Here is a 114,039-nt window from a genome sequence, read left to right on the forward strand (position 1 = left end):
CACGACCATGGCGGCGATGGCAACCACGGCGGTCATCACGACCATGGCGGCGATGGCAACCACGGTGGTGACCACGACCATGGCGAGAATGCCAACCACGGTGGTGACCACGACCATGGCGAGAATGGCAACCACGGCGGCGAGGGTGACGACTCAGGCGGGCACGGTCAGCATCACGGTCAGGACGATGGAGACCGCGGCCAGAACGACAATCATCAAGGCAGCGAAGGCAGCAATACGCACGACAACGGCCAGCAACGCGGCGGTGATGGCGGGCACGACTGACCGCTACCCCTTCGGCAGATCGCCCATCGTTGACGCGCCCGAACCCGGCCTCCATATGTGAAACAAGAAGCACTTCCGGAGGCTGGGCGGCCACCCCGCGTCATCGGGGCGGCAGGGCTTTTGGTGTATGCTGGGCCGATGTTTAACGACGCGCGACCGCGCCATGAATGATCCGTATCCCAGTCCGAAGCCAGCCGACAAACCCCGTACGCTGCTGGAACGCCTGACCGACCTCATCTCGCCCGAGCCCGAATCGCGGGCCGAGCTGCTCGAAATCCTCCAAGACGCCCATGCGCGCAACCTGATCGACGCCGACTCCTTGTCGATGATCGAAGGCGTCTTCCAGGTCTCAGACCTGTGCGCGCGCGACATCATGATCCCGCGCGCGCAGATGGATGCGCTCAACATCGCCGACGCGCCGTCAGAATTCATCCCGTTCGTGCAGGAAGCCGCGCATTCGCGCTTCCCCGTCTACGAGGGCAGCCGCGACAACATCATCGGCATCCTGCTCGCCAAGGACCTGCTGCGCTTCTACACCGACGAAGGCTTCGATGTGCGCGACATGCTGCGCCCGGCCGTGTTCATCCCCGAATCCAAGCGACTGAACGTGCTGCTGCGCGACTTCCGCGTCAATCGCAACCACATCGCCATCGTCGTTGACGAATATGGCGGCGTGGCCGGCCTCATCACCATCGAAGATGTGCTCGAGCAGATCGTCGGCGACATCGAGGACGAATACGACTTCGACCAGGAAGAAGACAACATCCTGCCGACCGCCGATGGCCACATGCGCGTGCGCGGACTGACCGAAATCAGCCAGTTCAACGAAGCCTTCGGCACACATTTCTCCGACGAAGACGTCGATACCGTGGGCGGACTGCTGTCCAACCACCTGGGCCGCGTGCCACACCGGGGCGAGAAGATCGTCATGGGCACGCTGCAGTTCGACGTGCTGCGCGCCGATGCGCGCCAGGTGCAGGTGCTGCTCGTGCGCCGCCTCACCACGCCAGCCGGCGGCAATGCCACGGCCGACACCTCTGGTTCTCACCCCGCCTGATCCTTCCGTGCCCGCTCAGTTCTCTTCCCCTGCCGCACCGTCCCGTCGGCAGGACGCCCAAGCTGTGCCGCTCGCGCGGCTGCGTTTTGCGATGCCGCTGGCAGCGCTGCTTGGCGTCATGCATACGCTGTCGTTCGCGCCGAACCACTGGTGGTGGCTGCAGATCCTCTCGCTGACGGGGCTGGCCGCGCTCGTGCAGCGCGCCCCGCGTTTGCGTGATGCAGCATGGGTTGGCTATGCGTTCGGGCTCGGCTGGTTCCTGTCGGGCGTCTGGTGGCTCTATATCAGCATGCACGTCTACGGCGACATGCCGGCATGGATGGCCGCGCTGGCCGTGCTGCTGTTCGCTGGCTATCTGGCGCTGCATCCGGCGCTGGCGGTGTGGGCATGGCAGTGGCTAACACGACGCGGACGGTGGTCCGGCACCGCATCCGCGCTGGTATTTGGCGCGGCATGGGCCGTCACGGAGTGGCTGCGCGGCACGGTCTGGACAGGCTTTCCCTGGATCAACGGCGGCTACGCGCACACCGATGGCCCACTGGCCGGTTATGCACCGCTGGTGGGCGTCTACGGCATCGTGCTGATCGCCGCAGTGCTGGCGGGTCTGCTGTGTGTCGCGGCCGAGCGCCGCCTGCACTGGCTGGCAGGCATCGCGGGTGCGCTTGTGCTGGTAGCGGGCTTGCCGCTGCACGGCATTGCGTGGACAGAACCCGTGGGCAAACCCATTTCCGTACGCCTCTTGCAGGGCAATGTGCCGCAGGACGTGAAGTTCCAGCAGACCGGCATCGAGCGCTCGCTGGAGCTGTACACCAAGATGGTCACCGCGAAGCCCGCGCAACTCGTGGTCACGCCCGAGACGGCCTTCCCGATCATGATTCAGGAGATGCCGCAGGAGATCGCGCTGGCCATCCGTACCTACGTCGATACCACCGGCTCCAGCGTGCTCTTTGGAGCCGCCAGCGAGGACTCGCGTGTCGACTACACCAACAGCGTGTTCGGCGTCGGCCCGCAATTCCAAGGCGTCTACCGCTACAACAAGCACCACCTCGTGCCCTTCGGCGAGTTCATCCCCTTCGGTTTCCACTGGTTCGTCAACATGATGAACATGCCGCTGGGCGACTTCCGGCGCGGCCTGCCCGTGCAGCCGCCCATGGCGGTGGCCGACCAGCGTGTCGCGCCCAACATCTGCTACGAGGATTTGTTTGGCGAGGAAATTGCCGCCTCGCTGCGGCATGCGGATCAGCCCGCCACGATGCTCGCGAACGTGACGAATCTTGCGTGGTTTGGCGACACGATCGCGTTGGACCAGCACCTGCAGATCTCGCGCATGCGCGCACTGGAAACGGGCCGTCCGATGCTGCGCGCCACCAACACGGGGGCGACCGCCGTGGTGCGGCCCGACGGCAGCGTACAGGCCCGTCTGCCCGTCTTCACGCTTGGCACATTGCAGACCGACGTGCAAGGCACGCAAGGCCTGACGCCATTCGTGCGGACCGGCAACGCGCCCGCGCTGGGCCTGGGCGCGCTGGTTCTGCTGGTGGCATTCGTGCGCCGCCGCCGGGCTTCGGCAGATTGATCGTTCAGCGTCCGGAGGGCTTTCGAGCCACTTTCCGGAGTCGCTGACAAAAAACGCTAAAATTCAACGTTTTACGGCGGGCACGGAGCCAGGCGCTTCTCGTGCCCGCCGCTGCATTCCACCGTCGCGCGGCGCAACGCACGTTCCGTGCCGCCGCGGACCAACGGGTACCACCATGCTTACCTTCCAGCAACTCATTCTCAAGCTGCAGTCGTACTGGGACGCCCAGGGCTGCGCCCTGCTGCAACCGATCGACCTCGAAGTCGGCGCCGGCACGTCGCACGTGCACACCTTCCTGCGCGCGATCGGCCCGGAGCCGTGGCGTGCCGCCTACGTACAACCGTCGCGCCGCCCCAAGGACGGCCGCTACGGCGAGAACCCAAACCGCCTGCAGCATTACTACCAGTACCAAGTGGTGCTCAAGCCGGCGCCGGAAAACATCCTCGATCTGTACCTCGGTTCGCTGGAAGCGCTGGGCCTGGACCTGAAGCAGAACGACGTCCGCTTTGTGGAAGACGACTGGGAGAACCCCACGCTCGGCGCCTGGGGCCTGGGCTGGGAGGTGTGGCTCAACGGCATGGAAGTCACGCAATTCACGTACTTCCAGCAAGTCGGCGGCCTCGACTGCAAGCCTGTGACCGGTGAGATCACCTACGGCATCGAACGTCTGGCGATGTACCTGCAGCAGGTCGAGAACATCTACGACCTGGTCTGGACGGAGTGGGAAGAGCCGGGCCCGAATGGTCCCGTGAAGCGCCGCCTGACCTACGGCGACGTCTATCACCAGAACGAAGTCGAGCAATCGACGTACAACTTCGAGCAGGCCGACACGACCGTGCTGTTCCGCCGCTTTGCCGAGCACGAAGCCGAAGCCAAGCGCCTGATGGGCGTGCGCGCAGAAGGTGATGCCGCTGCCGAGGGCGACGCACCTGTCGTGCAACTGGCCCTGCCCGCCTACGAGCAAGTGCTCAAGGCCGGCCACACCTTCAACCTGCTGGACGCGCGCGGCGCCATTTCAGTAACGGAGCGCGCCGCCTACATCGGCCGCATCCGCAACCTGTCGCGTCTGGTCGCGCAGGCTTACTACGACTCGCGCGAGCGCCTCGGCTTCCCGATGTGCGGCACGGCCGCTGCCGCCGCCAAGACCACGGAGGCCGCATGACGGCCAACCGAGCACGGCGTGGCCTGGCGCTGCTGACGGCAGCGTCCATCGCCGCGCTGGCGCTACCGGCGAGCGTCGCGCAAGCGGCGCGGCATCGCACGTCCAAGGCGGCATCGACGGAGAAGGTTTTTGTCGTGCCCAGCACCCTGACGCAGCTTTGCGTGGCCGATTCCAAGCCGCTTCAGCAAGCGCTGAGCACAGCGTGGACGCCACCGCCGCCGTCGATCGATCAATGGACGAGCCTGGTGCGCACGATGGCCTGCGACCTGTCGGGCGCGCGTGACCTCGGCTGGCATCGCGTGCCGTTGCGCACGTATGCGACGGCCCTGCGCTTCCCACTCACGTGGGTGGAGTGGCAAGGCACCGGCGCAAAGGCACAGCGCCGTGCGCGGGTGTTCCGCTCGGCGGGGCAACTGCCGAGCCGTCTGGAATTCAACGTATCCGGCACGCTGCAAGAGGTGCGTTACGACGCGCGCCGCGGCTTGCTGTCGGCCCGCTTCCTGCGCCGCGATGCGGCTGCGCCCGGCACCACCCCTGCGCCGATTGCACCGCCTCCGCCGCCGGGCCAGTGCGCCGGCACGCAATTGCAGTTCCAGCAGCAGAACGGCGTGTGGCTGCTGTCGGGTGTGGAGCCCGTGCCCGGCTCGCCCTGCTGATCACTGAACCGAACAACACAACGTACCGCCGCAACTGATCTGAACACCAAGCGGCGCAGAACAACGACGTCACCGATTCAAACGCTATGTCCACCCTCCTGATCGAACTGCTGACCGAAGAACTGCCGCCCAAGGCACTGGCCCGCCTGGGCGAGGCGTTTGCGCGCGGCCTGTTTGACGGTCTGTCGGCACAAGGCCTGCTCGAAGAGGGCGCCGCCGTGGAAGGTTTTGCCACGCCGCGCCGCCTGGCCGCATCGATCACCGGCGTGCGCCGCACCGCGCCCGATCGCGAACTGCGCGAGAAGGTGCTGCCCGTGACCATCGCCTTCGATGCCGAGGGCAAACCCGCCGCGCCGCTCGTCAAGAAGCTGGCCGCGCTGGCCAAGACCGTGGGCGTGGACGCCATCGCCCCTGAATCGCTCGAACGCGCGCCTGACGGCAAGACCGAAGCGCTGTTCTATCGCTATACCGCGCGCGGCGCCGTGCTGGCCGACGGCCTGCAGACGGCACTGTCGCAGACCATCGCCAACCTTCCGATCCCGAAGGTGATGACGTATCAGCGCCCGAACGGCGAGAACGTTCAGTTCGTGCGCCCGGCGCACAAGCTGATCGCCCTGCTCGACAGCGAAGTCATCCCTGTCAGCGCATTTGGCCTGCAATCGGGCAACGTGACACTGGGCCACCGTTTCCTGTCGGCCGGCGAAATCGTCATCCAAAATGCCACGTCGTATGCGAGCACGCTGGAGTCGCAGGGCAAAGTCATCGCCAGCTATGGCAAGCGCAAGGAAGCCATCCGCGCCGAGCTGCTCAAGACCGCCGGCGCCGATACGGTGGTCATGCCCGAAGCGCTGCTCGACGAGGTGAACGCGCTGGTCGAATGGCCCGTGGTCTACCCCTGCCATTTCGAGGAAGCGTTCCTCGCCGTGCCGCAGGAGTGCCTGATCCTGACCATGCAGACCAACCAGAAGTACTTTGCGCTGACCGATGCACAAGGCCACCTGCGCAACCGCTTCCTGATCGTCTCGAACATCGCCACGGGCACGCCCGAGGCCATCATTCAAGGCAACGAACGCGTGGTCCGCCCGCGCCTGGCCGACGCGCGCTTCTTCTTCGAGCAGGACAAGAAGAAGCCGCTGGCCGATCGCGTGCCGCTGCTCGCGCGCGTGGTCTATCACAACAAGATCGGCACGCAGCTTGAGCGCGTGTCGCGCCTGCAAGCCATCGCGGGCCAACTCGCGGAGAAGCTCGGTGCGGATGTAACACACGCCTCGCGCGGCGCGTTGCTGGCCAAGGCCGATCTGCTGACCGACATGGTGGGCGAGTTCCCCGAGCTGCAGGGCACGATGGGCACCTACTACGCCCGCCACGACGGCGAACCCGACGACGTGGCGCTGGCCTGCTCCGAACACTACCAACCGCGCTTTGCCGGCGACGCGCTGCCCAGCACCGCCACCGGTACGGCGGTGGCATTGGCCGACAAGCTGGAAACGCTGGTTGGTATCTGGGGCATCGGCCTGCAACCCACGGGGGAGAAAGACCCGTTCGCGCTGCGCCGCCACGCCCTGGGCATCCTGCGCATGCTGATCGAGAAGCCGCTCGCGCTCACGATCGACGATGCCCTGCAGATTGCCGCTGCCAGCTTCGACGGCATCGCCGCTGTCAAACCGGACCTGGCCGCCATCTCCGACTTCCTGTACGACCGCCTGCGCGGCTACCTGAAGGACAAGGGCTACAGCACCAACGAGGTGGAAGCCGTGGTGAGCCAGCGGCCGCAGCGCCTGGACGACATCGTTGCGCGCCTCGAAGCCGTGCGCGCCTTTGCTGCCCTGCCGCAGGCAGAAGCGCTGGCCGCCGCCAACAAGCGCATCACCAACATCCTGAAGAAAACCGACGTGGCCATTGGTGCCGTGCAGCCGCAACTGCTCAAGGAAGACGCCGAGCGTGCCCTGCACCAGGCCGTGGCCTTGTCGGAGCCGCAGGTGCACGATGCCTTCGCACGCGGCGATTTCACCACCGCGCTCAAGACGTTGGCCGGCCTGCGCGAAGCGGTCGACACGTTCTTCGACGGCGTGATGGTGATGGCCGACGACACCGCGCTGCGCGACAACCGCCTCGCGCTGCTGGCTGAACTGCACGGACTGATGAACCGCGTGGCGGACATCTCCAAGCTGGCCGCCTGATCGGCACCCCAAGCACCGTTCGGAGCCCACCATGCCCCACGTTCCCAAACTGGTGATTCTCGACCGCGATGGCGTCATCAACCACGACAGCGACCAGTTCATCAAGTCGCCTGACGAGTGGATCGCCCTCGACGGCAGCCTGGAAGCCATTGCCGAGCTGAATCAGGCCGGCTACCAGGTGGTGGTGGCAACTAACCAGTCGGGCATCGGACGCGGCCTGTTCGAGGCCGCCGCGCTCAACGCCATGCACGAGAAGATGTACAAGGCGCTGGCCACCTATGGTGGGCGCATCGACGCCGTCTTCTTCTGCCCGCACACCGCCGCCGATGCGTGCGAGTGCCGCAAGCCCAAGTCCGGCATGCTCCGCGAGATAGCACGCCGCTTCGACATGGACCTGACGGGCGTGCCGGTCGTGGGTGACTCACTGCGTGACCTGCAAGCCGGTGTCGAAGTTGGTGCCGTACCTCACCTCGTACTGACCGGCAAGGGCGCCAAGACCCGCGATGCCGGTGACCTGCCCCCAGGCACCCAGATTCATCAGGACTTGCGTGCGTTTGCGCGTGCGCTGCTATCCCCTGCGCCCCAGGGCACGCCCACGCGCGCCCCTTGAATTCGCCCCCAATGACTTTTATCCGTTCGCTGCTGTACCTGGTTTTCCTGATCGTATGGACACCGATTTACGCGGTGGCCTGCTTCATCGTCTTTCCGTTCATGAACCCGCACCGCCGTTTCTGGATGGTGTCCGGCTGGACGAAGTCTGCAATCTGGATGGCGCGCTGGCTGCTCGGCATCCGCTGGCAATACCAGGGCTGGGAGCACATCGAGGAAGCCGTCGCCACCAACAAGCAGGTGGTACTGCTTTCCAAGCATCAGTCAGCGTGGGAAACCATGGCCTTTGTCGCGACCATGCCGCGCCCGCTGTGCTACGTCTTCAAGCGCGAACTGCTGTATGTGCCGTTCTTTGGATGGGCGCTCGGCATGCTCAAAATGGTGCACATCAACCGCAAGGACGGCGCCAATGCGTTCACCTCGGTCGCGCGCCAGGGCAAAGAGCGCCTTGCAGACGGCGCATGGGTGATCATGTTTCCGGAGGGCACGCGCACGCGCTCGGGCGACCCCAAACCGCGCTACAAGAGCGGCGGCGCGCGCTTTGCCGTGGATACCGGCGCATGGGTCATCCCCATCGCACACAACTCCGGCCGCGTGTGGCCGCGCAATTCGTTCCTGAAGCATCCGGGCTTGATCACCCTGTCGGTCGGGCCGGCCATTCCGAGCGCTGGCAAGACCAGCGACGAGCTCAACCGCGAAGTCGAAGCGTGGATCGAAACAGAAATGCGTAGAATCGACGCCGATAGCTACCGCGAGCACGCATGAAACTGCTGCGCCCACCGACTTCGCCCACCCCCGCCGACAGCGTCCAACTCGAGCTGCCGCTGCTCGCGCCCGAAGCCCCGTCGCCATCGCAGCCGTCTGACGCGTCCCTCCTCGCCCCGCCCGCACTCGATTTTTCCACCGCACCGCTCGGCCCCAACCAGCGCCGGCTGACGCTGGGCGAGCGCGCGCTCATATATAACCTCAAGCGTTCGTCGCGGCGCACCATCGGCTTTGTCATCGATGACCGCGGCTTGTCGATCACGGCTCCGCGCTGGGTGACGCTCGCCGAGATCGAACACGCCATCGCCGAAAAGCAGAAGTGGATCTTCGCCAAGCTGGCCGAATGGCGCACGAGTGCCGCACGCCGCATGCTGCCGCCCATGGAGTGGCAGGACGGCGCCGCGCTGCCCTTCCTCGGCAAGACGATCACGCTCAAGCTGGAATCGCCCATCGGCGCATTGATGTTTGATGCCGACACCAGCGTGCTGCACCTGGGCCTGCCGCCCACCACCACGGAGCAGCAGATCAAGGACCGCGTGCAAGGCTGGCTGCAGACGCAGGCTCGACGCCTTTTCGGCGAGCGCCTTGAGGTGTATGCCGAGCGCCTGGGCGTGCGGCATAGCGCGTATGCGCTGTCCTCCGCCGCCACGCGCTGGGGAAGCTGCACCGCTGACGGCAAGATCCGCCTGAACTGGCGCCTCGTGCATTTCCCGCTGAGCTTGATCGACTACGTGGTTGCGCACGAGCTGGCGCATCTCAAGGAGATGAACCACAGCCCGCGCTTCTGGGACACCGTGGAGTCGATCTTTCCTGAGTTTCGCGAGGCGCGGGAGCAGCTGCGCTCGCATCCGCCGGAATACTTGCCGGCGTTCTGACTCGCCCGCCGACGCCGCTGCCACGGATGCGTCGGCAGCAAAACATGCTTGCCCTGCAGGCTCCGCCACACCCCCCTACAATATTGCCTTCCCGCAGTTCTCCAGGAAGGAAACCCCCATGCGAATGCTCCACACCATGCTGCGCGTCGGCGACTTGCAGCGCTCGATCGACTTCTACACCAACGTGCTCGGCATGCAGCTGCTGCGCACCAGCGACAACCCTGAATACAAGTACTCGCTGGCGTTCGTCGGTTACGGCCCGGAAGCCGGCAACACGGTCATCGAACTGACCTACAACTACGGCGTGAGCGAGTACGAACTCGGCACGGCATTTGGGCACCTGGCCATCGAGGTCGACAATGCCGCGCAGGCCTGCGACCAGATCCGCAACGCAGGCGGCAAGGTCACGCGTGAGGCGGGCCCGGTCAAGGGCGGCAGCACCATCATCGCGTTTGTGGAAGATCCGGACGGCTACAAGATCGAGCTGATTCAGGCGCGCTCGATGCCCGATGGCAACCGCCACTGACGCGATCCGCCGGCCGCTGGACGGCACCGCCATCGGCCTGATGGTGGTGCTGTGCATGTGCTGGGGCTTTCAGCAGGTCGCCATCAAGGTGGCCGCGCACGACGTGGGCCCCGTCATGCAGGCCGGTGTGCGCTCGGCCATCGCGTCGGTCCTGGTGTTCGCGTTTGCGCTCTGGCGCGGCACGTGCCTGTCGTTGCGCGACGGCACGCTGGCCGGCGGCCTGATGGCCGGCGTGCTGTTCGGCGTCGAGTTCCTGTGCATCTTCATCGGGCTGGGCTACACGACCGCCTCACGCATGGCGGTGTTCCTCTACACCGCGCCCATCTTCACCGCGCTCGGCCTGCATTTCTTTGTGCCGGGCGAGCACCTGCGCCCGCGGCAGTGGACGGGCATCGGCATTGCATTTGCGGGGATCGTGCTGGCGTTTGCCGATGGTGTCCTGCACCCGGCGGCCGGGCCGTCGACCTCGTTGGGTGACGCGCTGGGCGTGGTGGCGGGCGCGCTGTGGGGCGCGACGACCATCGTCGTGCGGGCAAGCAAGCTTTCCGAAGCACCGGCGGCGAAGACGCTGCTGTATCAGCTGGCCGTCTCGGCCGTGCTACTGCTGTTGATGGCCGCGGGCACTGGCCAGGCCTTTACCGCGAACCTCACACCAACCGCGCTGGCCAGCCTCGCCTACCAGTCCGTGCTGATTGCGTTCGCCAGTTACCTGACATGGTTCTGGCTGCTGCGCCGTTACCTGGCGTCGCGGTTGTCCGTGTTCTCGTTCCTGACGCCGCTGTTTGGCGTGGCGTTTGGCGTGCTGCTGTTGCACGAGCCGGTGGGCCTGCGGTTTGCGCTGGCGGCAACGCTCGTGCTGTCGGGCATCCTGCTCGTCAATCTTCGCTAAGGGCGGAAACGCTGCCGGCGATGCGGTTGGCCGGCAGCGCATTCGCCACCGCCACGAAATCTTCTACCGGCACTTCTTCTGCGCGGCGGCCCAGATCAAAGCCAAGCGCTTCGAAATCGATCACGTCGCGCAGCGCCCCCAGCGTGTTGCGCAGCACCTTGCGCCGCTGCGAAAACGCCATCGTCACCACCGTGCCGAGCGCGCGCATGTCGACCGGCGCATACGGCGACTTGTCGGCCGGCCAAGGAATCATCCGCACCACCGCCGAATCCACCTTGGGCGGCGGGTTGAACGAGCCCGGCGGCACATCCAGCACCAGCTCCATGTAGTACCGCACCTGCAGCATCACCGACAGCCGGCTGAACGCCTTGCTGCCCGGCGCGGCCACCATGCGGTCGACCACCTCTTTCTGCAGCATGAAGTGCTGATCGCGCACGCGGTCGGCGAACGTGGCGAGGTGAAACAGCAGCGGGCTGGAGATGTTGTACGGCAGGTTGCCAACAATGCGCAGCGGCCGCCCAACCTCCACCAGCGAACCGAAATCGAACGCCAGCGCATCGCCTGCATGCACGATCAGCCGATCGCCGAAACGCTTCTGCAAGCGCGCGACGAGGTCACGATCCAACTCGACCACCTGCAGCGTGCGCACGCGCTCCATGAGCGGCACGGTGAGCGCGCCGAGACCTGGGCCAATTTCGACGAGCACGTCGTCGGGCTTTGGATCAATGGCGGCAACGATGGCGTGGATCACGCCGTCATCGACCAGAAAGTTCTGGCCGAAGCGCTTGCGGGCTTGGTGCCCCTGGTGAACGCCGGTCGTGGATCGTGCCATTGCGAACTCGAAATCGAAAAGGTGAAGAAACTCAGGAACGTGCCGTGTGCCGCGCCATGGCGATGGCGGTATCGATCGCCTCGATCATGCTGCCGAACTCGGCGCGACCCGTGCCCGCCAAGTCCAGCGCCGTACCGTGGTCCACCGACGTGCGCACGAACGGCAGGCCCAGCGTGATGTTCACGCCATGCCCGAAGGTGCCGTACTTGAGCGGCGCCAGACCTTGGTCGTGGTACATCGCCAGCACGCAATCGGCCTCGGCAAGAAGCCGCGGCTGGAACAGCGTGTCGGCCGGATACGGACCGCGCGCATCGATTCCGCGCGCACGCGCACGCGCGATGGCCGGCTCGATCACCTCGATCTCTTCGCGGCCGAGATGACCTGATTCACCCGCATGTGGATTCAGCCCCGTCACGAGAATGCGCGGTGCGGTCAAGCCGAAGCGCGTGCGCAAATCACGTTGCACGATGTCGAGCGTTTCGTCGAGCACTGCGGGTGTGATAGCGTCCGGCACCTCGCGCAACGGCAAATGCGTCGTGGCCAACGCCACGCGCAGCATGGTGTTGTCGTGTGCCGGCTGCGAGCCAGCGAGCATCATCACCACGCGCGGCGTGCGGCTGCGCTCTGCCAAGTATTCGGTATGGCCGGTAAACGGCACGCCTGCGTCGTTAATCGTGCTCTTCTGCACCGGCGCTGTGACCATCGCGTCGTAACGGACGCCGTCCGCCGTGCCAATCTGGCAGCCATCGATGGCTGCGTCGAGCAGGCCAAGCACATAGCGGCCGTTGGCGGCATCGAGCACGCCAGCGCGCACCGGCGTACCCAGGGGGCGCTCCACAATAGTCAGCGCCGTGGAGGCAACACGCCAGAAATCGCCCTGCCCGATCGCGTCAGCGCGCGCCTGCAGCAATGCCGTATCGCCAATCACGTGCCACTGCACATCGGCGTAATGCGGCGACGCCTGACGCGCCAGGTGCAGCAACGCAGCCACGGTGATATCGGGGCCGATACCGGCAGGTTCTCCAGTGGTGATGGCAATGTTCAGCATGCAGCGCTTTCCTGCGATGGTTTCCCGTTGGTCTAGAAACGCCACGGCCGCCCGCAGGCGGCCGTGAGCGATGCGGATGTCCGTAGCTTACTGCTGACGGTTCACCCGGTATTCCACGTGGGCCGAGTCGCGCAGCTCACGCAGCCAATCTTCATAGGCGGCCTGCACCTTCTGCTCGCGGATCACCGAACGTGCGTAGTCGCGCTGGCGGTCTCCCGACACCTCTGCCTCACGACGACCTTCCACCTGGATCAGATGCACGCCGAACTGGCTCTGCACCGGCTGCGACACATCACCGGGCTTGAGCTGGTTCATCGCCTGCTCGAATTCCGGCACCAACTGGCCCGGCGACACCCAGCCCAGCTCGCCGCCCGCACCGGCCGAACCGTCCTGTGAATACCGGCGAGCCGCGTCGCCAAAGTCATAGCCGTGCACGATCCGATCGCGCAGGCCCGCCAACTGGCGGCGCGCGTCTTCTGCCGACATCGTCGGACCGGTCTTGATCAGAATGTGGCGCACTTGCGTCTGCTGCACCTTGGCGGCAATCGCCGTACTCGGCGCGCGCTTCTCCAACAGCTTGATCACGTGATAACCAGCCGGGCTTTCGACCACTTGGCTCGCCACCTGGCCGGCCTTCATGTCGACCACGGCGTTGGCAAACACAGCCGGCAAGCGACCGATCGGACGCAGCCCAAGTTCGCCGCCTTGCGAGGCATCCTGGGCGCCCGAATTGTCACGCGCCAGCTTGGCGAAATCCGCACCGCCCTGTGCTTGTTTGAGCAGGGCTTCGGCCTTGCTGCGTGCTGCGGCCTTCTCGGCATCCGTGGCGCTTTCGGCGACCGGCACGAGAATCTGCGCGACGTTGTATTGCTGCTCGCCAGCCGGAGCCGTGCCGCCACCCTGCTGCGCCAGATAGTTATCGATCTCGCCGTCGTAGACCTGCACCTTGGAGTCGACCTCGCGCTCGCGCAGGCGCGCCAGCAGGATTTCCTGACGCAGGTCGTCGCGGTACTTGTCGTACGTCATGCCGGCGTCCTTCAGCTTGCTCTTGAGCTGCGGGACGGACAGGTTGTTGCGCTGGGCCACGCTTTCCACCGCACGATCCACATCGGCGTCGGACACGCGGATGCCGCTTTCCTTGGCGGTCTGCGCCTGCACGCGCTCCAGGATCAGCTGCTCAAGCACTTCACCGAGCAAATCCGCACGCGGTGGCAGCGGACGGTTCTGCGCACGGAACGTGCGTTCGACCAAGTCGGCGCGGTTGAGCAGTTCGCGGCGTGTGATGACGTCGGTGTTGACCACGGCCACCACCTCGTCGACGAGCTGGCTACGCGGTGCGCCCGGTGCCGTCGGCTCCGGCAACGTGCCTTGCAGCAACGGCTGGCTCGGCGACGAACCCGGGTTGGCGAAGATGCCACGCACAGGAGCGCTCTTTTTTGCCGATTGCGCCTGCTGCGCGTGGACGGCTGGTGCCAGCGTGGTCCCCGCCATCAGCGCGACCAGCACGCTGGTGGCGACACGCAGGCGGCCCAGAGGAGCCACACGCGTGGCGAAAGCGGTCGATTGGAAAGCCATGATGTCGTTATTCATATTGATCCAGCACGGACGGCGTGATCGGCTGCGCGGTCACCGGCTGGTAGCCGGGCACGTTCAGACGAATCACGTCGATCGGATTGTTCCCCACCTTCGACAAACCCTTGAACTCGATCTGGGCAAAGATATGCGTCGTATAGCCCGAAACCGCATTGCTGTAGCGCTGTACCGCCAGTCGGCCGACCCAGCAGTCCGCCACATATTCCAGGCCAAGCAGCATATCCGACGGCTTACGCGCATCCAGGTCATAACCGATGCGGCCCAGGCCGTACAGGCGCCGTGTGATCGGCCACTGCGTTGAGATATCGGCCTGTTCCAGCGGAAGCTGACCGGTATTCGCGTCTTGCCGGTAATAGCGGTAGCCGAGGTTGATCACCTTGTTGGCTTCCGGCTTCCAGCTGAATGCGACGGTCGAGCGCATGATGCGATCGATGTCCTGATTGTACTGAAGGTTCGTATCGAAAAAGATGCCGCGGAACATCTGGATCGTGGTCGCGCCCAGAAGGTCGGAATAGCGGCGCACCGACGTCGGTGCCGCACCCGCCAGCGTCACGCGCTGGCCTTCGAAATCGATACGCTGGGCGATCGTGGCACGCAGGCGTTCAATGCCCGATTCCGCTTCAATAAAGCGCGTGGTCACGCCCGCCGTCAGTTTGTTGTTGTCGGCAATGCGGTCATAACCCGTGTACGGATTTTCGGTAAAGATCTGGCCGAGGTTGTAGTCCGACTGACCGGTATCGAACAACGGAATTTGCGACTGATCACGATACGGCGTGTAGACGTAGAACACGCGCGGCTCCAGCGTCTGGATGTAACTCACGCCAAACAGTTTGGTGACCAGTGGCGCATCGCGCTCAAAGGTCATGCCCGAATCGAGCGAGAACGTGGGCAGCGTGCGATTGATCTGCGTATCCTGCGTATCACCCGCCGGGCGGTCCAGGCGATATGCGGTGGTATTCAGGATGAACTTCGGCGTGACGTACCAGCCGGGGCGGATGATCGGGTAGCTGATCGTCGGCTGCATGAACAAACGCTCGCCCTGGACGGTGTTGGCCGTGGGGATCGAGAACCGCGTGTAGTCGGTCAGGAAATTGATGTCAAAGCCACCAACGTCGTACCGGTTATACGTCAGGCTCAACTGCGGCAAACGCTCGTAGGGCGCTGCCAGGGGCGTAGTGGCGGTCGACAGCGTCTGGAACTTCTGCACACGCGCCAGCGCAACCCAATCGCCGATCGAGTACGTGACGCCACCTTCCTGCACATACTGGCGCTGCGTCGCCGTGACAATGCTGCGGCCAAGGTCATCCGGATAGGTGTTATCCGAAACTTTGTTGTAGTTGATGTAGCCGGTCAGGCCAGGCGCCAAGCGCTGCGTGTGCACTGCCGAAATCGACCAGCGGTTGCGGCCCGCCTCACGATCATCCGGCAGGAATTCGCCACGCAGGACGCCGCTGTACGACGTATCGAGATAGCGGTATTCGGCGCCGAGCTGCAGGCCGCGCTGACTCAGCAGACGCGGATACAACGTCAGATCGCGATTCGGCGCGATGTTGAAGTAGTACGGCAGTGTGACGTCGGCCCCGCTGCGGCTGTTGTAGCCGAAGACCGGTGCCAGGAAACCGCTGCGGCGATCGTCATTGAGCGGGAAGTCCATGATCGGCGCGGCAAACACCGGCACGCCGAAGAAGTGCAGTACGCCGTTGCGGCCAGTGCCGACTTGGCGATCGCTGTCGATGTCGATGCGGCTCGCGCTGAAGTACCAGTCGACGTTGTCGGGCGAGCACGTGGTGTACGTACCGCGCGTGATGCGGCTGTTGTCCTTGTCGATAAAGTCGATGCGGTCTGCGGTGCCGCGGCCACCGGTCGAGTGGAACTCGTAGGTCGGCGTGCTGATGGTGCCTTCGTTGGCGGTGACTTTGAGCTTGGCATCCGGGCCGGTGACGAGCGTGCCGCCCTTGAACAAGCGCACGTTGCCGGTGGCCGTGGCCACGTCGGTGTCCTGGTTGTAGTCGAGGGTGTCGCCCTTGAGCACCGAACCGTTGCGGCGCAATTCGCCATTGCCGCGCAGGTGGATGTCTTCGTTGGTGCGGCCGTCCATCTTGTCGGCCGCGGTAAACGTGGGGACAGTGTTGTCCGGTCGCTGGACGGGCTCGGCCATCTTGGGCACCAGCGGACTGCCGCCAGGCGTGGTCGGGCCGGACGTGGCCAGCGCTGTCACCGACGAGGCCGGGGTAACGGCAGGCGCCGTCGCCTGCGTGGTGTCCGCGCTCTGCGCCGCGGACGTCGCCGTCCAGACACCGGCCACCGCGAACACCAGCGGGCGCAATGCCAGCGTGCCACGCCTGATGGTGGCCAAGTCGGCGGGCCGCTGATCGGGCGCGGCAACAGCAGCGCGCTGCCGGTTTTTCCTGGCTCGGTTCGGTTCGGTCATGCAGATCGGGAACAGGGCCGCACGCGCAACGGCACGCACAGGCACAAAATCAGTCAGTACTGCGGTCAATCCCGCCGCCGGACGCGGCCTGGACAGGGCCGGCGCTCGCTCGCAGCGAAACTCGGTCGGGTATTATACGGGGCTTCCTTCCAGCCTCATTCCAGCATTCTCTCAGCATGGCTTCGACCCCTGGCGCCGCAGCAGGCGCAACCGACGCACGTCTCAGTCAACTGCGCGACTGGCTCGGCACATTGCCCGCCGCCCGCGGCCTGCGCATCGACACGCTGCAGCCCGCTTCGGCCGATGCCAGCTTCCGCCGTTATTTCCGCCTGGACAGCGCCCACGGCACGCTGGTCGTCATGGACGCCCCGCCGCCGCAGGAAGACTGCCGCCCGTTCGTCCATGTGGCGGGCCTGCTGAATGGCGCCGGCGTGCATGCACCTCAGGTGCTGGAGCAGGATCTCGCGCAGGGCTTCCTCCTGCTGACCGATCTGGGCCCGCAAACGTATCTGCAATCGCTGCGCGAACGCGATTTCGACCTCGCCTACGCCAACACGCTGTTCCGCCCGGCCATCCATACCCTGGTGCGCTGGCAGTTGGCCTCACGTGAAGGAGAGCTGCCGCCGTACGACGAAGCGCTGCTGCGCCGCGAGCTGTCGCTGTTTCCCGACTGGTATGTCGATCGCCACCTGCAACGGCCCTTGGACGCCACGCAGCGCGAATCGCTCGACAAGGTCTTCAAGCTGCTGGTCGACAGCGCCCTGGCCCAGCCGCGCGTGTACGTCCATCGTGACTACATGCCGCGCAACCTGATGATCAACGCGGCCGACCCGTCGCAGCCGGGCGTGCTGGATTTCCAGGACGCCGTCTACGGCCCGATCACCTACGACGCCGCCTCGCTGCTGCGCGACGCCTTCCTGTCGTGGGATGAAGAGCAGGAGCTGGATTGGGCCGTGCGCTATTGGGAAACGGCCCGCGCCGCCAAGCTGCCCGTGGATGACGACTTCGGCGAGTTCTACCGCGCCCTCGAATGGATGGGCGCGCAACGCCATCTGAAAGTGGCCGGCATCTTCGCGCGCCTGTGCTACCGAGACGGCAAGACCGGCTACGTGGAAGACACCCCGCGCTTCATCGCCTACCTGCGCCGCGTGTGCAGCCGCTACAACGCGCTGGCACCGCTGGCCCGCCTGCTCGATCAACTCGAAGATCGCGCGCAGCAGATCGGCTACACGTTCTGATGGTCTCTCCCCGCGCCGTTGAGTTTCGCGCCGGCATGCTGGCGCTCGCGCCCATGCTGCTGGGCGTGGTGCCGTTCGGCATGATCTACGGCGTGCTGGCCACGTCCGCCGGCATGCCCGCGTGGCTTGCCGTGGCGATGAGCGCTATCGTTTTCGGTGGCGCCTCGCAGATGATCCTCGTGCAGTTGTGGGCCGGTGGCGCGCCCGCGCTCGTGATTGCGGCGACAGTCTCGATGGTGAATCTGCGGCACGCGCTCTACTCAGCCAGCATTGCACCGACGCTGGCGCACCTGCCGCGTCGCTGGAAATGGCTGATCGCCTATCTGCTGACCGACGAAGCGTTCGCCGCCATGAACCGCCGCGTTGTCACAGCACAGCCCGGCAGCGAGGAAACAGCCTACCGCCATTGGTATTTCCTTGGCGCTGGCGTGGCCCTGTGGTCGAGCTGGCAGGCGTCGACGATCGTTGGCGTGGTGCTGGGGGCCCAAGTGCCGACCTCGTGGCCGCTCGATTTCTTCCTGCCGCTCACGTTCATCGCCATCGTGGTGCCGGCGCTGCGCACGCGCGCACAACTGGCTGCAGCATTGGCCGGCGCCGCGCTGGCCGTGGCGTGGACAGGCTGGCCGCACAAGCTGGGGCTGATGAGCGCGGCGTGTGTCGGCATTGCCGTCGGCGCGCTGATTGAGCGCTTGCTGGCTCGGCCGTCCAACAAGGGGGCTGCTGCATGAAAGCCCTGATCCTCTTCGGCGTGCTGCTGATTGCCGGCGCGGCGACCTACCTGATCCGTCTATCGTTCATCGCGCTGGAAGGGCGCATGAACCTGCCGATGTGGTTCCGCAACGCCCTGCCCTACGTGCCGGCCGCGATGCTGACCGCGCTGATCGCGCCCGACCTGCTGATGCGCGACGGCGCGCTCGCGGTGTCGGTCGACAACCCGCGCCTGCTTGCGGGCATCGTCGCCATCGTCATCGCACGGGTGACGAAGAGTGCGATGTGGACCATCGTCGGTGGCATGGCTGTGCTGTTGATTCTCATGAAGGTAATGACTTGAATTCCACGACGCGTGCCATGATTTTTGCGGCGGGCCGCGGCGACCGCATGCGCCCGCTGACCGACCACACGCCCAAGCCCCTGCTCAACGTGGGCGGTAAACCGCTGATCGTCTGGCAGATCGAGCGCCTGGCTGCGGCAGGCGTGCTCGACATTGTCATCAACCACGCGTGGCTCGGCGCGCAGATCGAAGCCACGCTCGGGGATGGCAGCACGTGGGGCGTGCGCCTCGCGTATTCACCGGAAGGGCAAGCGTTGGAAACGGCAGGCGGTGTCGCCCAGGCCATGCCGCTGCTGCATGCCGGCGATGGGCACAGCGTATTCATTGCCGTCAGCGGCGACGTGTTCTGCGATTACGATTACGCCGCACTGCGCGACCGAGCGCCCGCAATGGCTGCGCAGGCCGCGCCCAGCATGCACCTGGTGATGGTGCCGAACCCGCCCTACCACCTTCGCGGCGATTTCGCCCTGGATAACGAAGGCGTGCTCCACGCGGACGGCCCCGAGCACCTCACGTTCGGCAACATCGGCTTGTACGACACGCGCCTATTTGCCGGCATCACGCCCGGCACGCGACTGGCGATGACGCCGCTCTACCACCAAGCCATCGCCGAAGGTCGCGCCACCGGTGAACGCTTCGACGGCCGCTGGGAAAACGTCGGCACGGCCGCCCAGCTGGCCGCACTCGACGCAGAACTCGCGGCGCGCTAAGCGCTTACGCCATCGCCGCGCTCAATGATTCCGCCGTCATCGGGCGGCCAAGCAGGTAACCCTGCAGCGAGTGACAACCGAGCCGCGTCAGGAACGCCTGCTGCTCGGCCGTCTCCACACCTTCTGCGACGATGCGCAGGTTCAGCGTCTGGCCCAGCGCCACGATGGCCGAGACGATGGCTGCGTCTTCCGTGTCGTGCGCCAGGTCGCGCACGAAACCGCGGTCGATCTTCAGCTCGCTGGCAGGCAGACGCTTGAGATACAGCAGGCTGGAATAGCCGGTGCCAAAATCGTCGATCGAAATCCGCACGCCCATCGCGTCGAGCTGCTGCAGGATCTGCAGGCTCGCATCGACATCGCGCATGGCGGTCGACTCCGTAATCTCCAGCGTCAGACTGCGCGGGTCCAGCGCATGGCGCGCGAGCGTGTCGCGCACGGTGTCGATGAGTGCGGCATGACCAAACTGCAGCGCGGAGAGATTCACGGCGACGGTCCAGCCAGTGCGCCCCTCGCGGTGCCATTGCGCCATCTGGCGACAGGCTTCGTCCAGCACCCACGCGCCCAGCGGCACGATCAGACCCGTCTTTTCGGCCAGCGGGATGAACTCGTCGGCGGGCACCAAACCGCGCTGGGGATGCTGCCAGCGCACCAGCGCCTCCACGCCCATGATCGGCCCATTGGGCGCGTTGAACTTGGGCTGGTAGTGCAGCACGAGTTCGTTGCGCTCGACCGCGCGGCGCAAGTCCTGCGCGAGCTGCAACTGGTGATGCACGTCGGCGTTCATCGAGGGTTCGAAGAAACTGTAGGCGTTCCGGCCCAAACCCTTCGCGTGATACATCGCTGCATCGGCATTGGTGAGCAGATCGTGTTGGTTGTCGCCGTTGCCGGGGTAGATCGCGATGCCGATGCTGGTAGAAACACGCAACTCGTGACCGCCAGCCATGAAGGGCTCGCGCACCACTTCCAGCAGCGCGTCGGCCAGGGTGCCGGCGTCTTCCGGATCGTCCACGTAGGCGAGCACAACAAATTCATCGCCGCCGACACGCGCCACGGTGTCCTGCTGGCGCACCCGTGCACCGATGCGCTGTGCGACGTCGATCAGCAGCAGATCGCCCACATGGTGGCCATAGACATCGTTGACGGCCTTGAAGCCATCCAGGTCCATGAACATGAGAGCGAAGCGGCGCTTCTCGCGTTCAGCCGTGCGGATCGCCTGGGTCAGGCGGTCTTCCAGCAGCACGCGGTTGGAAAGCTTGGTCAGGTTGTCGTGCAGCGCAAGGTAGGCCAGCTCCTTGTTGGCCGCGGCCAGTGAGTTCGCCAGTAAGGCGGTGCGCGCTTCCATGCGCAAGTCCAGCACCGAGATGATCAGCGCGATGGCCAGCACCGCCAGCGTCACGATGATGATGACCAGCGCCAGCCATTCGGCACTCGCACCGGTATGCGCAGCCCCGCACACACTGCCGAATGGAAACGATGCCGCCGACATGCCCATGTAATGCATGCCAACGATGGCCACGCCCATCACCACCGCCGAACCGGCACGCAGTGCACGAACGCGTCGCGACTGCCGCCTCAGGCGAAAGGCGATCCACAGCGCCACGCCAGAGGCCAGCACCGCAATCACGATCGACAGCGCAAACCTCGCGGGGTCATATTGGATGCCGGGGTTCATGCGCAGCGCGGCCATGCCGGTGTAGTGCATGCCCGCGACGCCCGCGCCCATGAGCAGCGCGCCGCCCGCCAGACGCGGCCACGGCAATTCACGCCGGCTGACCAGCCACAACGCAAACATCGACGCCCCAATACCGATGGCGAGCGAGGTGAGCGTGATTCCGACGTCATATCCAACCGGAATCGGCAGGTTCAGCGCCAGCATGCCGACAAAGTGCATCGACCAGATGCCCAGCCCCATGGCCGAGGCGCCGCCGATGAGCCACGACAACGCCGCGCGGCCGTGTGCGGTGACGACACGTCCCGCCATATCCAGCGCCGTATACGACGCCAGGATGGCCACGAAGAGGGAAAGCAGGACGAGAAGAGGGTTGTAACTGCTGGCGAGCATCGGTTCTCCTGGGCAGGCCGATCCAATGCGGCCAATCCACTGCAGGCGGAGGTCGCAACCGGGATACAAAACAGGTCAGTATTAACGGCGGCCGCCGCCCGAGACTTTAGGAGAGGCCGTCCGCACCGCACAAGTCTCCTTTTGGGTGTGGCCATGCCCCTCCCCGAATGCCCACCAAGCGCGGCGTTACAATCCACGCATCCTTTCTGCCGCTGGAAAACACGCCATGTCCGCCACCGAACTCGCTTTCCTCCAGACCTATCGCCAGCGCCGCGAGCGCGTCGTGCAGTGGCTGCGCGCGGCGGGGGGCGGGGTCGCCATCGTGCCGACCGCGCCCGAAGCGATGCGCAACCGCGACAGCGACTATCCCTACCGGCACGACAGTTACTTCTATTACCTGACCGGCTTTACCGAGCCCGAAGCGGTGCTCGCCATCGTGGTCCCCGCAGCCAGCGCGCCCGCGCGCAGCGTGCTGTTCTGTCGCCCGAAGCATGAAGAGCGCGAAATCTGGGACGGCTTCCGCTTCGGCCCCGAAGCCGCGAAGGAAGCTTTCGGCCTGGATGAGGCGCATTCGGTGGAAGAAATCGACGCGACGCTGCCCAAGCTGCTCGCCAACGCTGCCGCCGTGGCATATCCGCTGGCTGAAAGCGGCACGTTCGACCGCCGCATGCGCCGCTGGCTCGACGCGGTGCGCATGCAGGGCCGCGCGGGGGTGTCGTCGCCGCACCAGGCGCTGGACGTGCGCGCCATCCTCGACGAGCTGCGCTTGTTCAAAGACCCGAACGAGCTCGACATCATGCGCCGCGCCGGACGCATCTCCGCAGGAGCCCACGTGCGCGCCATGCAAACCTCGCGTGCCGGGCTGCGTGAATACCATCTCGAAGCCGAGCTGCTGTACGAATTCCGCCGCCACGGTGCGCAAAGCGTCGCCTACAACTCCATCGTGGCGACGGGCCCCAACGCGTGCGTGCTGCACTACCGCGCGGGCAACGCCGAACTGCGCGACGGCGATCTCTGCCTGATCGATGCCGGCTGCGAGCTGGACGGCTACGCGTCGGACATCACCCGCACGTTTCCCGTCAATGGCCGCTTTACCGGCCCGCAACGCGAGCTGTATGAGCTTGTGGTTGCGGCGCAGGAAGCCGCCCTTGCCGAAACACGCCCGGGCGTGCCGTACAACGTGCCGCACGATGCTGCCACGCGCGTGCTGGCGCAAGGCATGCTCGACACCGGCCTGCTCGACGCCAACGAGGTCGGCACGCTCGACGACGTGATCGCCGGCGGCCAATACCGTCAGTTCTACATGCACCGCACAGGCCACTGGCTCGGCATGGACGTGCACGACGTGGGCGAATACCGTACGCCCGGCACCGCCGCACCGGCCGAAGGCGAACGCCCGTGGCGCCCGCTGGAAGCCGGCATGGTGCTGACCGTCGAACCCGGCATCTACGTGCGCCCCGCGCCCGGCGTGCCGGAAAAATATTGGCACATCGGTATCCGCATTGAAGACGACGCCATCGTCACGCCCGAAGGCTGCGAAATCATCACGCGCGACGTGCCCGTGGCCCCGGACGAAATCGAACTGGTGATGCGGAGCCAGGCATGACCGACAGCATCACAGCGAACAGCGCGGCGCCGGACTGCGACGTCGCCATCGTCGGCGCGGGGCCTGTCGGGCTGGCGCTGGCGAACTGGCTGCTGCGCGACACCGACTGGCGCATCGCCCTGTTCGATGCGCGCGATGCTGAAGCCGCCGCGCGAGACCCGCGCTCGCTGGCGCTCTCGCATGGCTCGCGCGTGCTGCTGCAGGAGATTGGCGGCTGGCCCACGCGCGCCACGCCGATCACGCACATCCATGTCTCGCAGCGCGGTCACTTCGGGCAGGCGCATATCTGCCGTGAAGACTACGATGTCCCCGCGCTCGGCCACGTCGTGCAATACGGCGACCTGAGCGCCGCGCTCAACGCCGCACTTGCCACGCAGATGGCGCGCTACCCGAATCGCCTCACCCGCTACGACCACACGCCCGTGGAGCGCGTCGAGCAACTGCCACGTGCTGACGGCACCGTCGCGCCCGCCCGCGTGCGCGCGCTACGCGAAGGGCGTCATCCGCTGGCCATCGAAACGGAAGTCGTCATCCAGGCCGAAGGCGGCTTGTTCGACAACGCACGCAAGCAGCAAGGCGGTATCGGCCACGCGCGGCGCCGCGATTACGGCCAGACCGCCATCGTCGCGCACGTGCGCTGCAGCGCGCCGCTGGAAGGCTGGGCGTGGGAGCGCTTCACACCCCAAGGCCCACTCGCATTGCTGCCGCAGGATGACGCGCAAGGTCCCGGCTATGCGCTCGTCTGGTGCTGCGCGCCCGACGAAGCACGCCGACGCGCAACGTTGCCTGACGACGCCTTCCTCGCTGAACTGGGCGCTGCCTTTGGCGAGCGCATGGGCCGCTTCACGCACGCCAGCCCGCGCCATACGTTCGCGCTCGGGCTGCACGCACAGCGCATTCCGGTCGACCGCCGCGTCGCCGCCATCGGCAATGCCGCGCAGACGATCCACCCCGTGGCGGGCCAGGGCTTCAACCTCGGCCTGCGCGATGCGTTCGAAATGGCACGTGCGCTTCGGGATGGGGCAACGGCAGCCGCCCTCGCCCGTTTCGCCCGCGAACGCGCGTTTGACCGCGCCGTCACCATCGGCCTGACCGATTTGCTGCCGCGCGCGTTTGCCGTGCCGGGCCGGCCCTTTGGCCACCTGCGCGGCGCGGCGCTGACGCTGCTGGAATGTCTGCCGCCGCTCAAGCACGGACTGGCCCGGCAGATGATGTTCGGGCAGCGGGGCTAACGCGTGGCAACTCCCGAGGTCAGCGCTGCTGGCGATCGCCAGCAGATCACGGTGGTAGGCGCTGGCATTGTCGGCACGGCGTGCGCGCTACAACTGCAACGGGAAGGCCATCAGGTCACGCTGCTCGATCAGACCGGCATTGGCGAAGGCTGCTCATTCGGCAACGCCGGCTGCCTGAGCGTGGCATCGGTCGTGCCGATGGCGCTGCCCGGCATGCTCAAGCAGGTGCCCAAATGGCTGGCCGATCCGATGGGTCCGCTGACGGTGCGTTGGCCCTATCTGCCGCGCGCGCTGCCGTGGCTGCTGCAATGGGTGCTTGCGGGCAACGAGGCGCAGGCCCGTGCAACGGCGCAGCCGCTGGCGAGTCTTTTCAGCGCGACCTTCCCCGGTTATCGCGACCTGCTCGACGCCGCGCAATACGACGGCCTGATCCGTCAGAGCGGCCATCTGTATGTGTGGCGCACACTGGCGCGCTCGTCGGGCGATGTGCTGGCGCAAGCCATTCGCGATGCCACCGGCGTACGCTCGCAAGCCCTGAGCGCCGGTGAAACACGCGAACTGGAACCGGTGCTGGCCGCCGACATCCAATCCGGTCTGCTGCTGCCCGACAACGGCTTCACGGTGAACCCGGAACGGCTGGTCAAGACGCTGGCAGCCAACTTCATGGCGGCGGGCGGCACCTTCCTGCGCCGCAAGGTGCTGGACGTGGAGTTCGGCCGAAGCGACTACGGCGGCCCAACGAGACTGCACACCGATTGCGGCACGCTGCCCGTGTCGAAACTGGTGCTGTGCGCGGGCGCGTGGTCGATGCGGCTGGGCGCGAAGCTCACCAGCATCCGCATTCCGCTCGACACCGAACGCGGCTATCACGCCACGCTGCGCGCGCCCAGCGTGCAGCCCTCGCGGCCGATCATGGATTGCGAGCGCAAGTTCATCGCCACACCCATGGAAGGCGGCTTGCGCATTGCCGGCACCGTGGAAATCGGCGGACTGGACGCGTCGCCCGATTACCGCCGCGCGCGCATCCTCATGCAGCAGGGCCAGCAGCTCTTTCCGGACCTCAGATTCTCGGATGACAGCCAGTGGATGGGCCATCGGCCCTCTCTACCCGACAGCCTGCCCGTGATCGACCGCTCGGAGCGCCACCGCAACGTGTTTTTCGCGTTCGGGCACGGCCATTTGGGCATGACGGGCGCGCCGGGCACCGCCCGACTCATCGCCGATCTGGTCAGCGAGCGCCGGCCCTTCATCGACGCACGCGCCTACGGGCTGCAACGGTTCCGCTAGCGCCAGCCACGGCAAGAACCCGGCCGCCGACCGCACTGCCGCATAGTTTGTGCACAACATTTAGGCAATCCGGCGGTTTGGCGGTAAAATCTCGTCCTCGCATTTTTCACTCCCGTCGCTCCGCCCGATCGTCATCCGACGCTGGGCGGAAGGGGTGATTTTTCGTTTCTTTCAGCCGCTTCTCCTCGCCAGCCTTGCAGATCGGACCGCATATCCTCCGCAACAACCTGTTCGTCGCCCCCATGGCGGGCGTGACGGACCGCCCGTTCCGTCAGCTGTGCAAACGGCTGGGCGCGGGCTATGCGGTGTCGGAAATGGTCGCGTCCAACGCGCAGCTGTGGAAAAGCGAGAAGACGATGCGGCGCGCCAACCACACGGGCGAGGTCGAGCCGATCGCCGTGCAGATTGCCGGCGCCGAGCCGATGATGATGGCCGAAGCCGCGCGCTACAACGTCGATCGCGGCGCGCAGATCATCGATATCAACATGGGCTGCCCGGCCAAGAAGGTGTGCAACGTGGCCGCCGGTTCTGCCCTGCTGCAGAACGAGCCGCTGGTCCAGCGCATTGTCGAGGCCGTGGTCGGCGCAGTCGGCGATCGCGTGCCTGTGACGCTGAAGATCCGCACCGGGTGGGACCGCGAACACCGCAACGCATTGAGCGTGGCGCGCATTGCGGAGGATGCCGGTATCAGCATGCTGACCGTGCACGGCCGCACGCGCGCCGATCTGTATCACGGTGATGCTGAATACGACACCATCGCCGCGGTCAAGGCATCGGTGCGCATTCCGGTGGTCGCCAACGGCGATATCACCACGCCGGCCAAGGCCAAGCACGTGCTGGCCGTGACCGGAGCGGACGCCATCATGATCGGCCGCGCGGCGCAGGGGCGCCCGTGGCTGTTCCGCGAGATCGAGCATTTCCTGCACACCGGCACGCTGCTGCCGGCGCCGGAAGTGGAAGAGATTCGCGGCATCATGAATGCGCATCTGGAAGAGCACTACGCGTTCTATGGCGAATACACCGGCGTGCGCACCGCACGCAAGCACATCGCCTGGTACACGCGCGGGTTGGCGGGGGCCAACCTGTTCCGCCACCGCATGAACACCATCGAGGACACCGCGGCCCAGTTAGCCGCCGTCAACGCGTTCTTCGACGAGCAGCGTGCGCTGTCCGACCGTCTGGTCTACGAAGACCAAGCCAGCGGTGGCGACCACCCCACGACGGGCAACAACGACAATAACAAGGAACTGCTTGCCGCATGAGCCGCAATCCGATCGAACGTTGCATCCGCGACAGCCTGGATGCGTATTACCGTGACCTGGACGGCGAGAACCCGTCCAATGTCTACGACATGGTGCTGCAGGCCATTGAACGGCCGCTCCTGGAAACCGTGATGGGATGGGCTTCCAACAACCAGTCGCAGGCGGCCGACTACCTCGGCATCAACCGAAACACGCTGCGCAAGAAGTTGCAGCAGCACGGCCTCATCTGAGGTCGCAGGCCGGCCTTTGAACCGATTTCCTTTCTGACGGCGCCTCCTGCCAACTCGGCAAACCCAGCGCCACACCCGCCCACCGGCGTTTCCACCATGATCCAGCAAGCCCTGCTTTCCGTTTCCGACAAGACCGGCATCGTCGACTTTGCCCGTGCCCTGCACGAGCGCGGCGTCAAGCTCCTCTCCACCGGCGGCACCGCCAAGCTGCTCGCCGAGTCCGGCCTGCCCGTGACGGAAGTGGCGGACTACACCGGCTTTCCGGAAATGCTCGACGGCCGCGTCAAGACGCTGCACCCGAAGGTGCACGGCGGCATCCTGGCCCGCCGCGACCTGCCCGAGCACATGGCCGCGCTGTCCGAACACAGCATCCCAACCATCGACCTGCTGGTGGTGAACCTGTACCCGTTCCAGCAGACGGTCGCCAAGGACGAATGCACTCTGGCCGACGCCATCGAGAACATCGACATCGGCGGCCCGACCATGCTGCGCTCGGCGGCCAAGAACCATCGCGACGTGACGGTCATCGTTGACCCGGCCGACTACGCCACCGTGCTGGCCGAAATGCAGGCCAACAACAACACGGTCGGCTACGAAACCAACTTCATGCTGGCGAAGAAGGTGTTCGCGCACACCGCGCAGTACGACGGCGCCATCACGAACTACCTGACGAGCCTCGGCGCCGACAAGTCGCACAGCACGCGCAGCGTCTATCCGCAAACGCTGAACCTGGCCTTCGAGAAGGTGCAGGAAATGCGCTACGGCGAGAACCCGCACCAATCCGCAGCTTTCTACCGCGACCTCAAGGCCACGGACGGCGCGCTGGCAGCCTACAAGCAGCTGCAGGGCAAGGAGCTGTCGTACAACAACATCGCCGACGCCGACGCCGCGTGGGAATGCGTGAAGTCGTTCGACCCGGCCAAGGGCGCGGCATGCGTGATCATCAAGCACGCCAACCCGTGCGGCGTGGCCATCGGCGGCACCGCGCAAGAGGCGTATGAGAAGGCCTTCAAGACCGACTCGACCTCGGCCTTCGGCGGCATCATCGCCTTCAACGTGCCGCTGGATGAAGCCGCGGCGCACATCGTCGCCAAGCAGTTCGTCGAAGTGCTGATCGCCCCGGGCTTCTCGGAAGGCGCACGTGCCGTGTTCGCAGGCAAGCAGAACGTGCGTGTGCTGGAGATTCCGCTGGGAAAGGGCGTGAACGCGTACGACTTCAAGCGCGTTGGCGGCGGCCTTCTGGTGCAGAGCCCGGATGCCAAGAACGTGCAGCCGAGCGAGCTGCGCGTTGTCACCAAGCGCCACCCGACGCCGAAGGAAATGGACGACCTGATGTTTGCCTGGCGCGTGGCCAAGTTCGTCAAGTCGAACGCCATCGTGTTCTGCGGCGGCGGCATGACGCTGGGCGTGGGCGCCGGCCAGATGAGTCGTGTGGACTCCGCACGCATCGCCAGCATCAAGGCGCAGAACGCGGGCCTGACGCTGGCCGGTTCGGCCGTGGCGTCCGATGCGTTCTTCCCGTTCCGCGACGGTCTGGATGTGGTGGTCGATGCGGGCGCCTCGTGCGTGATCCAGCCGGGCGGCTCGGTGCGCGACGATGAAGTGATCGCCGCTGCGGACGAGCGCAACGTGGCGATGATCTTCACTGGCACTCGCCACTTCCGCCACTAAACGGCACGGTCGATCGACCGATCAGCGGGGCAAGGCGTAGACTGGCGCCTGCCCCGTTTTTCTTTTCTGCTCAGCTCCATTTCATGCGCATCCTCGGCATCGACCCCGGCCTTCGCACCACGGGTTTCGGCGTGCTCGAACGGCACGGCCACAAGCTCGTCTACGTGGCCTCGGGCACGATCAAGAGCAACGGCAATGCCGACCTGCCCAGTCGCCTGAAGACGCTGTACGACGGCGTCTCTGAACTGGTGAGCACATACCGGCCGGACTGCGCTTCCATCGAAAAGGTGTTCGTCAACGTCAACCCTCAATCGACCCTGCTGCTGGGCCAGGCCCGCGGCGCGGTGATCTGCGGCCTGATGAGCGGCGACCTGCCCGTATTCGAATACACGGCGCTGCAATTGAAGCAGGCCGTGGTTGGCTACGGCCGCGCCAACAAGGATCAGGTGCAGGAAATGGTCGTGCGCTTGCTCAACCTCGAGGGCAAACCCGGGGCGGATGCATCTGACGCGCTGGGCGTGGCGATCTGCCATGCGCACGGCGGCGAGACGCTGGCTGCCATGGCCGGGCTGGCGCCGCAGCTTGCGCAAAAGGGCTTGCGCGTGCGGCGCGGGCGCCTCGTCGGCTGACAGGATTCTTAAAGACGGCGGGTAGCTGCACCCACACGCGGCGACTACCATGCGGGGTACCCGTCTTCAGGATTCAGGAGCCCCCCGATGCTGTGCCGTCTCATCCTGCTGAGCCCGTTCGTCTTGAGTGCATCGCTGGTGTTGTCCGCCTGCCGGCTGGAATACAACCACGGTGGCGGCAACGGCGGTGGCAACACCACACCCATCGCCACCGTCCAGGTGATCGGCCACCGCGGTGCGCCTGCGTTGCGGCCTGAGCACACGCTGGCCTCGTACCAGAAGGCCATCGACGACGGCGCGGACATCATCGAGCCGGATCTCGTCTCCACCAAAGACGGCGTGCTGGTTGCGCGCCACGAGAACGAAATCTCTGGCACGACCAATGTGGCCGACGTCGCCACGTTTGCCGGCCGCAAGACCACCAAGACGATCGATGGCCAGAGCGTCACGGGCTGGTTTACCGAAGACTTCACGCTGGGTGAATTGAAAACGCTGCGCGCACGCGAACGCATCCCGAACATCCGCCCCGACAACGTCGCTTACAACGATCAGTTCGACATCCCCACACTCGACGAGATCATCGCGCTGGCGCGTGACCAATCCGCCAGGCTCGGCCGCAACATCGGCATCTATCCGGAGACGAAACACCCGACGTACTTCCAGTCGATCGGTCTGCCGCTCGAAGACAGGCTGATCGACGGCCTGCGCCGCGACGCCTTCACGGCCAGCCGCACGACGGTCTACATCCAGTCGTTCGAAGTCGCCAACCTCAAGGCCATCCGCAACAAGATCGGCAGCAGCCAGCCAAACTGGAAGCTCGTGCAGCTGATGGGCACATCCGGACGACAGCCCTACGACTTTGTGGTCGCCAAAGACAGCCGCACCTTCGGCGACATGATGACGAGCCAGGGCATGCGCGACATTGCCGCATACGCCAATGGCGTCGGCCCGGACAAGGGCAGCATCATGGGCCTCGACGCGAACGGCAAGCTGCCCGACCCGACGGACCTGATCCGCAACGCGCACAACGCCGGGCTGCTCGTCCATCCGTACACGTTCCGACCAGAGAACACCTTTTTGCCGCCGTCGCTGCGCAGCGGTGCGGACAACACACGCAACGTCAACGGCTCGATTACGGAGATTCAGGCATTCTTGCGCGCGGGCGTTGACGGCTTCTTCACCGACGATCCTGCCGTCGGGCGGCAAGCCGTGTCGACCTTCAAACGCTAGTCTTCGCGCATCGAAACCGTAGCGAGCGGCTGAACCCGGATCGGCCGCGCGGTAGGTTTGGGCTACACTGCGTCCCGTTTTGGAGGAGGAACCCCACCCATGATCGGACGCATCGCCGGGACGCTGATCGAAAAGAACCCGCCGCACCTGCTGGTCGATTGCCACGGCGTCGGCTATGAGATCGACGTGCCGATGAGCACGTTCTATAACCTGCCCGCCACCGGCGAAAAGGTCGTCCTGCTCACGCAGCAGATCGTGCGTGAGGACGCCCACCTGCTCTACGGTTTCGGCACCGCGGCCGAGCGTGAAACCTTCCGTCAGCTCATCAAGATTTCGGGCATCGGCGCCCGCATCGCGCTGGCGGTGTTGTCGGGCATGTCGGTGGCCGAACTCGCGCAAGCCGTGACGCTGCAGGAAGCCGGGCGGCTGACGCGCATTCCGGGCATTGGCAAGAAGACGGCCGAGCGGCTGCTGCTTGAACTCAAGGGCAAACTTGGCGCCGACCTGGGCGCAGTGCCGGGCGGCCCAGCTGTGTCGGACGACGCGGTCGACGTGCTCAATGCCCTGCTCGCGCTGGGCTATTCCGACAAGGAAGCGGCGCTGGCCATCAAGCAAGTGCCGGCCGGCACAGGTGTCTCCGAAGGCATCAAGCTGGCGCTCAAGGCGCTGTCCAAAGGCTGACGCTCCGGGCGCGGCGAGACGGTAGAATGGCCTGCTCGCGCCGTCCCGGCGCCGTCTGCCCGTCATGATCGAAACCGACAAGCTCGCCGCCAAGGCTGTCTCTGCTGAGCGCATCATCTCAGCCTCCCCCGCCTCCCCCAACGAGGAGGCGTTCGAGCGCGCACTGCGCCCCAAGCTGCTCGACGAATACGTCGGCCAGGAAAAGGTGCGCGGCCAGCTCGACATTTTCATGACCGCGGCCAAGAACCGCAGCGAAGCGCTGGACCACGTGCTGCTGTTCGGCCCGCCGGGTCTCGGCAAGACGACGCTGGCGCACATCATCGCGCGCGAGATGGGCGTCAACCTGCGCCAGACCTCGGGCCCCGTCCTGGAGCGCCCGGGCGACCTGGCCGCGCTGCTCACAAACCTCGAAGCCAACGACGTCCTCTTCATCGACGAGATTCACCGGCTCTCGCCCGTGGTGGAAGAAATCCTGTACCCGGCGCTGGAGGACTACCAGATCGACATCATGATCGGCGAGGGCCCGGCGGCGCGCTCGGTCAAGCTCGATCTGCAGCCGTTCACGCTGGTGGGCGCCACCACCCGCGCCGGCATGCTGACCAATCCGCTGCGCGACCGTTTCGGTATCGTTGCCCGGCTGGAGTTTTATACGCCCGCCGAGCTGGCGAAGATCGTCATGCGCTCGTCGGGCCTGCTAAACGCCCACATCGTCGACGAGGGCGCGCTGGAAATCGCCAAACGCTCACGCGGCACCCCGCGTATCGCCAACCGCCTGCTGCGCCGCGTGCGCGATTATGCCGAGGTCAAGGCCGACGGCATCATCACACGAGAAGTCGCCGATGCCGCGCTGGCGATGCTCGATGTGGATGCAGTCGGCTTCGACCTGATGGATCGCAAGCTGCTCGAAGCGATCCTGCACAAGTTCAACGGCGGCCCGGTCGGTATCGACAACCTGGCGGCCGCCATCGGCGAGGAGCGCGACACGATTGAAGACGTGCTCGAGCCCTATCTGATCCAGCAAGGCTACCTGCAGCGCACGCCACGCGGACGCGTGGCAACAGCCTCGGCATACCAGCACTTCGGGCTGGGTGCCCCCAAGAGCGGGCCGGTGCGAGAGCTCTGGGACGACAATCAATAAGCTTCCACCAGCGCCGCCCGCCCCGACATGTCCGCCGCCCCGCACCACCCGAACCGCACGTTCCGCTACTACGACTTCGTCATGGCAGCCTTTGTCACGGTGCTGCTGTGCTCGAACCTGATCGGCGCGGCCAAGGCGGCGCAGGTCACACTGCCGATCATCGGGCCGGTCACGTTTGGCGCTGGTGTGCTGTTCTTCCCGATCTCGTACATCTTTGGCGACATCCTTACCGAGGTGTACGGCTACGGGCGCGACCGGCGCGTGGTGTGGGCGGGCTTTGCCGCACTGATCTTCGCGTCGTTCATGTCGCTGGTCGTGCTGGCGCTACCGGTAGCGCCATTCATGGCGGACTACCAGAAGAGCCTGAACGACGTGTTCGGCAACACACCCCGCATCGTCGCCGGGTCGCTGATTGCGTTCTGGTGTGGCAGCTTTGCCAACAGCTACACGTTGGCGAAGATGAAGATCGCTACGGAAGGAAAATGGCTGTGGACGCGCATTGTCGGGTCCACGGTGGTGGGCGAGGCGGTCGACTCTTCGCTGTTCTACGTGATCGCCTTCTACGGCATCTGGCCGCACGAACAGGTGCTGCGCGTGGCCATCGCGCAATACATCCTCAAGACCGGCTGGGAGATTGTCGCAACGCCGCTCACCTACCGCGTCGTCGCCTTCCTCAAGCGCACTGAAAATGAGGATTACTACGACCGCGATACGAACTTCACGCCGTTCCGGCTGAAGGTTTAAGGGACGCGGCGGTCCACCTCGTCGAGCACCAGCAAATCCAGGTGCGCGACATCCCCCCATTGCAGTACGGTCAGTTGATGGCCGTCGGATGAGAGCCGGTTGATGCTCGCGTTGCGCAGCTCATGCTGGCGCGGCTCGGTGAGCGTCATGGCGTTGGCCTGGCGATACAGGCAATCGAGTACGCCGCCATGGCTGACCAGCGCGATGCGCTCGCCGGGGTGGCGACGGATCAGGCGAAGCGCAGTCTCGACCGCACGTTCGTGGAATTCAGTGAGGGTCTCGCCGCCGGGCGGGGCAAATTCGGGCACACGATTTTGCCAGGCATCAAAGTCTGCTGGATGCTGTGCGGCGACTTCAGCGTAGGTCAGGCCTTCAAACTCGCCGTAGCAGCGCTCGCGCAAACCGGCGTCGTCGCGCACGGTCACACCCACTTCATCTGCCAGGGCCTGCGCCGTCTGCTTAGCCCGCGACAGATCGCTCGCATAGACCGCATCGAACTGCTCGCGCGCGAGTGCCTTGCCCAACTGCGCCGCTTGCTCGAGCCCTTGCATGTTCAGCGGTACGTCGAGCTGGCCTTGCAGGCGGCGTTCACGGTTCCAGTCGGTCTCGCCGTGGCGGATCAGCACGATGTGCGTGATCTGCGGCATCGGCAGGGGGATGGCGGCGGCGCGTGGCATCACAGGGTTCCCGATCGAATCAGACAGATTTGGCCGCTTCCGGCGTGGCAGTCTTGGCAACAGACGCAGCGGCTTGCGGCGCCACCTGAAGCCAGAATGTGACCGGGCCATCGTTGACTAGCGACACCTTCATGTCGGCGCCAAACTCGCCGGTCGCCACGATGGGGTGCTGTGCACGGGCGCGCGCCACGAAGTGTTCGTACAGGCGGCGGCCATCTTCCGGCGCAGCAGCGGGCGTGAAGCTCGGCCGCGTGCCAGACTTGGTGTCAGCCGCCAGCGTGAACTGCGATACCACCAGCAAGCCACCTGCCTGCCCGTTGCCGTCGATGTTGCGCACGGGCAGGTTCATCTTGCCCTGCGCGTCGGAGAACACGCGGTAGTTGAGCAGCTTCTCCAGCAGACGATCGGCCTCGGCGGCGGTGTCACCGCGTTCGGCACAGACAAGCGCCAGCAGCCCGGGGCCAATCTCGCCGACGACGCGGCCGTCCACACGGACAGCCGCTTCAGACACACGCTGGATCAGTCCAATCACTTCAACACCACGCGCGCAAAGCGACGCTTGCCGACCTGCATCACGAAGGTGCCGGCTTCCACCTTCAGGCCCTTGTCGCTGACGACGGTGCCGTCGATCTTCACACCGCCCTGCTCGATATTGCGGTTGGCATCTGAGGTGGACGGGCAAAGGCCAGCCTGCTTGAGCAGCTGCGCAATGCCCAGCGGCGCGCCTGCCAGCTCGATCTGCGGAATATCGTCCGGCACACCACCGCGCGCGCGGTGGTTGAAATCTTCGAGCGCGCGTTCGGCATCGGCCTGACTGTGGAAGCGGGCAACGATCTCCTGCGCCAGCAGCACCTTGCAATCGCGCGGGTTGCGGCCCAGCGCAATCTCTTGCTTCATCAAATCGATCTCGGCCAGCGGGCGGAACGACAGCAGCGTGTAGTACGTCCACATCAGGTCGTCGGAAATGCTCATCAGCTTGCCGAACATCTCGTTCGGCGCCTCGCTGATACCAACGTAGTTGCCCTTGGACTTGGACATCTTCTCCACGCCGTCCAGGCCAACCAGCAACGGCATCGTCAAAATGCACTGCGGCTCCTGGCCGTATTCCTTCTGCAATTCGCGGCCGACCAGCAGGTTGAATTTCTGATCGGTGCCGCCCAGCTCCAGGTCGGATTTGAGCGCGACCGAGTCGTAGCCCTGCATCAGCGGGTAGAGGAATTCGTGCACCGAAATCGGCACGCCGGCCTTGTAGCGCTTGGTGAAATCGTCGCGTTCCATCATGCGGGCGACGGTGTACTTGGCGGCAAGCTGGATGATGCCGCGCGCGCCCAGCGGGTCGCACCATTCGCTGTTGTAGCGAATTTCAGTCTTGCTCGGATCCAGCACCATGCTGGCCTGACGGTAATAAGTCTGCGCGTTGGTCTCGATCTGCTCGCGCGTGAGCGGCGGGCGCGTGGCATTGCGGCCGGACGGGTCACCGATCGTCGAGGTGAAATCGCCGATCAGGAAGATCACTTGGTGCCCCAGGTCCTGCAACTGACGCATCTTATTGAGCACCACGGTGTGGCCGATGTGGATATCAGGCGCCGTCGGATCCAGGCCCAGCTTGATGCGCAGCGGCACGCCGGTCGCAGCGCTCTTGGCCAGCTTCTGCTCCCACTCGGCAGCAATCAACAGTTCGTCGCAGCCGCGCAGCGACACTTCCATCGCGTGCGCCACCTCCGGGGTCACCGGGTACTTGGGTTTGGCCGGCGTGGCGTTATCGGAAGCGGCGGAAGTGTCAGGTGCAGTCATGGCAAAAAGAAAGGTCACCGCGCCGCACATTGGAAAACGGCGCGAACGGATCAACAATCAGGGAAACGGTGCGTGCGCGATGACCGACATCGATTGAACCGTGCCGGCCGCGCAATCCGGGGATTTTACCGTGATGTGTCCATTTGGCCCGCCATTGCGCTGGTAAGCTGTCGCGCATGAGCTATCCCAACCACACCGCACTCCCCAGCGACCGCTACATCGGCTTGATGTCGGGCACCAGCCTGGACGGCGTCGATGGCGTGCTGGCGGACTTTTCCGGCGAACACCCGGCCGTCCTCGCCGACGCCTACATGCCCTTCTCGCCCGAACTGCGCCAGCGCTTTCTAGACCTGCAACACGCCGGCCACGACGAGATCCATCGCGAGGCGCTGGCCGCCAATGCCCTGGCCATGGCCTACGCCGACTGCGTTGCCCAGCTGCTTGCTGCCGCCGGTCTGGCAGCGCGCGACGTGCAGGCCATCGGCGCCCATGGGCAGACGATTCGCCATCAGCCCGGCACGCACGATGGCATCGGTTACACGCGCCAAACCCAGCACCCGGCGGTGTTGGCTGAACGCACTGGCATCGACGTCATTGCCGATTTCCGCAGCCGCGACATCGCCGCCGGAGGCCAAGGGGCGCCGCTCGTCCCGGCGCTGCATCGCGCGCTGTTCGGCCTGCCTGATGCATGGCGTGTGGTCTGCAACATCGGGGGCATCGCCAACCTCACCGTCTTGCCGCCGCAGGCCTCCGACGCGCGCGACGCTGTACTCGGCTTCGACTGTGGCCCCGGCAACGCGTTGATGGACTACTGGGTCCACACGCACCGCGATACCCGCTACGACGCCGACGGCGCCTGGGCTCGCACTGGACGCGTCGACGAAGCCCGACTCGCTCGTTTGAAGGCCGAGCCGTTCTTTGCCACGCCGCCGCCCAAGAGCACCGGCCGCGACCTGTTCAACCCTGCGTGGCTGCAACAAACCCTCGGCGATGCGCTGAACACGGCTCGCCCCGAAGATGTTCAAGCCACGCTGCTCGCCCTCACCGCTGACACCATCACTGATGCCGTACGTGCCCATGCGCCGCAGGCCGCGTCAGTGCTGGTCTGCGGCGGCGGTGCCCGCAATGGCGCACTCATGGCACGTATCGCGCAGCAATTGCCGGCCGTGCGAGTCGCCCCGACAGATGACTTCGGCGTGCCCGCGCATCAGGTGGAGGCCCTCGCTTTCGCATGGCTCGCGCGCCAGTGCGTGCTCCGTGCCCACGGCAATCTGCACACCGCGACCGGCGCATCGGGCGGTCGCATCCTCGGCGCGATCTACCCCGCTTGAGCGCACAATTTGCAGGCAACAAAAAAGCGCACCGAAGTGCGCTTTTTCTTTGACATCGATGCGGCGTCAGACCGAGAACGACGAGCCGCAACCACACGTGGTCGAAGCATTCGGGTTCTTGATGACGAACTGCGCGCCGTTGATGTCCTCCTTATAGTCGATCTCGGCGCCCACCAGGTATTGGTAGCTCATCGAGTCGATCAAGAGCGACACGCCATTCTTGGTCATGGTCGTATCGTCTTCGTTGGTCTCTTCGTCAAAGGTGAAGCCGTACTGGAAGCCCGAGCACCCGCCGCCTTGCACGAACACGCGCAGCTTCAACTCCGGGTTGCCTTCTTCTTCAATCAGTTGCTTGACCTTGTCCGCAGCGCTGTCGGTAAAGACCAGCGGAGCCGGAACCTCGTTCACATCGGGCGTGGCTGCCTGCGCGACTGCGTTCATGAAAATCTCCTGTGGGAACGTCTGAAACTTGCTTGTATTTTAAGCGCAAGCTGCAAATCGTGCCGAAGCCTTGCGTTTCAAGTGGGCATTGTGCGGTGCGGCAGCAACGGCCAGCGCGCGATGTGATCAATCCTGATTGGACGCCAGCTTCAGATTGGGCAGCAACTTCACATCGCCAGGTGCCGCGTGCGTCAGCATGCCCATGACGACCGCGCCCTGGTGCATTTCCAACGCCGCATATTGCACATTGCCCTCAATGCGTGCCTTCGGCTGCAACTCCAGCAGCTCCGCCACATGCACCGGGCCAACCACGGTGCCGTTCAGGATCAGATGCCCGACATGCACCTCGCCCTCGACGCGTGCGCTATCGGTAATCACCAGCATGCTGGGCTTGTCGGGATCGCCGTAAATGTTGCCCTTAATCTCGCCGTCGATCCGCAGACCGCCTGAGAAGCGCAGATCCCCCTCCAGCTTGGTGCGGGCGCCCAGTAGCGTTTCGATCGCCAGCCCTTTCTTCTTGCCAAACAGCATCGTCGACTCCTCTGTGTACGGATCCTCGACAGGACAACGCCCGTCAGATGGAAAAACTCTGGCTCGCTTTGATCTTGCCGTTCTGCATCACTTTCACCATCACCGATTGCACCGTGGTGCCGGGGGGCACGTCCACCCAGCCCTCGAGGCGCTGGTAGTGCGTGAGCTTGACGCGGGCGCTGGTAACGGGTGATCCGCTGGCCGCCGTGCCCGGGAAATCGATCGTAGCAGCTTTGCCACCCTGCACCACGTTCAGCGTGAGCGCCAGTTGCCCCTCGAATTCGGAGACCGGTGCAAAGGCTTTGCCGCCGCCTTGCATCAGCAGAACACGGAACCGCATGCGTGTCGGCTGTGCCTCGTCCGGTGCGATGCGGAAGCTGCGCACGTAGATACCGGCGGAATTGGTAGGTGCGGGCAACAAACTGTCAAAGAAGGCCAAGTCCTCTTTCAGCTGTGCGTTCTCGGTTTCCAGCGCCTTGAGTTGCTCGGCCATCTGCGCCTGTGCACCTTCGGCAATCCCGAGACGGGCATCCACCGTGCCGGCCGATGCGGAAAGCTTGTCTCGCTCGGCCTGTACGGCGGCCAACTTGGCAGTCAACTCACGATTCATAGCACGCAAATCGGAGTCGTGCGGGCCCGTCAGACGGCGCCCTTCTTCAAACGCCCACAGCGCGGCAGCTGCCGCAAGCCCAAATACCACCGCAATCAACAACACCGTGACCGGCCAAGGCAGGCGCGAACGTACGGTGACGTTCGGGGCAAGCAGGGAAGCACGACGCAACAAGCGACGCGCCTTCATGCGCCCGCCTCCTGATCCGCGTGGCGAATCAGAATCGGATTAGGAGAAACAGTGGATTGCATCATACGGACCGAACGCTAACGAAATGTGAATTGTAGTCTCGCAGACATGTCGGAGCTGTTGCAAAGGGTAAGCGAGGCGCTGAAGACATCACACCGTTTGGTTCGAACCCTCAAAACAAAAAACCACACCCAAGGGTGTGGCTTTTTGCTGAAGCAGCAGGAAACGAATTAACGCTTCGAGAACTGCTTGGCGCGGCGGGCCTTGCGCAGACCAACCTTCTTACGCTCGACTTCACGTGCATCGCGCGTCACCAGACCGGCCTTCGACAGGGCGGGCTTGAGCGTTGCATCGTAATCGATCAGGGCACGGGTGATGCCGTGACGCACCGCACCGGCTTGGCCGGTTTCACCGCCGCCGACCACGTTCACCTTGATGTCGAACGTAGCTGCGTGGTTGGTCAGTTCCAGCGGCTGACGCACGATCATCAGCGAGGTTTCACGAGCAAAGTACTCGTTGATGGCCTTGCCGTTGACGATGATGTCGCCCTTGCCGGACTTGATGAAGACACGTGCCACAGCGCTCTTGCGGCGGCCGGTGCCATAGTTCCAGTTTCCGATCATGGATTAGGCCCCTTAGATTTCCAGCGCTTTCGGCTGCTGAGCTTCGTGCGGATGCGAGCCTTCGGCGTAAACCTTCAGCTTCTTGATCATCGCGTAGCCCAGCGGACCCTTCGGCAGCATGCCCTTCACAGCCTTCTCCAGGGCGCGGCCCGGGAAACGCTGCTGCATCTTGCCAAACGTCGTTTCGTAGATACCGCCCGGGTAACCCGAGTGGCGATAGTACTTCTTGTCGGTCGTCTTGGCGCCCGTCACACGCAGCTTGGCTGCGTTGATAACGATGATGAAATCGCCGGTATCGACGTGCGGAGTGAATTCGGGCTTGTGCTTGCCGCGCAGTCGGTGTGCCACTTCGCTGGCGACACGCCCGAGGACCTTGTCCGTCGCGTCAATCACGTACCAATCGCGCTTCACCTCATGGGGCTTTGCGGAAAAGGTCTTCATGATTTTTCCAAATATTGAGTCAGTGCCCGAGTGGACCCGTATCGCGCTGAGAACTTGCGTTCAAACTGATCACGAACGGATCGTCTTGCGGACGCCTGCGCAACCCCATGCGAGGTCATCGCCGGCCCGCCTTCCCGCTTGTTGGTGCGGGCTCTCTGGATTTCTTTTCCGCGGGCAATCCGGAAAAGATTTCGATTGTACCCCGCACAGACTCCTTGACACAAGGAAAAAGGCGCGAGCGGGCTTTACAAGCGAAAAAAAACCCAAGCCATCAAGCTTGGGTTTGAATCCACCAAAGGAGGAGGGTGGAGGAGACACCTGCTGATCGTTGACTTGGTGGGTTGCACCGCATCAGCCGATCCAATGGTGCAAATTATACCCATTTCTGGGGCACACGCAAGGAAATTTGCACTACGAAATCTCATTTCGTAATACGGAAAGAAAGTCAAGGACCGAAAAATCACGATATCCATTTTCAAATCAATTACTTACGCATCTCCTGTACTCAACCGCTTGCTTTCCGCTAGAGATATTCCTCGAATTTCCGCGCGATTTCGGTGCAAGAAAGTCGGGTTGCACCTTTTCGGGCGGGTGTCACTGTCAAGCCGCGTTGACCCTAAGGTGTCAACGCGCGCGAGGACCGATGACTACAATGTGGCTTTTCGTCGGCGATCGTCGACCCTCTGCACAAGGATTGGACATGGATTGCACAGTGAGCTGGACTGGCCCGGATGGGATGGCCTTTTTGGCGGAAACCGGCAGCGGCCATCTCGTCACGATGGATGGCGCACCCGACGGCGGCGGCCGCAACCTTGCACCGCGCCCGATGGAAATGGTCTTGCTAGGCACCGGTGGCTGCACCGCCTATGACGTGGTGCTGATTCTCAAGCGAGGCCGCCAGGACGTGCAAGGTTGCAGCGTCAAGCTGCATGCCGACCGCGCCGAGACCGATCCGAAGGTCTTCACGCGCATCCACTTCACCTTCACGGTGACGGGGCGCAAGCTGAAGCGGGAAACGGTCGAACGCGCCGTGCAGCTTTCGCACGAGAAGTACTGCTCAGCGTCGATCATGCTGGCCAAGACGGCCGAGATCACGCACTCGTTGGAACTGGTGGACTTGGCCACGCAGCCGACGGCATCGGAATAAGAAGCGAAGCAGACCGATAAGCCGGATTCTGTGCGCCGCGTGGCCGAAACCAGCGGCGTGACAACCATTCCTCTAGACCGGCTGTTGCCAGCCGGCTCAAGCTCCCTACCCGCAGGCTCAGCGAGCCGCTTCATCGCCTGCTTACTTGGGATTGCTCCGGGTGGAGGTTACCGCGTTTCACCCTTCGCCCTGACCGAAGCCGGGGCGAAGACTCGTCTCTGTGGCCCTATTCCGCACGTCACCGTGGATGGTCGTTAGCCATCACCCTGCTCTATGGAGTCCGGACTTTCCTCCCCTTCCACTCGCACGAGGCGGCGGAAGCAGCGGTTGTCTGGTCCGCTTCGCGAGGCGCGAGTCTAGCACTGTTCCGGCAAAAATCGCCGCCGGCCCGGGCGAAAGACGGTCGTATCCAGATAGAAGCCGGCGTCCTCATTGGCATCGCACCACCCCGGAATGCCCATGACAGGCAACGGACGGAAGCTGCTGGGTGCCAGATCGATGTGCAAGAGCATCTCTGCCAGCGCACCATCGAGCGAAGTACGATCCGCTGGTAACGCAGCCACGTGCAGCGGCCACGCATGTGCAGTGATCGCCTTGTACGGCGCAACCAACTTTTCCAGCAGCGCATGGCCGAACGGCAGAACGGCGCAGGTTGTGCCCCACGCTGCCCTGCCCTCGACGAACAAGCCACGCCAATCGAACCCGGACAGGCTTCGCTCGGGTGCGTCTTTGGTGTGCAGGAAGATGAGGGCGTTCTCGTCGAACAGCGTGGCGGCATCGCGAACGGTGCCGCGTGCCGCGCCAATTCCGTCCCGCGTAATCGCCCGCGCCTGGCGCGCATTGAGCGCTGCCTTGGCAAGCGGCCAATGCAGCCAGATCAGTGCGTTGAAGAAATCGTGGAGATTGTCCCGCGTCGGCACCCGGCCGGTGGCGGCGACGTGTGCTTCATAGGCCGTGCCGGCCGGTAGCGCATCTTGCGGGATGAAGCGCAGCGTATGGCCGCCGGAGGTGCGAATTGCCTGCGCAGCCGGATGCGCGTTCAGGGCGTCTCGAAGATCGGCGCCGCCCTCAATCGCGCGTGCAATTGGGGCGCCGACCGCTGCCAGCGGTGCGAACGCTGGATGGCTCCAGTCGACCGCACCCAAACATTCCACCGCCAAATCAGACGGACTTCCAGCGCAGCATCTCGCCGCCGCGCAACGGCACCAGCGTCTGCTCGCCGAACGGGACTTCGGCGGGAAGCTGCCATTGCGAGCGCGTGAGCGTGAGCGTGCCGGCGTTGCGCGGCAGGCCGTAGAAATCCGGCCCGTGCAGGCTCGCAAAGCCTTCGAGCTTGTCGAGCGCGTTGGCGTCTTCAAAGGCCTCGGCGTACAGCTCCATGGCGTGCAGCGCGGTGTAGCAGCCGGCGCAACCGCAGGCGTGTTCCTTCACACCCTTGGCATGCGGCGCGCTGTCGGTACCGAGGAAGAAGCGAGGGTGGCCCGAGGTAGCCGCGGCCACCAGCGCCAGGCGGTGCGTTTCGCGCTTGAGCACCGGCAGGCAGTAGTAATGCGGGCGGATGCCGCCGACAAACAGCGCATTGCGGTTGTACAACAGATGATGCGCGGTGATGGTCGCGCCGACCGGGCCTTCCGCATCGCGCACGTATTCGGCCGCGTGTTTGGTGGTGATGTGCTCGAACACGACCTTCAGCGCGGGGAAGTCGCGGCGCAGCGGCAGCATCACCGTGTCGATGAAGACGGCCTCGCGGTCGAAGATGTCGACGGTCGGGTCGGTCACTTCGCCGTGCACGAGCAGCGGCATACCGACTTCCTGCATGGCTTCCAGCGTCTTGGCGCAGCGGCGCAGGTCGGTGACGCCGGCATCGCTGTTGGTGGTGGCGCCGGCGGGGTACAGCTTGACACCGTGCACGAAGCCGCTGGCTTTGGCCTCGCGAATGACGTCGGGCGAGGTGTTATCAGTCAGGTACAGCGTCATCAGCGGCTCGAACTGCGTGCCGGCTGGCAACGCGGCGAGAATACGCTCGCGGTAGGCGCGCGCCTGTGCAGTGGTGGTCACCGGCGGCTTGAGGTTGGGCATGATGATCGCCCGGCCGAACTGGCGCGCGGTGTCGCACACCACATCGGCGAGAGCATCGCCGTCGCGCAGGTGCAGGTGCCAGTCATCGGGGCGGACGATCGTAAGAGTGTCAGTCATGGTGCGTGCGGAAGCGGTCAGCAAAAACGTGAATCAGAGAATGAGGATGACGCGGTAGTCGTTGACGTTGGTGCGCGTCGGGCCGGTGACGATCAGGTCATCGGCAGCGGCAAAGCAACCGTAGGCGTCGTGGGCGTCGAGCGCGGCGCGGGCGGCGATGCCCTTAGCGGCGGCGCGGGCGATGGAGTCGGGGTCAAGCAGCGCACCCGCATTGTCCTCCGATCCGTCGATGCCGTCTGTATCGGCAGCGAGCGCATACACATCGCCCATGTCTTCGAGCGAGATGCCGAGCGAGAGCAGGAACTCCGCGCAGCGTCCGCCGCGGCCGCCGGCCAGGCTCGGCGGAATCGTCACAGTGCATTCGCCGCCGGAGATGAGTGCTACCGGCGCCACAAACGGGGCGCCATGCTGGCGAACCTGCCGCGCCAGCGCACCGTATACCTGGGCGACTTCGCGCGCCTCGCCAGTCACCGTGTCGCCAAGGATGGCCGTGTGGATACCGCGCGCCGCAAATACCCGCGCACCGGCCTGGAGGCTCTGTTGCGCAGTGGCGATGACGTGATTGGTCACGCGTGCAAAGCAGGCGTCGCCCGGCTTGGGCGTTTCGGCAATCTCGCCGCGCACGCCACGTTCGAGGTGTGCGCGCACGGTGTCCGGCATGTGAGCGCCCCAGCGTTTGAGGATGGCGAGCGCATCGGCGTAGGTGCTCGCATCCGGCACGGTCGGGCCGCTGGCAATGGCGCTCGGATCGTCGCCAGCCACGTCCGAAACGATCAGCGTCGTGACCGACGCCCGTGATGCAGCAGCGAGCCGCCCGCCTTGAATACGCGACAGGTGCTTGCGCACGATGTTCATGTCGGTGATGGGCGCGCCGCAGCGCAGCAGCTCGCGCGTCACGGCTTTCAGGTCGACCATCGGGATGCCCTCGGCGGGCAGGGACAGCAGACTGGAGCCGCCGCCCGAGACCAGCACGATGAGGCGGTCGTTTTCAGTAAGCGCGCAAACGCGATCCAGGATTTCCCGCGCGGCTTGTTCGCCCGCCTCGTCCGGCACCGGGTGCCCAGCCTCGATGACGCGGATATGCTCGGTCGGCAGCCCATGCGCATAGCGCGTGACGACCACGCCCTCGATCTGTGCGCGGCCAGCATAGGCCTGCTCGACAGCCAGCGCCATCGACGCGGCCGCCTTTCCGGCGCCAACCACCAGGGTTTTGCCGCCGGCATGCGGCGGCGGGAGGAAGTTTGCGACGATTTTTAGCGGATCGGCCGCGCCCACGGCGGCGGCATAGCTCTCCAGCAGGAGGGCGCGGGCGGCGGTGCGGTCAAGCTTCATGGGAATGGCTTCCGGTTAAGGCAGTCTGAAGACGGTTGCGTGCAGCATGTGCGCAACGCCCGCCCCCAGGCGCGGCGCGGTGAAGACGAAGGCGCTTGGCACCCCCGGCGGCCGGCAGGATAATGATTATTTTATTGCATCCGACTTTTTCCCCACCATGTGCCAGCTGCTGGGCATGAACTGCGCTGAACCGACCGATGTGACGTTCTCGTTCACGGGGTTCGCCGCGCGCGGTGGCGTGACCGACCACCATGCCGACGGCTTCGGCGTCGCCTTCTTCGAAGACAAGGCATGCCGCCTGTTCATCGACAACCAGTCTGCCGGTACCTCGCCGGTAGCGGAACTGGTCAAGCGCTACCCGATCAAGTCCAAGAACGTCATCTCGCACATTCGCAAGGCGACGCAGGGCACGGTGCGGCTGGAAAACTGCCACCCCTTTATGCGCGAGCTGTGGGGCAGGCACTGGATCTTTGCCCACAACGGCGACCTGAAGAACTTCTCGCCGTTCCTCTCCGGCGTCTACCAGCCCGTGGGCGATACCGACAGCGAACTCGCCTTCTGTTTCATCATGCAGGCGCTGCGCAAGCGCTTTCCGGGTTCGCAGCCGCCGCTCAACGAGCTGTTCTACGCGCTGTCTGACATCACCAAGGAAATTACCCGCTACGGCGTGTTCAATTTCCTGCTGTGTAACGGGCAGGCGCAGTTCGCGCATTGCTCGACGCGGCTGTATTACATCGTGCGGCAGTGGCCGTTCTCGACGGCGCATTTGATCGATGCCGACATGACGATCGACTTCGCCAAATACACGACGCCAGCCGACCGCGTGGCTGTCATTGCCACCGCGCCGCTCACCGACAACGAAGTCTGGACGCAGTTCGTGCCGGGCGAGCTGCTGATGTTCGAATCGGGTCAGGCCACGATGGCAACCAAGGTGCCGATTCCGGAAGCCGTGCAAATCGCCAACGCTGCCAACACCGCCTGCACCTGACGCCGCGTCGCCCACAAAAAAAAAGCCGCTCTCGAAAGAGCGGCTTTTGTTGCCGGGAACCGTCGATCAATGCGACAGGATCTTCGACAGGAACTGCTTGGCGCGGTCGGAACGAGCATCGATGTTGCCGAAAAACTCTTCCTTCTCGCAGTCTTCAACGATGCGGCCTTGGTCCATGAAGATCACGCGGTTGGCAACCTTCCGCGCGAAGCCCATTTCGTGGGTCACGCACATCATCGTCATGCCTTCCTTGGCCAGTTCCACCATCACGTCGAGCACTTCGTTGACCATTTCCGGGTCCAGCGCGGAGGTCGGCTCGTCGAACAGCATGCAGATCGGGTCCATCGACAGCGCGCGTGCGATTGCCACGCGCTGCTGCTGACCGCCCGACAGTTGGCCCGGGTACTTGGCCGCGTGCGCCTTCAGGCCCACGCGGTCCAGATACTTCAGGCCCTTGGCCATGGCTTCTTCTTTCGAGCGGCCCAGCACCTTTTGCTGTGCGATCGTCAGGTTTTCGGTAATCGACAGGTGCGGGAACAACTCGAAGTTCTGGAACACCATGCCCACGCGCGAACGCAGCTTCGGCAGGTTAGTGCTCTTGGCGCCCACCGAGGTGCCGTCGACGAGGATGTCGCCCTTCTGGAACGGCTCCAGCGCATTGACAGTCTTGATGAGCGTGGACTTGCCCGAACCCGACGGGCCGCACACCACCACCACCTCGCTCTTCTTCACGCTGGTGGTGCAGTCGGTCAGCACCTGGAACTGGCCGTACCACTTGGAAACGTTCTTGATCTCGATCATTGGGTCACCTTCTTCTGAAGTCGCTTCACCAGCACGGAGGCGCCGAAGCAGATCACGAAATAGCACAAGCCGGCAAACAGCAGCAGCTCGACGATACGGCCGTCGCGCTCACCGATGTTGTATGCCTGGGTAAAGAAGTCCGACAGCGCGCTCACATACACCAGCGACGTATCCTGGAACAGGACGATGGCCTGGGTGAGCAGCAGCGGAATCATGTTGCGGAATGCCTGCGGCAGGATCACCAGACGCATGGCCTGGCCATACGTCATGCCCATCGCGTAGGCCGCGAACATCTGTCCGCGCGACACGCTCTGGATACCGGCGCGGATGATTTCCGAGTAATACGCCGCTTCAAACAGCGCGAAAGCGACCAGCGCAGACGTCATGCGCATGTCGGTTGCCGGCGACAGATCGAAGATCCGCTGCAGCACCTGCGGCACGATCAGGAAGAACCACAGCAGCACCATCACCAGCGGGATGGACCGGAAGAGGTTCACGTACGCCTGCCCGAACCACTGCAGCGGCTTGATGCCAGAGAGGCGCATCATCGCGAGCAGCGTGCCCCAGACGATGCCGACCAGGATGGCCGTACCCGTGATCTCGAGCGAGAGAACCATCCCCTCGCCGAGCACGCGCATGTTGTCGACATTGATGGACGAGAAATCGAATTGATAAGCCATGAAGAGTCCTCGTCCGATTACTTGCCACCGATGAAGCCAGGCAACCGGGAACGTGCTTCCACCCAGCGCATCAAGCCCATTACGGTCAGGTTGATCAGCATGTACATCAGCGTCACGGCGATGAACGATTCGTACGGCTGCGCGGTGTAGTCAACCAGCTGGCGGCCCTGTGCGGCAAGCTCCAGCAAACCGATGGTCGATGCCACGGCCGAGTTCTTGAAGATGTTCAGGAACTCCGACGTGAGCGGCGGCACGATGATGCGGAACGACATCGGCAGCATCACGTAGCGGTACGTCTGCGCCAGCGTGAAGCCCATGGCCAGTCCGGCGTTGCGCTGCCCGCGCGGCAGCGAATTGATACCCGAGCGCACCTGCTCGCAGACACGCGCCGCGGTAAAGGTACCGAGACACAGCATCGCGCACAGGAACATCGCCGTATTGGGGTTCATCTGCTTGATGTAGTCGCCGCCCGGCACGAGCTCGGGCATGACGAAGTACCAGATGAAGAGCTGCACGATCAGCGGAATGTTGCGGAACAGCTCCACGTACGCTGCGGCAAGGCCCGACAGCCACTTGTTCGGCACCGTACGGAGCACGCCCAGCACGGAGCCGATGACGAGCGCGATGATCCAGGAAGACAGGCCGAGCACGACGGTGGTCTTCAACCCCGCCAGCAGCCAGTCCAGATAGGTCTGATTCTGGGCGGCTTCCGAAAAGAAGACGCCCCAGTTCCAGTGGTAATTCATGATGGTTCCCTCAAAAAGAAACGGAAGGGAGAAGACCTGTTAACCGGCCTTTGCCTTCCGTTTCGTGACGCTTGTATCAGGCCCGTTGAGGGAGCCGATCAGTCAAGAGCCTTGTCGTTCGGGTTCTTGATCAGCGCCTTCATGTCGTCCGACAGCGGGAACTCCATGTTCACGCCCTTGGGCGGAACCGGCTGCTCGAACCACTTCTTGTACTCGGCTGCGATCGAGCCATCCTTCATCATGCCGGCGATGGTCTTGTCGGCCAGGGTCTTGAACGGCTTGTCGTCCTTGCGAACCATACAGCCGTAGGCTTCGCGCGATTGCGGCTTGGCCACGACCACCCAGTCAGCCGGGTTCTTGGCCTTGGCGCGCTCGCCGTACAGCAGGGCGTCGTCCATCATGAACGCAACAGCGCGGCCCGATTCCAGCGTCAGGAACGACTGGCCGTGGTCCTTCGTGCTGATGATGTTCATGCCCATCTGCTTGTCATCATTCATCTTGCGCAGCAGGCGTTCCGACGTCGTGCCAGCGGTGGTCACAACGTTCTTGCCTTTGAGCTGTGCCCAATCGCTGATGCCCGAATCCTTCTTCACCATGATGCGCGTGCCGATGATGAAGATGGTGTTCGTGAACGATGCTTGCTTCTGGCGCTCGAGGTTGTTCGTGGTCGAACCGCACTCCAGATCGATGGTGCCGTTCTGCAGCAGCGTGATGCGGTTTTGCGAAGTGACCGGAATCTCGTTGATCTTCAGATCCTTCAGGCCGAGCTGCTTCTTCACGTCCTCAGCAATCTTGGTGGCGACGTCGTACGAATAGCCGATCGTGCGGACACCGCCGACGTTGTAGCTGAACGGAATCGACGAATCGCGCACGCCCAGCGTGATGGTGCCGGTGTCTTTGATCTTCTTGAGCGTACCAGTCAGCTCTTCTGCGTGGGCAACGCTGCCGAAGGCACCAACGGCGACACCAACGGCTGCAACCACGGTTGCCAGCTTGGCGAGGTTCATGAAAGTCTCCTTTTGACCATGAAAGAGAAAGACGGGACTGTACCAAAAAACGTTTGGCGACAGTATTGGTGTTGCCACTAAATCGTTGAATCCAACGGAGTTTTTCCTCTGGCGCGGACCCTGCCGCAACCGCGCTTTCCAAGCAACCGGATACCTTACGTTGTGCTTTTCCGAAAATCCGGAAAAGACACGCAGCACCAGACACGGCAACGCTTTGCAACATCGGCACGCATGCCAGATTGCTTGAGCGGACGACCGCCAATTGCTAAGGAAAACAAGGGGAAATAAAGCCCGCCCGATGTGCGCTCTCTGTCGCTTAACGAACCCGACTTGAGGATGGGAAGGACGACGATGATGCTATCGCCCTTCTCATGGTGCGGCGCTGCGGAACGTTATGGTTCGTCCCATGAGCACCGGCTTTCTTCAACCGTCGCGCATGGCCGCCTGATCGGCAGCAACGCGATAGACCAGAGCGGCGCCCTGTTGGAGCACCGCGCCGGTATTGACCAGCGCGTTGCCGATCAGGGGTACAGACCGCGCTCTTGGCGGGCCTGCAGAATCCGCGTACAGGCGATGATGAACGCCGCCGTACGCAGAGTAACCTTGTTGTCCTGCGCCACTTGCCAGACGCCACGGAAGGCGTCTTGCATGATCCGTACCAGGCGCTGATTGATCTCGTCTTCGGTCCAGAAGAAGCTCGAGAAATCCTGCACCCATTCGAAATAGCTGACCGTCACGCCGCCGGCGTTGGCAATCACGTCCGGGCAGACCAGGATGCCGCGGTCGCGCAGGATGTCGTCCGCCTCAGGCGTCGTGGGGCCATTTGCACCTTCCACGACAATCTTTGCCTTGATATGGGGCGCGTTCTTCGCAGTGATCTGGCCTTCCAGTGCAGCCGGAATCAGGAATTCGCAGTCCAGAGCCCAGAAATCGTCTTGCGAGACGGTCTCTGCAGCAAAGCCGGCCACGCTGCCATTGTGGTCAACGTGCTTGATGAGCGCGTCGACGTCCAGGCCGTTGCCATTGAACACGATGCCCTTGTGGTCTTGCACGGCAATGACCTTGGCGCCGGCGTCGTGGAACAGCTTGGCGGCCACGCTGCCCACATTGCCGAAGCCCTGCACCACCACGCGCGCGCCCTTGACGTCGATACCGAGGTTGCGCGCGGCTTCGCTGCCGACCACGAACACGCCGCGGCCAGTGGCTTCGCGACGGCCCAGGCTGCCGCCCAGGGCGATCGGCTTGCCGGTCACCACGCCGGTGGCCGTGGAGCCTTCATTCATGGAGTACGTGTCCATCATCCACGCCATGATCTGCGCGTTGGTGTTCACGTCCGGGGCCGGAATGTCCTTGTTCGGGCCGATGATGATGCCGATCTCGCTGGTGTAGCGGCGGGTCAGGCGTTCGAGTTCACCGGAAGACAGCTTGCGTGGGTCGACGCGGATACCGCCCTTGGCACCGCCGTACGGCACGTTCACGGCCGCGTTCTTCACCGACATCCATGCAGACAGCGCCATCACTTCCGACAGCGTCACGTCCTGGTGGAAGCGCACGCCGCCCTTGCCCGGGCCGCGCGACGTGTTGTGCTGCACGCGGTAGCCCTCGAAGTGGGCGATGCGGCCGTCGTCCATCTGGATCGGCACATCGACGATCAGCGCGCGCTTGGGGCGCTTGAGCGTTTCAACCCAACGTGCGAGCGAGCCGAGATAGGGGGTGACCCGATCGACCTGCTGCAGATAGATGCCCCACGGGCCGAGATTGTCGGCCGGCAGATAGGACGGGATGGCGTGCTGGAGTGTCGACGGAGATGCGACATTGGACATGGCTGTCTTCCTTTTTTGGGCCTTGGTAAGGCCCTTCAAGTCCCACAAAATGCCCGCCAGCTTAGGGACCGCCCAGAACGAAATCCAATGCCGTTTTTACATCGGGTTATGCATTGAACGCATAACCCCCTACCAGAATCCGAGGCGCCGTTCAGCCGGCCAACGCGCTCCATAACGTGTCGATCAGCTCGCGTTTCCGCTTGGACTGGGGGTGCCGGCGGTCGTGTGCGCCGCTTTGTGGGTGCTCACGATAGAGCCGGATTTCCATCTCGATCGACAACGTACCGCCGCCCTTGCCTTCCGCGCGCACGAGGCGTCCGGCGGCCACGTCCTCCCGCACCGCGCTCTCCGGCAGAAAGGCCACGCCATGGCCAGCCAGCGCCATCACCTTGAGCGCCTCGGCCATGTCGGTTTCGTAGCACTTGTCGAGCAACGGTGCCACGGGCGAGTTTTCCAGCAGCACATCCACCATGCGGCCCAGAAAGGCATTGGGCGTGTAGCTAAGGTAGGCGATCGGCTTGCGCGCCGTGGGAACGAGCCGATAAATCGGCCGCCCGCTTGCATCAGGCTTGGAAAACGGCGAAAGCCGCTCGGTGCCCAGCACCAGCATGTCGTAGCGCGTGGGGTCAAGCTGGATCATCTGCCGCGCGTGGTGATAAACCATCACGAGATCGCAGCCGCCCTCCACCAGCGTCATCACCGCATCGTGCACGTTGAGCGCGCGCAGCCGACATTGCAGCTTGCCGATCTTCTCTTCCACCTGCGCGAGCCAGCCAGGGAAGAACGTCAGCGAGAGCGTATGCGGCACAGCAAAGTCGATCGTCGACGCGCTGGCCGGGCGCTGGCCGCGCATCAGCGCGCGCGTCTCACTCACTTGGGCGAGCATCGCCAACGCCTGTTCGTAGAACACTTCGCCGGCGGGCGTGAGGCGTGTGGGGTAGCTTGATCGGTCGATCAGCTCGTTGCCGAGCCACGCCTCAAGCGATTGAATGCGTCGCGAAAACGCCGGCTGCGTCACGTGCCTTAATTCGGCCGAGCGCGAAAAGCTGCGCGTCTCGGCCAGGCTGATGAAGTCTTCCAGCCATTTGAGTTCCATCGCGTTGTCTCTCCCTCAACCTGCTCGGGTGTCTTCTGTTTCTTCGGCGACGCGTTCGGGCTCGCGTGCCTGCATGCGCCACATCTGCGCGTAACGGCCTTCCGCACGCAACAACGATTCATGCGTGCCGCGCTCGATGATGCGGCCGTGTTCCATCACCAGAATCTGGTGCGCACGCACGATGGTCGACAACCGATGTGCAACAACCAGCGTGGTGTGGTTCTGCGCAAGCCGCATCAGCTCTTCTTGGATGGCGTGCTCGGTGCGCGAGTCGAGTGCCGACGTCGCTTCATCAAACACAAGGATTGGCGGGCGCTTGAGCAAGGTACGTGCGATCGCCACACGCTGCTTCTCGCCGCCGGAGAGCTTCAGGCCGCGCTCGCCGACTTGCGTCTCGTAGCCATCAGGCAGCGATTCGACAAAGTGGTGGATTTGCGCCGCGCGGGCGGCTTCGATCACCTCTTCGCGGCTCGCATCGGGGCGGCCGTAGGCGATGTTGTAATAGATGCTGTCGTTGAAGAGCACCGTGTCTTGCGGAACGATGCCGATGGCGGAGCGCACGCTGGATTGCGTGACATCGCGCAGGTCCTGACCGTCGATCTGGATGGCGCCGGACTTCACGTCATAGAAGCGGAACAGCAGGCGCGCCAGCGTCGACTTGCCCGAGCCGCTCTGCCCAACGACGGCGGTGGTTGTGCCGGCCGGAATCGTGAAATCCACGTCGAACAGAATCTGGCGATTGGCCTCGTAGCTGAAGTCGACATGCGCGAAGCGCACTTCGCCCGCGTGCACCGCCAACGGTTTGGCGTCGGGCTTGTCGGCCACTTCGCGGTTGGTCTGCAGCAGGTTGAACATGCGGTCCATGTCGGTTACCGCCTGCTTCAGCTCACGGTAGATCACGCCCAGGAAGTTGAGCGGAATGTAGATCTGCAGCATCAGCGTGTTGACGAGTACAAGATCGCCCAGCGTCATGTGCCCCGCCGCCACACCCTGCGTGGCGCGATACAGAATCAGGATGAGCGCCGTGGCGACGATGAACTGTTGGCCGAAGTTCAGCACCGACAACGAGTTCTGTGAGCGGATGGCCGCGGCGCGGTAGTGCTTCAGGTTCTCGTCGTAGCGACGTGCTTCGTAGTCTTCGTTGCCAAAGTACTTGACCGTCTCGAAGTTGAGCAGCGAATCGATTGCCTTCTGGTTGGCGCGCGAATCCAGCTCGTTCATCTTGCGGCGGAAGTGCGTGCGCCAGTTCGTCACCGTCACCGTAAAGACGATGTAGCTGACCAGCGCGCAGAACGTGATGAGCGCGAACCACACGTCGTACTTCACGAAGAAATACGTGATGACAAGGCCGACTTCCACCAGCGTCGGCAGGATGCTGTACAGCGAATACGAAATGAGCGACTGGATGCCGCGCGTGCCGCGCTCGATGTCGCGGCTCATGCCACCGGTCTGGCGCTCCAAATGGAAGCGCAGCGACAGCGCATGCAGATGGCGGAACACCTGCAGTGCGAGCGTGCGCACCGAACTCTCTGTGACCTTCGCAAACAGGATTTCGCGCAGCTCCGAGAACAGCGACGTCGACAGCCGCAGCAGCCCGTAGCCGAGGATGATGCCCACCGGCACCACCAGCAGAGCGCGTGGATCGGACGGCGACACGTTCATCGAATCGATCAGCCGTTTCATGACCATCGGCACACCAAGGTTTGCCACCTTGGCCGCGATCAGGAACGACAGCGCCAGTGCCACACGCCACCTGTAGGCCATCAGATACGGCAGCAGGCTCTTGATGGTGCGCCAGTCGCCGCGGGCAGCCCCCGGCGGAGGCGGTTCGGAAGAGGCGGGAAAGCGGCGCATGTGCGGTGCAATAAAATGGCGGATTGTGTATTCTCCCACCGATCACCTGCGCGCGCCCTGGGCTCGCTGGTGGGCCCTCCCTCCGCTTCAATGCTGCCCTGCATCATCATGTCCGATACCCAAGCCACCACTGAAACCGTCACGCTGCCCGCCGACAAGCAGCCCGCCGTGCGCGTGATGCCCATGCCCTCCGACGCTAACGTCCACGGCGATGTGTTTGGCGGCTGGATCATGTCGCAGGTGGACATCGCCGGGTCGATTCCCGCCGTGGTGCGCGCCAACGGCCGCGTGGCCACAATCGCGGTCAACTCCTTCGTCTTCAAGCAGCCCGTGTACGTGGGCGATCTGGTGAGCTTCTACGCCAACGTGGTCAAGACGGGGCGCACGTCGATTACCGTGGACGTGGAGGTCTACGCGCAGCGCATGCACGCCAATGGCAGCCACGCCACCGTCAAGGTGACGGAAGCCACCCTCACCTACGTGGCCACCGACGAGACGCGCAAGCCGCGCGTGCTGCCGCCGCTCTGAACCGGCAACGCTCAACAAAAAACCCGGCCTCGCGCCGGGTTTTCTTTTGCGTATGAACGCCTCGCTCAGTTGAACTTGGAAAAGTCTGGGCGGCGCTTTTCGAAGAACGCCGTGAACGCCTCGCGCGCTTCCGGTGCGCGCAGCATCTCGCCGAACTGGTTGCCTTCGATCGACATGCGCTCCGCGATCTGCGACGTGGCACCTTCCTTCATCAAGCGCTTGGTGGCGCGCAGCGATGCGGGCGGCAACAACGTCAGCTTGCGCGCCTGCGTACGCACGAAGGCATCCAGCTCCCCGGCCGGCAGCACGCGGTTAACCAGGCCCAGTTCGCGCGCTTCGTGCGCGTCAAATGGCTCACCGAAGAGCAGCTTGTCCGCCGCGCGGTGATAGCCGGCCAGTTGCGGCAACAGCAAGCTTGATGCGGCTTCCGGGCAAAGGCCCAGCTGCGCGAATGGCATCGACAACTTGGCCGTCTCGGATGCATAGACCAAGTCGCAGTGCAGCAGCATCGTTGTGCCCACGCCGACAGCCGCGCCGCTCACCGAGGCAATCAGCGGCTTGGTCGCTGTGCTGATTGCCTTCAGGAACTGGTGCACGGGGGCGCTCTCGTCCTTTGGCGGATTCTTCATGAAGTCTTCGAGATCGTTGCCCGCCGTGAATACGCTCTCGTGGCCGGCCAGCACAATCACGCGGACGGTGTGATCAGTCTCGGCGGCCACCAGGGCATCGGCCAACGTTTGATACATCGCGGCCGTGATGGCGTTCTTGCGGTCCAGACGATCAAAGGTCAGCGTCAGGACGCCGTCTGCGGTCTCGGTACGAATCGACATGAAAACTCCAGGTAAAACCTGCGCCGCTAGATGGGCACAGGAGAGTCAGATAGATAACCGACGGAAAACGCGTTGGCCCCCACGTTCAACGCCACGGTCAGGCTCATCGGCGCGAGCAGCACTTCCACGCCGTGATCCTGTGCGGTTCGCATCAACGCTTGTACCGGCTCCATGCGGCGCACGGTGTCGAGCGAACCGGAATACGTGATCGCCACCACGGGCGTGGCCAGACGCTCCTCGGCGATCATGGTTTCGGTATGCGCAAGCAGGCGGCGAATCCCCTCGTCGGAACCGCGCACCTTGGCAATGGCTTCTGTCTCGCCTCGGTGCATATGGATGAGCGGACGCACGTTGAACGCCGTGCCCATCATGTAGCGGCTCCAGGTGATGCTCTTCTCGCCTTTCTGCTTGGCGCGCGTGTACATGTACAGCAACTCGTCGGGGACGAGGTAGACGTGCGAAGCGTCGCGCAGGCGGCTCTCGATCACATGCACGACGTCACGCACCTCCGCGCCTTCACGCAGCATGCGCGCGGCTTCGTGCACCATCAGCGCCTGGCCGGGGCCAATGGCGCCGGTGTCCACCACCGTCAACTCGAACAGGCCGGAGCGGCCGGCATCCTTGCGTGGCTTGAAACTCTTGGCGGTGGTGCCCACCACCGCGCCGGTTGCGTGGCTGTAGAAATGGCTGCGCGAACTGGCAATCGTCAGCAGCAAGGCGCGGTCGTGCTGCGTGACCACGTGCTTGAGCAGGTAGTCTTCGATCTCGCGTTCAAGCAGCGGAATCGATTCGGCATAGTGATCCTGTTTGTCGACGAGGTACTTGCGATAGAGCTGCGGCAGGGCCGCCTCATCGCGGCGGTCTTCCACAAACAATTCGCCCGCACGAATGCGGAACGGCACCACGCCCAACCCCAGCTGATCGATCATCGAGCGTGGCATGTCGCATGCCGCGTCGGTCAATACGATTGTGTCGCCGATAGCGTTGCCCATCGCGCGCCCTCCTCTTGGTGCACCGCCGGTGGCCCGGTGGTGTGTCTCCTCTGTTGCGGAATCGTGGCTCCGCTTCTATTGCGATACCGGCTTGGTGCCGGCCGCATTCTTCGGCGCGTTTGTCTGGAACGACTGCGCGCCTGCGCAACTATGCGTGGTGAGACGGGCGATTAGCAAGCAGGGGAAGGCCCTAAAAAGCTACCTGAGCCTTCCCCCTTGCGTGGGGTCACATGCGTTCGAAAATGCCTGCAGCACCCATGCCGGTGCCGACGCACATCGTCACCATGCCGTACTTCTGGTTGCGACGGCGCAGGCCGTGCACCACCGTGGCCGCACGAATGGCGCCGGTCGCACCAAGCGGGTGGCCCAGCGCAATCGCGCCGCCAAGGGGGTTGATTTTGCTGGTGTCCAGGCCCAGGTCCTGGATCACGGCCAGCGACTGCGCAGCAAACGCTTCGTTCAGTTCGATCCAGTCGATCTGATCTTGCGTCAGGCCGCCAGCCTTCAGCGCGGCAGGAATCGCTTCCTTCGGGCCGATACCCATGATTTCCGGCGGGACGCCGCGCACTGCAAACGATACGAAGCGCGCCAGCGGCACCAGGTTGAACTGCTTCAGGATCTTTTCCGACACGAGGATCAGCGCGCCCGACCCGTCCGAGGTCTGCGAGCTGTTGCCGGCGGTCACGCTGCCCTTGTTGGCGAACACGGCGCGCAGCTTGCCCAGGCCTTCAACCGACGTATCGGCACGCGGGCCTTCATCCAGCGACATCGTGCGCGTCTTGATGTCGATCGCGCCCGTGCCCAGGTTCGGGAACTTCTCGATGATCTCGATCGGGGTGATCTCGTCCTTGAACTCGCCGGCTTGCTGTGCGGCCAGTGCCTTCTGGTGCGAAGCCAGTGAGAAGGCATCCTGCGCCTCGCGCGAAATCTTCCACTGCTGGGCGACCTTCTCGGCCGTCAAGCCCATGCCATAGGCGATGCCGACGTTCTCGTCACGCGTGAAGATCTCGGGCGACATCGACGGCGAGTTGCCCATCATCGGCACCATGCTCATCGATTCCACACCGGCGGCGATCATCACGTCGGATTCGCCCACGCGGATGCGGTCGGCAGCCATCGCCACGGCGGTCAGTCCCGAGGCGCAGAAACGGTTGACGGTCACGCCGCCCACGGTGTTGGGCAGGCCGGCCAGCAGCGCGCCGATACGCGCCACGTTCAGGCCCTGCTGCGCTTCGGGGATCGCGCAGCCGACGATGGCGTCTTCGATCAGCGCCGGGTCCAGGTTCGGCACCTGGGCGACGGCGCTCTTGAGGATGGTCGCCAGCAGGTCGTCCGGGCGCAGGTTCTTGAGCGTGCCCTTGGGTGCCTTGCCGATCGGGGAACGCGTCGCGGCGACGATGTAGGCGTCTTGCAGTTGCTTGGTCATGATGAAACTCCTGTTTCTCTGTCGTCGCGGCAATTAGTTACGCACCGGCTTGCCGGTCTGCAGCATGCCCATGATGCGTTCCTGGGTCTTGGAGCTGCCCAGCAGATCCACGAAGGCCTTGCGCTCCAGCGCCAGCAGCCATTCTTCGTCCACCAGCGCGCCGGCTTCGACATCACCGCCGCACACGGCTTCAGCGATGCGCGAGGCGATCGTGAAGTCGTGCTGCGAGATAAAGCCGCCATCACGCATGTTCACCAGCGAAGCCTTGATCGTGGCGATGCCCGAACGGCCCGCCACCGGAATGCCCACCGGACGCAGCGGTGCGCGGTAGCCAGAATCGGACAGCGCACGCACTTCGTTGCGTGCAACGTGCAGCAATTCATGCACATTGAAGACGATGGTGTCGGTCGGCTGCAGGTAGCCGATCTTCTGCGCGTCCAGCGCAGACGACGACACCTTGGCCATGGCCGCCGCCTGGAAGCGGTTGGTCAGGAACTGCAGGATGTTGGTGCTGCCTGCTGCCTGTGCAGCCTTGGCTGCCGCCAGAGCCGCCTCCTTCAGGCCACCACCTGCCGGCACGAGGCCCACGCCCACTTCCACCAGACCGATGTACGTTTCCAGCGCAGCCACACGCTTGGCCGAGTGCAGCAGCAGCTCGCAGCCGCCACCCAGTGCGATGCCCGACGCAGCGGACACAACCGGCACGCCGGCGTACTTCACGCGCATCATGCCGTCCTGGAACTTCTTGACGAACGGCTCGATGCCCTTGGCGCCGCCCATCATGAAAGCCGGCATGGCTTCTTCCAGGTTTGCACCGGCCGAGAACGGACCACCCGGTGCGCCCAGCTTGAGCGATGTAGGCTGCCACACCACCAGACCCTTGTAGCCAGCTTCCGCCAGATCAACCGCGCGCGTCAGACCGTCGATGACGCTCGGTCCGATCGTGTTCATCTTGCTCTTGAACGAGACGATCAGCACGTCGTCCTGGCCGGCCGCGTCGTCCACCCAGATGCGCACGGCATCGGTCTCTTCGATCGTCTTGCCATATGTGAGCGGGTTCACCGCGGTCGCACCCTTGATCGGTGCACGGAACACCTGGCGGCCGTACACCGGCAGCGTGCTGCGTTGCAGGAACGTGCCCTGCTTGGCCGACCACGAACCCTGTGCTGAATGCACACCGCCGTTGTCCGCGACCGGACCGGAGAACACCCACTGCGGCAGCACCGCGTTCGACAACGCCTTGCCGGCTTCGATATCTTCCTTCACCCACTCGGCGACTTGCTTCCAGCCGGCCTCTTGCCAGTCTTCAAACGGGCCGCTGTTCCAGCCGAAGCCCCAGCGGATCGCCAGATCAACTTCCGCAGCGGAATCCGCAATCTGCTCCAGATACACAGCGATGTAATGGAACACGTCGCGGAAGACGGCCCACAGAAATTGCGCCTGCGGGTTGGTCGATTCGCGCAGCAGCTTCAGGCGCTCGGCGGGCTCCTTCTTCAGGATGCGCACGACGATGTCATCCGCCTTCTTGCCACTCGGGCCGTACTGGCCGCTTTGCGGGTCCAGCACCTTGATTTCCTTGCCTTCTTTCTTGTAGAAACCGGCGCCTGCCTTCTGGCCCAGGGCACCCGCTTCCACCAGCTTGGCCAGCACGGGCGGCGTGGCGTAGACCGGGGCGAACGGATCGTCCTTCAGGTTGTCCTGCATCGTCTTGATGACGTGCGCCATGGTGTCCAGACCCACCACGTCGGCCGTGCGGAACGTCGCCGACTTGGCGCGGCCCAGCTTCGAGCCCGTCAGGTCGTCCACCACGTCAAACGGAATGCCGTACTTGGCCGATTCCGCAAACACGGCCAGGATCGAGAAGATGCCGACGCGGTTGGCGATGAAGTTGGGCGTGTCCTTCGCGCGCACCACGCCTTTGCCGAGCGCGGAGGTCAGGAACGTTTCCAGCTTGTCGAGGATGTCGCCGCGCGTGTGCGCGGTCGGGATCAGCTCGACCAGATGCATGTACCGCGGCGGGTTGAAGAAGTGCACGCCGCAGAAGCGCGACTTCAGCTCGGCATCAAAGCCGTCTGACAGTTCGGTAATCGACAGGCCCGAGGTGTTCGATGCGAAGATCGCGTGCGGAGCAATGTGCGGCGCGACCTTCTTGTACAGGTCATGCTTCCAGTCCATGCGTTCGGCAATGGCCTCGATGACGAGGTCGCAGTCGCGCAGGCGCTCGATGTCGTCTTCGTAGTTGGCAGCCTGGATCAGGTTCGCGTCGTCCTTGATGCCCAGCGGCGCCGGCGACAGCTTCTTCAGGTTTTCAATGGCCTTGAGCACGATGCCGTTCTTCGGGCCTTCCTTGGCCGGAAGATCGAACAGCGTGACGGGAACCTTGGCGTTGACCAAGTGCGCGGCGATCTGCGCGCCCATCACGCCGGCGCCCAGCACAGCAACACGCCGGACGAGGAAGTTGGAGCGCTGGCCGGCCTGCGGCTGCGCGCTGGTGGAGAGTTCAGTGCGGGTCATGGTGTCCTCGCGGGGAGAGAGGAAGAGACGAGGGGGCGACGCTTGCACACGTCGCCCCAAGAGAATGCGGCTGTTTAGAACAGATCCGCTTCGAGTGCCATCAGCGTCGCGCCGCCGGCACGTGCCATGCGGATCTGCGAAGCCGTTTCGGGCAGCAGCTTGGCGAAGTAGAAGCGCGCCGTTGCCAGCTTGACCTTGTAGAAGGTGTCGCCGCTGTCTTGCTTTTCCAGAGCGATCTTGGCCATGCGGGCCCAGAAGTACGAGAACACCAGGTGACCGACCACGCGCAGGTACGGCACAGCGGCGGCGCCCACTTCGTCCGGGTTGGCCATGGCCTTCATGCCGATTTCCATGGTCAGCTTCTGAACCTTGTCACCAATGTCGGCCAGCGGATTGATGAACTCCTGCATGGCTTCGTTGGTGCCTTCGGCTTCCACAAAGTCCTGGACCAGCTTGCCGAACTTCTTCATCTTGGCGCCCATGTCGCCGAGGATCTTGCGGCCCAGCAGGTCCAGCGACTGCACGGTGTTCGTGCCTTCGTAGATCATGTTGATGCGGGCATCGCGCACGTACTGCTCCATGCCCCACTCGGCGATGTAGCCATGGCCACCGAACACCTGCATGCCTTCGTTGGTGGAGATGAATGCGTTGTCGCTCAGGAAGGCCTTGGCGATCGGCGTCAGCAGCGCGACCAGATCAGCCGCGTCCTTGCGCACGGACTCGTCTTCGTGCGACAGCTCGCGGTCGATCTGCAGGGCGATCCAGTAGCTGAATGCGCGGCCGCCTTCGGCAAAGGCACGCTGCGTCAGCAACATGCGGCGCACATCCGGGTGCACGATGATCGGATCAGCCGGCTTGTCCGGCGCCTTCGGGCCCGACAGACTGCGCATCTGCAGGCGTTCCTTGGCGTAGGCCGCCGAGTTCTGGTAAGCGACTTCGGTCAGGCCCAGGCTCTGCATGCCGACACCCAGGCGGGCGGCGTTCATCATCACGAACATGGCGTTCAGGCCCTTGTTCGGCTCGCCGACCATCCAACCGCGTGCGCCGTCCAGATTGATCACACAGGTGGCGTTGCCGTGGATGCCCATCTTGTGTTCGATGGAGCCGCACTTCACGCCGTTGCGCTCGCCCGGGTTGCCGTTGGCATCGGGAATGAACTTCGGCACCACGAACAGCGAGATGCCCTTCGTGCCGCCCGGCGCGTCCGGCAGGCGTGCCAGCACAAGGTGGATGATGTTTTCGGCCAAGTCGTGCTCGCCCGCCGAGATGAAAATCTTCGTGCCGGTGATGGCGTACGAGCCATCGGCCAGCGGCTCAGCCTTGGTGCGCAGGATGCCGAGGTCGGTGCCGCAATGTGGCTCGGTCAGGCACATCGTGCCGGTCCACACGCCCGACACCAGCTTGGGCAGATAGCGCTGCTTGAGTTCGTCCGTGCCGTGTGCGTGCAGGGCTTCGTACGCGCCGTGCGACAGCCCCGGATACATCGTCCACGCCTGGTTGGCCGAGTTCAGCATCTCGTACAGCGCGTTGTTGATCAGGATGGGCAGACCCTGGCCACCGTACTCGGGATCGCAGCCGAGTGAGGGCCAGCCAGCCTCGACGTACTGCTGATACGCTTCCTTGAAACCCTTGGGAGCCGTCACCACGCCGTCGCCGTGGTAGGTGCAGCCTTCGCGATCGCCGGACTGATTAAGCGGGAAGATGACTTCGGAGCAGAACTTGCCGGCTTCCTCGATCACCTGATTGATGGTGTCTGCATCGATCTCCGCGTGCTGCGGCATTTGCTTCAGGTGGTCCTCCACGCCGAGAAGCTCGTGGAGAACAAACTGCATGTCACGCAGCGGTGCGGTGTATTGACCCATCTTGCAACTCCTTGGTGTGTACTGCGCGACCGCTAGGTGTGCGATGCCGCGTCAGGTTCGGTAAGACTGAATGAGTTTGTTAAGCGCCACCATGGCCAGTTCGGCACTGTTCGGCAACCGCAGGAAACGCGCATCGTGATGCAGACCCAGCTCCAGGCTGTACATCTCGAAGAGCATCAATTGCGGGTCCGCTTCTGCACGCAGGTGGCCTTCTTCCTTTGCCTGTGCGATCGCGCGAGCCAAGGCTGCACGCCAGATCGTCACGCTCTTGACGAGTTCGTCGCGCACCGGGCTTTCGGCACGATCGTCGTACTCCACCGCGCCGCTGATGTAGATGCAGCCCGTGGTCACTTCCTGAATGCGACGCTCCATCCAGCGTCGCACCATGCTCCACAGGCGCGGCAGACCGCGCGGTTCCGTCAAGCTCGGGTAGAAGACTTCCTGCTCGAACCGTTTGTGATACTCGCGAACCACTTCCACCTGCAGATCCTCACGCGAGCCGAAGTGTGCGAACACCCCGCTCTTGCTCATCTGCATGCGCTCCGCGAGCACACCGATCGTCAATCCTTCCAGTCCGTCGCGCGAAGCCAATTCCAGCGCGGCATCGAGAATCGCTGCACGCGTCAGTTCGCCCTTGCGCATCGGCGTGGCTGCTGCGTGATTTGATTCGAGACGAGCGGTCGGGTGACGCATGATGATTTCTCTCCGTTCTTTTCTGGGGCGTGACACGCGAGAAAATTGGCTTCTTGCAGGGCGCCTTTCGCGTGCCGGGCAGGACTGTAAACCAGCCTGCGCGAACACTCTAGCCCAAAATCGAACGGTCGTTCAATTATTTACAGGGGCACTTGGAGCGGCAAGTGTTTTATTAGAAAGCGGCGTCTAAATGGCGGCCCCGATTTGCAACCTTCCGCGGTGCAGCGCGAATCCCACAAACCCTTTATATGAAAGGCTTTTCAGGGTGTGCGCCGCACCTATAAAACGGGTGCGCCACAGCATAGCGGATGGATTTTCTAGTGCTACCCATCAGTAAATAAACAGCCCGTAAATCAGACCGGCGTGATGCCTGAGCACATGGCACCACGGCGGAAGATGCGGGCGTCCATTTCACGCAGGTCGGCTGCCACGGCAACCTCTGCGGCACACTGGTCCAGTACATCGCGCTGCAGGTCGATACCAGGAGCGATTTCAGTCAGCGTGAGGCGCCGTGCGCCGTGGCCATCGTCACGCATTTCGAAGACAGCGCGCTCGGTCACGTAGCGCACGGGAATGCCCGATTGCGCCGCATACTCACCGTTGAAGGTCAGATGGGACACGGCCGGCACGATCTTCTTGAGCCGCCCTTCGCGCACGATGCGCAGCTTGCCGTCTTCGGCTTCGACCTGCAGGCCGCCAGCGGTGAGCGTGCCCATGAACACGACCGAGCGTGCGCTCTGCGTGATGTTGATGAAGCCGCCGACGCCCGCGACGACGGTGTCGCCACCCTCGCCAAACAGGCTGACGTTGACGTTGCCGGCGCCGTCCAGTTCTGCCAGGCCGAGGATGGCGAGATCGATGCCGCCACCTTCGTAGAAGTCGAACTGCGCTGGCTGGTCCACCACGGTTTCAGGATAGGCCGAGGCGCCGAAGCTGAGGCCATCTGCCGGCGTGCCGCCAATCGGGCCTGCCTCCACGGTAAGAGTGAAGCCGCGCGCGCCTTCTTGCTCAGCCAGGGCGCCGACGGCCGCGGGCATGCCCACGCCGAGGTTCACGACCCGCGGCTGCTGCGCGATCAGTTCCAGCACGGCGCGGCGCTGCACCAGCGTGCGGGCGTCGAGCGCTCCGTGCTGATTCGCCTCCAGCGCCTCGCTCGATTCGATGACGTCTTGCTTGAGCTGGATCGCCTCGCCTTGCCAGGGGCGAATGTAGGTCGGGTTGAACGCCTCGCCGAAGGTCATCTGGTGTTCGGCTTCATCGTCGGCAACGACCACGTAATCGACGAGGATGCCCGGCACGTGGATCGCCTGCAGGTTGTCGTGCCGATCGACGAGCCGACGCACTTGCGCGATGACGATGCCACCCGAGTTGCGTGCGGCCTGCGCCATGGCCAGCAGTTCGTGATGAAAGGCTTCTTCGTGCGTGCTGATATTGCCGCGCGGGTCGGCGGACGTGCCGCGCAGGAAGACGCAGTGCAGCGGAAAACTGGGGTAGAAGAGATAGTCTTCGCCGCGAAAGCGTTCGTACTCGACCCACGAGGCCGTGCCTGCAGCGCGCGCCGCCTTGGCGCGGGCATTGATGGCGCCACCGTGGTAACGCGCGTCAAGCTCCGTGCGCGGGTCGACGAACGTGTGCAGCCCCATCTTGGTCAGCACGCCCGGCTTGCCACCCGCGATAGCGCGGTACAGATGCGTGAGCACGCCTTGGGGCAGGTTGAACGCATCGCATTGCTCGGCAAGCGCCAGGTCCGCCAGCCGCGTGGCGGAGCGCCAATGCCCGCCGACCACACAGCGCGTCATCCCGGGATTGCCGAAGTGGTTGACGCCGCGCGTGGCGCGATCGCCCTGGCCGGCGGAATAGACCAGCGTGAGATCGCGCGGCTCGCCGGTGGCCAGAAAGCGGCGCTCCAGCGCATGCGTGACGGCCTCTGCATGGCCCGCGCCGACAAACCCCGCGCATGCGACCGTCCACTCCGGCTGTACCAACCGGGCGGCCTCATCGGCTGTGATGACTTGCATGCCTCCTCCCTCTTGTTATGTTTTTGCAGATGTCTTGTACCGCTAATACTGTGCTGCGCGCCCGCTGATGACGACGCCAAGGCGCACCAGCCGGTAGGCGCACCAATCTGCCAGGCGCCACCACCAGCGGCGCGCGGCGTGCGCATCGGCCAGAACGCGACGTGCGTGATGGGCGATGGCGTCTTCGAGGGCCGCGCGCAGTTCGTTGGCTACGGTCGCATCCCATGCGACGACGTTGGCTTCGCGAGCCAGCAGCAGGCTGAATGGGTCGATATTGCTGGAGCCGACCGTGGCCCATCGGTCGTCCACCACAGCCACCTTGGCGTGCAGGAAGCTGGCCGTGTATTCGTTGATCTCGACGTTGTCGCGCAGCAGCATGTGGTACAGCGAGCGCGTCGCGTAGTGCTGCAGCCGGTATTCGACCTGCCCCTGCAACAACAGGCGAACGCGCACACCGCGCCGTCGGCATGCTGCCAGGGCCCGCATGAAACGCACGCCCGGCAGGAAGTACGCATTGGCGATGATCACCTCGTGCCGCGCCGCGCCCAGCGCGCGCAGATATTCTCGTTCGATCGCACGCCGGTTGCGGACGTTGTCACGCAGCACCAACGAAGCCAACACGGTGCCCGGTGCGCGCTCACTTTCTCGTCCGGACGCGCCGCGATGCCGTGGTCGCGGCGTATCGGTCATCACCGGAAACTCGGCGGCGACGCCCGTGACGCCCACCTCCCGCATGCCGGCGCGCACGCCCATCTGCCACCAGAGCCGGTCGACGGTCAGCGCAATCTGCGCGACCAGCGGCCCGCGTACTCGCACGGCAAAGTCGTAACGCGGTCCCAGCGCAACATCGTGAAATGGCGCGTGGTTCAGGTCATCAATGATGTTGATGCCGCCCACGAACGCGACGTCGTCATCGATGACAACGATCTTCCGATGCAGCCGTCGCAGGTAGCGGCGTTGCAGACGAAAACCGCGCACCGGACGATAGATGCGCAAGATCACGCCCGCCGTCTCGAGCATCGCGGCGATGTTGGCAGGCAGCAGGCCGGTGCCGAAGCCGTCGATGGTCAGGTGGACATCCACACCGCGGCGGGCCGCGCGGGCGAGCGCCTCGGTCACGCTGCGGGCGGCAGCGTCGTCGGTGTAGATGTAGGTTTCGAGCGCGACGCGGCGTTGCGCGGCATCGATGGCCTCGATCAAGGCTGGGAAGAACTCAGCACCGCCGCACAGCAGGTCGACGTCGTTGCCCGGCAGGGGCTTACCCCGCCGCCACTCGGAGCGCAGCGGACCTGCATCGCGCGCGACCCTCATGGATGCGCCAGTTCCGCCAGGAGGGGCACGTGATCGGAGCGCTGCGCCCATTCGCGGCCAGTCAGCGCGTGCGCACGTTCGATGTCGAAACCGCGCACGTAGATGCGGTCTAGTCGCAACCAAGGCATATGGCTCGGGAAGGTGCGCACCGGGCGTGCATCCGCAGCCTTGTCAGCCACTTCGGTCGCACCGAGCGCCTGACAGATCATGCGGTCAAGCCGGTTGTTCCAATCGTTGAAATCCCCTGCCACCACGAGCGGCGCATCCGGTGGCACGACCGAACGCACGCGGTCAACGAGCGCCTCCGCCTGCCGTTGCCGGCTGCGTGCAAACAGGCCGAAGTGCGCGCACAGCAGATGCACCTCGCCGAAGCCGAGATCCGTCACGGCGTGCAGCAGGCCGCGCTGCTCGAAACGGTGATCAGAGATATCGAGGTTTTCCGACAGCAGGATCGGATACCGCGACAGAATGGCGTTACCGTGGTGCCCGTGCTCGTAAACAGCATTGCGGCCATAAACCGTGTGCGGATAGACGTCGGTCGCGAGGTAGCGCAGCTGCGTGTAGTTCGGGTCGAACAGCTCGGCGGCGACGAGGTGATCGTTGCGGTCCTGCACTTCCTGCAGGAAGACGATGTCGGCGTCCATGGTGTGCAGGCCCTGCCGCACGTCATGCACGCGCACGCGCCGCGCAATGCCCGTCACGCCCTTGTGGATGTTGTAGGTGGCAACGCGCAAACGCAGCATGTCAGGCTTGGTCCTTTGTCAGTGCCGCGTGACGCGCATGATAGGCAGCGAGGCGTTCGGGCAGCTGCAGGATGGCCTCGGCATTGCTGCGCGAGAAGCACCGCGCGGCGGCCTCTCGGTAAGGCAACCACTCGGCCTGCACATGCTCGCGCGGGGACATCCGCACCGGTACCTTGCCGCTCACCAGCAGGCCGAACCAATGCTCGGTGTTGCGCGTGATGCCCGGCGCGTAGCGGTGCCGCCAGTGTGGGTAGATTTCGTATTCGATGTGGTGGCCCCACTCGATCAGATGATGTTGGGCCGCGTCGATGCCGGTTTCTTCCAGCACCTCCCGGGCGGCCGTATCGACCAAGGGTTCGTCGAGCGCATCGCAACTGCCGGTCACGGATTGCCAAAAACCCGGATGGTCTGCCCGCTCCATCACCAACACGTGCAAATCAGGCGTGTGAATGACGACGAGGACGGAGACGGGAATCTTGTGCGACATGGGTGCGGTTGCTGCGTGCTTCGATGGGCGGCGCGATCGCGCTGCAAGGCAATAGCTTACCGCAGCCAGAAGCGTGCCACCGCGACGCTCAGCGTGCTGCCATGCCGTGGCAGCGATCAGGCAGCGCGCAATGGCCCTTGGCCTGTGCGCGTGCGGGCAAGCCACAGCGCCGTCTCATCCGTCGCCGTTTCGTGACCAAACTCGCGGCGGGCGACGGCCAGGAGCGGATCGAGCATCGCAGCATAGTCATCGGCCGCGCGCTGTGATTGCGCCCACAACGCCTCTGTACGCTCGCCGAGCTGTTGGCGCAGCGCAGCGAGCTGTGCGGTCAACTCGCGTTCGCGGTTGCCCAGCGTGTTGAATTTCTGAATGAGGAAGCGCTGCACATCGGTCTGTTCGGATTGCGCGTTGGCCTGGTCGAAGCGTTCAACGATGGCCGAGGTCTCACGCTCGATGCGATGCAGTTCGCTGGTGCCTTCGCGCTCAGCGGTCTCCAACGCTTGCAGGGCGCGGCGTTCGGCCTGCAAGACACGCGCATGATCGGCAAAGCGGAGTTCTGCCGCCAAATGCGCTTCGGCCAACGGGCGCGGAGTGTCATATACGAGCGGATGCACGGGCATGCCTGGTGCGGCTGGCGGCAACGCCGTTTCGGGCAGACGCAGGTTGGCGACCGCGTGCAGCCAATGCATCCGTTCCGCCGCAAGGTGACCCAACGCGCACATCCCCTCGGCCAAACCCGGAGGCGACGCCGAGGCGGGCCCCGGTGGATGTGCGCCCTGCGCCGCAGCTGCAATTTCGGGCACGCAAGCCGCAACCGTGGTGGCTACGGCCTCGGTCATGGCCATGGCGGCACGCCGCGTGGCGTGGCGGATTTCGATCCAGGCCAGCAGCATCACCACTAGCGCGGCCATCAGCCAAGTCAACAGGAACTCGGCATGTGCGGCGATCCATGTGCGCGCAAAGTCGACGTAGTCCATCTAAACACTCCTCCTTCGTTGTCACCCAACGTGACAGAAACGAAAGATTCGGTTTAGCACCCAATGTTCCCGATTGCTGCGAGTTGCCCCAGCAGGCGCAAAAAAAACCGCGCCGCCCTTATCAGGCGGCGCGGTCTCTTGTGGAACGTCAGCGCGGGCGCTTAGGCAGTCGTTGCAGCCGTCGGTGCGGCCACTTTGGCCTCGGCAGCGCGCAAGCGGATATGCAGCTCGCGCAATTGCTTCTCGTCGACAGGGCTCGGTGCCTGCGTCAGCAGATCCTGCGCACGCTGCGTCTTCGGGAAGGCGATCACGTCGCGAATCGAATCCGCACCGGCCATCATCGTGACGACGCGGTCCAGACCGAACGCGATGCCGCCGTGCGGAGGCGCACCGTACTGCAGTGCGTCGAGCAGGAAGCCGAACTTGGCACGCGCTTCTTCATCGTTGATCTTCAGCGCGCGGAACACCTTGCTCTGCACTTCTTCGCGGTAAATCCGTACCGAGCCGCCGCCGATTTCCCAGCCGTTGAGCACCATGTCGTAAGCCTTGGCGATGCACTTGCCCGGATCGGTTTCCAGGTATTCCAGGTGCTCGTCTTTCGGGCTCGTGAACGGATGGTGCATGGCCACCCAGCGTGCGTCTTCCTCGTCGTACTCGAACATCGGGAAGTCGATCACCCACAGCGGCTTCCAGGCGTCTTCGAACAGCCCGTTGCTCTTCGCAAAGTCCGAATGGCCCACCTTCAGGCGCAGTGCACCCATCGCGTCGTTGACCACCTTGGCGCGGTCGGCGCCGAAGAACAGGATGTCGCCATCTTGTGCGCCGCTGCGCTTGAGGATCTCGGCGATGGCCGCATCGTGCAGGTTCTTCACGATCGGCGATTGCAGGCCGTCGCGGCCCTTGGCCACTTCGTTGACCTTGATCCAGGCCAGGCCCTTAGCACCGTAGATTTCGACGAACTTGGTGTAGGCGTCGATATCGCCACGCGACAGGGAAGCACCACCCGGCACGCGCAGTGCCACGACGCGACCGCCTTCAGCGTTGGCCGGGCTCGAGAACACCTTGAAGTCAACGTCCTTCATGGCGTCGGTCAGCTCGGTGAATTCCAGCTTGACGCGCAGGTCGGGCTTGTCCGAACCGAAGCGGGCCATCGCCTCACGGAATTCCATCACCGGGAACTTGGCATCCAGCTCGACCGACATGGTGTTCTTGAACACCGTGCGGATCATCTCTTCAAACAGGTCTCGGATTTCCTGCTCGCTCAGGAACGACGTTTCGCAGTCGATCTGGGTGAATTCGGGCTGGCGGTCAGCACGCAGGTCTTCGTCGCGGAAGCATTTGGTGATCTGGTAGTAGCGGTCGAAGCCCGACACCATCAGCATCTGCTTGAAGAGCTGCGGCGATTGCGGCAGCGCGAAGAACTGGCCAGCGTTCACGCGCGACGGCACGAGGTAATCGCGCGCGCCTTCCGGCGTGCTCTTGGTCAGCATCGGCGTTTCGATGTCGATGAAGCCCTTGTCGTCCAGATACTTGCGCACTTCCATCGCGACCTTGTAGCGCAGGCGCAGGTTGTACTGCATCTGCGGGCGACGCAGGTCCAGCACGCGATGCGTCAGGCGCGTGGTTTCCGACAGGTTGTCGTCATCCAGCTGGAACGGAGGCGTGACGGAGGCGTTGAGCACCGTCAGCTCGTGGCACAGCACTTCGACCTTGCCGCTGGTCAGGTTGGCGTTAGTGGTGCCTTCCGGGCGGGCACGCACGACGCCCTTTACCTGCAGGCAGAACTCGTTGCGCACACCTTCGGCCACCTTGAACATCTCTGGGCGGTCCGGGTCGCACACGACCTGCACCAGGCCTTCACGGTCGCGCAAATCGATGAAGATCACGCCACCGTGGTCACGACGACGATGGGCCCAGCCCGACAGCGTGACGCTCTGGCCGAGCAGTTGTTCGGTGACCTGACCGCAGTATTGAGTACGCATTTGCATGTTGTGGTTTTCCGCGAAGCGCGCCGCCAAGAAAACGTCGCGCATGAAAGTTGATTGGGGGGCCGGGGTCGATTCGACTTCGTTCGTATCGCCGGCTCAGGGTGCCGCGATGGCGCCGCCCTCTGCAGGCAGCGCGGTCGGATTCGAAGGGTCGCGCGGCCCTTGAGCCGGCGACCGGTCCTCCGTCTGTGGCGAGGCGTCGGGCGGGTCCATGCGGCGCGGCAGCGCTTCAGGCGCCACCACACCCATCGACACGATGTACTTGAGCGCCGCGTCCACCGTCATGTCCAGCTCGATGGTGTCAGCCTTGGGCATCATCAGGAAGAAGCCCGACGTCGGATTGGGCGTGGTCGGCACGTACACGCTGACGTACTCGCCCTGCAGGTGGTTCTCGACATCACCGCCGGGGCGGCCGGTCAGGAAGGCGATCGTCCACGAGCCTTCGCGCGGGTATTGCACCAGCAACGCCTTGCGGAATGCATTGCCGTTGGACGACAGCAGTGTGTCCGACACCTGCTTCACGCTCGAATAGATCGGGCCGACCACAGGAATGCGGCCCACGAGCGCCTCCCACCACAGCACCAGCTTCTGGCCGATGAAGTTGTGCGCCAGCACGCCCACAATGAGGATGAACGCCAGCGTGAGAATCGCGCCCACGCCAGGAATGCGCCGGCCAAATAGCTGATCCGGCTGCCATGCCGACGGCAGCAGCGCCAGGCTCTGGTCCATCGTGCCGATGATGAGCGACAGCACCCACAGCGTGATCGCAAGCGGGACAAGCACCAGAAGACCGGTCAGGAACCATGTCTTGAGTGCGCTGGTTTTCTGTTTCATGGGGCGATGGGCCGAAAGGTAAGCGATGCGATCAGTGGCAAGCGCACGACGTGCCGCAGCCACCGGACGCCGCCGGCGTGCTGGCGCTGGACGACGACGCGGCGGGCGCGGCAGCAGCGGCTGGTGCTGCGGCATCTACCTTGGCCGCCGTACCGGTTCCGGCTGCTGCAGCCGATGCGCCGCCCGAGCCGCCGCGGAAATCCGTCACATACCAGCCCGAACCCTTGAGCTGGAAGCCGGCAGCGGTGAGCTGCTTCTTGAACGCCGGCGCGCCGCATGCGGGGCAATCCGTCAGCGGGGCGTCGCTCATCTTCTGCAGCACATCTTTGGCGTGGCCGCAGGCGTCGCATCGATAAGCATAGATCGGCATGGTGTCCTCACCCTGAAACAAACAAATGACAAGAAAGCGATTGGATTGCCCGCGCATCCCGAGAGCGCGGTGCGGGAAATACGCACATGGGCTCACGCAAGATTGGGGCAGCCGCGCGCCATACAAGTGCTGGCGCGCAAAGCCTTGAATTATAAACCCTTTTAGGGGAATTCCCGACCGCAGATTCGGGGCGGGCGATGGCGATGCGCGACAAAGTGGCACACCGCGCACGCCTGCAGCGAGACGCTCAAGCTTGCGTGGCCGCCTTGGTGGTCGGCGCGCGGTTCGCGATCCACTGCGGTCCGAGCGAGCCCAGGACCATCGCACCGAAGCTTGCCAAGAGGCCAACCAATTGTGGCGGAAGCATCGCACCGGGCAGGAACACTTCGCACCAGATCCATGCCGCGAGGCCCAGGATGATGGCCAGCAGACCACCCTGCTTCGTCGCGCGCTTCCAGAACAGACCGAAGGCCAGCGGCACGAACGCGGCCACCAACGTGACCTTGTAAGCACTTTCGACCATATGGAAGATCGACAGGTGCGAGTTCAGCGCAAACAGCGTCACCAGCACTGTGAATGTCAGCACCACTGCCTGCATGACGCGCAGGAAACGCTTGTCGTCCATGTTCGGCAACAGCGGGCGCAGCACGTTTTCGGCAAACGTCACGGACGGCGCCAGCAGCGTCGCGCTCGCGCAGCTCTTGATGGCCGAGAGCAGCGCGCCGAAGAACATCACCTGCGCGAAGATCGGCGCATGCTGGAGCACCAGGTTCGGCAAGATCATCTGCGAATCGGTATCGATGTACTTTGCGACCATCTCCGGGTCAATGAGCGTGGCGGAATACGCCAGGAACATCGGCACGAACGCAAACATGAAATACAGCACGCCGCCCAGCACCGATGCCGTACCGGCGATGCGCTCGGTGCGCGATGAGGTCACCCGCTGGAACACGTCCTGTTGCGGGATCGAGCCGAGCATCATGGTGATCCACGCCGTCACAAAGCCGATGACCTCGATCGGGTTGAACGCCGGCCAAAACGAGAACTTGCCCGAAGCTGCCGCGTGCGCCACCACCGTGCCCACGCCACCGGCCTGACCCGACACCTCCCAGCCGATGTACAGCATGCCGATCACGATGATGATCATCTGGATGAAGTCCGTCACCGCCACCGACCACATGCCGCCGAACAGCGTGTAGACGAGCACGCTGCCCGCGCCGATCATCATCCCGAGGTCTTGCGAAACCGCGCCGTCAGATACGGTGTAGAACACCAAGCCCAGCGCCTTGATCTGCGCCGCCACCCAGCCCAGGTACGACACGACGATGCACAGGGTCGTCAGCGTTTCGGCAGCGCGGCCAAAGCGGTTGCGATAGAAGTCACCAATGGTGAGCAGATTCATCCGGTACAGCGGCTTGGCGAAGAACAGACCCACCAGGATCAGGCACAGCGACGAACCGAACGGATCGGCCACCACACCGTGCAGGCCGTCCTTGAGAAATTCTGCGGGAATCCCGAGCACCGCCTCGGAACCGAACCAGGTCGCGAACACCGTTGCCGTCACGACGTAGAACGGCAGGCTGCGGCCAGCCACGGCGAAATCGGCGGTACTGCGCACCCGCAGTGCAGCCCACAGGCCGATCCCGACCGAAATCACCCAGTAAACAATGACAAACCAGATCAGCATGGCAGCGCGGAAAGAAGCTGGAAAACCCCATGGCGGCCCGGTTTTGGGCCCCGGGGCGCCGGGCAAAGTGGCCGGATTATAGCGATGGGACCGCGCGCCGGGGCATCGGTACGACCACGAATGCCGCCCCGTTTGCCAGATTTCTGGGCGACGGCCCACAACGGGCGCCGGCAGGCTTTTCGTTGACCACGGCCCATGTTGCTTCGCACCAACACTGGCCGGGAAAACGGATCAATCGGCGCGGCGGCGCCAGACTTGCCAACGCTCGCGCCCGGCGAACACCGGAATCGAATCGGCTTCGGCGATGGGCATATCGCTGATGCGCTCAAACGCGGGCGACAGCAGCCCATCCAGCTCGGTTTGCGTGGTCTCGAACGGCGGCCCTTTGGGGACCGCCTCCCTGCCTTCCACCACGGCAAAGAAGCCAGCCAGCAACCCGCCTGGCGAAAGCAGTTTCGCCACCTGCACGGCGTAGTCGGGCCACAGACGACGCGGCATCGCACACAGAAATGCGCGTTCGTAGATCCATTGCACCGGATGCGGCGGCGAAAAACGAAAGAAATCCGCCAACTGCACCACATCGGCATGCGGGCCCAGCAGGGTCTTGGCCGACGCCACGGCACTGGGCGCGAAGTCGATGGCCGTGACCGGCCAACCGCGGTCCGCCAGCCAGCCGGCTTCGTAGGCGTTGCCGCAACCGGGAATCAGCGTGGGAAGCGGCGCAGGCTGCGCTTCGCAGAATTGCCGGAACGCCGCGGGCACACCGGCGGCATCCCAGGGCGTGTGCTCGCGGCTAAAGCGCTCGTCCCAAAAGGCGGGATCGGCGGCGTCACGGGATTGGAAGACGGGCGGTTGGGCCATGACAGTCGGAGGGTGAAAACGGATCAGTAGTGGGCCATCCAGGCCAGAACATGCGTCGCGACGATGCCGACCGCGAAACCACCGACGAACAACAGCGCGGCAGACAACAGCCGGTTCGTGCGCTTTTGCTCGGCAAGCAGCGCAGTGAGCGCCGCGGTCTGCGCGTTGCCGTCCTCGCGGGAGCGGCGATCCAGAATCTGGTACACCAGGCGCGGGAAGTCCGGCAGCTTGTTGGCCCATTGCGGTGCCTCGACCTTCAGGCGTTCGATAAAGCCGCGCCAGCCGATCTGCTCGTGCATCCAGCGTTCGAGGAATGGCTTGGCCGTCTTCCACAGGTCCAGATCCGGATCGAGCTGGCGGCCAAGGCCTTCCACGTTCAACAGGGTCTTCTGCAGCAGGACGAGCTGCGGCTGCACTTCCACGTTGAAGCGGCGCGAGGTCTGGAACAGCCGCATCAGCACCAGACCCAGCGAAATTTCACCCAGTGGCCGATCGAAATACGGCTCGCAGCACGCACGGATGGCGCCTTCCAGCTCTTCCACGCGCGTCTCTTCCGGCGCCCAGCCAGACTCGATGTGAAGCACCGCCACGCGGTGGTAGTCGCGCTGGAAAAATGCCAGGAAGTTCTGCGCCAGGTAGTTCTTATCGAACTCCGACAGCGCCCCGACAATGCCGAAATCCAGCGCGATGTAGCGGCCCAGCGTCTCGGGCGCCACACTCACGAGAATGTTACCGGGGTGCATGTCGGCATGGAAAAAGCCGTCGCGGAAGACCTGTGTGAAGAAAATCTCCACGCCGTCGCGCGCGAGCTTGTGCATGTCGACGCCGGCGGCGCGCAGTTCTTCGGTGTGCGAGATCCGCATGCCGTGCATGCGCTCCATCACGAACACCTCAGACGTGCACCAATCCCAGAAAACCTCGGGCACCAGCAGCAGGTCGGACTTGGCGAAATTGCGGCGCAACTGGCTGGCGTTGGCCGCCTCGCGCATCAGGTCAAGCTCGTCGTGCAGGTACTTGTCGAACTCGGCGACCACCTCGCGCGGCTTCAGGCGCTTGGCGTCGGCCCACAGTTTTTCCATCCAGGTAGCGAGGTCCCGCATGAGCGCGAGGTCGCTGTCGATCACGGGCAGCATGCCCGGGCGCAGAACCTTGACTGCCACCTCGCGGCCGTCGTCCGGGCCGCCGCGCAGCGTGGCGAAATGCACCTGAGCAATCGACGCACTCGCCACAGGATGATGGTCAAAACGATGGAACAGCGCCGACAGCGGCTTGCCGAGCGATTTCTCCACGATGGCTGCCGCCACCTTCGGGTCGAACGGCGGCACGCGATCCTGCAGCTTGGCCAGTTCGTCAGCCACATCGGGCGGCAGCAGATCGCGCCGCGTCGACAGCACCTGCCCGAACTTCACGAAGATGGGCCCAAGCTGCTCCAGCGCCAAGCGCAGGCGCTCGCCGCGGGGCAGCTTCGGCTTGCGACCCAACGTCAGCAGCCAGACCAGCGCGCGAATGCGGCGGCTCTTGAAGCCCGACAACACGAGCTGATCCAGCCCGTAATAGAGGATGACGAAAACGATCTTGCCCAGCCGGAATAAGCGCGTCATGCCGAGTCACCCTGACGGACGGTCCGGACGGCCGGTCGTTGGGATTTTTCGAGCCGCTCCAGCCGCTTGGTCAGACGCGCTTCGGCATCACGCAGTGCCGCCACATCGGCGGCGAACTGCGCGAGACGCGCATGGCGTACGAGCGTCGGTTGCTCATCGGTCAGATACGACGCCACAGATTCCGCCAGCGAACGGCTGACGCGCGTGGCCTCTGTGCGGGCGGCCTGCGCGCCGCTCACCATACGCTGCGCGATGACGTCGCCAAACACGCGCGAGAGGTCTTCCGCCGCATCCCAGCGCAGATTGCGCAGCAGCGTGGACAGCACGTTGGCGAACTCTGCCTCGCCCTCGATACGCACGTGCTTGAGCACGGCGGCCTGTCCGCCCGTTGCGTAATCGCTGGCAGCGGCCGCCAGCGGCACGACAACAGTCACGGCCGGTTCAACACCAGGGTCGGGAGCGGTCACCAAGCCGGTGGCATCCACCTGCAACGTCATCGACATGGGCGCCAAGTTAAAGCGTGCGACGCGACCCGCGAACGGCCGCAGTGTCTCCTGCGCCCAGGGCTCCTGGCGCAGCAGATGGTTGAGTGCGAGCAGCAGCGGCTGCATCAGCACAAGCGGAAACGGAGACGAAGAGGCTGTCGAAGACATGCGGTGATGGTGCGCAAAAACAGCAAGGAAGCAGCAAGAAGCGGGCTGGCGGCGGGCAGCAAAAAGGGCCCGAACCAGACGGTCGGGCCCTATTTTACGGGGAATGCTGAAACGGCCGTTTTGCGGCGCTTCAAGTTGTTACAGCATCACTGCAACTGCTGGATACCCGCCAGCACCCAACCACCCGCACCCTGCGTCGGCTTGGTCAGGTTCCACACCTCGGCAAACGGCTGTGCGGGCGCATTGGCTTCTTCGCGGATCATGCCGGAGAAGCGCACGCTCGCCAAGTACTCGGCGGCCTGCGTTTCGATGCCCAGCATTTCGGCTTCGACCGAGACCACGTCGGTCTTGTTGGGCGACGTGCCGCGATCAGCCAGGTCCATCTTGATCTCGGCAAACATCTCCGGCGTGGTGAACTCGCGAATGTCGTTGAGATTGCCGGCATCCCAGGCTGCCTGCAGGCGAATGAAGTAGACCTTCGCGTTGCGCAGGAAAGCTTGCGTATCAAAATCTGCCGGCACGCCCCACGGCTGCTGCGGTGCGGCCGCGGCAGGTTGAGCGTTGACGGCCTGCGCGCCAGAAGCGGCCGGACCACCCAGGTTCCATGACTGCGCAGCGGTTGCCGCGCCAGCGCCCAGGCCGGACGTGTTGCCGGTATTGACCGATGCGGCTGCCGGTGCGGAAGCCTGCGGGGCCGGTGCGGCAGGTTGCGGCACGTACGGCTCACGGTCGCCGCCCAGCGACGGGCCACCCGTGGCGTAGGCAGGACCCTGCGGACGGCTGCCGCGCACCTTGCGGATGATCCACATCACCACGAAAGCGACGAGCGCGATCAGGATCAGGTTCGACAGCAGCGAGGCAAGGCCCGCGCCCAGACCGAACTTCGACAGCAGATAACCGATACCCAGACCGGCAGCCAGGCCACCAAGCATGCCGCCCCAGTTACGTCCAGGCTTTGCCGCCGGCGCGGCCGGAGCCGGTGCGGCCGGCGAAGGTTGCGCAGCCGGTGCGGCCTGCTGTGTCGGCGACGGCGTTGTGGCCGGCGGCGTCTGTTGGCGTTGCGTCACGGTGGACGACTGTTTGCCGACGCTGCGACTGCCGCCTATGCGTTTGGCGTTGGCGTCAATCGCCGTGCCCAGTGCGAGCGTCGCGACCAGCGCGCCCGCCATCAATTTTCCACCCCAATGCAAACTCATCGCTGTCTTCTCTCCAATGGCAGTGACGCCATTAGATGAAGACGTCAATGCGGAAATTCAATGTGAAGGATCGTGGCATATCGCCGCAGCGCACTACATCGCCCATCTGGTGGAATGACCGAAACACTTAGAGGCGACGGCCAACGTGCAGCGCCACGACACCCGCTGTCAGATTGAAGTATTCGACCGAGTCCAATCCGGCCTGTTCCATCATCTGCTTGAGCGTTTCCTGATCCGGGTGCATGCGGATGGACTCGGCCAGGTAGCGGTAGCTCTCGGGGTCGCCCGCCACTTTGCTTCCCAGCCACGGCAGCACCTTGAATGAGTACACATCGTAGGCCTTCTCCAGCGGCTGCCACACCTTGGAGAACTCCAGCACCATGACCTTGCCGCCTGGCTTCACTACGCGACGCATTTCTGCGAGCGCGCGATCCTTGTGCGTCATGTTGCGCAAGCCGAATGCCACTGTCACCACATCGAAGTAAGCATTCGGAAAGGGAATGTGCTCGGCGTCGCACAGCGCGGTGGGGGTGAGCACCCCGGCATCGAGCAGGCGGTCACGGCCGACGCGCAGCATCGACTCGTTGATGTCGGTCAGCCACACCTCGCCGGTGGGGCCGGCCTGGCGCGCAAAGGCCTTGGCCAGATCACCTGTGCCGCCGGCAATGTCGAGGACTTTGTAGCCGGGGCGCACCGCTGCCTGGGCGATGGTGAACATTTTCCACACGCGGTGCAGGCCGCCGGACATCAGGTCGTTCATCACGTCGTACTTGCTGGCGACGGAATGGAACACACCGGCGACCTTGCCGGCCTTCTCCTGCTCATCGACCTGCTGGAATCCGAAGTGGGTTTGGCTCATGACAGAAAGGGATACGGATGCAGCGCACAGGCGCCGCAAAGTGAATCGGGAATCAGTGGCTGTGGCCGCAGGCGTGGCCGGCATTCTCTGCCATCGGGGCGTCACGGTCGACGCCGGCTGCGGCCAGACGATCGAGATACGCCTGCCAGAGCGTGGCTTGCTCAACGCCGAGGCGGTACAGGTAGGCCCAATCGAAGATGCCGGAATCGTGGCCGTCGGAGAACAGCGGCCGGATCGCGTAGTTTCCCACCGGCTCGACGCCGACGATGCCCACCTCGCGCTTGCCGGTCTGCAGAACCTCCTGACCAGGCCCATGCCCCTGCACTTCGGCCGACGGCGACAGCACGCGCAAGTATTCGAACGGCAGGCTGAACTGCTTGCCATCGGCAAAGGCGATCTCCAGCACACGCGATTGCGTGTGCACGGTGATGCCGGTCGGGTGCGGGGTGTCGGCGGAAAGTCCGGCCATGGAAAACGTCTCGTCGAGTCAAAAAACTGCGTTTCAGGAAGCCGCCAGCGCCATATGCGCAGGCTCTTCCACCACCCGATAGCTTACCGCAGTCAACGGATCGCCCTCGGGGATGTAGCGCAGGCGGCGATGGTGGAATCGTGCCACGGTGCTGCGGTGTGCCACGCTGACGATGGTCACATCAGGCATCGATTCGAGCATCAGGCTGTACATGAACGCCTCGGTATCTTCGTCGAGTGCGCTGGTAGCCTCGTCGAGGAAGAGGTAGTCGGGGCGCTGCAGCAAAGCCCGCGCAAAAGCCAGGCGCTGCTGCTCGCCGGGGGACAGGCGCAGGCTCCAGTTGCTCACCTCGTCCAAGAGGCCGGCGAGCGCCGGCAAGCGACAGGCGGTCAGGACCTGGGTCAGACGCTCTGCGGTGTATTGAGTGGCCAAATCCGGATACGACAGCGCATCGGCCAGCGTGCCGGAGGGGAGATAGCTGCGCTGCGGCAAGAACAGCACGCGGGCATCGTCGGGGACCTCGATGCGGCCGCTGCCATAGGGCCAGATACCGGCCACGGCGCGCACCAGCGTGCTTTTGCCGCAACCGGACGGACCGCTGACGAGCACACGCTCACCGCGTGCGAGCGTCATGTCGAAGGGCTCGACCAGCAAATCTTCGGGCTTGCGGTTTGGGAGGTTCAGCGCAAGGGCGCGGGCTTCAATAGCGGGTACGGCTGCAATCTCGACCTCGACATCGCGCACGCCGGCGCGGTGCTCTTCTTCACGCTCGGCGGCGCGGATGGCGCGCTGGAATTCGATCAACCGATTGGTGGAAGCTTTCCAGGTGACCAGCGTGCGGTAGTTCGTGACAAACCACGACATCGCGTCCTGCACCTGTCCGAAGGCCGTGGCGACCTGCATCATCCCGCCCAGCGTGAGCGTGCCGCCAAAGTAGCGCGGCGCCGACACCAGAAACGGGAAGATGATGGCGAACTGCGCGTAGCCGGAACTGGCGAAGGTCAGGCGCCGCGTGTAATCCATCAACTGATTCCAGTTGGTGCGAATGCGTTCGAAACGGCCCCGCAGGATGGCTTTCTCGGTGGGCTCGCCGCGGTACAGGGCGATGCTCTCGCTGTTCTCGCGCACGCGCACGAGCAGGAAACGGAAGTACGCCTCGTAACGCTCCTGCTGGAACGACAGCCCGATCAGCGGCCGCCCCACGAAGTGGATGATGACCGAGCCCACGATCGAGTACAGCAGCGCAAACCACACCATGTAGCCAGGAATCACAAAGTCGTGCCCGCCCAGGCTGAACGCCAGGGGCCCCGACACCGCCCACAGGATGCCGAAGAACGACACCAGCGTAACGGCCGAATTCAGGAAGCCCAGCGCCAAGGTGAGCGTCGCATCGGTGAAGGTACGCAGGTCGTCGGCAATCCGCTGGTCGGGGTTGTCAGCGCTGTGCGTCTGTTCCAGGCGGTAGAACGCCTGCTTGCCAAGCCAGTCGTCGAGAAAGCTGCCGGTAATCCACGTCCGCCAGCGCATCTGCAACATCATCGAGTAGTACAGCCGCATGATCGAACCAATGATCAGCAGCGCGGCAATCCATGAGAAACGCAGCAACTGCGCCCAAAACTCGGCGTAGTTTTTCTGCTCGAGCGCGTTGTAGAAAAGCCGGTTCCAATCGGTGAACAACACGTTCATGAACACCAGGAACAGGTTCAGGCCAATCACCAGCGCCAGCAACCCCCAGGCCTTGTGGCGATCTTCCGAAAACCAGTACGGGCGAATCAGTTGCCAAGTCTCCGAGAGATTCAACCGCCCATGGTGGACGGTCAGTTCGGAGATGGAATCCTTGTGAGAATCGGGCGTGGCGGCGGTGCGCGGTGTCGTCATGGCGAGGGCGTTGGCGCAACAGAAAGAGAATCAGACGTCGTGCGCGCCACAGGGGTTCCGCGCACGACGTGGCGATGCGTTACCGAGCGCTACCCGGAGCGACGGCCGATGGGCTCAAGCGTCAGCCAGCGCCGCCTGCAGCGCGTACGACAGTGCCGGCAACTTGGCCGTGATCTCGGCCATGCGCGCGGTATCGGGCGAGCGCTGCTCGGGGCCCCACACGGCTTCTGGAAAATGCGTATCCCACCGATAGCGCGGGATGACGTGCCAATGCAGATGCGGCACGAAATTGCCGAAGCTGGCGAGGTTGATCTTGTCCGGCGCCAGTTCGGCGCGCAGCACGCGCTCGACCTTGGTGACGAGGTCCATCAGCCAGTACCGATCGGCATCGGACAAATCGGTCTGCTCGGCCACGTGGTCATTCCAGATAACGCGGCAGAAGCCCGGAAAGCGCGCGTGCTCGACCAGCACCACGCGCGCCTTGGCATTACGCCAGACGGGCTCACCGCCGTCCGCCTCGCACAGCGCGCAGCCGGGCGTCCGCTCGCTCATCGTCAAACCAGCACTCGTTCGATGCCGCCGGCGTTGGCCTGGGCAACGTAGTCCTGCAACCATGTTTCGCCGAGCACGTGACGCGCCATCTCGACCACGATGTAGTCGGCCTGCACCGAGACATCCTCGGTGTAGCGCGACAGGCCCTGCAGACATGCCGGGCAGCTCGTGAGGATCTTTACGTCGCCGTTGAATGCCTCGCCGCTCTGGCCGCTGGTCTGGCCGAGACTGCGCAGCTTGTCCGCGCCCTTCTGCATCTCCTCTTCCTTGCGGAAGCGGACCTGCGTGGAAATGTCGGGGCGCGAAATCGCCAGCGTGCCCGACTCGCCGCAGCAGCGATCGTTCTTCTCGATCGCGCGGGTCTGGCCATCGGCACCGATGTTGCCGCCCATCAGCTGGTTGACCAGCTTGGTGGGGTCCATGGTCTTGATCGGGGTGTGGCAGGGGTCGTGGTACATGTACCGCGTGCCCTGCACACCGTCGATCTTCACGCCCTTCTCCAACAGGTATTCGTGAATGTCGATGATCCGGCAGCCCGGGAAGATCTTGTCGAATTCATACCCGGCCAGCTGGTCGTAGCAAGTGCCGCAGCTCACCACCACCGTCTTGATGTCGAGGTAATTGAGCGTGTTGGCCACGCGATGGAACAGCACGCGGTTGTCGGTGACGATCTTCTCGGCCTTGTCGAACTGACCGGTGCCGCGCTGCGGATAACCGCAGCACAGGTAGCCCGGCGGCAGCACCGTTTGCACGCCGGCGTGCCACAGCATTGCCTGCGTGGCCAAGCCCACCTGCGAGAACAAGCGCTCCGAGCCGCAGCCCGGGAAGTAGAAGACCGCCTCGCTATCCGGCGTGGTCGCCTTGGGGTTGCGGATGATCGGGACGATCTCGTTGTCCTCGATATCCAGCAACGCGCGCGCGGTCTTCTTGGGCAGGTTGCCCGGCATCTTCTTGTTGATGAAGTGAATCACCTGCTCGCGCACCGGCGGCTTGCCCACCGTGGCGGGCGGACGAGCGGTCTGCTTCTTGGCGAACTTCTTCAGGATGTCGTTGCCCAGACGCTGCGCCTTGTAGCCCCAGTCAAACATCACCTTGCGCGTGAAGTTGATCGTCTCGGGGTTGGTCGCGTTCAAATAGAACATCGCTGCTGCGGTGCCGGGATTGAACTTCTTCTGCCCCATCTTGCGCAGCAGGTTACGCATGTTCATCGACACATCGCCGAAGTCGATCTTGACCGGGCACGGCGTCACGCACTTGTGGCACACCGTGCAGTGGTCGCCCACGTCGGCAAACTCTTCCCAGTGCTTGACCGACACGCCGCGGCGCGTCTGTTCTTCGTACAGGAAGGCCTCGATTAGCAGCGATGTGGCGAGGATCTTGTTGCGCGGGCTGTACAGCAGGTTGGCGCGCGGCACGTGCGTGGCGCACACCGGCTTGCACTTGCCGCAGCGCAGGCAGTCCTTGATCGACTCCGAGATGGCGCCGATGTCGCTCTGCTGCATGATGATCGACTCGTGCCCCATTAGGCCGAACGACGGCGTATAGGCGTTGCGCAGATCAGCAGCCAGACCTTGCGGGTCGTTGATGTCGCGCAGCAGCTTGCCCTTGTTGAAGCGCCCATTCGGGTCGACACGGCGCTTGTAGGCAGCAAAGTCGGCGATTTCTTCGTCGGTCAGGAATTCCAGCTTGGTAATGCCGATCCCGTGCTCGCCGGAGATCACGCCGTCCAGCGAACGCGCCAGCGTCATGATGCGGGCCACCGCCTTGTGGGCGTCCTGCAGCATGTCGTAGTCATCCGAGTTGACGGGGATGTTGGTGTGCACGTTGCCGTCACCGGCGTGCATGTGCAGCGCCACGAACACGCGGCCGCGCAGCACTTTCTTGTGGATCGCCTGGGCCTCGTCAAGGATCGGCTTGAACTCGCCGCCGTTGAATATCTTGCGCAGCTCGGCGCGAATCTCCGCTTTCCACGACACGCGGATCGTACGATCCTGCAGCAGGTGGAACAGGTTCGCCTCGGGCTGATTCACCAGACGGTCATCGATGGTCTGCGCGAGGTAACCCAGGCCGAGGCCAATGAGGCTGGCGCGCGCCGTGGTGACCGGCGTGTCGAGATGGTCCAGCAGATATTGCCAACGCGCACGCGTGGCACGCAGCAGTTGCTGCGCCTGTTGCACGCGGTCTTCCAGCAGTTCTGCGCTGGGGATCTCGTTGGCGTCGTCGGTGCGGCCTAGCGGCAGGTTGCTGCCAGCAAAGAAATCGAGCAGCGCGTCGGTCAGCTTGAGCTTGTTCTTGATCGACAGCTCGATGTTGATGCGCTCGATTCCGTCGGTGTACTCGCCCATGCGATTGAGCGGAATCACCACGTCTTCGTTGATCTTGAAGGCGTTGGTGTGCTTCGCAATCGCCGCCGTACGCGAGCGGTCCAGCCAGAATTTCTTGCGTGCCTCGGGGCTCACGGCCACGAAACCTTCGCCGCTCTTGCCGTTGGCCAGGCGGATCACCTCCGACGTGGCGCGCGCCACGGCATCATCGTCGTCGCCGACGATGTCACCGATCAGCACCATCTTCGGAAACGCGTTGCGCTTGCTCTTGGTGGCGTAGCCGACCGCGCGCAGATAGCGCTCGTCCAGGTGCTCCAGACCCGCGAGGATCGCGCCGCCGGGCTTCTTGGTCTCGGCGTCGAGGTAATCCTTGATCTCGACGATGCTCGGGATCGCGTCACGCGCCTGGCCGAAGAACTCCAGGCACACCGTGCGAATCGACTTGGGCATGCGGTGCAGAATCCAGCGCGCGCTCGTGATGATGCCGTCGCAGCCTTCCTTCTGCACGCCGGGCAGGCCGGCGAGGAACTTGTCGGTGACGTCCTTGCCGAGCCCTTCCTTGCGGAACTTGCGGCCTTCGATGGTCAGCGTCTCGGTGCGCAGCAGCTTGGCACCGACCGGCGCGTTGCCGTCGAACCACTTCAGCTCGAAGGTGACGACCGGCGCATCGTGGATCTTGCCGAGGTTGTGATTGAGGCGCTGGACTTCCAGCCAGTTGCCGTCCGGGTCAACCATGCGCCACCAGGCGAGGTTGTCCAGCGCGGTGCCCCACAGCACAGCCTTCTTGCCGCCCGCGTTCATGGCAACGTTGCCGCCAATGCACGACGCGTCGATCGAAGTCGGATCCACGGCGAAAACGAGGCCGGCCTTCTCCGCCGCATCCGCCACGCGGCGCGTCACCACGCCGGCGCCCGAATAGATGGTCGCCACGGGATGGTCAACGCCAGGGAGGTCGGTCATCTCGACCGCATCCAGACGCTCCAGCTTTTCCGTATTGATGACGGCCGAGAACGGCGTGAGCGGCACGGCGCCGCCGGTGTAGCCGGTGCCGCCTCCGCGCGGGATGATGGTCAGACCCAGCTCGAAGCAGCCCTTGACGATGCCGGCAATCTCTTCTTCCGTATCGGGCGTGAGCACGACGAACGGATATTCGACCCGCCAGTCGGTGGCGTCGGTCACGTGCGACACGCGCGACAGGCCGTCGAACTTGATGTTGTCCTTGGCGGTGACGCGGCCGAGCACTTTCTGGGCGCGGCGGCGCAGGTCATACACCTGGGCGAATTCTTCCTGGAACGCCTTGACGGCGCGGCGGGCGTGCACAACCAGTTGCTCGACCTTGCTGGCGCGCTCGTCGCCCACCGGGTCGTGGTGCGAATCGTGATCGGCCACGCGGCGCTTCTCGATCTCCGCCAAGCGGTGATTGAGTGCGTCGATCAGCATCTGCCGGCGCTTCGGGTTGTCGAGCAGGTCGTCCTGCAGATACGGGTTGCGGCGCACCACCCAGACGTCGCCCAGCACTTCGTACAGCATGCGTGCCGATCGGCCGGTGCGACGCTCGGCGCGCAGTTCGTCCAGGATCTGCCACGCAGACTCGCCCAGCAAACGGATGACGATTTCCCGATCCGAGAACGAGGTGTAGTTGTAGGGAATCTCGCGCAGCCGGGGCGCAGCGTCCTGCGCCGTGAGTTTGGCGTCGATCAGAAGTGGGGCATTCATGGCGTGCCGCTGGGGAGGGAGGGCGCGGCAAAGAGGACCCAAGCCGCGCGGTCTTTAAAGGGCGATTGTACTGCAACGCGCGTCGTTGATGCGTCGCAGCAACGGTATCCCTGCCAGTGATATGGGCGGCAAAACCGTCGCGTTTTCAATAGCTTGCGAAAAGCACAAGACGGCCCAAGTGACGCAAGAACCACGCAAACGTCACATCATCACGCTCTTGATCCAGCCCAGGATGCCGTGCCAGAAGCCGTCGGGCAGCGTCATCAGGGCCGCAGTCATGGCCAGATAGCGTAGGAATTTGCCGATCGCCATGTACATGACGCTGGGCCAGAACTTCAGGCGCAGCCAGCCGGCCAGCGTGCAGAGCGGGTCGCCGATGCCTGGCAGCCACGACACCAGCAGCGACATCGGCCCGATGCGGCGCATCCAGCGGAAGTATTTTTTGTCGAGCGGGGGCTCACGGTGGCGCTTGGGATGCGGCACGTGCTGGGCGTGCTCGGCGTTGTGCTCACGGCGGCGGCGCGCAAGGTGGTAGCGCACCAGCGCCAGCTTGGCCGCGTAGCCCATCCACCAGTCGACCACGCCGCCCAGCGTGTTGCCGAGCGTGGCCACTACGATGGCCGGCCAGAACATGTCCGGATTGAGCTTGATGTACGCAAAAACCGCCGGTTCGGAGCCCAGCGGCAAGAGGGTCGCCGAGACGAAACTGACGACGAAGATGGCAGGTAGCCCGACCTTTGGCAGGGCGAGCGTGGCAAAAAGCGTGTCAATCCACTGTTCCATGCAATCGATTGTAGAGGGCGAGCGGCCGCGGCGTCGCTTGGAGGCCGCCCTAGCCGCTCAGGCGAAGAACAGATAGGCGACAAGCACGGCGCCGATCAGACCGACCAAGTCGGCCCACAGCCCGCAGACCAGTGCGTAACGGGTGTCCTTGATGCCGACGCTGCCGAAGTACACGGCCAGCACGTAGAACGTGGTCTCGGTCGAGCCCTGGATGATGGCGGCCAGCTTGCCCTGGAATGAATCGACGCCGTAAGTGGTCATCACGTCAACCATCAGGCCGCGCGCACCGGCACCGGACAGCGTCTTCATCAGCCCCACGGGCAGCGCGGGCACAAACCGCGTGTCGATGCCCAGGTGCGCGAACAGCGCAGAAAGCCCTTGCATCAGAAAATCCATGCAACCCGCCGCACGAAACACGGCGATGCCCACCAGCACCGCCACCAGATACGGGACGATGCCGATCGCCACCTGGAAGCCGTCCTTGGCGCCATCGACAAAGGTTTCGTAAACGTTGATGCGACGAATTGCCCCGCATACCAGGAACGCCACCACGATGGTGAGGATGGCGCCCGCGCCGATCAGGCCGATCCAGGCCGCCATCTGCTGCGGCGGAAACTGGCGCAGCCAGGCAAACAGCAGCCCCATTAGCGCGACGAAGCCCCCGAAATACGCCAGCAGGGCTGGTTTGAACAGGTTGATGCGCTGATACCACGCCACCGCCGCAATGCCCGCGCAGAAGCCGATGAACGTGGACAGCAAGGTCGGCAGAAAGATGTCTGCCGCGTTGAAACCGACCAGGCCCTGCTTGACTGCCATGGCCTGCCGGATGGCGATGACGGACGTCGGCACCAGCGTCACCCCCGCCGTGTTGAGCACCACGAACATCAACTGCGCATCGCTGGCGCGCTGCGGCTGGGGGTTGATCTGCTGCAACTCGCGCATGGCCTGCAGGCCGAGCGGCGTGGCGGCGTTGTCCAGGCCGAGCACGTTGGCCGACACGTTCATCATCATCGCGCCGTTGGCGGGGTGGCCGGCCGGCACGGAAGGAAACAGGTGCCGCATCAGCGGGTTCACGAGCCGCGCGAACAGATCGACCACGCCAGCGCGCTCGCCCACGCGCATGATGCCCAGCCACAACGCCATCATGCCGGTCAGGCCGATCGCAATTTCGAAGCCGGTGCGCGCGGCATCGAACATGCCGGTCAGCATGCGGGAGAAAACCTCCATGTCGCCCTGCACGACCTGCACGCATGCGGTAACGAAGGCAACGAGGAAGAAGGCGAGCCAGACGAGGTTCAGGGCCACGGAGGTTGCGCGTTGGAATCGGACAAGCCGGTCATTGTGCCTGCGGCGGCGTCTCGATCGGATGGATCAGGTGGAAGTTGTCGTAGTCGACTGACGTGACGCCGCCCTCGTCGCGGATCAGGTCGGCATAGCGATAGTTCCAGCGGATCTCGTCATGCCGCCAGGAATAGCGCGCCTGCACGGTTTGCGCGGCGGTTTCGTCGGCGCCCTCGATGGTGAGCAGAAGCAAGGCATCACCCGCCGCGAGCGATTCTGCTGTGGCGCCATGCAGCGGGCTGGCTTCGTCGATCACGTGCATCATCACCCAGCCCAGCAGGAAGATCGGATGCTCGCTGCGCTCAAGCTTCAGGTCGTGAATCTTGTAGATCGAGTAGCCCTCGGGCGAAACCTCGTCCTGCATCAGGCGCAGCCGGGCGGTGGCCTCTGCGATGACATTCTGGCGCGCATTGGCCGCCCGCAGCATCAGCGTGGATCTGCCGTTGAGCGGCCGCACGACAACATTGCGCGCAAACATGATCTTGGCGCGCGGGCGCGAGAAGCGCGCAAATACCAGCCCCGTCGCCATGGCAATGCCCGACATGCCGATGAAGATCTCCAGTGTGGCGATGACGTGGGCGTAGAGCGTTTGCGGGTGCATGTCGCCGTAACCGACCGTGGCCAGGGTCTCGACGCTGAAGAAGAATGCCCCCACGAAGCCGGGCGGCGACTGGTTCGCAATCGCGCCGTCACCCAACGAATACAACCCCGCGAATACCGCATTGAGCGCCAGGAACAGCGTGGCCAGCAGCGCGAAGAAGGTCGGCCAGTTGACTTCAAGCGCGTGGTGATAGAGGTCACGCCAGCCTAGCGGCGGCATGCCGTAGGCAATGACGTGCTGGGTGCCGGACCAGACTTTTCGGCCCCGACGCGCGCGTCCGGCACGCTCGGAGGAAGACGACGGGGTGTTCATGGTGGCCTCTCGCCCGAGTGTGCTTTTAGCTGCGTCCGCTATCGACGTCGTCGGCGCCGCTGACAGTGCCGGGCAAGTGTACAGATCACCCCAGGTCTCGATCAAGAATCGCCTGGCCTTGGCCGAGGCGACCGGTATGACGTGCGCCTGCGCGATGGCCGATGGCTTGACTGGGGCTTACACCACCTGGACAACGCTGCGCAGTCCCGCGATGACCTGCACGGCGCCGAACCCCGCGATGGCGAGCGCGGACAGCCGCGTGATGCCGGGGATGAATGACGCTGGCATCCTCACGCGCAGCGCCGCGGTCGCGCCACTCAGGCAAAGCCACCATGCAGCCGAGCCGGCGAAGACGCCGACGACCATCTGCGCAACGGTGAGCCATCCCGCACCTTCGGCCGACGCATGTGCCTCGGCCGACGGCCCGAGCGCTGCGAAGATCGCCACGAACGATAGGATCGTCAGCGGGTTCGACAGGGTCAGTACGAATGTCGTCAGGAATTCGCGCGCATTGGCGACGGCCTGCGTATCACCTGCGGCATCCGTCGCAGCAAGCCCGGTGGAGGATGCGCGCGCGGTCGACCACGCCAGCCATACGAGAAACGCACCGCCTGCTATTTTGAGCACCAGCGTCAGCGCAGGGAGCGCAGCAACGATGCCGGCGACACCGAGCGCACCAAGCAGTCCGTACAGGGCATCTGCGCACGCGGCGCCGAGGCCCGTCGCCAGTCCCGAGCGGAACCCACGGTTCAGGCTGCGCTGGATGCACAGCATACCGATCGGGCCGACCGGCGCGGCAATACAGAACCCGATCATGGTGGCCTTGATGAACAGCACTTGCACGCCCTCCCACAGTGGTTTGTTGTGTAGGTCTCATCGTAGGCACCGCGGCATCCTGGCGGAATCATGTTTTTAAGGCAAAATCGCCCATTCCCCTTAAAAATTGCAACCACAATGGACGATCTGGACTGGAAGCTGCTAGATCTGCTGCAGCACAACGGCCGCATGACGTATACAGAGCTTGCGAGACACGTGAAGCTGTCGGTGCCGACCGTCACGGAGCGCGTGAAGCGTCTGGAAGACGCCGGCGTGATTGAAGGCTACGTGGCGCGTGTGAATCCCGTTGCCGCGGGCTACCCGGTCAGCGCGCTAATTGGTATCACCGTTGCGCAACCCGCGAAGGCCAAGTTCCTCAAGCTGCTCGAGACGATTCCCGAAGTATTGGAATGCCACCATGTGACCGGCGCAGATTCCTACGTGATGCGGCTTGCAGCGAGGAGCGTCGCGGATCTGGAGCGGTTGATCGAACGGATCAACCTGTATGGTGAAACACGCACCTCGATCATGATGTCGACGCCAATCGCAGCGCGTGCGCTTGGACGACCGCGTACGACACAGGCATGACATTGCCGACGCGGCCGTCTTCGGCTCGCACCCGTCAGCCCCTGAGCCGCACCAACAGCGGGCGCGCCAGTGCAAAAGACGCCGCGTGATAGGCTTACGGGCTCTGTTCACGTCCAACCCGGTCCGCACCATGGCCATCGATTACCTCAAGAAAATCCTGACCGCGAAGGTCTATGACGTCGCGCTGGAAACCGAGCTGAAGTTCGCGCCTAACCTGTCGGCGCGCACCGGCAACCGCGTCTACCTCAAGCGCGAGGATGACCAGCCGGTGTTCTCGTTCAAGCTGCGCGGCGCCTACAACAAGATGGCCTCGCTCACAGCGGCCGAGCGCAAGCGCGGGGTGATTACGGCATCGGCGGGCAACCACGCGCAGGGCGTGGCCTTCAGCGCGGCCCGAATGGAGTGCAAGGCCGTGATCTGCATGCCGGTGACGACGCCGCAGCTGAAGATCGACGGCGTGCGCTCCCGTGGCGGCGAATGGGTCGATGTCGTGCTGCACGGCGAGAGCTATTCCGACGCGTACAGCCACGCCGCCAAGCTGCAGGAAAAGCACGGCTACACCTTCGTGCACCCGTTCGACGATCCCGACGTGATTGCCGGCCAGGGCACCATCGCCATGGAAATCCTGCGTCAGCATCCGCAGCCCCTGCATGCCATCTTCTGCTCGATCGGCGGCGGCGGGTTGATCTCGGGTGTTGCGGCCTACGTGAAGGCCGTGCGGCCAGACGTCAAGGTCATCGGCGTGCAGAGCGTGGATTCCGACGCGATGGCGCGCTCGGTGGCCGCCGGCAAACGCGTCGAACTGAAGGAGGTCGGACTGTTTGCGGACGGCACGGCGGTGAAGCTGGTCGGCAAGGAGACGTTCCGCCTGACACGGGAACTCGTCGACGAGATCATCACCGTGGATACAGATGCCATCTGCGCGGCGCTCAAGGACGTGTTCCAGGACACGCGCAGCCTGCTGGAGCCGTCGGGCGCGCTGGCGCTGGCCGGCCTCAAGCAGTATGCCGAGACCCACAAGCTGAAGAACGAATCGCTCGTGGCCGTGGCCAGCGGCGCGAACATGAACTTCGACCGCCTGCGCTTCGTGGCCGAACGCGCCGAGGTGGGCGAGGCACGCGAAGCCGTGTTTGCCGTGACGATTCCGGAAGAGCGCGGCAGCTTCAAGCGCTTCTGCGAGTTGGTCGGCTGGTCGCGCAACGTGACGGAGTTCAACTACCGCATTGCCAGCAAGGACGCCGCGCATATCTTCGTGGGCGTGCAAATTGCGTCGCGCGCAGAGGGCGACAAGATTGCCGAGAACTTCCGCAAGCACGGTTTCCCAACGCTCGACCTGTCGAACGACGAACTGGCCAAGCAGCACATCCGCTACATGGTGGGCGGCCGCTCGCCGCTGGCGGAAAACGAGCATCTCTACCGCTTCGAATTTCCAGAGCGGCCCGGCGCGCTGATGAAGTTCCTCTCGAGCATGAGCCCGAACTGGAACATCAGTCTGTTCCACTACCGGAATCAGGGCGCGGATTCGAGCAACATCCTCGTCGGCATCCAGGTACCGAAGAACGAGAAGCGCGAGTTCAAGGCGTTCCTCGCCACGCTGGGCTATACCTATTGGGACGAAAGCGAGAACCCCGTCTACAGCCTGTTTTTGTGATGAGCAACCAACCCGAACATTCGCCGCTGGGAAAGACTTCCGCCTACAAAACGGAGTACGACCCGAGCCTGCTGTTTCCGATCCCGCGCCAGGGCAAGCGCGACGAGATCGGCCTGGCCGCCGGCACGCCTCTGCCCTTTTTCGGCGTGGACCTCTGGAACCTGTACGAGCTGTCGTGGCTGAACCTGCGCGGCAAGCCGCAGGTGGCGCTTGGCACCGTGATCGTGCCGGCCGATTCGCCCAACATCGTTGAATCGAAGTCGTTCAAGCTGTATCTGAATTCGTTCAACCAGACGAAGGTGGCGTCGCACGAAGCGCTGCAGCAGTTGATCCACCACGATCTGTCGGAAGCGTGCGGCGCGCCGGTGCAGGTCCGCATCGTCACGCACGAGGAATTTGCCCGGCAACGCATGGGCGAACTCGACGGCCTGCTGCTCGATCGCCTGGACATCGAAACCGACGTCTACCAGCCCACGCCCGAGCTGCTGCATGCCGATGAGGAAGAAAGCCCAGTCGAAGAAACGCTGGTGTCGCACCTGCTGAAGTCCAATTGCCTTGTGACGGGTCAGCCGGACTGGGGCAGCGTGCAAATCCGCTATGTGGGTGCGCCGATCAATCAGGAAGGGCTGCTGAAATATCTGATCTCGTTCCGCGAGCACAACGAGTTTCACGAACAATGCGTGGAGCGGATCTTTACCGACATCCTGCGCCAGTGCCGGCCCGTCAAGCTGGCCGTGTATGCGCGCTACACGCGGCGCGGCGGCCTGGACATCAACCCGTTCCGCACCAACTACAACACGCCGTGGCCAGATAACCTGCGCAATGCACGTCAGTAAGCGCTGACGCTACGCAAGACATACGAGGCGCCTTCGGGCGCCTTTTTTCTTGCCTGGGCGATCCGCCAAACGGGCATACGCCCCTCGTCCATTTTGTGGACGCCAACGCCCTGTCGTTTCACGTTCGCTCGCCTATAGTGGTATCCGCAGTACGCCACCCGGGGGAAATCGTGAAGGGCCCATCCACTTTTGGTGGACAGGGCGCTCTCGACGGGGGACATACCATGACGAAAACGCCATGGAAGCCGCAAGGTGGGTCAACCCACGCGGTTACGTGCGCATGCCTGCTGCTCTGCGGCGGGCCGGTCCTCGCACAGACCAACGAGCCGGTGGACGACAAGCCACCCAGCCTGGAAGCGCTGCAGCGCGAGCTTGCCGATACGCAGGCGCGCCTGCAGGAACTCAAGCGCTCGATCCAGCAACAGGAAACGCACCTGCGGCGCATGCGGCGCGCGCTCGGCATGAGCGAGGGCCGACTCGACACCGTGCGCGGTGCCGGCGCTCCCGGCGCGGCGGGCGATGCATCGCAAATTGCGCAGAACGACGACACCGGCACCACGCCAGTCGGCAAACCGCCGGAGCCGCCTGACCGCCCGCCACGCATCGCGCAGATCTTCGATGAGCCCAGCGCACTCACACCGCCGGGCAAGGTGGTCGTCGAGCCGTCATTGCAGATGGCGTATTCGTCGTCCGACCGCGTGGCGCTGGTGGGCTACACCATCATCCCCGCGCTGCTGATCGGGCTGATCGACGTACGGCAGGTCAAGACCACCACGCTCACCGGCACGGTGGCGGTGCGCTATGGCCTGGCACGGCGCTGGGAACTGGAAGCGCGCGTGCCCTATGTTTACAGCGCGAGCGACACCGTCAGCCGCGAATTGTTCACCGGCACGGCCACGGACAACGCCTTCAGCTCGCACGGGCGCGGCATCGGCGATGTGGAACTGACCGCGCGCTACCAGATCAATGCGGGCGGCGTCGACAAGCCGTTCTACATCGGCTGGCTGCGCTTCAAGACGCGCACCGGCAAGGATCCGTTTGACGTCACCACCGATTGCGTGACGCGCTGCGTGAGCAATACCACGGGCACCGGCCTGCCTCTGCAGCAGCCCACGGGCTCGGGCTTCTTCGCCGTTCAGCCGGGGCTGACGTGGCTGTTCCCGACAGACCCGGCTGTGTTCTTCGGCAGCATCAGCTACCTGCACAATTTCGAGCGCAAGGATGTCAGCCTGAACCTGGTGGACGGCTCGAAGCAGTTCCTGGGGAACGTAAAGGCCGGCGACATCATCGGCCTGAACTTCGGCATGGGGCTGGCGCTGAACGAGAAGGCATCGTTCTCGATTGGCTACGACCAGAGCATCATCGCGCCGACCACGCAGAACGGCCAGCGCGTGCCTGGCTCGGTGCGCACGATTCTCGGCACGTTGCTGGTTGGCTATTCTTACCGGCTCTCGCCCAAAATGACGCTGAACCTTTCGGTGGGGGCAGGCCTGACGCGCGACACGCCGGACCTGACCGTCACGCTGCGTCTGCCGATCCAGTTCTAGCTCAGTGCAGCAGGGTGACGACGTTGGCCAGGGCGCCCTGCAGCACGTTGGAGAGATTCAGCTGACGGAACTGCGGCAGGCTGTTGACCGCCGCGTTGATGGTCGTCACCGCTTGCAGCGTCTGGTTGTTCAGACTGTTCTGGATGACCGTGGCCGCCGCTGCCGCCCCCGCCGCCACATCGGGCGGCGCAACATTGTTCGGGCCGTTCTGCACAAGATTGACCGTGTTGACCACCGAGGCCAGTTGCTGCGCCTGCGTGGCCGTCATGCGTGCCACATCGGGGATGTTCACCGATGCGCTCGCCACCAGATCGCCGTTGACGTAGACCGCTCGGTCGATGCCGAACGAGATGTGCAGCCCCGCAAGCGAGGGCACATCGAAGCCGCCGCGCATGTCGTCGAGCTTGTCTTCGGACACGGCGTGCCAAGCATGGACGGGATTGTTATCCAAGCCATCCATGTCAGCCGCACACGCATGCCCAGCCGCAGCGAGCGCGAACCATCCAACAGCCCGCGCCACCTTGCCAAACCGCTTCATGATGCCCTCCTGCCGAACTATCGGGCCGCCACGCAGACGACGCTCAGAAGTCGGTCGGACCATGCTTGGGAACGACGATATTCCCGAGGCCGCTGCGGTCCATGCCTTCCTCCAGCGGCGCACGCGGTGCCACGCGCCAATCCGATGCGGCGTTGAACATCGCCCCCGACTCGCGGTTGTGGACGACGAACAGCAAATGGTTGTCCCACATGCTCTCGAAACTCGCACGCGGAATCGCACGCGTGCCCATGGCCGGATCGCCCACCAGCACACGCCCTTCTTGCACACCCTTGACCACCACGAAGTGGTGATAGCCGTTCTCGGTCAACAGCACGATGGCCGGCAAGTGCGCGTCCTTCAATGCATCCAGCGGCTGCTCGAAACCATCGGCCTCAAAGCCCAGAGAAGCCAGATAGCGTTTGATGTCGAGCAGCGAAAAGCCTTCTCGCCGGATCTTCTCCTGGTTGCCATGTTCGTACATGGCCTGGAACACGGTCTGCTCGCTCACCGGATAGCCGTACTGATACGTGAGCAGCGTCGCCACCGCGGCCGACCCGCAACTGAAGTCGAAACGCTGATGCACGGTACGCAGATAGCGCTCGGCCTTCATGCTCGTCACCGGCACGGCATAGGTGCCCCCGCCCGTGCCGAGCATGTCGATCGCGCCCGCCAACGCGGGCCCACACATCAGTGCCATCAGCACTGCACCGCACGTCTTGCGCATCATTCCGCCCTTCGCAAGCTCAAGGCCGGAACTGCACGTTGACGATGGTGGCGTTCTGGATCAGCACGTTCGCTCCGCTGTTCTGGATGACCGTGGGGATCCCGCTGGCATTGGCAAACGAGCCGTCGCGCACGATGTTCGACCCCGTCGCCACATTCACGGCGGCGTTGTCGCTCACGGTGCCCGACAGGCGCGCGTCATTGACGGTCTGGTAGAGATCCTGCGTGCCGCCGCGATAGCTGTCGAGCCGATCTGCTCCCACCGCATGACCGAACCCAGGCACCGACACGGCCGCGGCGACCGGGGGACGCACCGCTTCCGTATTGGCTGTCTGAGCACCGTCTGCGATTGACGCATCGTCCGCCGCCATCGCCGCTGCCGCTGGCCACACTGCCAGGCCGCATGCCAACCACCATGCCGCCCATCCTGCTGTGGTTCTTCTGTCGGATCGCATCGAATATCTCCTCTACGCTCCAACTGCGGGCCGGACCACCGATGCAGTCCGGCCCCATCCACCGTCATGCGCGAAGCTTCATCGCTTGCGCCGCGGCACTTCCCCGCTCATGCCCATACCGGGCTATTTGCCCACATTCAGGTTCGCCTGCACGTTGATGCTTTGCTGGATGAGGGAAGCAAAGCCGCTGTTCTGGTTCGCCACCATCACGCCTGCTGCAGACTGGCCAACGCTGGTCATGGCGTTGGACATGTTGAACGTACCTGCGTCCACCATGACCGTACCGCCCGCACCGCCCGTGCCGCCCACCGCACCATTGCCGACACCGCCATTGCCCACGCCGCCTGCACCGCCGGCCGCACCGACTGCACCCACGGCGCCATTGCCTGCCGTGGACGATGCTGCGCCGTTGGTGGCGCTGCCGTTGGTGGCGCTACCGCCTGCGCCGCCATTGCCTGCCACATTGGTAGCTGCACCGCCCGCGCCTGCCGCGCCGCCCGTGCTGCTACCGGTGGCACTGCTCGTGCCCGTGCCCGCACCGGCCGATGCCGTTGACGTACCGCTGGTGGTGGAGCCGCCAGCGCCGCCTGCACCGCCTGCCGAGGCACTGCCGCCGCCCGTGGCTGCGCCGCTGCCCTGATGGCGGTTCGCATCGCCACCGCTGGCGCTGGACGTACCGCCCGCACCGCCGCCACCGCCGCCGGCTGCGCTCGTGCTGCCCGCTGCGCCGCCAAGGCCTGCACCCAGGCTCGCCGACAGCGTGCCGGAGCTGCCGCCGGTACCGCCGCCGCCCGCATTGCCGCCAGCGGCTCCGCCATTGCCGCCGTTGCCGGCCATCGCGCCACCGTTGGTCGCGCTGCCGTGCGTGACGCTGCCGGAGCTACCGCCAGCGCCACCGCTGCCGCCTGCACCGCCAGCGCCACCGTTGCCGCCAGCGCCTGTGCCGCCGTAGCCGTATCCGCCACGCCCGCCGGCGCCGCCATTGGCCGTGCCGCCATTGTTGGTGGCGACGTTGCCGATGCCCGACACGCTGATGTTGGTGACGGTGCCATCCAGCTTGGAGACAGCAATTGCCTTGCTTGTGTTGAAGGAGTTGGTGAATGTTGCCGTTGCCATGCCGCCATTGTTGGCAGCGGCGGTGCCATAGCCGTCAGCGTTGGCCCAGCCGCTGTTGTCGCGGTTGCTGCCCTGGCTTTGGTTGTTGTGTTGATTCGAGTTATCCGTTGCCGTTGTGGTTGTGGTCGTTGCGGTATTCGTCGTCGTGTCTGTGCTGGTGTTGGTTCTGGTGATAGTCGACGTGTTGGTTTGGGTCTTGTCACCCGCCCCAGACGCCGTATTCCCGATGTCGGCCAATGCCACGCCAGAGACCCCCAATCCCATGGCGATCGCGGTGGCCAGTAAGGTCTTCTTCATAACGCACTCCATAAAGGTGAGAGGGACGGCTGGAAACGCAGCCAGTAAGGCCGGCGCGCTCTGCCTGTGGGAAAAACGTGACCCACCCCGGGGCGGCTCGTTCGCATAAACGGTGCCAACTTCCAGGCCCGCTCGACAGAACTGTTCTAAGCGTTTGAAAACGCAAAAGTTTCGCCGGCACGCGCGTACACAAGCGCTCGCCATGCCGGGCAATCGTGGCGGGACATGCAACTTTTGGAGGTCTGTTTGCGGCCCTTCGGTTACAGCGCTGATACACCGTCGTGACGCGCGGGCAACCATGGCATGCAAGGCCTTCTCGCCAAGACGCAAACCACGCGCACGCATGCGCTCAGTGTGGGTGTTTGAGAGGAGCGATTGGCTGGGTGTTTCAGGCGTGATACATCGGCGCATCGTCGCTCACATTGCGTGAGCGGTTGGTCGCGTTGGGCAAGCATGCCGCGGCGCACGTCCCCTCGAGTTGCGCGCCTTGAGGGCGTACGCACCGCTGACACGCAGCCGCGCGTGGCGGCCGGATTGCGAGCGCCCCCTATCGGCAAGACGCATGCGGGAAACGCGTCTCGATTTCTACGTCGGGCGTTGCCCAGGCAGGCGAAAAAAACTGCGCGCGGCAAGCATCGTCATGGCAACGAAAAGCCGCGCGCAACCCGTTCGCATTTCAATCGCGAAACCGCGCGCTCAAACTCACGCCGTGGCAGCCACCGTCAGCTTGAGTTCTTCGATCATGCGATCGCGCATGACGAACTTCTGCACCTTGCCCGTCACCGTCATCGGCATCTCGGTGACGAAGCGGATGTAGCGCGGAATCTTGTAGTGCGCGATCTGGCCCTGGCAGAACGTACGGATCTCATCTTCCGTGGCCTGCTGGCCGGGCTTGAGGACGATCCACGCGCAGACCTCTTCGCCGTACTTCGGGTCGGGCACGCCAAATACGTTGACGGCCTGCACCTTCGGATGCCGGAAGAGGAATTCTTCGATCTCGCGCGGGTAGACATTCTCGCCGCCGCGAATGAGCATGTCCTTCACGCGGCCGACGATGTTGCAGTAGCCCTCGGCGTCGAACGTTGCCAGATCGCCCGTGCGCATCCAGCCGTCATGGATGGAATCGGCGGTCTTGGCTTCGTCGTCCCAGTAGCCGAGCATGACGGAATAGCCCTTGGTGCACAGCTCGCCCTTCTCGCCCACGGGCACCACCTCTCCCGCGCCGTCCACCAGCTTGACCTGCAAATGCGGCTGGATGCGGCCGACGGTGGTCACGCGCTTGTCGAGCGGGTCGGTCACGGCGCTCTGGAAAGACACCGGGCTGGTCTCGGTCATGCCGTACGCGATGGTGACTTCGCGCAGGTTCAGTTCCGACACGACGCGCTTCATCACCTCGATGGGGCATGGCGATCCGGCCATGATGCCGCCGCGCAAGGTCGATACGTCAAAGCTCTTGAAGTCCGGATGATCGAGTTGCGCGATGAACATCGTCGGCACGCCGTGCAGTTGCGTGCAGCGTTCTTCCGCCACCGTGCGCAGCGTAGCGAGCGGATCGAACGCCTCGCCCGGGAACACCATGCACGCTCCGGTGGCCGTGCAGGTGAGCACCGACATGACCATGCCGAAGCAGTGATACAGCGGCACGGGAATGCACAGCCGATCGCCCTCTTGCAGATTCATCGCCATGGCAACGAAGCGGGCGTTGTTGACGACGTTCATGTGCGTGAGCGTGGCGCCCTTGGGTGCGCCGGTCGTGCCGCTGGTGAATTGAATATTGATGGCGTCGTCGGGCGACAGCGTGGCCGTGATGGCATCCAGCGCATCAATGGGTACGCTTTTTCCGCGCGCAATGACGTGGGCAAAGTTGAGCATGCCAGGCGTTTCGGCCTCGCCCATGCGGATGACCCAGCGCAGCGCCGGCAGCTTGGCGGCATTCAATGCGCCGGGCTGCGCGGTCGCCAGTTCGGGCGCGAGCGTCTGCAACATTTCCAGATAGCGCGAGGTCTTGAAGGCCTCAGCCGCCACGATGGCCTTGCAGCCGACCTTGTTGAGCGCGTATTCCAGTTCCGACAGCCGATACGCCGGATTGATGTTGACGAGGATGAGCCCCAGGCGGGCTGTCGCGAACTGCGTGAGCACCCATTCGACGCGGTTGGGGGACCAGATGCCGATGCGGTCGCCCCGCTCGAGCCCCAGCGCGTGCAGGCCGGCGGCCAGCGCATCGATCTGTTCGGCAAAGGCACGCCACGTCCAGCGCACGTTCTGTTCGCGAAACACGACCGCCTCGTCGTTGGGACAGCGGCGCACGGTTTCCGCGAGCAACGCCGAGACCGTCACGTGTGCCAGCGGCACCGCCGTGTCGCCCACCACATACGACGCACCGTTGCGCGGTCGCGCGTCGAAAACCTCACCAGCCATGGATGTCTCCTCCAATCAACGTTGGCCTTTTTGGGGCCTTGTTCTGAATGATTTGTAACCGCTGCTTCCACCGCAATTTGACGCAGCTTGACGTATTTGGCAATCCGTTGCCGGACGAACAATGACGCGGAACAATTGCTGCGCTGCAGCAGCAAAAATCGGCGGGCGCCGTCATCAACGCGCTAACATGCCGGCCTGATGTTTTGCGCTTTCTTGCACGTAGGGAATGACGATGATCGTAGTAGTGATGGGTGTTTCGGGTTGCGGCAAATCCACGGTGGGCCAGAAGATTGCCGAGCGGCTGGGCTGCGCTTTCCGTGATGGCGACGAGTTCCACTCCGAGGCCAACCGCGCCAAGATGCACGCCGGCATCCCCCTGAACGATGACGACCGCAAACCCTGGCTCGAATCCATCCGCGCCTACATGGACGAGAAGACGAGCACCGGGCAATCGCTGGTGGTGGCCTGCTCTGCTCTCAAGCAGCGCTATCGCGACGTGCTACGCGGCCCGGCCGGCAATGCCGAGTTCGTCTACCTGAAGGGCGACTTCGATCTGCTGCAAGGCCGCCTCGCCGCACGGAAAGACCACTTCTTCAACCCGAACCTGCTGCGCAGCCAGTTTGAGGCGCTGGAAGAGCCGACCGACGCCGTCATCGTCGACATCGCGCTGCCGCCCGAAGCCATCGTCGACGAGGCCATCACGCAACTGCAGGCACGCGCCGCGCACCGCCCGGCCGCCTGAACTCGCACGTGTTCGCGCGCTAACTGCGCGTGAGTTGTTGCAACACGGCCTGCACCTCGCCGTTGCACACGCGGCTCATGCGCTCCTGCTCGCGCGGGGTATCGATCTGTTCGTGCGCCTGCAAGCCGAGTTCGATCAGCGATTGCGCGCGGGGCAGCCAATGGCGCGTGAGCGCTGCCTGCAAATCTGCGGCAATGCGGTCCGGGTCTCCAAAGTAGAGCCGGCCGCCGTATTCGCTCTCGATCTCCTTGCGGATCACCTCGGCGGCGTGCGGCAGCACCGCGCGGTTCACAGCGACGTGCCGCAATTCGTGCTCGCGGATAGCGTTGTATGCACATGTGCCCGGCGCGAATTCGCGCGCCACGGTGACCCGAAAATTGTTCAGCAACAGCTCGACTGAGATAGACGGCCGCAGGCAGGTCGTGGCTGGCTGGGTGGCGATGGCCATGTAGCGGCTGTTGACGTCGAAGCGCGCGACCAGCGTCGCGTACGTCTTGCCCAGCACGCGCGCTGAGCGGTCGTATGGCGGTGCCTCCGCGGTGAGTTGTTCCACCGAGCGATCGTTGGAGAAGGACAGCGGCGTTTCGATGGCACGCACCTCCACGCGCATCGGGCCGAGCGCCTGGTCGCATGCCTTTAGCCAGTGCGATTTGTTGGCATTGAGTGCGGATGCGCCCGCCGCGCCGGTTGCGGCGGCGACATTTTCGATCGGCGCAAAACGCACGTCGGCGAGCCTCAGCCGATGCAGCCGACTCCACTGCCAAGCGCCGACCGCCACGGCCAGCACCACACCCAATACCACCACCCGACGCATGCTGGGCTCCCCGTTTGCGCATCCCGACTGGGCTACGCAGGGGCGCCGCAGGTCAGGTCATGCCGGTGTCAGTGCCACCGGTTCTCGATTCTCATGTTGGGCGGCAATCAGTCGTCTGATCTGCTCGCCCGATCGTTTGAGCGCTACGCGCGCCTCTGGAAGGAAAGGATAGAAGATCGGCCACACGTGCGGAAGCCGCCGCCCCATTTCTACCGAAACGGATACCCCGGCCGCCCGCGCGCGCTCGGCCATTCGGAGGGTATCGTCGCGTAGCACCTCGCTGGTGCTGACATAGCAGTGCAGTGTGGGCAGGCCCGTGAAATCGGCGTACAGCGGCGAGGCGAGCGGATGGTCCGTCGGTGCGCCCGAATCGCCAAGGTACAACGCCGCACCATGCGCCATCCACGCGCCGCGAAACATCACGTCGGATTCATCGTTGTCGATCAGGCTCTGGCCGGTGGCTGCCAGGTCCGTCCACGGCGAATACAGCACCGCGCCGGCCGGCAGCGGGTCCGCCGCATCGCGCAAGGCCACCAGCAGCGCCAACGCCAGCCCTCCCCCCGCAGAATCGCCCGCCACCACAATGCGCGATGGTGCCACGCCCTGCGCCAGCAGCGTGCGATACGTAAAGAGCGCATCTTCCACCGGCGCGGGAAATGGATGCTCAGGTGCCAACCGGTAGTCCGGCACGCACACACGGGCCTGCGCATGGGTGGCAAGACCAATGGTGATCGGGCGATGTGTGCGGGGGCTGCAGAAAAAATAGCCTCCGCCATGCAGATAAAGGACGACGGGCGCGTCTTCATGCAGGTCCGGATCAGCGGGTTCGATCCATTCGCCGGTGAGGCCATCGTCGTGGGTCCCAAGAGCCGGCACGATGCGCCAATCCGGCGGCAATTCCACGGGCGAAGGCATCTTGCGCTTCTCGGCATGCAGGCGCGTGGCGATGGGATCGAACGGCTCCCGCTCGGTCGGCTTCTTGACCTGGTTGCGCACCATCCTCGAGACGACCCAGTTCTGCCAGCTCATCGCGCAACCCTCCGCTGCAAAGTCCCAGCCTAGCGAGGATGCGCTGCCCAGACAATCGGTTCACACCCTGCTGGAACGCGGGTGTCCCCATATGGCAACGCCATCGCGCAGGCCGTAGCGTCAAACCACGTCAGGGTTCGCAGCCAGGGCACGCAGGCACAGGCGCTCCATCTCGCTGATCCATACCTCGGTTGCGGGCGGCCCGTCCTGCAGCAGCACGCGGTAGCGACGTGCGCCCCAGATGGCTTGCAGCATCGTCTGCACGAGTGCGTCGTCTGGCCGGGCAGGCAGATCGGGGCACGCGTCCAGCGCTTGGCGCCAGGCTGCGCTCAGTTCATCGAAGAAGCGCAAATGATGCTTGGGCTCGGCAATGCGGTCTTCACGCATCAGCATGGCGTGATCAAAGTACGGCGGATCGAGCGCCGGATCGCCGCAACTCAGCCTCACGAGGTGACGCACGCGGGCTGTCCAGGAGGCATCGATGCGTTCCGTCACCTCGCTCTGAATGCGGGCCAGCAGCACCTCGATGGTGTGCCGGACGTAGCCTGAGAGCAGCGCCTCCTTGTTCGGGAAGTACTCATACAGCGTGCCGACCGAGCAACCGGCTTCCAATGCCACCGCCCGCGTGGTCGCTGCCTGTGCGCCGTCGCGCCGCCAAATCCGAACAAATGCCTCGTAGATGGCCTGCACGGTGAACTTGGCGCGGCGCTGCGACGGCCGCTTCAGCGGTTTGGCGCGGGCGCTTTCGGCCTGCCCGTTTCCGAACCCGGCACCCGCCTGCCGACGATAGAGTGAAGCCATCCGCCCATCAATCCCGAGAATGGAGAAGACACCATGAACGCCCCGTACCAGCGGCTCTTCACGCGCAAGGATGCCCTAAACGAAAGCCGCCTGGAAAGCGCCGACACCGCGCCCGCCGCGGCGCCCGGCGAAGTCGTGCTGCGCCTGGACCGCTTTGCCCTCACTACCAACAACATCACCTACGCAGCCTTTGGCGACGCCATGCAGTACTGGTCGTTTTTTCCCACCGGCCACGATGGCTGGGGCCATATGCCTGTGTGGGGCTTTGCCGATGTGGTCAGCTCCGCCGTGGAAGGCGTCGACGTCGGCGAGCGCTTCTACGGCTACTTCCCGATCGCCACACATCTGCGCATGCAGCCCGAACGCGTCACGCCACGCGGCTTCTACGACGGCGCCGCGCATCGTCAGGCGCTCGTCTCCGCCTACAACCAATACACGCGCGTGTCGCAAGACGCCGCCTACGAGGCAGCGCTGGAGGACTACCAGATCCTCTATCGGCCGTTGTTCATCACGTCGTTCATGCTGGCGGATTTCCTGGTGGACAACGCTTTCTTCGGCGCGCGGCGCCTGGTCTTTTCCAGCGCATCGAGCAAAACGGCGTACGGCACCGCGTTCTGCCTGCAAGACACCCAAGGGCTCACGCTCACCGCGCTCACTTCTGGCGGCAATCGCGCGTTTGTCGATGGCCTTGGCTGCTACCACGATAGCGTCACGTACGATGCACTCGACACGCTCACAACTGACGTTCCCACACTCTACGTCGATTTCTCCGGCGACACGGCGTTGCGCCGGCGCGTGCATGAACACTTTGGCGACGCGCTCGTCTACGACTGCTTTGCGGGATCGGCGCAAAACACGGATTTCATCCAGGCCGCCGACTTGCCTGGCCCCGCGCCGCAGTTCTACTTCGCGCCCGTGCAAATCCGCAAGCGCAACGCCGACTGGGGGCCCGCCGTCGTCACCGAAAAGTTCAACGCCGCGCAGCGGCGCTTCATCCACCACGTGCGTGACCCAAAGCACGGTTGGCTCACGCTGATCCAGGAGCACGGCATGCCCGCAGCTCAGGCGCGCATTGCCGCACTGCATGCCGGCCGCACACACCCACGCGAGGGTTATGTCATCCGACTTTGAGACCGCCCTGCCATCGCGCCAAGGTCGAGCTTGGCATTTCCTTGCCCCGGCACATGACAAACAATCTATAAATTTATATATTATTGGAATCTAGATTGTTCTCTGCCCCACCCCTTTCCCATGTCGATCGATTTCGCACATTTCACCCCGGGCGCGGCCCTCGTCGGCGGCCTCATCATCGGGCTGGCGGCGGCCGTGCTGATACTGGGCATGGGCCGCATTGCCGGCATCAGCGGCATCCTCGGCGGGCTGTTGTTGCGTCCGCAGGGCGATATGGATTGGCGCATCGCGTTCCTGATCGGCCTGATGGGGGCGCCGGTGATTGCCGCACTGCTTGGTCGCCCTGTGGTTCCTGACATCGCCGCCGGCTGGGGCGAGGTGCTGGCGGCAGGCTTCCTGGTCGGCATCGGCACACGCTACGCAGGTGGCTGCACGAGCGGCCACGGCGTCTGCGGGTTGTCGCGCGGCTCGGTTCGCTCGCTGGTGGCCACGGTCACCTTCATGACCGCTGGCATCGTCACCGTGTTCGTCGTACGCCACGTGGTGGGAGGCTGACATGGCCATCGTGATCGCACTCGTTGCGGGCCTGCTGTTTGGCGCGGGGCTCATCGTGTCGGGCATGGCCAATCCGGCCAAGGTGCTCGGCTTTCTCGATCTGTTTGGCCAATGGGACCCTTCACTGGCGTTCGTGATGGCCGGGGCGATTGCCGTCGGCGTGGTCGCCTTCTTCGTGGCGCGGCGGCGCGGCCACTCGTGGCTTGGCACGCTGATCCAATTGCCGTCGGCCACGGGCGTGACGATGCGGCTCGTGCTGGGCAGTGCCGTGTTCGGCATCGGCTGGGGACTGGCCGGTTTCTGCCCAGGGCCGGCACTGGTGGCGCTGGGCGCAGGCGTGCCAAAGGCCGCCGGCTTTGTCGCCGCCATGCTGGCGGGCATGGCCACCTTCAATTGGCTGCAACGCAAGCGCTAGCGGGGCGGAACCGGCGCATATAAACCGATAACGAACCTACAGGGGACAACATGACGCTCCACAAGCTCGGTGCCGCATTGGCGCTGGTCATTGGCACATCCGCATTCGCACAAACCGCCCCGGCAACGCTGCCAGTGCCGGACGAGGCCACCATCCCCGCTGGGCCCATGGGTGACGCCATCAAGCGCGGCAAGCTGATCCTCACCGACACCAAGCGCCAGCTGCCGCACAACGTCGGCAACGGCCTGAATTGCACGAGCTGCCACCTGAACGGCGGCACGACGCCCTACGCATCGCCATGGGTCGGGCTGACCGCCGCGTTCCCGGAATACAGATCGCGCAGCGGTGCGGTCATTTCGCTGCAGCAGCGCGTGAATGATTGCTTCCAGCGGTCGATGAACGGCAAGCCCATCGCCTTCGATGGCGAAGACATGAATGCCATCCTCGCCTACATGAAATGGCTCTCCAGCGGCGTACCCGTTGGCACCAACGTGACGGGACGCGGTTTCGAGAAGATCGACACGTCCCTCGCGCCCAACCGCGAGAACGGCAAAGCCGTCTACGCCCAGCGCTGCGCAGCCTGCCATGGCGCCGAAGGCCAGGGGCTGCCCAACCCGCAAGGGGGTTACCTGATGCCCCCGTTGTGGGGCAAGGATTCGTTCAACGTGGGAGCGGGCATGGCGCGCATGTACACCGCCGCTGCCTTCGTGAAGCACAACATGCCGCTGGGCCAGGGCGGCACGCTCACCGCACAGGAGGCAGTGGACGTGGCCGCCTTCTTTACCCAACAGCCGCGCCCGGACTATGCCGCGCGCGCCAAGGACTGGCCCAAGGGCGACAAGCCGAAAGACGCGCGCTGAGCGCCTCCCGCCTCAAAAGCAAAAAGCCTGCGACGCAACCGCCGCAGGCTTTTTTGGTTTCGCACTTCGGAGCGCTGAACGCGATCAGTTGACCTTGAGCTGACCGCCACGGCCCAGGCCGCCCTTGACGTCTTGCGCCTTGTAGCTGCGCAGCGCGACGACCATCTTGTTCCAAGCGTCGATAAAGGCGACCACCGTGGCCTTGCCTTCCGGCGTGCTGGAGAAGCCGGCCAGACCGCCGCCCACGCCACCGCCAAAGCCGGCCAGCACCGCACCGTAGTTCGTGGCGGTCGAGCTGCCTTCGGCGGCTGCGATCTGCACGGCCGAGCGCACGTCGAATAGGGTCAGCGTCACGACCGAAGCCTTTGACTTCACGCTGCCAGCCAACGCGGCGATGGCGCTGTTGCCCAGCAGGCCGCCCACGGCACCCGCCACGCCGCCGATCGGCGAGTCGTTGATGATGATCTGCGGCTCCATGTAGTAGTCAGCCGCCACACGCTGGCCCTTCTGCTGCTTCGAGCCAGCACGGTATTCACCGGAGTTGCGCTGCAGATCGGTGATGCGCGACAGGCGTGCGTCGGTCTTCTGGTTGCCGATCGACGTGATCACGAAGCAGTTCGATTGCTGCACGGCCATGCGCAGCAGCGGGTCGATGGTCGTCACCTTGGTGGCGCTGCCAAACTGGCCGTACCAGTCGGCGTTGCGGCCATCATCCATGGCGATGGTGCCCAGCGGCGAGGCGCAACGCTCGAGCGTCGGGTCTGCGCCCACGCTGGAGCCGCCGGCCGCAGCACCGCTCACGCCGGCGTTCTGGCCGCCCGGCGTCACCATGCCGCCGCCTGCGCACGCAGCCAGGGAAGCGGTGATCAATGCCACGCCTGCGGCCTTGGCAGTGCGGCTAAGAAGATTGGTGTTCATATTGTTGTGTGGCTCACATTGAGTCGATGTTCGGCTTATGCGTCCTGCGACTCAATAAGCCCCCCTTGATCAGGCGTGCGAGGTGTGCAACAGGCTTTCCCCCTCCCCGAACTGCCTTGAAACGCTTTGAAACGGATGACTGCGGTGCCTCTCTCAGTACCAGTACCAGCTCGTCTGGCGCCAGACGCCGAGGTACGGATAACCGGAATACCAATAGCCGTAGTAGGTGCTGCGCCATTGCGCGCGCCACTTGTAGTCGTCTTCGTCGGATTTCTTGGCGGCGCGTGCTTGCTCAAGCAGCTTCTTGGATTCCTTGTCGCCACGGCTCACGGCAATCGAGAGCCATTTTTCGGCTTCGCGCGGGTCGGAGCCCATCTCTTCCAGCCCGAACAGGTAGAACGCGCCGAGCGCCTTCTGCGCCTGCAGGTTGCCGTGCTCGGCCGCCTCGCGCATCCAGTTCAGTGCCTGGTAGCTGTCCTGGCGGACGCCGTCACCGCGGAAATAGCGCAGACCCAGGTCGTAAGCGGCCTTGGGCTCTCGCTTGGCAACTTCCTTGAGCGCAGTAATGCGCGGATCTTCGTCAGGGATATTCGCCTGGTCAAACGCCACCTGGGCTTTCGGCCGATCGGCACAGCCACGGTCGTCGCACACCCGTACCACATCGCTGGGCGGCTGCGGCTGGGCACACGCTGCCAGCAGTGACACGACTCCCAACATCAGCAAACGATTCCGCATTCGCCTGACCCTTTCTTTTATTGTTGCTGTTGATCGAGAGAAACTCCGCTGACAACCTGGTCAGTGCCGGTGGTTTTTGCGATCCCGTCCGCAAAACCGGCGCCCCCAATATTGGCTGCACAACGCTTTCTCTTCCGCGTGCCCATAGGATTTGCGGGCACATGATATAGATCGGTCTACTTTAGCGGGAAGCGCGTGCCGTTGTGTTATCAAAGCGTAAAGCTGACGCGGCAACAACACTCTGCAACCGACCGTGTTTGGGCCCAATCCCCAGGCCGCAATAAGGGGCCGATGCTAAGATGCGGCTCAGCAATCAGGAGAGGTGGCAATGCGCGCAAGCAAGCGCCAACAGGTGGTGGACAAGGCCGGCGAACTGTTTTCCAAGCACGGCTTTCACCCCGTGGGCGTCGATTGGATCATCGACGAATCCGGCGTCGCCCGTATGACGCTGTACCGGCACTTTGCCGGCAAGGAAGATCTGATCAAGGAAGTGCTCGAGCAGCGCTATACCTTCGTCATGGGCAGCATTGCCGAAAAGCTCAGCCCCATGCACGACGCCACCGCCCGCCTCAAGGGCATCTTCGAGTGGTACGGCGCATGGTTCCGCACTCCCGAATTTGCGGGCTGCCTGTTCGAGCGCGCGCTGGCTGAGTTTGGCGCCACCTGCCCCAAGGTGACCGACGTGGCGGTGCGCTACCGCGACGATCTGCTCGCCATGATGGAAACGCTGCTCAAGGATGTGGTGCCTGCCAATACGGCGCGGCAGCTTGCCGGGGTGTACGTGATGCTGCTGTCGGGCGCCACGGCCGACGCCCGCGCAATTGGCGATCCGTCCGCCGCGTCACAGGCCTGGCACGCCGCAGAAACCCTTCTGAATCAGGCCAGGGCCGCCACCGAAGCTGCCTGAACCCAGCCGCCGCAGCCTACCAGCCGCGCTGCACCCGCCGCGCAATCATCGAAGGCAAGCGCAGCATGCCCTCGGCCGCCAGGCGCAGATGCATCCCAACCAGCAGGATGTTGTCTCGCAGATACCGGAAATGCGACACGCCGCCCTCGTGCGCGCGGAAGTAGCGCACCGGCGCCGCCAGCCGGATCGGACGCACACCGGCCCAGCACAGGCGCACCGCCGCTTCCGGGTCGAAGTCGAAACCGCGCATCCAAGTCTGCCGGCGCATGATCTCGGCCAGCGGCGCAATCGGGTAGACGCGAAAACCGAACAACGTATCGCCAATTCCGGCCCACAGGGTTTCGATGTCCGCACAGCCGTTGGACAGGCGCCGGCCCTGCACGCGCACCTGCGGCGCCGTTGCATCAAACACCGGCTGGCCGAGGATCATCGCGTCGGGCGCAGCCTGTGAGGCCGCCATGAATTCGGGGATGAGCTCTGCTGGATGCTGGCCGTCGGCGTCCATGGTCAGCACGTAGGTAAAACCTGCTGCGGCAGCGGCTTCCAGGCCGGTCAGCACGGCCACACCCTTGCCGCGATTGCGCGGCAGCACAATCACGCGCAGCCCTGGGTCTTGCGCTGCCATGGCCTGCAAGCGTTCGGTGCTGCCGTCGGTGCTGCCGTCCGCCACGACCCAGACCGGGTTCCACTGCGCGCGCGCGCTGCGCACGGTGTCGTCAACCTTGGAGCCAGGGTTGTAGCTTGGAATCAGAACGAGGTGCGAGGTGGAAGCGCCGGTCATCGGCATGGCGTCGGTCCGGCCAAACGTTGAAAGCGGAATGCGTTGGGCGCTGGCGCGAGCCTATCGCGTGCGGTGTTCTGCCACGTAGGCTGCGAGCGAGCCAAGCGAGGCGAAGATCTTCTGGTTGTCGGGATCGCCCGAGCGCAGCTCGAAGCCGTATTTCTTGGAGATCAGCAGCGCAACTTCGAGGATATCGATGGAATCGAGCCCGAACCCTTCGCCATACAGCGGTGTGTCGGCGGTCAGGGTATCGAGTTGAATGTCTTCGAGATTCAGTTCGCCGATCATGAGCGCGGCGAGCTCTTTTTCCAGGTCGTTCATCGGTCTTGCAGCCACAGGCGGCGTACAGCGGGGATTGCGGCCAGAGCCAACGACGTTCTCCTTGCCCGAAGCTCCTGCCTTGTCCAGCCCAGCCTGTGAAGGGGGTCGTTTAAGCTACGCGGATTCTAGACGAAGGGTTACACCCCGTATAGCGCGAAACCGTGACAAAGACCGCACGTCGCGGCGCATGGACGAAGTGACGCAAACGATTCAACGGCTTGTGTGGCGCCGCAAAGCGGCAAGGGGCGCCACAACAGGGCTGCCCGGGCGCCGTACATCCGGTTACAAACACGCCGCCGCCGGATCAGGCGAGACAGGCGCGGGGCCCTAGAATGTGCCCCCGCCCTATGATGAAACTGCCCGGCCCCTCCTACGACACCATGCAGCGCCGCTCCCCCCAACTTGCTCTGCCATGCAGCGACTGACCAGCTTTGCGCGGGGCGCAGCGGGGGTGGGTGCGGTCGTAGCGTATCAGGTGGGTGCGCATTACGCAGCGGCCACGCCAGGCGCGCATGGCGTGGGCTTGGCGATGGCTCTGGTGCCGCCGTTGACAGTTGCGCTGGTCGCGGCCACACGTTCCAAGCATCGTGCATGGCTGTTGCCACTGTGGCTGCTCGTCTGTGGAGTGCTGTGGATGGCGCGCGCACCGCTCGCCGCGCATTTTGACTGGGGCCTGTACCTCGAACATGCAAGCTTCAACCTGATGATGGCCTACGTATTCGGCCGCACGTTGGTGGCGGGCCGCGAGCCACTGTGCACGCGCTTTGCGCACATGGTGCACGGCACGCTCACGCCGCGCATTACGCGTTATTCGCGGCAGGTCACGCTGGCATGGACGCTGTTTTTTCTGGCAACCGCCGTCGTATCCACCCTGTTGTTTGCCACGGCATCGACCGTAACGTGGTCGACGTTTGCGAACTACCTGTCGCTGCCGCTGGTGGGCGTGATGTTTGTGGCGGAATACCTCTGCCGACGCGTCGTGCTGCGCGGCGAGCCACATTCCAGCCTGTTCGATGCGGTGCGCGCGTATCGACAATCGGGGCCGTCGCAGCAATCCACGCGCCCCGCCACAGAACGTTCCCGCTGAGCCCACACGCCTCCACGATTTGCGTCATGCCGACTTACCCGCTGGTCTCCCATCCAACACTCGACCACACGCTCGCCTGGCGTGACGGCGCCCCCGTCTCCGCACGTGCGTTCCTGGCCGATGTGATGGCGCTGGCCGCGATGCTGCCGCCGGGCGGTCACGTGTTCAACGCCTGTTCAGACCGTTACCGCTTTGCCGTCGCGCTGTGCGCGACGCTGGTGGCCGGCAAAGTCAGCCTGCTGCCGCCCATGCAGACGCCGCAAATGGTGCGCCAGCTTTCGGCGTTCGCGCCCGATGTGTTTTGCCTGCACGATGCGCCCGCCTGCCCGGTCGACCTGCCGGGCTTCCGTTACCCCGATGCGTTGACGGCCGACACAACGCTCATCGACGTGCCGCAGATCGACGCATCGCAAGTCATGGCGGTGTTGTTCACGTCCGGATCAACCGGCACGCCGGTGCCGCATCGCAAGACATGGGGCGCGCTGGTGCGTTGCATGCGCGCGGCAGTCGCACACCTTGGCCTGGACGATGGGCGCGCCTTCACGCTGGTCGGCACCGTGCCGCCGCAGCACATGTATGGCTTTGAGGTGACGGTACTGCTGGCGCTGCAGGGCGGTCTGGCCGTCAGCAACCAGCGGCCGTTCTATCCGGCGGACATTCGCGAGGCGCTTCAGGCCGTGCCGCAACCGCGCGTGCTGGTGACCTCGCCGGTGCATCTGCGGGCGCTGCTGGCATCAGAACCCGCGTTGCCAAGCGCATCGCTCGTGCTGTCGGCCACTGCGCCGCTGTCGGAGGCGCTGGCGCGGGAGGCCGAGACGCGCCTGTCTGCGCCGCTCCTGGAAATCTACGGCAGCACCGAAACCGGCCAGGTCGCGACGCGCCGTACCGCGCAGGAAACCGCGTGGCATCTATACCCCGGCGTCCGCATGGAATCGCGCGCCGGCACGCCGGAAGACGACGGCCCAACGGTGTGGGTCCAGGGTGGGCACGTCGAAACCGCGGTGCCGATGAGCGATGTGATTGAACTGATCGACGACACGCACTTTCTGCTGCACGGCCGTAAGACCGATCTGATCAACATTGCCGGCAAGCGCTCGTCGCTGGCGTATCTGAACCATCAGCTCAACGCGATCGCAGGTGTGGAGGACGGCGTGTTCTACATGCCGGACGATGCGCCTGCCGCCCCGCATACGCAGGGCAGCGCCGCAGTCACGCGCCTGGTGGCGCTGGTTGTGGCGCCGAGCCTTAGCGCGGCGGACGTACTGCGTGCCCTGCATGACCGCATCGATGCAGCATTCCTGCCCCGCCCGCTGCTGCTGGTAGACGCGCTGCCGCGCAACGAAACCGGCAAACTGGCGCGCGATGTGCTAGCCGCGCTGGTCGCACAACATTCGCACCGCAACGCACAAATGCCCGCCATGCGCTTCACCATTCCTGCTGATCACCCGGCGCTGCCGGGGCACTTTCCCGGCCACCCAATCGTGCCGGGGGTGGTGCTGCTTGACCACGCGCTCCACACGATCGGTGCGGCGCTGGGCCGCTCGCTTGATGCTTGCAAGATCAGTTCGGCCAAGTTTCTCAGCCCTGCGGCACCCGGGGAGTTGCTCGACCTCGCGTTCGAGACGACGGCGAGCAACGCCGTCCGCTTCACGATCCGCGCGGGCGAGCGCGAAGTGGCCAGCGGCGTAATGTCCGCATCAGCGCCGGAGGGCGTTGCTGCATGAAGCGCACCGACTGGGCAGAGCGTCCTGAGCGCAGCAACCTCGCGCTGCTGCGCGTGATGACGTGGCTTTCGCTGCGGCTTGGTCGGCCATTCGGCAGGGCTCTGCTGTGGCTGATTGCGGTGTATTTCGTGGCGGCCTCGCCGGCGGCGCGGCGTGCCTCGCGTGACTATCTGCGCCGCGCGCTCGGCCGGCCGGCAACGCTGCGCGACGTATTCCGTCACATGTTCACCTTTGGCACGACCATCCACGACCGCATTTACCTGATCAGCGGGCGCTTCGACCTGTTCGACGTCGAGTTGCAGGGCCAGCAGCACATACACGACGTGCTGGCGCGGGGGCGCGGTGCATTCCTGCTCGGCGCGCACCTGGGCAGCTTCGAGGTGGTGCGCGCGCTTGGCCGTACGGTGCCAAACCTGCGCGTGGCCGTCGCCATGTATGAAGAGAACGCGCGCAACATCAACGCCGCGGTTGCCGCCATCAACCCGGCGGCGGCGCCGGAGGTCATTCCGCTGGGGCGTGTAGACGCCATGCTGCAAGTGCGCGAGGCGCTGGACGACAACCGGCTGGTCGGCATGCTGGCTGATCGCACGCTGTTGCGCGACGCGGGGCCATCCATCCAGCGCAGGGATTTTCTCGGCAGCCCGGCAGCGTTTCCGCTCGGGCCGCTGCACATGGCCGCCATGCTGAAGCGCCCCGTGCTATTCATGACGGGGCTGCACCTGGGCGGCAATCGCTACGCCGTGCATTTCGATCCGTTGGCGGATTTCACTGATGTGCGCCGCGAAGATCGCGCCGCCGCCGTGCAAGCCGGGCTCGGCCACTATGTGGAACGCGTTGAACATTACTGCCGCGCCGCGCCATACAACTGGTTCAATTACTTCGACTTCTGGCAGGATGCCGACGCGGCCGGCGCGCAGAATCCCACCCCGGCCGAGCACCAGACCACCCAGACGCCATGACTGCAACGCGCCCATTCCTTCGCGCCCTTCTGGCCATGTTCGCAGCCAGCATGTTGGCAACAACCGCCCACGCCGCGGATACCGCTTGGACGCTCGACCGCCTCATGTCCACGCTCGCACGCAACAAGTCTGGGCGCGCCACATTTACGGAAACAAAGACGCTGTCGATTGCGGCACAGCCCATTGAATCGTCCGGCGAGCTGGTGTTCGTGGCGCCCGATCATCTGGAAAAGCACACGCTGGCTCCCAAGCCAGAACACCTCGTGATTGACGGCGACAAGCTGACCGTCGAGCGCAACCAGCGCAAGTTCACGATGCCGCTGTCGCAATACCCGGAGCTGGGCGCCTTCATCGAAAGCATCCGCGCCACGCTGGCCGGTAACCGCTACGCGCTCGAAGCGATCTACAAGGTCGCCATCGCTGGCCACGGCGATGACTGGACGCTCACGCTTTCGCCCATCGACACGCGCATGCAGCAGGTGGTCTGCACCATCACGCTGGAGGGCACGCGCGATGTGCTGCGCAGCGTCGCCATCCGCCAGGCAGACGGCGATCATTCGTTGATGCGCCTGCAACGCGTGCCCGGCAACTAAGGGCCCCGCGCACATGAAACGCTTGCACGCTCTGCAGCAGCCCGCCGTGCTGGTCTGGTTGACCGGCCTGCTGCTGTGCGCGGTCGTGATCGGGCGGACGAGCTTTACAGCGGACCTGTCGGCGTTTCTTCCGCGCTCGCCGAGTGCCGAGCAACGCGTGCTGGTCGACCAGTTGCGCGAGGGGCTGGTGTCACGACTCATCCTCGTGGGCATCGAGGGCAGTGACGCGGCCACCCGTGCAACGCTGTCGAAGCAGCTCGCCGCCACGCTGCGTGCCGACGCACGGTTCAGTGCCGTCAATAACGGGGAGCCCGTGAGCGAAGCGCGCGACCGGCAGTTCGTCTTCGACCACCGCTACGTGCTCAGTCCCGCTGTCACGCCGCAGCGCTTTTCCGCCGAAGGTCTGCACGCGGCGCTGGGCGAGAGCCTGGACCTGCTCAGTTCGTCAGCCGGGCTATTTGCCAAGAACATGCTGCCGCGCGATCCGACCGGCGAGGTGGCGGCGCTCGTCAGCCAGTTGGACAACACCGCGCTACCCTCTTCCATGCATGGCGTGTGGGCGTCGCGCGATGACCAGCGTGCCGTGCTGGTCGTGCAGACAACGGCCGCCGGGTCCGACACCGACGCTCAGGCGCAGGCCATCGATACCGTGCACCGCGCGTTCGATGCGGTTGCACGCACGGTGCCGAACGCCGCATCCGCGCGCATCCTCCT

The 114,039-nt window shown here is 64.3% G+C and carries 109 protein-coding genes and 1 other RNA gene (1 of these 110 only partly in view); 44 read left to right on the forward strand and 66 right to left on the reverse strand.

The genetic code is table 11. The annotated features are described in order from the left end of the window. Positions 1–153: 153 nt before the first annotated feature. Positions 154–279 carry a hypothetical protein gene (locus tag BM136_RS25700; protein ID WP_302848168.1) on the reverse strand — a complete coding sequence of 42 codons (126 nt, stop codon included), beginning with the start codon at positions 277–279 and terminating at the stop codon, positions 154–156. 169 nt (positions 280–448) lie between these two features. Between BM136_RS25700 and BM136_RS16580 the strand changes: the two genes are divergently transcribed. The 10 genes from BM136_RS16580 (at position 449) to BM136_RS16625 (ending at position 10,580) form a co-directional block, all read left to right on the forward strand. After that, positions 449–1,342 carry an HlyC/CorC family transporter gene (locus BM136_RS16580; RefSeq protein WP_092973207.1) on the forward strand — a complete coding sequence of 298 codons (894 nt, stop codon included), beginning with the start codon at positions 449–451 and terminating at the stop codon, positions 1,340–1,342. Positions 1,343–1,406: 64 nt separating this feature from the next. Then, positions 1,407–2,918 (forward strand): apolipoprotein N-acyltransferase, encoded by a 1,512-nt coding sequence (lnt, locus tag BM136_RS16585; protein ID WP_092973209.1) that lies wholly within the window; start codon positions 1,407–1,409, stop codon positions 2,916–2,918. 175 nt (positions 2,919–3,093) lie between these two features. Then, a complete protein-coding gene (gene glyQ / locus BM136_RS16590; RefSeq protein WP_024976606.1) occupies positions 3,094–4,080 on the forward strand; it encodes a glycine--tRNA ligase subunit alpha in 987 nt (328 codons plus the stop codon). Beyond that, the gene (locus BM136_RS16595) at positions 4,077–4,736 is read left to right on the forward strand and encodes a hypothetical protein (protein ID WP_092973211.1); all 660 of its coding nucleotides are present in this window, start codon (positions 4,077–4,079) and stop codon (positions 4,734–4,736) included. The genes glyQ and BM136_RS16595 overlap by 4 nt, the downstream gene beginning before the upstream one ends. A gap of 86 nt (positions 4,737–4,822) precedes the next feature. Next, entirely contained in the window at positions 4,823–6,916 is a 2,094-nt protein-coding gene (gene glyS / locus BM136_RS16600) for a glycine--tRNA ligase subunit beta (RefSeq protein ID WP_092973213.1), read from the forward strand. 31 nt (positions 6,917–6,947) lie between these two features. Beyond that, the gene (gene gmhB / locus BM136_RS16605) at positions 6,948–7,526 is read left to right on the forward strand and encodes a D-glycero-beta-D-manno-heptose 1,7-bisphosphate 7-phosphatase (protein ID WP_092973215.1); all 579 of its coding nucleotides are present in this window, start codon (positions 6,948–6,950) and stop codon (positions 7,524–7,526) included. A gap of 11 nt (positions 7,527–7,537) precedes the next feature. Next, positions 7,538–8,290, forward strand: a complete 753-nt coding sequence (locus tag BM136_RS16610; protein ID WP_092973217.1) for a lysophospholipid acyltransferase family protein — start codon at positions 7,538–7,540, stop codon at positions 8,288–8,290. After that, a complete protein-coding gene (locus BM136_RS16615) occupies positions 8,287–9,165 on the forward strand; it encodes a M48 family metallopeptidase (protein ID WP_092973219.1) in 879 nt (292 codons plus the stop codon). The genes BM136_RS16610 and BM136_RS16615 overlap by 4 nt, the downstream gene beginning before the upstream one ends. A 118-nt stretch (positions 9,166–9,283) precedes the next feature. Beyond that, a complete protein-coding gene (gene gloA, locus BM136_RS16620) occupies positions 9,284–9,691 on the forward strand; it encodes a lactoylglutathione lyase (RefSeq protein ID WP_027678185.1) in 408 nt (135 codons plus the stop codon). Continuing rightward, positions 9,675–10,580, forward strand: a complete 906-nt coding sequence (locus BM136_RS16625; RefSeq protein WP_092973221.1) for a DMT family transporter — start codon at positions 9,675–9,677, stop codon at positions 10,578–10,580. The genes gloA and BM136_RS16625 overlap by 17 nt, the downstream gene beginning before the upstream one ends. Here BM136_RS16625 and rsmA read toward each other — a convergent pair. From rsmA to lptD, 4 genes are all read right to left on the reverse strand, one after another. Further along, positions 10,567–11,412 (reverse strand): 16S rRNA (adenine(1518)-N(6)/adenine(1519)-N(6))-dimethyltransferase RsmA, encoded by an 846-nt coding sequence (gene rsmA, locus BM136_RS16630; protein WP_092973223.1) that lies wholly within the window; start codon positions 11,410–11,412, stop codon positions 10,567–10,569. The genes BM136_RS16625 and rsmA overlap by 14 nt on opposite strands. A 31-nt stretch (positions 11,413–11,443) precedes the next feature. Then, positions 11,444–12,460 (reverse strand): 4-hydroxythreonine-4-phosphate dehydrogenase PdxA, encoded by a 1,017-nt coding sequence (gene pdxA, locus BM136_RS16635; RefSeq protein ID WP_092973225.1) that lies wholly within the window; start codon positions 12,458–12,460, stop codon positions 11,444–11,446. Between the two features lie 87 nt (positions 12,461–12,547). Continuing rightward, positions 12,548–14,035, reverse strand: coding sequence for a peptidylprolyl isomerase (locus BM136_RS16640; protein ID WP_175537155.1), 1,488 nt, complete (start codon positions 14,033–14,035; stop codon positions 12,548–12,550). Between the two features lie 7 nt (positions 14,036–14,042). Further along, a complete protein-coding gene (gene lptD, locus BM136_RS16645; RefSeq protein ID WP_092973755.1) occupies positions 14,043–16,484 on the reverse strand; it encodes an LPS-assembly protein LptD in 2,442 nt (813 codons plus the stop codon). Between the two features lie 176 nt (positions 16,485–16,660). Between lptD and BM136_RS16650 the strand changes: the two genes are divergently transcribed. Genes BM136_RS16650 through murU form a run of 4 tightly spaced genes read left to right on the forward strand, consistent with a single transcriptional unit; the run spans position 16,661 to position 19,483 of the window. Then, positions 16,661–17,722 carry an aminoglycoside phosphotransferase family protein gene (locus BM136_RS16650; protein ID WP_092973229.1) on the forward strand — a complete coding sequence of 354 codons (1,062 nt, stop codon included), beginning with the start codon at positions 16,661–16,663 and terminating at the stop codon, positions 17,720–17,722. Continuing rightward, positions 17,722–18,450 (forward strand): AzlC family ABC transporter permease, encoded by a 729-nt coding sequence (locus BM136_RS16655; protein WP_092973231.1) that lies wholly within the window; start codon positions 17,722–17,724, stop codon positions 18,448–18,450. The genes BM136_RS16650 and BM136_RS16655 overlap by 1 nt, the downstream gene beginning before the upstream one ends. Then, complete coding sequence (locus BM136_RS16660; RefSeq protein WP_092973233.1) at positions 18,447–18,773, forward strand: AzlD domain-containing protein; 327 nt, start codon at positions 18,447–18,449, stop codon at positions 18,771–18,773. The genes BM136_RS16655 and BM136_RS16660 overlap by 4 nt, the downstream gene beginning before the upstream one ends. A 17-nt stretch (positions 18,774–18,790) precedes the next feature. Beyond that, positions 18,791–19,483, forward strand: coding sequence for an N-acetylmuramate alpha-1-phosphate uridylyltransferase MurU (gene murU / locus BM136_RS16665; protein WP_092973235.1), 693 nt, complete (start codon positions 18,791–18,793; stop codon positions 19,481–19,483). Positions 19,484–19,487: 4 nt separating this feature from the next. Here murU and BM136_RS16670 read toward each other — a convergent pair whose 3' ends face one another. Beyond that, the gene (locus BM136_RS16670) at positions 19,488–21,545 is read right to left on the reverse strand and encodes a putative bifunctional diguanylate cyclase/phosphodiesterase (RefSeq protein ID WP_092973237.1); all 2,058 of its coding nucleotides are present in this window, start codon (positions 21,543–21,545) and stop codon (positions 19,488–19,490) included. Between the two features lie 226 nt (positions 21,546–21,771). On the opposite strand from BM136_RS16670, the gene BM136_RS16675 reads away from it, so the two are divergent. The 11 genes from BM136_RS16675 (at position 21,772) to BM136_RS16725 (ending at position 33,255) form a co-directional block, all read left to right on the forward strand. Further along, complete coding sequence (locus tag BM136_RS16675; protein WP_092973239.1) at positions 21,772–23,151, forward strand: aminopeptidase P N-terminal domain-containing protein; 1,380 nt, start codon at positions 21,772–21,774, stop codon at positions 23,149–23,151. Further along, positions 23,148–24,383, forward strand: coding sequence for a UbiH/UbiF/VisC/COQ6 family ubiquinone biosynthesis hydroxylase (locus BM136_RS16680; protein ID WP_092973241.1), 1,236 nt, complete (start codon positions 23,148–23,150; stop codon positions 24,381–24,383). Before BM136_RS16675 ends, BM136_RS16680 begins: the two co-directional genes overlap by 4 nt. 3 nt (positions 24,384–24,386) lie before the next feature. Continuing rightward, positions 24,387–25,670: an NAD(P)/FAD-dependent oxidoreductase gene (locus tag BM136_RS16685; RefSeq protein ID WP_092973243.1), complete on the forward strand. Its 1,284-nt coding sequence runs from the start codon at positions 24,387–24,389 to the stop codon at positions 25,668–25,670. 194 nt (positions 25,671–25,864) lie between these two features. Continuing rightward, entirely contained in the window at positions 25,865–26,932 is a 1,068-nt protein-coding gene (gene dusB, locus BM136_RS16690; RefSeq protein WP_092973245.1) for a tRNA dihydrouridine synthase DusB, read from the forward strand. Further along, positions 26,929–27,162 carry a Fis family transcriptional regulator gene (locus tag BM136_RS16695; protein ID WP_024976627.1) on the forward strand — a complete coding sequence of 78 codons (234 nt, stop codon included), beginning with the start codon at positions 26,929–26,931 and terminating at the stop codon, positions 27,160–27,162. Before dusB ends, BM136_RS16695 begins: the two co-directional genes overlap by 4 nt. A 96-nt stretch (positions 27,163–27,258) precedes the next feature. Continuing rightward, positions 27,259–28,833: a bifunctional phosphoribosylaminoimidazolecarboxamide formyltransferase/IMP cyclohydrolase gene (gene purH, locus BM136_RS16700; protein ID WP_092973247.1), complete on the forward strand. Its 1,575-nt coding sequence runs from the start codon at positions 27,259–27,261 to the stop codon at positions 28,831–28,833. An 83-nt stretch (positions 28,834–28,916) separates the two neighbouring features. Further along, positions 28,917–29,462: a crossover junction endodeoxyribonuclease RuvC gene (gene ruvC / locus BM136_RS16705; RefSeq protein ID WP_092973250.1), complete on the forward strand. Its 546-nt coding sequence runs from the start codon at positions 28,917–28,919 to the stop codon at positions 29,460–29,462. 87 nt (positions 29,463–29,549) lie between these two features. Continuing rightward, positions 29,550–30,692: a glycerophosphodiester phosphodiesterase gene (locus BM136_RS16710; RefSeq protein ID WP_092973252.1), complete on the forward strand. Its 1,143-nt coding sequence runs from the start codon at positions 29,550–29,552 to the stop codon at positions 30,690–30,692. 99 nt (positions 30,693–30,791) lie between these two features. Further along, a complete protein-coding gene (gene ruvA / locus BM136_RS16715) occupies positions 30,792–31,373 on the forward strand; it encodes a Holliday junction branch migration protein RuvA (protein ID WP_012761185.1) in 582 nt (193 codons plus the stop codon). 64 nt (positions 31,374–31,437) lie between these two features. Next, complete coding sequence (ruvB, locus tag BM136_RS16720; RefSeq protein ID WP_092973254.1) at positions 31,438–32,511, forward strand: Holliday junction branch migration DNA helicase RuvB; 1,074 nt, start codon at positions 31,438–31,440, stop codon at positions 32,509–32,511. A 27-nt stretch (positions 32,512–32,538) separates the two neighbouring features. After that, positions 32,539–33,255, forward strand: coding sequence for a queuosine precursor transporter (locus tag BM136_RS16725; protein WP_092973256.1), 717 nt, complete (start codon positions 32,539–32,541; stop codon positions 33,253–33,255). Here BM136_RS16725 and BM136_RS16730 read toward each other — a convergent pair. From BM136_RS16730 to BM136_RS25410, 4 genes are read right to left on the reverse strand one after another with little or no spacing between them, the layout of a single operon-like run. Continuing rightward, positions 33,252–33,932, reverse strand: a complete 681-nt coding sequence (locus BM136_RS16730) for a histidine phosphatase family protein (RefSeq protein ID WP_092973258.1) — start codon at positions 33,930–33,932, stop codon at positions 33,252–33,254. The genes BM136_RS16725 and BM136_RS16730 overlap by 4 nt on opposite strands. 19 nt (positions 33,933–33,951) lie before the next feature. Further along, on the reverse strand, positions 33,952–34,464 hold the full coding sequence (dtd, locus tag BM136_RS16735) for a D-aminoacyl-tRNA deacylase (protein WP_092973260.1): 513 nt from the start codon (positions 34,462–34,464) through the stop codon (positions 33,952–33,954). Further along, positions 34,461–35,726 (reverse strand): tyrosine--tRNA ligase, encoded by a 1,266-nt coding sequence (gene tyrS, locus BM136_RS16740; protein WP_092973758.1) that lies wholly within the window; start codon positions 35,724–35,726, stop codon positions 34,461–34,463. The genes dtd and tyrS overlap by 4 nt, the downstream gene beginning before the upstream one ends. Next, a complete protein-coding gene (locus BM136_RS25410) occupies positions 35,713–35,904 on the reverse strand; it encodes a hypothetical protein (RefSeq protein ID WP_175537156.1) in 192 nt (63 codons plus the stop codon). The genes tyrS and BM136_RS25410 overlap by 14 nt, the downstream gene beginning before the upstream one ends. Between BM136_RS25410 and BM136_RS16745 the strand changes: the two genes are divergently transcribed. Then, positions 35,903–37,057, forward strand: a complete 1,155-nt coding sequence (locus BM136_RS16745) for an anhydro-N-acetylmuramic acid kinase (protein ID WP_092973262.1) — start codon at positions 35,903–35,905, stop codon at positions 37,055–37,057. The two genes, BM136_RS25410 and BM136_RS16745, sit on opposite strands and share 2 nt — an antisense overlap. Before the next feature lie 66 nt (positions 37,058–37,123). Here BM136_RS16745 and erpA read toward each other — a convergent pair whose 3' ends face one another. The 5 genes from erpA to rplM all read right to left on the reverse strand — a co-directional run bounded on the left by erpA (position 37,124) and on the right by rplM (position 39,892). Next, positions 37,124–37,498 (reverse strand): iron-sulfur cluster insertion protein ErpA, encoded by a 375-nt coding sequence (erpA, locus tag BM136_RS16750; protein ID WP_004633183.1) that lies wholly within the window; start codon positions 37,496–37,498, stop codon positions 37,124–37,126. A 126-nt stretch (positions 37,499–37,624) separates the two neighbouring features. Then, positions 37,625–38,029 (reverse strand): bactofilin family protein, encoded by a 405-nt coding sequence (locus tag BM136_RS16755; RefSeq protein ID WP_092973264.1) that lies wholly within the window; start codon positions 38,027–38,029, stop codon positions 37,625–37,627. Positions 38,030–38,072: 43 nt separating this feature from the next. Further along, a complete protein-coding gene (locus tag BM136_RS16760; protein WP_092973266.1) occupies positions 38,073–38,828 on the reverse strand; it encodes a DUF6776 family protein in 756 nt (251 codons plus the stop codon). Between the two features lie 230 nt (positions 38,829–39,058). Then, positions 39,059–39,451 carry a 30S ribosomal protein S9 gene (rpsI, locus tag BM136_RS16765; protein WP_004633190.1) on the reverse strand — a complete coding sequence of 131 codons (393 nt, stop codon included), beginning with the start codon at positions 39,449–39,451 and terminating at the stop codon, positions 39,059–39,061. A gap of 12 nt (positions 39,452–39,463) precedes the next feature. Further along, positions 39,464–39,892 carry a 50S ribosomal protein L13 gene (gene rplM, locus BM136_RS16770; protein ID WP_009239122.1) on the reverse strand — a complete coding sequence of 143 codons (429 nt, stop codon included), beginning with the start codon at positions 39,890–39,892 and terminating at the stop codon, positions 39,464–39,466. Between the two features lie 700 nt (positions 39,893–40,592). Between rplM and BM136_RS16775 the strand changes: the two genes are divergently transcribed. Beyond that, positions 40,593–41,039 carry an OsmC family protein gene (locus BM136_RS16775; RefSeq protein WP_092973268.1) on the forward strand — a complete coding sequence of 149 codons (447 nt, stop codon included), beginning with the start codon at positions 40,593–40,595 and terminating at the stop codon, positions 41,037–41,039. 1 nt (position 41,040) lies between these two features. On the opposite strand, the gene rnpB is transcribed toward BM136_RS16775, so the two are convergent. The 4 genes from rnpB to BM136_RS16795 all read right to left on the reverse strand — a co-directional run bounded on the left by rnpB (position 41,041) and on the right by BM136_RS16795 (position 44,567). After that, positions 41,041–41,382: RNase P RNA component class A (rnpB, locus tag BM136_RS16780), an RNA gene on the reverse strand. Positions 41,383–41,395: 13 nt separating this feature from the next. Further along, entirely contained in the window at positions 41,396–42,199 is an 804-nt protein-coding gene (locus BM136_RS16785; protein ID WP_092973269.1) for a DUF3025 domain-containing protein, read from the reverse strand. A gap of 1 nt (position 42,200) precedes the next feature. Further along, positions 42,201–43,235 (reverse strand): dihydroorotase, encoded by a 1,035-nt coding sequence (gene pyrC, locus BM136_RS16790; protein WP_092973271.1) that lies wholly within the window; start codon positions 43,233–43,235, stop codon positions 42,201–42,203. A 33-nt stretch (positions 43,236–43,268) separates the two neighbouring features. Further along, positions 43,269–44,567 (reverse strand): glycerate kinase type-2 family protein, encoded by a 1,299-nt coding sequence (locus BM136_RS16795; RefSeq protein ID WP_092973272.1) that lies wholly within the window; start codon positions 44,565–44,567, stop codon positions 43,269–43,271. Between the two features lie 157 nt (positions 44,568–44,724). Here BM136_RS16795 and BM136_RS16800 point away from each other — a divergent pair, with 157 nt between their 5' ends. Beyond that, the gene (locus BM136_RS16800; protein ID WP_024976643.1) at positions 44,725–45,555 is read left to right on the forward strand and encodes a class II glutamine amidotransferase; all 831 of its coding nucleotides are present in this window, start codon (positions 44,725–44,727) and stop codon (positions 45,553–45,555) included. A 66-nt stretch (positions 45,556–45,621) separates the two neighbouring features. On the opposite strand, the gene BM136_RS16805 is transcribed toward BM136_RS16800, so the two are convergent. The 7 genes from BM136_RS16805 to BM136_RS16835 form a co-directional block, all read right to left on the reverse strand. Then, positions 45,622–46,356 carry an amino acid ABC transporter ATP-binding protein gene (locus BM136_RS16805; protein ID WP_092973274.1) on the reverse strand — a complete coding sequence of 245 codons (735 nt, stop codon included), beginning with the start codon at positions 46,354–46,356 and terminating at the stop codon, positions 45,622–45,624. Beyond that, positions 46,353–47,036, reverse strand: coding sequence for a glutamate/aspartate ABC transporter permease GltK (gene gltK, locus BM136_RS16810; protein WP_092973276.1), 684 nt, complete (start codon positions 47,034–47,036; stop codon positions 46,353–46,355). Before gltK ends, BM136_RS16805 begins: the two co-directional genes overlap by 4 nt. 17 nt (positions 47,037–47,053) lie before the next feature. Further along, positions 47,054–47,782, reverse strand: coding sequence for an amino acid ABC transporter permease (locus BM136_RS16815; RefSeq protein WP_092973278.1), 729 nt, complete (start codon positions 47,780–47,782; stop codon positions 47,054–47,056). 98 nt (positions 47,783–47,880) lie between these two features. After that, the gene (locus BM136_RS16820; protein ID WP_092973280.1) at positions 47,881–48,789 is read right to left on the reverse strand and encodes a glutamate/aspartate ABC transporter substrate-binding protein; all 909 of its coding nucleotides are present in this window, start codon (positions 48,787–48,789) and stop codon (positions 47,881–47,883) included. Between the two features lie 521 nt (positions 48,790–49,310). Beyond that, a complete protein-coding gene (locus tag BM136_RS16825) occupies positions 49,311–50,612 on the reverse strand; it encodes a Glu/Leu/Phe/Val family dehydrogenase (protein ID WP_092973282.1) in 1,302 nt (433 codons plus the stop codon). Between the two features lie 151 nt (positions 50,613–50,763). Then, on the reverse strand, positions 50,764–51,708 hold the full coding sequence (locus BM136_RS16830; protein ID WP_004633215.1) for a LysR substrate-binding domain-containing protein: 945 nt from the start codon (positions 51,706–51,708) through the stop codon (positions 50,764–50,766). Between the two features lie 15 nt (positions 51,709–51,723). Beyond that, positions 51,724–53,562 (reverse strand): ABCB family ABC transporter ATP-binding protein/permease, encoded by a 1,839-nt coding sequence (locus BM136_RS16835; RefSeq protein WP_092973284.1) that lies wholly within the window; start codon positions 53,560–53,562, stop codon positions 51,724–51,726. A 90-nt stretch (positions 53,563–53,652) separates the two neighbouring features. On the opposite strand from BM136_RS16835, the gene BM136_RS16840 reads away from it, so the two are divergent. Further along, complete coding sequence (locus tag BM136_RS16840; RefSeq protein WP_092973286.1) at positions 53,653–54,090, forward strand: acyl-CoA thioesterase; 438 nt, start codon at positions 53,653–53,655, stop codon at positions 54,088–54,090. Between the two features lie 65 nt (positions 54,091–54,155). Here the strand turns inward: BM136_RS16840 and BM136_RS16845 are convergent, their stop codons facing one another. The 28 genes from BM136_RS16845 to BM136_RS16980 form a co-directional block, all read right to left on the reverse strand. After that, a complete protein-coding gene (locus BM136_RS16845; RefSeq protein ID WP_092973288.1) occupies positions 54,156–54,920 on the reverse strand; it encodes an enoyl-CoA hydratase in 765 nt (254 codons plus the stop codon). A 26-nt stretch (positions 54,921–54,946) separates the two neighbouring features. Further along, entirely contained in the window at positions 54,947–55,912 is a 966-nt protein-coding gene (locus BM136_RS16850; protein WP_092973290.1) for a DegV family protein, read from the reverse strand. 226 nt (positions 55,913–56,138) lie between these two features. Beyond that, positions 56,139–57,338, reverse strand: a complete 1,200-nt coding sequence (locus BM136_RS16855) for an acetyl-CoA C-acyltransferase (RefSeq protein WP_092973292.1) — start codon at positions 57,336–57,338, stop codon at positions 56,139–56,141. 33 nt (positions 57,339–57,371) lie between these two features. After that, positions 57,372–59,852 (reverse strand): 3-hydroxyacyl-CoA dehydrogenase/enoyl-CoA hydratase family protein, encoded by a 2,481-nt coding sequence (locus BM136_RS16860; RefSeq protein ID WP_092973294.1) that lies wholly within the window; start codon positions 59,850–59,852, stop codon positions 57,372–57,374. Between the two features lie 74 nt (positions 59,853–59,926). Beyond that, positions 59,927–61,714 carry an acyl-CoA dehydrogenase C-terminal domain-containing protein gene (locus BM136_RS16865; protein ID WP_024976653.1) on the reverse strand — a complete coding sequence of 596 codons (1,788 nt, stop codon included), beginning with the start codon at positions 61,712–61,714 and terminating at the stop codon, positions 59,927–59,929. A 51-nt stretch (positions 61,715–61,765) separates the two neighbouring features. Beyond that, positions 61,766–62,356, reverse strand: a complete 591-nt coding sequence (locus BM136_RS16870) for a TetR/AcrR family transcriptional regulator (protein WP_021196492.1) — start codon at positions 62,354–62,356, stop codon at positions 61,766–61,768. A 404-nt stretch (positions 62,357–62,760) separates the two neighbouring features. Next, positions 62,761–64,425, reverse strand: coding sequence for an acyl CoA:acetate/3-ketoacid CoA transferase (locus BM136_RS16875; protein ID WP_092973296.1), 1,665 nt, complete (start codon positions 64,423–64,425; stop codon positions 62,761–62,763). A gap of 42 nt (positions 64,426–64,467) precedes the next feature. Further along, entirely contained in the window at positions 64,468–65,736 is a 1,269-nt protein-coding gene (gene clsB, locus BM136_RS16880; RefSeq protein ID WP_092973298.1) for a cardiolipin synthase ClsB, read from the reverse strand. After that, positions 65,733–66,479, reverse strand: coding sequence for an endonuclease/exonuclease/phosphatase family protein (locus BM136_RS16885; RefSeq protein WP_092973300.1), 747 nt, complete (start codon positions 66,477–66,479; stop codon positions 65,733–65,735). Before BM136_RS16885 ends, clsB begins: the two co-directional genes overlap by 4 nt. Position 66,480: 1 nt before the next feature. Next, on the reverse strand, positions 66,481–66,966 hold the full coding sequence (gene nudB / locus BM136_RS16890) for a dihydroneopterin triphosphate diphosphatase (RefSeq protein WP_092973302.1): 486 nt from the start codon (positions 66,964–66,966) through the stop codon (positions 66,481–66,483). Positions 66,967–67,082: 116 nt separating this feature from the next. Next, positions 67,083–67,943 carry a hypothetical protein gene (locus BM136_RS16895; protein ID WP_092973304.1) on the reverse strand — a complete coding sequence of 287 codons (861 nt, stop codon included), beginning with the start codon at positions 67,941–67,943 and terminating at the stop codon, positions 67,083–67,085. 161 nt (positions 67,944–68,104) lie between these two features. Then, positions 68,105–69,976: an aspartate--tRNA ligase gene (gene aspS / locus BM136_RS16900; RefSeq protein WP_092973306.1), complete on the reverse strand. Its 1,872-nt coding sequence runs from the start codon at positions 69,974–69,976 to the stop codon at positions 68,105–68,107. A gap of 51 nt (positions 69,977–70,027) precedes the next feature. Then, the gene (locus tag BM136_RS16905) at positions 70,028–70,765 is read right to left on the reverse strand and encodes a DUF502 domain-containing protein (protein ID WP_037027596.1); all 738 of its coding nucleotides are present in this window, start codon (positions 70,763–70,765) and stop codon (positions 70,028–70,030) included. A gap of 31 nt (positions 70,766–70,796) precedes the next feature. After that, the gene (locus tag BM136_RS16910; protein WP_092973761.1) at positions 70,797–71,135 is read right to left on the reverse strand and encodes an FmdB family zinc ribbon protein; all 339 of its coding nucleotides are present in this window, start codon (positions 71,133–71,135) and stop codon (positions 70,797–70,799) included. Between the two features lie 247 nt (positions 71,136–71,382). Then, a complete protein-coding gene (locus tag BM136_RS16915; protein ID WP_092973308.1) occupies positions 71,383–72,822 on the reverse strand; it encodes a high affinity choline transporter 1 in 1,440 nt (479 codons plus the stop codon). Between the two features lie 231 nt (positions 72,823–73,053). Next, the gene (locus BM136_RS16920; RefSeq protein WP_092973310.1) at positions 73,054–73,683 is read right to left on the reverse strand and encodes a methyltransferase domain-containing protein; all 630 of its coding nucleotides are present in this window, start codon (positions 73,681–73,683) and stop codon (positions 73,054–73,056) included. A 23-nt stretch (positions 73,684–73,706) separates the two neighbouring features. Further along, positions 73,707–75,284, reverse strand: coding sequence for a ubiquinone biosynthesis regulatory protein kinase UbiB (ubiB, locus tag BM136_RS16925; RefSeq protein WP_092973312.1), 1,578 nt, complete (start codon positions 75,282–75,284; stop codon positions 73,707–73,709). After that, positions 75,281–75,937, reverse strand: a complete 657-nt coding sequence (locus tag BM136_RS16930; RefSeq protein WP_092973314.1) for a ubiquinone biosynthesis accessory factor UbiJ — start codon at positions 75,935–75,937, stop codon at positions 75,281–75,283. The genes ubiB and BM136_RS16930 overlap by 4 nt, the downstream gene beginning before the upstream one ends. A gap of 146 nt (positions 75,938–76,083) precedes the next feature. Continuing rightward, complete coding sequence (locus BM136_RS16935; protein WP_254775692.1) at positions 76,084–77,133, reverse strand: Tim44 domain-containing protein; 1,050 nt, start codon at positions 77,131–77,133, stop codon at positions 76,084–76,086. 127 nt (positions 77,134–77,260) lie between these two features. Then, positions 77,261–77,992, reverse strand: a complete 732-nt coding sequence (gene ubiE, locus BM136_RS16940; protein ID WP_004633265.1) for a bifunctional demethylmenaquinone methyltransferase/2-methoxy-6-polyprenyl-1,4-benzoquinol methylase UbiE — start codon at positions 77,990–77,992, stop codon at positions 77,261–77,263. A gap of 52 nt (positions 77,993–78,044) precedes the next feature. Then, complete coding sequence (locus BM136_RS16945; protein ID WP_092973318.1) at positions 78,045–78,461, reverse strand: gamma-butyrobetaine hydroxylase family protein; 417 nt, start codon at positions 78,459–78,461, stop codon at positions 78,045–78,047. Positions 78,462–78,494: 33 nt separating this feature from the next. Further along, positions 78,495–80,339 carry an ABC transporter ATP-binding protein/permease gene (locus tag BM136_RS16950; RefSeq protein WP_092973320.1) on the reverse strand — a complete coding sequence of 615 codons (1,845 nt, stop codon included), beginning with the start codon at positions 80,337–80,339 and terminating at the stop codon, positions 78,495–78,497. Positions 80,340–80,453: 114 nt separating this feature from the next. Beyond that, on the reverse strand, positions 80,454–80,891 hold the full coding sequence (locus BM136_RS16955; RefSeq protein ID WP_092973322.1) for an HIT family protein: 438 nt from the start codon (positions 80,889–80,891) through the stop codon (positions 80,454–80,456). A gap of 2 nt (positions 80,892–80,893) precedes the next feature. Further along, positions 80,894–84,931 (reverse strand): DUF3683 domain-containing protein, encoded by a 4,038-nt coding sequence (locus BM136_RS16960; protein WP_092973324.1) that lies wholly within the window; start codon positions 84,929–84,931, stop codon positions 80,894–80,896. Between the two features lie 201 nt (positions 84,932–85,132). Continuing rightward, entirely contained in the window at positions 85,133–85,714 is a 582-nt protein-coding gene (locus tag BM136_RS16965) for a YqaA family protein (RefSeq protein ID WP_092973326.1), read from the reverse strand. Positions 85,715–85,771: 57 nt separating this feature from the next. Beyond that, complete coding sequence (locus tag BM136_RS16970; protein WP_092973328.1) at positions 85,772–87,019, reverse strand: nucleoside recognition domain-containing protein; 1,248 nt, start codon at positions 87,017–87,019, stop codon at positions 85,772–85,774. 31 nt (positions 87,020–87,050) lie between these two features. Beyond that, entirely contained in the window at positions 87,051–87,968 is a 918-nt protein-coding gene (locus BM136_RS16975) for an ion channel (protein WP_092973330.1), read from the reverse strand. A 177-nt stretch (positions 87,969–88,145) separates the two neighbouring features. Beyond that, complete coding sequence (locus BM136_RS16980) at positions 88,146–88,805, reverse strand: LysE family translocator (RefSeq protein ID WP_092973764.1); 660 nt, start codon at positions 88,803–88,805, stop codon at positions 88,146–88,148. Positions 88,806–88,922: 117 nt separating this feature from the next. Between BM136_RS16980 and BM136_RS16985 the strand changes: the two genes are divergently transcribed. The 4 genes from BM136_RS16985 (at position 88,923) to BM136_RS17000 (ending at position 93,406) form a co-directional block, all read left to right on the forward strand. Beyond that, on the forward strand, positions 88,923–89,372 hold the full coding sequence (locus BM136_RS16985) for an Lrp/AsnC family transcriptional regulator (protein WP_092973332.1): 450 nt from the start codon (positions 88,923–88,925) through the stop codon (positions 89,370–89,372). Positions 89,373–89,502: 130 nt separating this feature from the next. Continuing rightward, positions 89,503–91,023, forward strand: a complete 1,521-nt coding sequence (gene ilvA / locus BM136_RS16990) for a threonine ammonia-lyase, biosynthetic (protein WP_092973334.1) — start codon at positions 89,503–89,505, stop codon at positions 91,021–91,023. Continuing rightward, positions 91,023–91,859 carry an NADPH-dependent 7-cyano-7-deazaguanine reductase QueF gene (queF, locus tag BM136_RS16995; protein ID WP_092973336.1) on the forward strand — a complete coding sequence of 279 codons (837 nt, stop codon included), beginning with the start codon at positions 91,023–91,025 and terminating at the stop codon, positions 91,857–91,859. Before ilvA ends, queF begins: the two co-directional genes overlap by 1 nt. Positions 91,860–92,083: 224 nt before the next feature. Further along, complete coding sequence (locus BM136_RS17000) at positions 92,084–93,406, forward strand: acetate kinase (protein ID WP_092973338.1); 1,323 nt, start codon at positions 92,084–92,086, stop codon at positions 93,404–93,406. A 1-nt stretch (position 93,407) separates the two neighbouring features. On the opposite strand, the gene BM136_RS17005 is transcribed toward BM136_RS17000, so the two are convergent. The 5 genes from BM136_RS17005 to BM136_RS17025 all read right to left on the reverse strand — a co-directional run bounded on the left by BM136_RS17005 (position 93,408) and on the right by BM136_RS17025 (position 98,953). Next, positions 93,408–93,944 carry a hypothetical protein gene (locus BM136_RS17005; RefSeq protein WP_092973340.1) on the reverse strand — a complete coding sequence of 179 codons (537 nt, stop codon included), beginning with the start codon at positions 93,942–93,944 and terminating at the stop codon, positions 93,408–93,410. A gap of 43 nt (positions 93,945–93,987) precedes the next feature. Further along, complete coding sequence (locus BM136_RS17010; protein WP_092973342.1) at positions 93,988–94,671, reverse strand: C39 family peptidase; 684 nt, start codon at positions 94,669–94,671, stop codon at positions 93,988–93,990. A gap of 16 nt (positions 94,672–94,687) precedes the next feature. Next, complete coding sequence (locus BM136_RS17015; protein WP_045203795.1) at positions 94,688–95,122, reverse strand: hypothetical protein; 435 nt, start codon at positions 95,120–95,122, stop codon at positions 94,688–94,690. Between the two features lie 123 nt (positions 95,123–95,245). Beyond that, the gene (locus tag BM136_RS17020) at positions 95,246–96,535 is read right to left on the reverse strand and encodes a hypothetical protein (protein ID WP_092973344.1); all 1,290 of its coding nucleotides are present in this window, start codon (positions 96,533–96,535) and stop codon (positions 95,246–95,248) included. 702 nt (positions 96,536–97,237) lie between these two features. After that, positions 97,238–98,953: an AMP-binding protein gene (locus BM136_RS17025; protein ID WP_092973346.1), complete on the reverse strand. Its 1,716-nt coding sequence runs from the start codon at positions 98,951–98,953 to the stop codon at positions 97,238–97,240. Between the two features lie 232 nt (positions 98,954–99,185). Between BM136_RS17025 and BM136_RS17030 the strand changes: the two genes are divergently transcribed. After that, a complete protein-coding gene (locus BM136_RS17030) occupies positions 99,186–99,695 on the forward strand; it encodes a gluconokinase (protein WP_092973767.1) in 510 nt (169 codons plus the stop codon). A 19-nt stretch (positions 99,696–99,714) separates the two neighbouring features. Here BM136_RS17030 and BM136_RS17035 read toward each other — a convergent pair whose 3' ends face one another. From BM136_RS17035 to BM136_RS17045, 3 genes are all read right to left on the reverse strand, one after another. After that, the gene (locus tag BM136_RS17035; RefSeq protein ID WP_092973348.1) at positions 99,715–100,509 is read right to left on the reverse strand and encodes a hypothetical protein; all 795 of its coding nucleotides are present in this window, start codon (positions 100,507–100,509) and stop codon (positions 99,715–99,717) included. A gap of 57 nt (positions 100,510–100,566) precedes the next feature. Then, positions 100,567–101,538 carry an alpha/beta hydrolase gene (locus tag BM136_RS17040; protein WP_092973350.1) on the reverse strand — a complete coding sequence of 324 codons (972 nt, stop codon included), beginning with the start codon at positions 101,536–101,538 and terminating at the stop codon, positions 100,567–100,569. Between the two features lie 120 nt (positions 101,539–101,658). Beyond that, positions 101,659–102,339 (reverse strand): TetR/AcrR family transcriptional regulator, encoded by a 681-nt coding sequence (locus tag BM136_RS17045; protein WP_092973352.1) that lies wholly within the window; start codon positions 102,337–102,339, stop codon positions 101,659–101,661. 33 nt (positions 102,340–102,372) lie between these two features. On the opposite strand from BM136_RS17045, the gene BM136_RS17050 reads away from it, so the two are divergent. The 4 genes from BM136_RS17050 (at position 102,373) to BM136_RS17065 (ending at position 105,300) form a co-directional block, all read left to right on the forward strand. Then, a complete protein-coding gene (locus tag BM136_RS17050) occupies positions 102,373–103,470 on the forward strand; it encodes a DUF2855 family protein (RefSeq protein WP_092973354.1) in 1,098 nt (365 codons plus the stop codon). Between the two features lie 120 nt (positions 103,471–103,590). After that, the gene (locus tag BM136_RS17055; protein ID WP_092973356.1) at positions 103,591–104,025 is read left to right on the forward strand and encodes a YeeE/YedE family protein; all 435 of its coding nucleotides are present in this window, start codon (positions 103,591–103,593) and stop codon (positions 104,023–104,025) included. Between the two features lies 1 nt (position 104,026). After that, on the forward strand, positions 104,027–104,440 hold the full coding sequence (locus BM136_RS17060) for a DUF6691 family protein (RefSeq protein ID WP_092973358.1): 414 nt from the start codon (positions 104,027–104,029) through the stop codon (positions 104,438–104,440). 50 nt (positions 104,441–104,490) lie between these two features. Beyond that, positions 104,491–105,300, forward strand: coding sequence for a c-type cytochrome (locus BM136_RS17065; protein ID WP_092973360.1), 810 nt, complete (start codon positions 104,491–104,493; stop codon positions 105,298–105,300). 84 nt (positions 105,301–105,384) lie between these two features. Here the strand turns inward: BM136_RS17065 and BM136_RS17070 are convergent, their stop codons facing one another. Further along, positions 105,385–106,218, reverse strand: coding sequence for a hypothetical protein (locus BM136_RS17070; RefSeq protein WP_092973362.1), 834 nt, complete (start codon positions 106,216–106,218; stop codon positions 105,385–105,387). A 153-nt stretch (positions 106,219–106,371) separates the two neighbouring features. Continuing rightward, positions 106,372–106,953 (reverse strand): tetratricopeptide repeat protein, encoded by a 582-nt coding sequence (locus BM136_RS17075; RefSeq protein ID WP_092973364.1) that lies wholly within the window; start codon positions 106,951–106,953, stop codon positions 106,372–106,374. A 328-nt stretch (positions 106,954–107,281) separates the two neighbouring features. On the opposite strand from BM136_RS17075, the gene BM136_RS17080 reads away from it, so the two are divergent. Next, the gene (locus tag BM136_RS17080) at positions 107,282–107,860 is read left to right on the forward strand and encodes a TetR/AcrR family transcriptional regulator (protein ID WP_092973366.1); all 579 of its coding nucleotides are present in this window, start codon (positions 107,282–107,284) and stop codon (positions 107,858–107,860) included. 16 nt (positions 107,861–107,876) lie between these two features. On the opposite strand, the gene BM136_RS17085 is transcribed toward BM136_RS17080, so the two are convergent. Continuing rightward, positions 107,877–108,647 (reverse strand): glycosyltransferase family 2 protein, encoded by a 771-nt coding sequence (locus tag BM136_RS17085; protein WP_092973368.1) that lies wholly within the window; start codon positions 108,645–108,647, stop codon positions 107,877–107,879. Between the two features lie 54 nt (positions 108,648–108,701). Beyond that, positions 108,702–108,962: a phosphopantetheine-binding protein gene (locus BM136_RS17090; RefSeq protein WP_092973370.1), complete on the reverse strand. Its 261-nt coding sequence runs from the start codon at positions 108,960–108,962 to the stop codon at positions 108,702–108,704. 412 nt (positions 108,963–109,374) lie between these two features. Between BM136_RS17090 and BM136_RS17095 the strand changes: the two genes are divergently transcribed. The 5 genes in view from BM136_RS17095 to BM136_RS17115 are tightly spaced (at most 26 nt apart) and all read left to right on the forward strand, a layout consistent with a single transcriptional unit that may run on beyond the window. Continuing rightward, positions 109,375–110,049 carry a COG4648 family protein gene (locus BM136_RS17095; protein ID WP_092973372.1) on the forward strand — a complete coding sequence of 225 codons (675 nt, stop codon included), beginning with the start codon at positions 109,375–109,377 and terminating at the stop codon, positions 110,047–110,049. Positions 110,050–110,075: 26 nt separating this feature from the next. Continuing rightward, a complete protein-coding gene (locus tag BM136_RS17100; protein WP_092973374.1) occupies positions 110,076–111,773 on the forward strand; it encodes an AMP-binding protein in 1,698 nt (565 codons plus the stop codon). Further along, entirely contained in the window at positions 111,770–112,732 is a 963-nt protein-coding gene (locus BM136_RS17105; protein WP_092973376.1) for an LpxL/LpxP family acyltransferase, read from the forward strand. The genes BM136_RS17100 and BM136_RS17105 overlap by 4 nt, the downstream gene beginning before the upstream one ends. Continuing rightward, positions 112,729–113,325, forward strand: coding sequence for an outer membrane lipoprotein carrier protein LolA (locus BM136_RS17110; RefSeq protein ID WP_092973378.1), 597 nt, complete (start codon positions 112,729–112,731; stop codon positions 113,323–113,325). The genes BM136_RS17105 and BM136_RS17110 overlap by 4 nt, the downstream gene beginning before the upstream one ends. 13 nt (positions 113,326–113,338) lie before the next feature. After that, positions 113,339–114,039, forward strand: the start of a protein-coding gene (locus tag BM136_RS17115; protein ID WP_092973380.1) for an MMPL family transporter. 1,720 nt of this gene lie beyond the right edge of the window; the window shows 701 of its 2,421 coding nt (coding positions 1–701); its start codon is at positions 113,339–113,341; the stop codon falls past the right edge of the window.

The sequence above is a fragment of the Ralstonia sp. NFACC01 genome (assembly GCF_900115545.1).
GTDB lineage: Bacteria > Pseudomonadota > Gammaproteobacteria > Burkholderiales > Burkholderiaceae > Ralstonia > Ralstonia mojiangensis.

Coding starts and splice junctions, on each gene's coding strand:
- BM136_RS16580 (WP_092973207.1), top strand. CDS start 449: ATGAATGATCCGTATCCCAGTCCGAAGCCAGCCGACAAACCCCGTACG.
- glyQ (WP_024976606.1), top strand. CDS start 3,094: ATGCTTACCTTCCAGCAACTCATTCTCAAGCTGCAGTCGTACTGGGAC.
- BM136_RS16595 (WP_092973211.1), top strand. CDS start 4,077: ATGACGGCCAACCGAGCACGGCGTGGCCTGGCGCTGCTGACGGCAGCG.
- glyS (WP_092973213.1), top strand. CDS start 4,823: ATGTCCACCCTCCTGATCGAACTGCTGACCGAAGAACTGCCGCCCAAG.
- gmhB (WP_092973215.1), top strand. CDS start 6,948: ATGCCCCACGTTCCCAAACTGGTGATTCTCGACCGCGATGGCGTCATC.
- BM136_RS16610 (WP_092973217.1), top strand. CDS start 7,538: ATGACTTTTATCCGTTCGCTGCTGTACCTGGTTTTCCTGATCGTATGG.
- BM136_RS16615 (WP_092973219.1), top strand. CDS start 8,287: ATGAAACTGCTGCGCCCACCGACTTCGCCCACCCCCGCCGACAGCGTC.
- gloA (WP_027678185.1), top strand. CDS start 9,284: ATGCGAATGCTCCACACCATGCTGCGCGTCGGCGACTTGCAGCGCTCG.
- BM136_RS16625 (WP_092973221.1), top strand. CDS start 9,675: ATGGCAACCGCCACTGACGCGATCCGCCGGCCGCTGGACGGCACCGCC.
- rsmA (WP_092973223.1), bottom strand. CDS start 11,412: ATGGCACGATCCACGACCGGCGTTCACCAGGGGCACCAAGCCCGCAAG.
- pdxA (WP_092973225.1), bottom strand. CDS start 12,460: ATGCTGAACATTGCCATCACCACTGGAGAACCTGCCGGTATCGGCCCC.
- BM136_RS16640 (WP_175537155.1), bottom strand. CDS start 14,035: ATGGCTTTCCAATCGACCGCTTTCGCCACGCGTGTGGCTCCTCTGGGC.
- lptD (WP_092973755.1), bottom strand. CDS start 16,484: ATGACCGAACCGAACCGAGCCAGGAAAAACCGGCAGCGCGCTGCTGTT.
- BM136_RS16650 (WP_092973229.1), top strand. CDS start 16,661: ATGGCTTCGACCCCTGGCGCCGCAGCAGGCGCAACCGACGCACGTCTC.
- BM136_RS16655 (WP_092973231.1), top strand. CDS start 17,722: ATGGTCTCTCCCCGCGCCGTTGAGTTTCGCGCCGGCATGCTGGCGCTC.
- BM136_RS16660 (WP_092973233.1), top strand. CDS start 18,447: ATGAAAGCCCTGATCCTCTTCGGCGTGCTGCTGATTGCCGGCGCGGCG.
- murU (WP_092973235.1), top strand. CDS start 18,791: ATGATTTTTGCGGCGGGCCGCGGCGACCGCATGCGCCCGCTGACCGAC.
- BM136_RS16670 (WP_092973237.1), bottom strand. CDS start 21,545: ATGCTCGCCAGCAGTTACAACCCTCTTCTCGTCCTGCTTTCCCTCTTC.
- BM136_RS16675 (WP_092973239.1), top strand. CDS start 21,772: ATGTCCGCCACCGAACTCGCTTTCCTCCAGACCTATCGCCAGCGCCGC.
- BM136_RS16680 (WP_092973241.1), top strand. CDS start 23,148: ATGACCGACAGCATCACAGCGAACAGCGCGGCGCCGGACTGCGACGTC.
- BM136_RS16695 (WP_024976627.1), top strand. CDS start 26,929: ATGAGCCGCAATCCGATCGAACGTTGCATCCGCGACAGCCTGGATGCG.
- purH (WP_092973247.1), top strand. CDS start 27,259: ATGATCCAGCAAGCCCTGCTTTCCGTTTCCGACAAGACCGGCATCGTC.
- ruvC (WP_092973250.1), top strand. CDS start 28,917: ATGCGCATCCTCGGCATCGACCCCGGCCTTCGCACCACGGGTTTCGGC.
- BM136_RS16710 (WP_092973252.1), top strand. CDS start 29,550: ATGCTGTGCCGTCTCATCCTGCTGAGCCCGTTCGTCTTGAGTGCATCG.
- ruvA (WP_012761185.1), top strand. CDS start 30,792: ATGATCGGACGCATCGCCGGGACGCTGATCGAAAAGAACCCGCCGCAC.
- ruvB (WP_092973254.1), top strand. CDS start 31,438: ATGATCGAAACCGACAAGCTCGCCGCCAAGGCTGTCTCTGCTGAGCGC.
- BM136_RS16725 (WP_092973256.1), top strand. CDS start 32,539: ATGTCCGCCGCCCCGCACCACCCGAACCGCACGTTCCGCTACTACGAC.
- BM136_RS16730 (WP_092973258.1), bottom strand. CDS start 33,932: ATGCCACGCGCCGCCGCCATCCCCCTGCCGATGCCGCAGATCACGCAC.
- tyrS (WP_092973758.1), bottom strand. CDS start 35,726: ATGACTGCACCTGACACTTCCGCCGCTTCCGATAACGCCACGCCGGCC.
- BM136_RS16745 (WP_092973262.1), top strand. CDS start 35,903: ATGAGCTATCCCAACCACACCGCACTCCCCAGCGACCGCTACATCGGC.
- BM136_RS25410 (WP_175537156.1), bottom strand. CDS start 35,904: ATGCGCGACAGCTTACCAGCGCAATGGCGGGCCAAATGGACACATCAC.
- erpA (WP_004633183.1), bottom strand. CDS start 37,498: ATGAACGCAGTCGCGCAGGCAGCCACGCCCGATGTGAACGAGGTTCCG.
- BM136_RS16755 (WP_092973264.1), bottom strand. CDS start 38,029: ATGCTGTTTGGCAAGAAGAAAGGGCTGGCGATCGAAACGCTACTGGGC.
- BM136_RS16760 (WP_092973266.1), bottom strand. CDS start 38,828: ATGAAGGCGCGTCGCTTGTTGCGTCGTGCTTCCCTGCTTGCCCCGAAC.
- rpsI (WP_004633190.1), bottom strand. CDS start 39,451: ATGATCGGAAACTGGAACTATGGCACCGGCCGCCGCAAGAGCGCTGTG.
- rplM (WP_009239122.1), bottom strand. CDS start 39,892: ATGAAGACCTTTTCCGCAAAGCCCCATGAGGTGAAGCGCGATTGGTAC.
- BM136_RS16775 (WP_092973268.1), top strand. CDS start 40,593: ATGGATTGCACAGTGAGCTGGACTGGCCCGGATGGGATGGCCTTTTTG.
- pyrC (WP_092973271.1), bottom strand. CDS start 43,235: ATGACTGACACTCTTACGATCGTCCGCCCCGATGACTGGCACCTGCAC.
- BM136_RS16795 (WP_092973272.1), bottom strand. CDS start 44,567: ATGAAGCTTGACCGCACCGCCGCCCGCGCCCTCCTGCTGGAGAGCTAT.
- BM136_RS16800 (WP_024976643.1), top strand. CDS start 44,725: ATGTGCCAGCTGCTGGGCATGAACTGCGCTGAACCGACCGATGTGACG.
- BM136_RS16805 (WP_092973274.1), bottom strand. CDS start 46,356: ATGATCGAGATCAAGAACGTTTCCAAGTGGTACGGCCAGTTCCAGGTG.
- gltK (WP_092973276.1), bottom strand. CDS start 47,036: ATGGCTTATCAATTCGATTTCTCGTCCATCAATGTCGACAACATGCGC.
- BM136_RS16815 (WP_092973278.1), bottom strand. CDS start 47,782: ATGAATTACCACTGGAACTGGGGCGTCTTCTTTTCGGAAGCCGCCCAG.
- BM136_RS16820 (WP_092973280.1), bottom strand. CDS start 48,789: ATGAACCTCGCCAAGCTGGCAACCGTGGTTGCAGCCGTTGGTGTCGCC.
- BM136_RS16825 (WP_092973282.1), bottom strand. CDS start 50,612: ATGTCCAATGTCGCATCTCCGTCGACACTCCAGCACGCCATCCCGTCC.
- BM136_RS16830 (WP_004633215.1), bottom strand. CDS start 51,708: ATGGAACTCAAATGGCTGGAAGACTTCATCAGCCTGGCCGAGACGCGC.
- BM136_RS16835 (WP_092973284.1), bottom strand. CDS start 53,562: ATGCGCCGCTTTCCCGCCTCTTCCGAACCGCCTCCGCCGGGGGCTGCC.
- BM136_RS16840 (WP_092973286.1), top strand. CDS start 53,653: ATGCTGCCCTGCATCATCATGTCCGATACCCAAGCCACCACTGAAACC.
- BM136_RS16845 (WP_092973288.1), bottom strand. CDS start 54,920: ATGTCGATTCGTACCGAGACCGCAGACGGCGTCCTGACGCTGACCTTT.
- BM136_RS16850 (WP_092973290.1), bottom strand. CDS start 55,912: ATGGGCAACGCTATCGGCGACACAATCGTATTGACCGACGCGGCATGC.
- BM136_RS16855 (WP_092973292.1), bottom strand. CDS start 57,338: ATGACCAAGCAACTGCAAGACGCCTACATCGTCGCCGCGACGCGTTCC.
- BM136_RS16860 (WP_092973294.1), bottom strand. CDS start 59,852: ATGACCCGCACTGAACTCTCCACCAGCGCGCAGCCGCAGGCCGGCCAG.
- BM136_RS16865 (WP_024976653.1), bottom strand. CDS start 61,714: ATGGGTCAATACACCGCACCGCTGCGTGACATGCAGTTTGTTCTCCAC.
- BM136_RS16870 (WP_021196492.1), bottom strand. CDS start 62,356: ATGCGCAAGGGCGAACTGACGCGTGCAGCGATTCTCGATGCCGCGCTG.
- BM136_RS16875 (WP_092973296.1), bottom strand. CDS start 64,425: ATGCAAGTCATCACAGCCGATGAGGCCGCCCGGTTGGTACAGCCGGAG.
- clsB (WP_092973298.1), bottom strand. CDS start 65,736: ATGAGGGTCGCGCGCGATGCAGGTCCGCTGCGCTCCGAGTGGCGGCGG.
- BM136_RS16885 (WP_092973300.1), bottom strand. CDS start 66,479: ATGCTGCGTTTGCGCGTTGCCACCTACAACATCCACAAGGGCGTGACG.
- nudB (WP_092973302.1), bottom strand. CDS start 66,966: ATGTCGCACAAGATTCCCGTCTCCGTCCTCGTCGTCATTCACACGCCT.
- BM136_RS16895 (WP_092973304.1), bottom strand. CDS start 67,943: ATGGACTACGTCGACTTTGCGCGCACATGGATCGCCGCACATGCCGAG.
- aspS (WP_092973306.1), bottom strand. CDS start 69,976: ATGCGCGACGTTTTCTTGGCGGCGCGCTTCGCGGAAAACCACAACATG.
- BM136_RS16905 (WP_037027596.1), bottom strand. CDS start 70,765: ATGAAACAGAAAACCAGCGCACTCAAGACATGGTTCCTGACCGGTCTT.
- BM136_RS16910 (WP_092973761.1), bottom strand. CDS start 71,135: ATGCCGATCTATGCTTATCGATGCGACGCCTGCGGCCACGCCAAAGAT.
- BM136_RS16915 (WP_092973308.1), bottom strand. CDS start 72,822: ATGCTGATCTGGTTTGTCATTGTTTACTGGGTGATTTCGGTCGGGATC.
- BM136_RS16920 (WP_092973310.1), bottom strand. CDS start 73,683: ATGGCCCAACCGCCCGTCTTCCAATCCCGTGACGCCGCCGATCCCGCC.
- ubiB (WP_092973312.1), bottom strand. CDS start 75,284: ATGACGCGCTTATTCCGGCTGGGCAAGATCGTTTTCGTCATCCTCTAT.
- BM136_RS16930 (WP_092973314.1), bottom strand. CDS start 75,937: ATGTCTTCGACAGCCTCTTCGTCTCCGTTTCCGCTTGTGCTGATGCAG.
- BM136_RS16935 (WP_254775692.1), bottom strand. CDS start 77,133: ATGAGTTTGCATTGGGGTGGAAAATTGATGGCGGGCGCGCTGGTCGCG.
- ubiE (WP_004633265.1), bottom strand. CDS start 77,992: ATGAGCCAAACCCACTTCGGATTCCAGCAGGTCGATGAGCAGGAGAAG.
- BM136_RS16945 (WP_092973318.1), bottom strand. CDS start 78,461: ATGGCCGGACTTTCCGCCGACACCCCGCACCCGACCGGCATCACCGTG.
- BM136_RS16950 (WP_092973320.1), bottom strand. CDS start 80,339: ATGACGACACCGCGCACCGCCGCCACGCCCGATTCTCACAAGGATTCC.
- BM136_RS16955 (WP_092973322.1), bottom strand. CDS start 80,891: ATGAGCGAGCGGACGCCCGGCTGCGCGCTGTGCGAGGCGGACGGCGGT.
- BM136_RS16960 (WP_092973324.1), bottom strand. CDS start 84,931: ATGAATGCCCCACTTCTGATCGACGCCAAACTCACGGCGCAGGACGCT.
- BM136_RS16965 (WP_092973326.1), bottom strand. CDS start 85,714: ATGGAACAGTGGATTGACACGCTTTTTGCCACGCTCGCCCTGCCAAAG.
- BM136_RS16975 (WP_092973330.1), bottom strand. CDS start 87,968: ATGAACACCCCGTCGTCTTCCTCCGAGCGTGCCGGACGCGCGCGTCGG.
- BM136_RS16985 (WP_092973332.1), top strand. CDS start 88,923: ATGGACGATCTGGACTGGAAGCTGCTAGATCTGCTGCAGCACAACGGC.
- ilvA (WP_092973334.1), top strand. CDS start 89,503: ATGGCCATCGATTACCTCAAGAAAATCCTGACCGCGAAGGTCTATGAC.
- queF (WP_092973336.1), top strand. CDS start 91,023: ATGAGCAACCAACCCGAACATTCGCCGCTGGGAAAGACTTCCGCCTAC.
- BM136_RS17000 (WP_092973338.1), top strand. CDS start 92,084: ATGACGAAAACGCCATGGAAGCCGCAAGGTGGGTCAACCCACGCGGTT.
- BM136_RS17005 (WP_092973340.1), bottom strand. CDS start 93,944: ATGAAGCGGTTTGGCAAGGTGGCGCGGGCTGTTGGATGGTTCGCGCTC.
- BM136_RS17010 (WP_092973342.1), bottom strand. CDS start 94,671: ATGATGCGCAAGACGTGCGGTGCAGTGCTGATGGCACTGATGTGTGGG.
- BM136_RS17015 (WP_045203795.1), bottom strand. CDS start 95,122: ATGCGATCCGACAGAAGAACCACAGCAGGATGGGCGGCATGGTGGTTG.
- BM136_RS17020 (WP_092973344.1), bottom strand. CDS start 96,535: ATGAAGAAGACCTTACTGGCCACCGCGATCGCCATGGGATTGGGGGTC.
- BM136_RS17025 (WP_092973346.1), bottom strand. CDS start 98,953: ATGGCTGGTGAGGTTTTCGACGCGCGACCGCGCAACGGTGCGTCGTAT.
- BM136_RS17030 (WP_092973767.1), top strand. CDS start 99,186: ATGATCGTAGTAGTGATGGGTGTTTCGGGTTGCGGCAAATCCACGGTG.
- BM136_RS17035 (WP_092973348.1), bottom strand. CDS start 100,509: ATGCGTCGGGTGGTGGTATTGGGTGTGGTGCTGGCCGTGGCGGTCGGC.
- BM136_RS17040 (WP_092973350.1), bottom strand. CDS start 101,538: ATGAGCTGGCAGAACTGGGTCGTCTCGAGGATGGTGCGCAACCAGGTC.
- BM136_RS17045 (WP_092973352.1), bottom strand. CDS start 102,339: ATGGCTTCACTCTATCGTCGGCAGGCGGGTGCCGGGTTCGGAAACGGG.
- BM136_RS17050 (WP_092973354.1), top strand. CDS start 102,373: ATGAACGCCCCGTACCAGCGGCTCTTCACGCGCAAGGATGCCCTAAAC.
- BM136_RS17055 (WP_092973356.1), top strand. CDS start 103,591: ATGTCGATCGATTTCGCACATTTCACCCCGGGCGCGGCCCTCGTCGGC.
- BM136_RS17060 (WP_092973358.1), top strand. CDS start 104,027: ATGGCCATCGTGATCGCACTCGTTGCGGGCCTGCTGTTTGGCGCGGGG.
- BM136_RS17065 (WP_092973360.1), top strand. CDS start 104,491: ATGACGCTCCACAAGCTCGGTGCCGCATTGGCGCTGGTCATTGGCACA.
- BM136_RS17070 (WP_092973362.1), bottom strand. CDS start 106,218: ATGAACACCAATCTTCTTAGCCGCACTGCCAAGGCCGCAGGCGTGGCA.
- BM136_RS17075 (WP_092973364.1), bottom strand. CDS start 106,953: ATGCGGAATCGTTTGCTGATGTTGGGAGTCGTGTCACTGCTGGCAGCG.
- BM136_RS17080 (WP_092973366.1), top strand. CDS start 107,282: ATGCGCGCAAGCAAGCGCCAACAGGTGGTGGACAAGGCCGGCGAACTG.
- BM136_RS17085 (WP_092973368.1), bottom strand. CDS start 108,647: ATGCCGATGACCGGCGCTTCCACCTCGCACCTCGTTCTGATTCCAAGC.
- BM136_RS17090 (WP_092973370.1), bottom strand. CDS start 108,962: ATGAACGACCTGGAAAAAGAGCTCGCCGCGCTCATGATCGGCGAACTG.
- BM136_RS17095 (WP_092973372.1), top strand. CDS start 109,375: ATGCAGCGACTGACCAGCTTTGCGCGGGGCGCAGCGGGGGTGGGTGCG.
- BM136_RS17100 (WP_092973374.1), top strand. CDS start 110,076: ATGCCGACTTACCCGCTGGTCTCCCATCCAACACTCGACCACACGCTC.
- BM136_RS17105 (WP_092973376.1), top strand. CDS start 111,770: ATGAAGCGCACCGACTGGGCAGAGCGTCCTGAGCGCAGCAACCTCGCG.
- BM136_RS17110 (WP_092973378.1), top strand. CDS start 112,729: ATGACTGCAACGCGCCCATTCCTTCGCGCCCTTCTGGCCATGTTCGCA.